Consider the following 111,482-nt stretch of genomic DNA (forward strand, 5'->3'; position numbering starts at 1 on the left):
GAGGTGGTGGGGGGTGACCTCGGCGGTGACGTCGATGCCGCGGGACTTGGCCCAGCGGACGATCTCCACGGAGCCTGCGGTCGAGAGGTGGCAGATGTGGACGCGGGAGCCGACGTGCTCGGCGAGCAGCACGTCCCTGGCGATGATCGACTCCTCGGCGACGGCGGGCCAGCCGCCGAGGCCCAGCTCGGCGGAGACGACGCCCTCGTTCATCTGGGCGCCCTCGGTGAGCCGCGGCTCCTGGGCGTGCTGGGCGACGACGCCGCCGAAGGCCTTCACGTACTCCAGGGCGCGGCGCATCATCACGGCGTCGTCGACGCACTTGCCGTCGTCGGAGAAGACGGTGACCCCGGCGGCGGACTCGTGCATGGCGCCCAGCTCGGCGAGCTTCTTGCCCTCCAGGCCGACGGTGACGGCACCGATGGGCTGTACGTCGCAGTAGCCGGACTCCTTGCCGAGGCGGTAGACCTGCTCGACGACGCCGGCGGTGTCGGCGACGGGGAAGGTGTTGGCCATGGCGAACACGGCGGTGTAGCCGCCGGAGGCGGCGGCGCGGGTGCCGGTGAGGACGGTCTCGGAGTCCTCACGGCCGGGCTCGCGCAGGTGGGTGTGGAGGTCGACGAGGCCCGGCAGGAGGACCTTGCCCCCGGCCTCGACGACGGTCGCGCCCTCGGCGGGGAGCCCCGTGCCGACGGCCTCGATGGTCTCGCCGTCGATGAGGACGTCCCGCGCCTCGCCGCCGAGCACCTTCGCACCACGGATCAGGATCTTGCTCATGGTCTTACTTCTCCTCGGAACCGGTGGGGCGGGTGTGGGTGACGGCGGGCTCGTTGCCGCCCAGGAGCAGGTAGAGGACGGCCATGCGGATGGAGACTCCGTTGGCGACCTGTTCGACGACCGTGCAGCGGTCGGAGTCGGCGACCTCGGCGGTGATCTCCATGCCGCGGACCATCGGGCCGGGGTGCATCACGATGGCGTGCTCGGGCATCTTCGCCATGCGCTCGCCGTCCAGGCCGTAGCGCCGCGAGTACTCGCGCTCGGTGGGGAAGAACGCGGCGTTCATGCGTTCGCGCTGCACCCTCAGCATCATCACGGCGTCGGACTTCGACAGCACGCCGTCCAGGTCGTACGAGACCTCGCAGGGCCAGCGCTCGACGCCGACCGGCACCAGGGTGGGCGGCGCGACCAGGGTGACCTCGGCGCCGAGGGTGTGCAGCAGGTCCACGTTCGAGCGGGCCACACGGCTGTGCAGGACGTCGCCGACGATGGTGATGCGCTTGCCCGCCAGGTCCTGGCCGAGGCCCGCGTCGCGCCCGACCAGGCGGCGGCGCATGGTGAAGGCGTCGAGCAGCGCCTGGGTGGGGTGCTGGTGGGTGCCGTCGCCGGCGTTGATGACGGCGGCGTCGATCCAGCCGGAGGTGGCGAGGCGGTAGGGCGCGCCGGAGGCTCCGTGCCGGATGACGACGGCGTCGACGCCCATCGCCTCCAGCGTCTGGGCGGTGTCCTTGAGGGACTCGCCCTTGGAGACCGAGGAGCCCTTGGCGGCGAAGTTGATGACGTCGGCGGAGAGGCGCTTCTCGGCGGCCTCGAAGGAGATCCGGGTCCGGGTCGAGTCCTCGAAGAAGAGGTTGACCACGGTGCGGCCGCGCAGGGCGGGCAGCTTCTTGATCGGCCGGTCGGCCACCCGCGCCATCTCCTCGGCCGTGTCGAGGATGAGGACGGCGTCGTCGCGGGAGAGGTCGGCGGCCGAGATGAGGTGTCGCATCATCGGGGGTACTCCGGTGTGTGGAGGTCTGCGGGCACGCGGACGCGCAGGGGCGTGCCCTGGAGCCCGTGAGGGGGAAGCCGGTCCTACGCGGAAGCGGGCTTGGCGCCGAGCAGCACGGCGTCGCGGCCGTCCTCCTCGGTGAGCTGGACCTTGACCGTCTCCCGCAGCGACGTGGGGAGGTTCTTGCCGACGTAGTCGGCGCGGATGGGCAGTTCGCGGTGGCCTCGGTCGACGAGCACGGCGAGCTGCACCGCGCGCGGGCGCCCGATGTCGTTCAGCGCGTCGAGGGCGGCCCGGATGGTGCGGCCGGAGAAGAGCACGTCGTCGACGAGGACGACCAGGCGGCCGTCGATGCCGTCACCGGGGATCTCGGTGCGGGCCAGCGCACGCGGTGGGTGCATGCGCAGGTCGTCGCGGTACATGGTGATGTCGAGGGAGCCGACCGGGATCTTGCGGCCGGTGATCTCCTGGAGCTTCTCGGCGAGCCGGCGGGCGAGGAAGACGCCGCGGGTGGGAATGCCGAGGAGAACCACGTCGTCGGCGCCCTTGGCGCGCTCGACGATCTCGTGGGCGATGCGGGTCAGCACCCGCGCGATGTCGGGCCCTTCGAGTACGGGGCGCGCCGCGGCGGGGTCTTTGGTGTCCTGCGTGTCCATATGAAACGGACCTCCTTCTCCGCCTCACGGGACGGACATTAAAGGACGTCGAAATTGCGCCAGCCAGACTATCAGTACTGATGACCGAACACGTCATCGGCCTCCACCGAAGGGGCGGTACGGACCATTCGGCTTGACGCAGGCAAGTAACGCTGCGTAACCTCACAGTGAGTTACCAGCCACGCGGCGGAGCCGCATGATTGTCGCAGCGTCCGGGGAGCTATATGTCCAGCGAATACGCCAAGCAGCTCGGGGCCAAGCTCCGCGCGATCCGCACCCAGCAGGGCCTTTCCCTCCACGGCGTCGAGGAGAAGTCCCAGGGACGCTGGAAGGCGGTCGTGGTGGGGTCGTACGAGCGCGGTGACCGTGCCGTGACCGTGCAGCGCCTCGCCGAGCTGGCGGACTTCTACGGCGTCCCCGTGCAGGAGCTTCTTCCTGGTACGGCTCCTGGTGGCGCCGCCGAGCCGCCGCCGAAGCTCGTCCTGGACCTGGAGCGCCTTGCCCACGTGCCGGCCGAGAAGGCGGGCCCCCTCCAGCGGTATGCCGCCACGATCCAGTCGCAGCGCGGTGACTACAACGGCAAGGTGCTCTCGATCCGCCAGGACGACCTGCGCACCCTCGCCGTCATCTATGACCAGTCCCCCTCGGTCCTGACCGAGCAGCTCATCAGCTGGGGCGTTCTGGACGCGGACGCGCGCCGCGCCGTCGCCCACGAAGAGGTCTGATCCCGCCGGACACTTCAGCAGAAACGTGCCGCCGCCGGTGGCCGCAGCCGAAAGGCCGCGGCCACCGGCGGCGGTTTTTCACATTCCCCTCGCAATTACCCCGTGCAAAAACCGGAGCAGCGAAAAGCCGGGAAACCGACAGGGCCCGCAGCAATCCGCTGCGGGCCCTGTCGGTGTGACGTGGAAGACGCCCTTACTCCTCGTCCCGCCGCAGGGACGGCTTCAGGTCCTTGAAGCGTCCGAGCAGGCCGTTGACGAAGGACGGCGACTCGTCCGTGGAGAACTCCTTGGCGAGCTGGACCGCCTCGTCGAGGACGACCGCGTCGGGCGTCCCGTCGACCCAGACCAGTTCGTAGGCGCCGAGCCGCAGGATGTTCCGGTCGACGACCGGCATGCGGTCCAGGGTCCATCCGACGGCGTACTGCGAGATGAGTTCGTCGATGCGGCGCACATGCTCCGCGTACCCCTCGACGAGCTCCATCGTGTACTCGCTCACCGGCGGCTGCCGGGTGTCGGACCGCGAGTGGCGCACCCAGTCGGCGAGGACCGTCAGGACGTCCGTTCCGCGCTGGTCCGCCTCGAAGAGGATCTGGAAGGCGCGCTTGCGGGCCGTGTTACGAGCAGCCACGGTTAGCTGTTCACCCGGCCGAGGTAGTCGCTGGTGCGGGTGTCGACCTTGATCTTCTCGCCGGTGGTGATGAAGAGCGGCACCTGGATCTGGTGGCCGGTCTCCAGCGTGGCGGGCTTGGTGCCACCGGTGGAGCGGTCGCCCTGGACGCCCGGCTCGGTCTCCTGGATGACCAGCTCGACGGCGGCGGGCAGCTCGACGAAGAGCACCGCGCCCTCGTGCTGCGCGACGGTGGCGGTGAAGCCCTCGATCAGGAAGTTGGCGGCGTCGCCGACGGCCTTCTTGTCGACGTGCAGCTGGTCGTAGGTCTCCATGTCCATGAAGACGAAGTAATCGCCGTCCATGTAGGAGAACTGCATGTCGCGCTTGTCAATCGTGGCCGTCTCGACCTTGACACCGGCGTTGAACGTCTTGTCGACGACCTTGCCGGAGAGCACGTTCTTGAGCTTGGTGCGCACGAAGGCCGGGCCCTTGCCGGGCTTGACGTGCTGGAACTCGACGACGGACCAGAGCTGGCCGCCTTCGAGCTTGAGCACCAGGCCGTTCTTGAGGTCGTTCGTGGAAGCCACGGTTGCGGAATCTCCTGCACTGACTGACTGGTGGACGACCCCGGGCGGGCACGCGCGCTAGAGCGCGAGCAGTTCCTTGGTCGTGATGGTGAGTAGCTCGGGTCCGCCGTCCGCCTCGGGGCGCACGACGAGCGTGTCATCGATCCGGACACCACCCCGGCCAGGGAGGTGAACCCCCGGTTCGACGGTGACCGGCACGCAAGCGTCCAGTTTACCCATGGCCGAGGGCGCCAGCTGCGGGTCCTCGTCGATTTCGAGCCCCACACCGTGTCCGGTCAGCGGAGGGAAGTCATCCGCATGGCCCGCGGAGTCCAGTACGTGGCGTGCCGCGCGGTCCACGTCACGGCAGGCCGCACCGGGTACGAGGGCCTCCCTGCCGGCCCGCTGAGCGGCGAAGACGAGGTCGTACAGCTCGATCTGCCAGTCCGCGGGGGACGTCCCGATGACGAACGTACGCCCGATCTCGCAGCGGTATCCGCGGTAACTCGCCCCGAGGCACACGGAGAGGAAGTCGCCCTCCTCCACCCGGCGGTCCGAAGGCCGGTGGGCGCCCTTGCCGGAGTGGGGGCCGGTGCCGACCGAGGTGGGGAAGGCGGGCCCGTCCGCGCCGTGGTCCACGAGCCGCCGCTCCAGCTCCAGGGCGAGATGCCGTTCGGTGCGCCCGACGAGGATGGACTCGAGCAGTTCGCCCAGTGCCTGGTCGGTGATCTCCGCGGCGATCCGCAGACAGGAGATCTCCTCCTCGTCCTTGACGTACCGCAGCTGCTCCACCGCCCCGCCGAGGTCCACAAGGCGCAGCCCCGGGGCGACCGAGCCGAGCGCCCGGTGCCGGGCGACCGTCAGATGGTGCTCCTCCACGGCCAGCGTCCCGGCTCCCCCGGCGGCGGCGAGCTCGGCTCCCGCGACGGCCGGATCGGCCCCGGGCGCGGGCAGCAGCCGCGTACGCAGCGCCTCGTCGGGCCGCCCCTCGCCGGGCTGCTCCCCGGGCGGGCGCCCGCACAGCAGGACGTCCTCGTCCTCACCCACCAGAAGCACGGCACCCTCGGGCGCCACTCCGGCGAGATAGCGGACATTGGCGGGCCGGGAGATCAACGCCGCCGCACCGCCCCCGGCGGCACACCGCTCCCTCACCCGCTCCCTGCGGACCGCGTACACCTCTGACATGGGGCGAGCCTACGAGCGCCCCGCCGTCCCAGCCCGGCCAGCGCGTCCGACCGGGCGTCAGCGCCCTCCCGCGAGCCCCCTCAGCTGTCGCAGCCGACCCCGTCGCCGTCCCGGTCGAGGTGCCGCCCATAGCCGGGCTGCCCGCGCCGCACAGGAGCGGCACCGGCCGCGTGGGCCTCGGCGCAGTTCTCGAACGACACGGAACCACCACCGCCACCGGAGCCCGCCGCCGGTCCCCCTGAACCCTCGTCGGCGGCACCGCCCTCGGCCGGTGGACGGGTGACCGTGACCGTCGCCTTGACGGTCTTCGTCACCCGCTTCGTGACGGTCGGGGCCGGTCCGGGGCGTGCGGTCCGCGTCACGGTGGCCGTCGTGGTGACGGTGGGGGCGGGACCCGCTTTCGCCTCGTCCTTCGCGTCACCCCCGGAGGCGCCTATGCCGATGCCCATGAACAGGGCGAAGGCCACGGCGGGGAGCACATACCGCTTCCGGGCCCACCTCGGGGCGGGGCCGCGGGCGTTGGACGGAGTGCCGTACGGATTGCTCATGTCATGCCCCTCGCTCATTCCGGTGGCATGACGGTAGTACTGGCCTCAGGCGGCCCGAGTGGCATATGGAGGCACAGTGGCCCAACCGTGACCGGGCCCCGCCCCTACCACTGCGGCGGGCTCGCGATGGCTCGGGAGAGGACGTCGTCCAGGACGCGGGCCGTGGCGGGGACGTCCAGTTGGGAGTTGTCGATGATGGGCAGGCCCGAGCCGTACCAGCCGGCCATGCGGCCGTGGATGCGGGCGACTTCCTCGTCGGTCAGGCGGCGGTTGCCGCTGCGCAGGGCGTTGCGCTCCAGGACGATCTCCAGGCCGGGCAGGAGCACCACGGGGAGCAGGCCCGGGCCCACGTGCCGCTTCCAGCCGCCGAGGCCCACCACCGGGCGGTCGGGGAAGACCGCGTCGTCGAGGATGCACGATATGCCGTTCGCCAGGAAGTTCCGCGCGGCGAAGCCGCAGGTGCGGCGGGCCAGGCGGTACTGCGCCTCGGAGTGGTCGTTCCACCCCGACTGGGGGTCGGCGAACCCCGAGCGCACCCATTCGCGTACGTCGTCGAGGCTGATGTGGGCCGTCGGCACACGGCGGTGCTCGGCCCAGAACTTGGCGACGCTGGTCTTGCCCGCGCCCGCGGGGCCGATGAGCAGCACGGCGAGCGTCGTCGCGCCGGTGTCGGCCTGGGCCGTGCCCTGCGGGGGGCTCGGCATCGCGACGGGGCCGCCGGGCGGAAGCTGGATGTGCCCTGTGGTGTCCGGGTTCGGAGGCACCGGGCCGTGCCCGAGCTGAAGGGTCGCGGGGCCCTGGCTCTGCGGGTGCGAGGGCTGTCCCGGGGCCTGGGGCACCGGTCCGGGGGCGGACGGCACCTGCCCCGGCGCGTGCGGCGCGGGGCCGCCCGCGAAGCCCGGCGCGGGCGGCTGCGGGCCTCCTTGCGGGAGAGCGCCCGGCGGGAGAGCGCCCGTCGGGACAGCGCTCGGGTGATGTGCGGCCGGGGACCAGCCGGTGGCCGGTCCGTGCCCCGGCTGAGGGGGCGGCGGCAGCGGAGACCCCACTGCGTGCTGCATCCGGTGCCACTCCGTCTCGTGCGACTGACGCTGGTCGGGCGGCGGCCGGGCCGCCCGTTACCGAACGGTACCGTCCCCGGCCGCCGTTGTGTGAACGGCCGGGGAGGCCGTGAGGTGCCCGTGGCCCGGCAGAAGGCCACGGAAGCGCGCTACTGGCCGACTTCGCCGTACGCGGCGAGCAGCACCGCCGGGTCGGGCCCCTCCAGGACGGTCGGCTTGCCGAGGCCGTCCAGGACGATGAAGCGCAGCAGGTCACCACGGGACTTCTTGTCGACCTTCATGGTCTCCAGAAGCTTGGGCCACTGGTCGTAGCGGTACGTCAGCGGCAGCCCGACCGATTCCAGGACCGTGCGGTGCCGATCGGCGGTGGCGTCGTCCAACCGGCCCGCCAGACGGCCGAGTTCGGCCGCGAAGTGCATCCCTACGGAGACCGCGGCGCCGTGCCGCCACTGGTAGCGCTCGTTCTTCTCGATGGCGTGCGCGAGGGTGTGCCCGTAGTTCAGGATCTCCCGCAGGCCCGCCTCCTTGAGGTCTCCGGAGACGACCTCCGCCTTGACCTTGATGGAGCGCTCCAGAAGCTCGGCGGTGTGCCGCCCCGCGGGCGTCCGCGCCGCCTGCGGGTCCTCCTCGATCAGCTCCAGGATCACCGGGTCGGCGATGAACCCGGCCTTGATGATCTCCGCGAGCCCGGAGACGTAGTCGTTCACCGGCAGCGAGTCGAGCGCCGCCAGGTCGCAGAGGACCCCGGCCGGCGGGTGGAAGGCGCCCACGAGGTTCTTGCCCTCGGCGGTGTTGATGCCGGTCTTGCCGCCGACCGCCGCGTCCACCATGCCGAGCACCGTGGTCGGTACGGCGACCCACCGCACCCCGCGCAGCCACGTCGCCGCCACGAACCCGGCGAGGTCGGTGGTGGAGCCGCCGCCGACGCCGACGATGACGTCGCTGCGCGTGAAGCCGGACTGGCCAAGGGCCTTCCAGCAGTACGCCGCGACCTCCGCCGTCTTGGCCTCCTCGGCGTTCGGCACCTGGATGGCGACGGCCTCGTACCCCTGGTCGGCGAGGTCCTGGCGGAGCGCGTCGCCGGTCTCGGCGAGCGCCTCGGGGTGGATCACGGCGACCCGCTTGGCCTGGTCGCCGATGAGGCCGGGCAGCTCGCCGAGGAGCTGCCGACCGACCAGGACCTCGTACGGATCCGTACCGGCGGTGCCGCCGACGTGGATACGGGTGGGGGTCTGCTCCGTCGTCATGCTTCCTTCAACTCCAGTGCGTCGAGGACCGCCTGGGCGACCTCTTCGGGGGTGCGGCCGTCGGTGGCGACGACCGCGCGGGCGACTTCGGCGTACAAATGGCGGCGGGCGTCCATCAGCTCGCGCCACTGCTTGCGCGGGTTGACGGCGAGCAGCGGGCGCGCCTGGTTGAGGCCGGTGCGCTTGACGGCCTCCTCGACGTCCATCGAGAGGTAGACGACGGGGTGCGCGCCGAGCAGGGCGCGCGTCGACTCGTCGAGGATCGCTCCCCCGCCGAGCGCGAGGACGCCGTCGTGCTCCTCTGCGGCGGCGCGCACGGCCTGCCGCTCCAGCTCACGGAAGTACGGCTCGCCCTCGTCGACGAAGATGTCCGCGATCTCACGGCCCTGCGCGGCGACGATGTCGGCGTCGGTGTCCCGGAAGGCGACGCCGAGCCGGTCGGCGAGCATTTCGCCGACCGTCGTCTTGCCCACGCCCATGGGGCCGATCAGGACGATCCGCGGACCGCCCCGGTGGGACCCGCTCACCGGATCTGGAGGTTGTCGAGGTACGAGCGGACGTTGCGCCGGGTCTCGGGCACGCTGTCGCCGCCGAACTTCTCGGCGACGGCGTCGGCGAGGACGAGCGCGACCATGGCCTCGGCGACGATGCCCGCGGCCGGGACGGCACAGACGTCGGAGCGCTGGTGGTGGGCCTTGGCGGCCTCACCGGTGGCCACGTCGATGGTGGCGAGCGCGCGCGGGACGGTCGCGATGGGCTTCATCGCGGCGCGTACGCGCAGCAGTTCACCGGTGGTCAGACCGCCCTCGGTGCCGCCGGAGCGGCCGGAGGTGCGCCTGATGCCGTCCTCGGTGGTGACGATCTCGTCGTGCGCCTTGGAGCCGGGCACGCGCGCGAGGTCGAAGCCGTCGCCGACCTCGACGCCCTTGATGGCCTGGATGCCCATGAGCGCGGCGGCGAGCCGCGCGTCCAGGCGCCGGTCCCAGTGCACGTGCGAGCCGAGGCCGACCGGGACGCCGTAGGCGAGCACCTCGACGACGCCGCCGAGGGTGTCGCCGTCCTTGTGGGCCTGGTCGATCTCGGCGACCATCGCCTTCGACGCGTCGGCGTCCAGGCAGCGCACCGGGTCGGCGTCGAGCCTCTCGACGTCCGCGGGGGTCGGGTAGACGCCGTAGGGGGCCTTGGCGCCCGCCAGCTCCGTCACATGGCTGACGATCTCGATCCCGGCCGTCTCCTTGAGGTACGAGCGGGCGACCGCGCCGAGCGCGACGCGGGCCGCGGTCTCACGGGCGGAGGCGCGCTCCAGGATCGGCCGGGCCTCGTCGAAGCCGTACTTCTGCATGCCCGCGAGGTCGGCGTGGCCGGGACGGGGGCGGGTCAGCGGGGCGTTGCGGGCCAGCTCGGCGAGTTCGGCCGGGTCGACCGGGTCGGCCGACATGACCTGCTCCCACTTGGGCCACTCGGTGTTGCCCACCATGATCGCCACCGGCGAGCCCATGGTCAGGCCGTGCCGGACGCCGCCGAGGAAGGTGATCTCGTCGCGCTCGAACTTCATGCGGGCGCCGCGTCCATAGCCGAGCCGCCGCCGGGCCAGGTGGTCCGCCACCATCTCCGTGGTGATCGGCACGCCGGCGGGAAGTCCCTCCAGCGTGGCGACGAGTGCGGGTCCGTGGGACTCCCCAGCGGTCAGCCAGCGCAACCTGCTCAACGGTGCTCCTCATGCTCGCGCCTGGAACTGCGGTATGCGACGGCGCGGCCGGGTGCGCGGCCCTGGCCCGCCATCCCCCGATCCTCCCACGACCCCGGGGCGCGCCCGGCCGCAGGTCCATCAGGCGGACGCCGCGCCCACGTCCCGGACGCGGCGCCGACACGCCGACAAGGCGCCGGCGGGTCTGAGGCCCCGCGGGCTAACGCTCGGCGAGCGCGTGCTCCCCCGCCGTGCGCATCGCGTCCAGCGGCGCGGGCCCGCGGCCCGTCATCTGCTCGACCTGGAGCACCGCCTGGTGCACGAGCAGATCGAGCCCGCTGACCACCGCCCCGCCATACGCCGACCAGCGGGCCGCCAGCGCGGTGGGCCACGGGTCGTACAGCACGTCGAAGAGGGTGGCCGGGCGCTCGGGCACGAGGGCGGAGAGCATGTCCGTGGTGCCCGCCGGGGTCGTGGCGATCACCAGGGGCGCGCTCAGCGCCTCGCGGGCGTCCTCCCAGTCCTCGGTCCTGACCTCCACGTCGAGCCGCTCGCCCCACTGCCGCATCTCGGCGGCGCGCGTCTCGCTGCGTACGTACGCGACGACCTCGCCCGTGCAGATCCGCGCCAGGGCGGCGAGCGCCGACGACGCGGTGGCGCCCGCGCCGAGGATCGCGGCGGAGTCGACCTGCTCGATGCCGCGTTCGCGCAGGGCGGCCACCATGCCGGGGACATCGGTGTTGTCCCCGACCTTCCGGCCGTCCTCGGTGAACACGACCGTGTTCACGGCCTCGACGGCGGCGGCGGTCCCGCTGATCTCGTCGAGCAGCGGAATGACCGCCCGCTTCAACGGCATCGTCAGCGAAAGCCCCGCCCATTCCGGGCCGAGTTCCGCGACGAATTCCGGCAGCGCCGCCTCGTCGATCTCGAAACGGTCATACGTCCAGTCACTCAGCCCCAGCTCCTCGTACGCGGCGCGGTGCAGCACCGGGGAGAGGGAGTGGGCGATCGGGGAGCCGAGGACGGCGGCTCGACGCTTCTGCGCGCTCATTGCCCCTTCAGGTATTTCTCGCGGTTGCGGTTCTGCTCCTCGTTGGTCTCGGCGAAGAGCGTCCTGTCCTCGCTGACCGAGACGAAGTAGTACCAATTCCCCTTGGCCGGGTGCAGCGCCGAATTCAGCGCCACCTCGCCGGGGTTTCCGATCGGTCCGGGCGGCAGGCCCTTGATCTTGTACGTGTTGTACGGGTCCTTGACCTTGCGCAGATCGTCGACCGAGCCGATGGCGAGCTTGGACTCGCCCTTGAGGTAGTTGACCGTGGAGTCAAAGTCCAACAGGCCGTACGTCTCGGTGTTGTTGGGCTTCAGGCGGTTGTAGACGACCGTCGCGACCTTCTCGAAGTCGTGCTTGTACTTGCCCTCCGCCTGGACCAGGCTCGCCACCGTGAGGACCTCCAGCGGGTCCTTCAGGTTCAGCTCGGCGGCCTTCGACTTGAGGTCGAGGTCCTCGTACTTCTCGTTGGCGTGGGCGATCATCTTCCGCAGGACGTCCGCGGGCTTCTGGCCCTTGGCGACGGGGTAGCTGGAGGGGAAGAGGAATCCTTCCAGCGGGTCCTTGATGTCCTTGTGGGTATTGGCCCAGTCAGGAAGCCCGAGGGTCTTCCATTCCTTCTTGGCGACGTTTTCCGTGGTGCCCTTCGCCAATTTCAGACGGTCGTCGATCCTCTCGTAGACCCATGCGTTCCGCTTGCCCTCGGGAATGATGAGGTTGCTGCGGCTCTTGGGGTTGAGCATCAATTCGACGGCGCTCGCCGCGGACATGCGCTTCTTGAGCACATAGACGCCCGCCTGAATGGACTGCCCCTCCGGGTGCTTGCCCTGGGCGGAGACGAACGCGTCGACGCTCTTGACGACACCGGCTTCCTTGAGCTTCTGCCCGATCGCGTAACCGCCGGAGTCCTTGGGGATGTCGACCGTGGCCTCCCCGGAACCGTCGCCCGCGTAATCCGGTGCCGTGCCGAAACGATCCTGGTAGAACTGGTAGCCGAAGTAGCCGACCCCGCCGAGGCCGCCCGCGAAGACCAGGGTGACGACCAGACAGGCGCAGCCGCTGCGGCGCTTCTTCGACTTCTTGCCGCCGCGGCCCCCGCGGCGGTCACCGCGGCCGGCCCTGCGGGCGTGCTCGTCATCGTCGTCCTCGTCGCCGCCCGCGAAGAACGCGTGCTCGCCACGGTCGGGCCCCGGGTCCCAGTCGGTCTCGGGCCCGGATTCCTGCTCGGGGACGGTGGGGCGGCGGTGGCCGGGCGGTTCCGGCGGCTCGTACGCGTCGGGCGTGGAGTAGTAGTCGGGGCTCTCCTGGCCGTAGCCCGCCTGCTGGCCGGCGTAGGGGTCCATCGGATCGCCGCTGTAGGGGACCTGCCCCTGCGCGCCGGTCTCCCAGCCACCACTGTTGTAGGCGTCCTGCCCGCCGTTGTAGACCTGCGCGGGGTCGCCCTCGTACTGCTGCTGTCCGCCGTACCCCGACTGGTCGTACGCGGCCTGCTGCTGCCCGGTGCCCCAGTCCCCGCCGTACGGCGACTGCGACTGATGCGGCTGCTGATGCTGGTGCGGCTGGTGGTACTGCCCCTGGCCGCCGTAGGTGGACGTGTCGCCCGCGGGCGCCTGTCCTCCCCATCCGCTGTCCCCGTACAACGGGTCCTCCGGATGCCACGGTTCGGAGCCTGGGCCCCGGCCATACTCAGTCATCGATCCCCTACATGCCGCGAGGCGGGGCCGCCTGGGATGGCCGGGCAACCGATCCGCCTCTTGATGCTGTGCGGCAGCTGTTCGAACGCCGCCGCATCGCGCGGAACGTTACCGTATCGCGATCAGATGACCACTTCGACGCCCTCGCCGGGAGCTTTACCTGACGCCCGTTCGGACTCCAGGGCCTGCTGAAGGATGATCACGGCCGCCGCCTGATCAATGACGGACCTGCCCTTTTTGGACTTCACGCCCGAGGCGCGCAGGCCCTGACTGGCCGTCACTGTGGTCATCCTCTCGTCCACGAGCCTCACCGAAATGGGGGCGACCATGCGGGCGAGGTCCTGCGTGAAGACGCGGATCTTGGCGGCCGCCGGGCCCTCGCGCCCGTTGAGGGAGCGAGGGAGGCCGACGACGATCTCGATCGGTTCGTACTCCTCGACGAGCTGCTTCAACCGGCGCTGGGCGGCCGGGACATCGCGCCCCGGCACCGTCTCCACCGGCGTGGCGAGGATCCCGTCGGGGTCGCACGAGGCGACCCCGATCCGGGCGTCACCGACGTCGATGGCGAGACGTCGGCCCCTGCGCATGCCCTGAGCAGCCTCGGTCATCAGGCCGTCTCGGTGACGAGGCGCTCGACGGCGGCGATGGCGTCGCCGATGGCGGCCGGGTTCTGGCCGCCGCCCTGGGCGACGTCCGGCTTGCCGCCGCCACCGCCGCCGAGGGTCTTGGCGGCCGTGCGGACCAGGTCACCGGCCTTGAGGCCGCGCTCGCGGGCGGCTTCGTTGGTGGCGATGACGGTGAGCGGCTTGCCGTTGGCCGTCGTGAAGAGAGCGACCACGGCCGGGCGGTCGCCCGGGATGCGGCCGCGCACGTCGAGGACCAGCTTGCGCAGGTCGTCGGCGCCCGTACCGTCGGGCACCTGGCCGGTGACGACGGCGACACCGCGTACGTCCTTGGCGCCCTGGACGAGACCGGCGGCGGCCTGCAGGACCTTCTCCGCGCGGAACTTCTCGATCTCCTTCTCGGCGTCCTTCAACTTGCCGAGCATGGCGGAGACCTTCTCAGGCAGCTCCTCGGGACGGCCCTTGACCAGCTCCTGGAGCTGGGCGACGACCGTGTGCTCCTTGGCGAGGAAGTTGTACGCGTCGACGCCGACCAGGGCCTCGATGCGGCGCACGCCGGAGCCGATGGAGGACTCGCCGAGCAGCTTCACCAGGCCGAGCTGGGCGGTGTTGTGGACGTGCGTACCGCCGCACAGCTCCTTGGAGAAGTCGCCGATGGTGACGACGCGCACGCGCTCGCCGTACTTCTCTCCGAACTCGGCGATGGCGCCCTGCTTCTTGGCCTCGTCGATCGACATGACCTCGGCCTGGACGTCCAGCTCGTGGGAGAGGACTTCGTTGATCTTCTGCTCGACGTCCGTCATCACGGCCGTGGGCACCGCGGACGGCGAACCGAAGTCGAAGCGGAAGCGGCCGGGCTGGTTCTCCGAACCGGCCTGGGCGGCCGTCGGGCCGAGCGCGTCGCGCAGCGCCTGGTGGGTGAGGTGCGTGGCGGAGTGGGCGCGGGCGATGGCGCGGCGGCGGTGCGCGTCGATCGAGGCCCACACCTGGGCGCCGACCGTGATCTCGCCGACCTGGACGACACCCTTGTGGACGTGCACGCCGGGGACCGGCTTCTGCACGTCGCGGATCTCGACGAGGGCGCCGCTGTCCAGGCGGATGCGGCCGGTGTCGCCGATCTGGCCGCCGCCCTCGGCGTAGAACGGGGTGCGGTCGAGGACGATCTCGACCTCGTCGCCCTCGGTGGCCGCGGGCGAGGAGACGCCGTTGACCAGGAGGCCGACGATCTGCGCCTCGTTCTCGGTGAGGGAGTAGCCGGTGAAGTCGGTGGCGCCCGCGGCGTCGGCGATCGCGCGGTAGGCGTGCAGATCGGCGTGGCCGGTCTTCTTGGCCTTGGCGTCGGCCTTGGCGCGCTCCCGCTGCTCCTTCATCAGACGGCGGAAGCCGTCCTCGTCGACGGCCAGGCCCTGCTCGGCGGCCATCTCCAGGGTGAGGTCGATCGGGAAGCCCCACGTGTCGTGCAGCAGGAACGCCTTGTCGCCGGAGAGGACCTTGCCGCCGGCGGCCTTGGTCTCGGTGACGGCGGTGTCGAGGATGTTCGTGCCGCCCTTGAGGGCCTTGAGGAACGCGCCCTCCTCGGCGAGCGCGACGGTCTCGATGCGCTTGCGGTCGGTGATCAGCTCGGGGTACTGCTGCCCCATCGTGTTGATCACGACGTCGATCAGCTCCTGGACCACCGGGCCGGTGGCGCCGAGCAGACGCATGTTGCGGATGGCGCGGCGCATGATGCGGCGCAGGACGTATCCACGGCCCTCGTTGCCGGGGGTGACGCCGTCGCCGATGAGCATGGCGGACGTACGGATGTGGTCGGCGACCACGCGCAGGGAGACGTCCGAGCCGTGCTCGGCGCCGTAGCGCACGCCGGTCAGCTCGGTGGCCTTGTCCATGACGACGCGCAGGGTGTCCGTCTCGTACATGTTCTGTACGCCCTGGAGGATCATCGCCAGGCGTTCGAGGCCGAGGCCCGTGTCGATGTTCTTCGACGGCAGCTCGCCGAGGATCGGGAAGTCCTCCTTGCCGTCGCCCGCGCCGCGCTCGTACTGCATGAAGACCAGGTTCCAGATCTCCACGTACCGCTCGTCGTTGACGGCCGGGCCGCCCTCGGCGCCGAACTCAGGGCCGCGGTCGTAGTTGATCTCGGAGCAGGGGCCGCACGGGCCCGGGACGCCCATGGACCAGAAGTTGTCCTTCTTGCCCAGGCGCTGGATGCGCTCGGCCGGGACGCCGACCTTCTCGCGCCAGATCTGCTCGGCCTCGTCGTCGTCGAGGTAGACCGTGATCCACAGCCGCTCGGGGTCGAGGCCGAAGCCGCCCCTCTCGACGGGGCTCGTCAGCAGCTCCCAGGAGAGCGTGATGGCGCCCTCCTTGAAGTAGTCCCCGAAGGAGAAGTTGCCGCACATCTGGAAGAACGTGCCGTGCCGGGTGGTCTTGCCGACCTCTTCGATGTCGGGCGTACGCACGCACTTCTGCACGCTGGTGACGCGCGGGGCGGGCGGCTTGACCTCACCGAGGAAGTAGGGCTTGAAGGGCACCATGCCCGCGGGGACCAGGAGCAGAGTCGGGTCGTCGGCGATGAGCGACGCCGAAGGGACGACGGTGTGCCCGCGCTCCTCGAAGAAGCTCAGCCAGCGGCGGCGGATTTCAGCCGACTCCATCAGTGGTCCTCATTCCGGTTGTACGAGTACCGCGTGTTGTCGAGGTACTTCGTCTTCTTGTCTGTGCTGTCGTTCGTGTCGAGCTTGTCGGGGCTGCGGTTCTCGATGACCGCGAAGCGGCGCCCGGGGGGCAGCTCGGTGTCGGGGTGGGCGTTGAGGCCGAGCGCCTCGCCCAGCTGGGCCTCGCGCTCGAGCATGCCGTCGCGGACGTCGAGTGCGAAGTCCTTCAGCTTGTGGCCCGCCTCGATCGCCTTGTTCGCCGCCTGCGCGGCCAGGCTCTCGGGCGTGAGCTTCTTGAGCTTGCGGTTGACCTTGGTGGTGGCCCATACGCCGGCGGCTGCGCCCGCGGTGAACCAGAACGTACGGCGGAACATCGCTGCGTCAGTCCCTCTTATTCCGGTTGGCCCGCTTCCTCTGCCGTGCGGACGGGACGGTGCGGCCCACGATCACCGTACGCCGGGACGGCTTGGCGGGCATGTCGTTCGCCTCGGGGGCGGCCTTGCGGCTGATGGCCCGGCGCACGCCGTATCCGAACGCGGCCACCTTCACGAGCGGGCCGCCGAAGGTGGAGGCGACCGTCGAGGAGAGCGCCGAGGCGTTCGACGTGACCTCCTGGACATCGGAGGCGATCGCGTCGACACGGTCGATCTGCGTCTGCGCCGAACGCACCGCGCTCGACGCGTCCGCGAGGAGGGGCACCGCTTGCTCGGTCACGTCCGCGACGAGCTTGGTGGTCGCCCTGAGCGTCTGGGCCAGCCTCGCCAGTGCCACCGCGAGGAAGGAGACCAGGATCGCCCAGAAGACGGCCACCAGGACCCCGGCAACCTCTCCACCGGACACTTGGCACCGCTCCCTGAGACATCGTCCCTGAACATCGAAAAGTCGTCCTCCGACCCTATCGCGCCGGGGCCGTCGGTCCGTACCGCATTCGCACTCGCTGTCGCAGGACTTGCCTCAAGCAATTGTACGGACCGCACGCGGATGAGTACGCTCCGTACCTCATGCGAGCCTCTCAGCCGGGCAACCTCCCTCTGGAACTCAACGCCTTCGTCGGGCGCACCGCCGAACTGACCGAACTGGCAGCGGCGTTGGAGTCCGGACGGCTGGTCACCGTGACCGGGATCGGCGGGGTCGGCAAATCCCGCCTGGCGCTGCGGGCCGCCGCGCTGGACCGGCCGCGCGACGGCGCCTGGCTGGCGGATCTCGCGCCGCTGCGGGACGCGGACCTGATCGAGTACGCCGTCGCCGAGGCCCTGGGGCTCACCGACCACACGACCAGGCCGCCGCGCCAGGTGCTGCGCGAGCACCTCGCCGAGCGGGAACTCCTCCTCGTCGTCGACGGATTCGAGCACCTCGTGGACGCCTGCGCCCCGCTGCTGCGCGATCTGCTCGTGCACTCCCCCGGGCTGCGGGTGCTCGCGGTGGGCCGCAGGCCGCTGGAGACCGGGGGCGAGCGGCTGCTGCCGCTGGCGCCGCTGCCCGAGGCGGACGCGGCCGAGCTGTTCACCGACCGGGCCGCGGCCGCCCTGCCCCGCTTCGCCCTCGACGACACCAACCGCGAGGACGTCCTCGAACTCTGTCGCCGCCTGGACGGCATCCCCCTCGCCGTCGAGCTGGCGGCGGGCCGGCTGCGGACCCTCTCCCCCGCGCAGCTGCTCTCGCGGCTCGACGACCGGTTCCGGCTGCTGACCGGCGCCCGCCGTGACGTGCCGACCCGGCACCAGGCGCTGCGGACGGCCATCGGCTGGAGCCACGAGCTGTGCACTCCGACGGAGCGGCTGCTCTGGTCGCGGCTCTCGGTCTTCGCCGGGCAGTTCGACCTGGAGGCGGTCGAGTACGTCTGCGCCGGGGACGGGCTGCACGCCGACGACGCCCTCGACATCCTCGGCGAGCTGCTCGCGCAGTCCGTGGTGAGCCGCGAGGAGGGGCCCTCGGGGGTGCGGTACCGCATGCTGGAGACGGTCAGGGCCTACGGCGCCGACTGGCTGGAGGCGGCGGGCGAGGCCACGCGACTGCGGCGCAGGCACCGCGACTGGTACATGGGGCTCGCCACCTGGTGCGAGCTGGACTGGTTCTCGCCGCGCCAGCCGGAGGTCGCCGCCCTCGTCGAGACCGAACTGCCCAATCTGCGGGCCGCCTTGGAGTTCTGTCTGACCGAGCCGGGCGAGGCGCACCTGGGGCAGTACCTGGCCGGCTCGCTGTGGTTCTACTGGGTCGGCTGCGGGCGCCTCCCGGAGGGCAGGCACTGGCTCGACCGGGCGCTCGAACTGGACGGCGGCCATGAGGACGCGCGGCTCAAGGCGCTGTGGGTGCTCGGTTACGTGGCGGTGCTCCAGGGCGACACGGTCGCCGCCCTGGCCGCGCTGCACGAGTGCCGCGACGGGGCGGAGCAGGCGGGCAGCGCGATCGCGGCGGCCTACGCCGAACACCGCATCGGTTGCCTGGCCCTGGTCACGGACGACATCCCGCGCGCGGAGGAGCTGCTGCGCTCGGCGCTCGATCGGTACCAGGAGATCGGCGAGCTGAACAGCAACGTCCTGATGGGCCAGGTCGAGCTGGCGATGGCGCTGGCGTTCCGCGGCGAACTCGCCGCCGCCGTGGAGCTGTGCGAGGACGTGCGCCGGGTCTGCGAGGACCACGGCGAGCGCTGGACCCTCGCGTACGCCCTCTATGTGCTCGGATACGCGGCCTGGACCCACGGCGAGACGGAACGGGCGCGCGAACTGCTCACCGAGTCGCTCGCCCTCGACCACCGCTTCCACGATCTGCTGGGCACGGTCCTCTCCCTCGAACTGCTCGCGCTGTTCACCGCGGCGGAGGGCGATCCGGCGGAGGCCGCCGTGCTCCAGGGCGCCGCCTCCCGCATCTGGCCGTCGGTGGGGCTGCCGCTGTTCGGCTCGGGCAATTTCGGCGGGCCGCACGTCGTGTGCGAGGAGCGGGCCCGCGAGGCGCTGGGCGACGAGCGGTACGAGGAGTGCCTGCGCGCGGGGGCGGGGCTCGGTCTGGACGCGGCGGTCGCCCGGGCACTGCGCACCGGCCCCGGAAACGAGCCGGCCCGCCGCCTGCCCCGCCGGGAAGGGCGGGGAGGCGACGGGCTGAAGCAGGGTGAGCTACGTCCGGGTCAGCGGGCGTAGTACTCGACGACGAGCTGCTCGTCGCAGATCACGGGGATCTCCTTGCGGTTCGGGTCGCGGTCCAGGCGGAAGGCCAGGGCCTTCAGGTTCACCTGGAGGTAGCGCGGGATCTCGCCGTCGGGGGCGAAGCCACCCTCACGCGCGACCTGGAACAGCGGCTTCTCGCGGCTGCGCTCGCGGACCATCACGACGTCGTCGGGACGGACGCGGTACGACGGCTTGTCGACCTTGCCGCCGTTGACCTCGATGTGGCCGTGCACGACCATCTGGCGGGCCTGGTAGATCGTGCGGGCGATGCCCGACCGCAGAACCAGGGCGTCGAGACGACGCTCCAGCTCGATGACCAGGGCCTCACCGGTCTTGAGCTGCGTCTTGGACGCGCGCTCGTAGGCACGGACGAGCTGGCGCTCGGAGAGGTCGTACTGCGCACGCAGCCGCTGCTTCTCGAGCAGACGGACCTTGTAGTCCGAGTTCTGCTTGCGCCCACGGCCGTGCTCGCCCGGCGGGTAGGGGCGGGCCTCGAAGTACTTGACGGCCTTCGGGGTCAGCGCGATGCCAAGAGCACGCGACTTCTTGACCTTGGGGCGGGACTGGTTCGGCATGAACCAACCTCTCTGTTCTCAGTGAAATCGGCTTCACCAGTGGTTAGGGGAGGTCGCAATCCGCAGCCTGGGAAACCCGGCTCGTCCTGACGGACGGGCCCGGCAGCCGCTCCCTGGTCTGGGCACTATGTGCAGCACGCGAGTGGCCCACCGACCGATTCCCGGGGCTCCGGGTGGTGGTGGGCTGCCCGCGACACCTTCGACGGTGCGCGACGCTCCTGGATCCCCTCCGCCTCGCGGCGCGGGGGTTCCGGCTGGATGTCCCGTTCTGGTGGTGCCGGTACGAGACCGGACACGGGACGCAGCACTCCGGACAACTATACCGGGTGCGGCGAGATGCCTCAGCCCTCGGGCTGCTCGCCCTTGAGCCGGGCGCGGACCCGCTCGACCACGTCGGCGTACCGCGCCTCCGCCCCGTACCTCGTGGGCTGGTAGTAGCGCTTGCCCTCGATGGCGTCCGGGGCGTACTGCTGGGCCGCGATGCCGCCGGGGACGTCGTGGGGGTACACATACCCCTGGGCGTGGCCGAGCTTGGCCGCGCCCTTGTAGTGGCCGTCGCGCAGGTGGGGCGGGACGGGTCCGGCGAGGCCGCCGCGGATGTCGGCCTGGGCCTGCTGGATCGCGATCGTCGCCGCGTTCGACTTCGGGGCCAGGGCGAGGGCGATCGTGGCGTGGCTGAGGGTGAGCGCGGCCTCCGGGAAGCCGATCATGGCGACTGCCTGGGCGGCGGCGACCGCGGTGGGCAGGGCGGTCGGGTCGGCGAGGCCGATGTCCTCGCTCGCGGAGATCATCAGGCGCCGGGCGATGAAGCGGGGGTCCTCGCCCGCCTCGATCATGCGGGCCAGATAGTGCAGGGCCGCGTCCACGTCCGAGCCGCGGATGGACTTGATGAGGGCGCTCGCCACGTCGTAGTGCTGGTCGCCGTCGCGGTCGTACTTCACCGCCGCCCGGTCGACCGACTCCTCCAGCGTCTGGAGGGTGATCTCCTTCTCGCCCTTGGCGAGGGCCGAGCCCGCGCCCGCCTCCAGGGCGGTCAGCGCGCGCCTGGCGTCACCGCCGGCGATGCGCAGCAGGTGCTCCTCGGCCTCCTCGGGCAGCTCGACGGCGCCGCCGAGGCCCCGCTCGTCGGTGAGCGCCCGGCGCAGCAGAGCGCGCAGGTCGCCGTCGGTGAGCGGTTCGAGGGTCAGGAGCAGGGAGCGGGACAGGAGCGGGGAGATGATCGAGAAGTACGGATTCTCGGTGGTCGCCGCGATGAGCGTCACCCAGCGGTTCTCGACGGCGGGCAGGAGGGAGTCCTGCTGGGCCTTGCTGAAGCGGTGGATCTCGTCGAGGAAGAGGACGGTCTCCTTGCCGTGGCCGCCCATGGCCCGGCGGGCGCCCTCGATGACCGCGCGCACTTCCTTCACGCCCGCGGTGATCGCGGAAAGCTCGACGAAGCGCTTGTTCGTGGCCTTGGAGACCACGTACGCGAGAGTCGTCTTGCCGATGCCGGGCGGGCCCCACAGGAAGACCGACGAGGGGCCCGCGGGGCCTCCGCCGCCCTCGCCGACGAGGCGGCGCAGGGGTGAGCCCGGCTTCAGCAGATGCTGCTGGCCGACGACTTCGTCGAGGGTGCGCGGGCGCATCCGGACGGCCAGGGGAGAGCTGGACGGGTCCTTCTCCTGGCGGTCTTCGGCTGCGGCGGTGAACAGGTCGGGCTCCACGTCCAGAACCCTATGTCACCCCACTGACAATCCGTCCTGGACCGGTCAGGCCCAGAGGTCGGCGCCCCAGCGCGTGAGGATCAGCATGGCGACGACGCCGAGGTGCATCACCGGCAGCGCCCAGGTGAAGTCGTCCAGGAAGCCCTTGGCCCAGCGGGGTGCGGGCAGGAAGCCCTTGCGGACGTTGAGGGACGTGACGTACCAGAACATGATGATCGTGGCGGCCCAGGCCAGGCAGCACCACAGGCAGAGCGCGTTGATGTGGTACAGCGACTGGATCATCAGCCAGGTGCAGAATCCGACGCCGAAGAGCGTGCCCGCGTTGAAGGTCAGCCAGTACCAGCGCGGGAAGCGGGCCCCGGCGAGCACGCTCATGCCGACACAGATGACGATGCCGTAGGTGACCAGGCCGAGCATCGGGTTGGGGAAGCCGAAGACCGTCGCCTGCTCGCTCTTCATGATGCTGCCGCAGGACACGATGGGGTTGATGCTGCACCCCGGCTGGAAATTCGGGTTCTTCAGGAGTTCCAGCTTGTCGAGGGTGATCACCCAGGAGGCGAGCAGCCCGGCCGCGCCCGTGATCACCAGGAGCAGGGCGAGCCCACGGCTTCCGCCGACAGCACCTGGGGCCTCCGCCCGCTCCCCGTGGTCCGAGTCGTGAGCCTGCGCCGAGATCGTTTTGGTCATCACGCCGTTCCGTCGCTTGAGGGGGCCTGTGGGCACGCACATTGTGCCGCATGTACCTGTGTGTCCACCGGCCGTTGGACACACAGGTCACACAGGTATGAGGACGAGGCTTTACGCGAGCCTGTCCTTCAGGACGGCGACGATCTCGTCCACCGCGATGGCCTCCTGCTCGCCGGACTCCATGTCCTTGAGCTGTACGACGCCCTCGGCGAGGTCCCGCTCACCGGCGACGACGGTGAACCGCGCGCCGCTGCGGTTGGCGTTCTTCATCGCGCCCTTGAGGCCCTTGCCGCCGTAGCTGAAGTCGGCCGCGACCCCGGCCTTGCGCAACTCCGTCACCTTGGCGAAGAGCACGCGGCGCGCCTCGTCGCCGAGCGGCACCGCGAAGACGCTGGTGAGCGAGGGCAGTTCGAGCTGGACGCCCTCCGCCTCCAGGGCGAGCACCGTGCGGTCCACGCCGAGCGCCCAGCCGACCGAGGGCAGCGAGGGGCCGCCGATCATCTCGGAGAGGCCGTCGTAGCGGCCGCCGCCGCCGACCGCGGACTGCGAGCCCAGGCCGTCGTGGACGAACTCGAAGGTCGTGCGGGTGTAGTAGTCCAGGCCGCGGACCAGCTTCTCGTCGTCCTCGAAGGCGACGCCCGCCGCCGTGATCAGCTCGCGGACCTGCTCGTGGTAGGCCTTGCACGCGTCGCACAGGTACTCGCGCAGCGACGGGGCGCCCACCAGCTGCTTCTGGACCTCGGCGCGCTTGTCGTCGAGGACCCGGAGCGGGTTGATGTCGATACGTCGACGAGTCTCCTCGTCCAGGTCGAGAGCGCGCAGGAACTCCTGGAGCGCGGCCCGGTAGACGGGACGGCACTCCTTGTCGCCCAGCGAGTTCAGCAGGATGCGGAAGTTCCGCAGGCCAAGGGCGCGGTACGCCTGGTCGGCGAGGATGATCAGCTCGGCGTCGAGCGCCGGGTCCTCGGCGCCGATCGCCTCGGCGCCCACCTGGGAGAAGTGCCTGTAGCGGCCCTTCTGGGGGCGCTCGTAGCGGTAGTACGAGCCGGAGTACCAGAGCTTGACGGGGAGGTTGCCCGCCTTGTGGAGGCTGCCCTCCAGCGCGGCGCGCAGCACGGAGGCGGTGCCTTCGGGGCGCAGCGCGAGCCTGTCGCCGCCCTTGGTCTCGAAGGCGTACATCTCCTTGGTGACGATGTCGGTGGACTCACCGACACCGCGCGCGAACAGCTCGACGCTTTCAAAACCGGGCGTCTCGATGTAGCCGTAGCCGGAGTTGCGCAGCGGCGCGGCGATCGCCTCGCGCACCGCGAGGTACTTCGCGGAGTCGGGCGGAAGCAGGTCGTAGGTGCCCTTGGGGGCCTTGAAGGTGCTCACGGGTGTTCTCGTCACATTCCTCGTCGCGGGGCGGACGTGGGGTCCGCGCCCAGGCCGGAGGCCACCTGCCGCAGATACGGGTTGGTGGCGCGCTCCTGGCCGATGGATGTCTGGGGGCCGTGGCCGGACAGCACCACGGTCGAGTCGTCGAGCGGCAGGCACACGCGGGCCAACGACTCGAGGATCTCCGGGTGGCTGCCGCCGGGCAGGTCGGTGCGTCCGATGGAGCCGGCGAAGAGCAGATCGCCCGAGAAGAAGACCGAGGGGATCTCGGCCGTCTCGGGCATCTGGAAGGTCACCGACCCCTTCGTATGGCCCGGCGCGTGCGCGACGGAGAAGTCGAGGCCGGCCAGCTTCAGCTCGGCGCCGTCGGTCAGCTCCCGCATGTCATCGGGCTCACCCACCGTCAGCTCGCCCATGAGAGGCATCCCGATGGAGCGGCCGAGGGCCTTCTCCGGGTCGCTCATCATGTACCGGTCCGAGGGGTGGATCCACGCGGGCACGTCGTGCGCTCCGCAGACCGGGACGACCGAGGCGACGTGGTCGATGTGGCCATGGGTGAGGATGACCGCGACGGGCTTGAGCCGATGCTTCTTGAGTGCGTCCTCGACTCCCTGGGCGGCCTGGTGGCCCGGGTCGATGATCACGCACTCCTCGCCTGCGGCGGGGGCGACCAGATAGCAGTTGGTGCCCCAGGCCCCGGCGGGGAACCCGGCAATGAGCACGATCGTCCTTCGTTCGTCGTCCGGCGGGAGGGGCCGCACTCCCCGGCGGGGGATCGCGGCAGTTCAGAGCCTACCGGCGCTGCCGATTCCACAGGTAACCCATATACGGTACGGGGCACATTCAGGCGGCCCCGGAAGCGGGCCAGGAGAAAAGGGGAGAGAACCCGGTGGTCAGCAACGATCAGCGGCGGCGGCAGCTCGCCCGGGAGAAGTTCCAGCGTCAGCAGCAGCGGCGGGAGGCCGCGCGGCGCAGGGCCCGCATGCGCAACGGCGTGATCGCGGGGGCGCTCGCGGTGGTGGTGGCGGGCGGCGCGGTGTCGTACGCGGCGGGTGCCTTCGACGGCGGCGGCTCGACGAACGACGACGCGAGCGCGCAGCCCACCAGCACGCCGAAGGACCCCTGCGAGAAGGCGGCGCCCGGCAAGGTGAAGCCGCTGAGCTTCAAGAAGGAGCCGGCGCTCGACATCGACAAGTCGGCCGACTACACGATGCGTCTGAAGACGACCTGCGGCGACATCGACCTCGACCTGGACGCGGCGAAGGCCCCGCACACCGTCAACTCCTTCAACTTCCTGGTGAACAAGGGTTACCTGGACCACACCAAGTGCCACCGCCTCACCACCGGCGGCATCTACGTCCTGCAGTGCGGCGACCCGAAGGGCACCGGCACGGGCGGCCCCGGCTACTCGATCCCGGACGAGAACCTGAAGGACAAGCGCCTGAAGGGGAACGTGTATCCGGCGGGCACGGTCGCCATGGCCAATCAGTACAACGCCCAGAAGAAGCAGGGCCGCGACACCGGCGGCAGCCAGTTCTTCCTCGTCTACCAGGACAGTCAGCTCCCGCCCCACTACACACCGTTCGGGACCATTTCCGATTCCGGGATGAAGGTGCTCAAGAAGATCGCCGCGGCCGGGGAGAGCACCGGGCAGGGCGACGGCGCCCCGAACGCGACCGTCGTCATCGACAAGGCGACCGTGACCAAATCCTGAGCCCCGCCAGGCAAACTTCGGTCGTGCGGGATGCGGACAGCCGCCCCGCCGGTCGCCTATGTTGGCGGTGACGAAACTGTGGACGATGCCGGGGGCCCCGAGGCCCTGCGCAGGCATCATGTGGAGGAGGCGCTGTGAGCAGCGACCCGTGGGGCCGCGTCGACGAGACGGGGACCGTGTACGTGCGTACGACCGACGGCGGCGAGCGAGTGGTCGGTTCGTGGCAGGCAGGCTCTCCTGACGAGGCCCTTGCCTACTTCGAGCGCAAGTACGACGGTCTGGTCGTCGAGATCGGACTTCTCGAGCGCCGGGTGAAGACGACCGATCTGTCGGCCAAAGACGCGATGACCGCCATCGACCATCTGCGCCAGCAGGTCGACGAGGCGCACGCGGTCGGCGATCTGGACGCCCTGAGCAAGCGGCTCGACAAGCTGGTGGAGACCGTCGAGGCCCGCCGCGAGGAGCGCAAGGCCCAGAAGGCCAAACAGTCCGACGAGGCGCGACAGGCCAAGGAGGCCCTGGTCGTCGAGGCCGAGGAGCTGGCCCAGAGCGAGCAGTGGCGGGCGGCCGGTGAGCGGCTGCGGGCCCTGGTGGACATCTGGAAGGGTCTGCCACGCCTGGACCGCAAGTCGGACGACGAGCTGTGGCACCGCTTCTCGCACGCCCGCTCGGCGTTCTCCAAGCGCCGCAAGGCGCACTTCGCCTCGCTGGACGCGCAGCGCGAGGAGGCCCGCAAGGCCAAGGAGAAGCTGGTCGGCGAGGCGGAGGCGCTCTCCGGCTCGACGGACTGGGGCCCGACGGCCGCGCGGTACCGCGAGCTGATGACGGAGTGGAAGGCGGCGGGCCGCGCCCAGCGCGAGCACGAGGACGACCTGTGGAACCGCTTCCGCGGTGCCCAGGACGTCTTCTTCGCGGCGCGCAGCGCGGTCTTCGCCGAGCGCGACGCCGAGCAGGGCGAGAACCTCAAGCTCAAGGAGGAGCTGGCCGACGAGGCCGAGAAGCTCGTCCCGGTGACGGATCTGAAGGCGGCCCGTGCCGCGTTCCGCTCCATCAACGAACGCTGGGAGGCCATCGGCCACGTCCCGCGTGACGCGCGCCCCAAGGTCGAGGGCCGTATGCAGGCCGTGGAGCGGGCGCTCCAGGAGTCCGAGGAAGCCGAGTGGCGCCGCACGAACCCGGAGGCACGGGCGCGGGCCGAGGGCCTGACGGGGCAGCTGCAGGCGGCGGTGGACAAGCTGACCGAGCAGATCGAGAAGGCTCGCGCTGCCGGCAACAACGCCAGGGCCGACAAGCTCCAGAAGGAGCTCGAGGGCCGCCAGGCGCTGCTCGACCAGGCTCTCAAGGGTCTGCACGAGTTCGGCGGCTGACAGCCTTCACGACACATGGGCCCGCCCCCGGCGCTTCTGCGCCGGGGGCGGGCCCATGTGTCACAGGGGTCAGGGTCTGCGCGCCGACGTCACCCGGTACACGTCGTAGACGCCCTCGACTCCCCTGACGGCCTTGAGCACGTGCCCCAGGTGCTTGGGGTCGCCCATCTCGAAGGTGAAGCGGGAGGTGGCGACGCGGTCGCGTGAGGTCTGCACGGCGGCCGACAGGATGTTCACGTGCTGGTCCGAGAGGATGCGCGTGACGTCGGAGAGCAGGCGCGACCGGTCCAGGGCCTCGACCTGGATGGCGACCAGGAAGACCGACGACTGGGTGGGTGCCCACTCGACTTCCAGGATCCGCTCGGGCTCGCGCGAGAGGGAGTCCACGTTCACACAGTCGCTGCGATGGACCGAGACTCCGCTGCCGCGCGTGACGAAGCCGATGATGGGGTCGCCGGGGACGGGCGTGCAGCAGCGGGCCAGCTTGACCCACACGTCCTCGACGCCCTTGACGACGACGCCCGGATCGGCGTTCGAGCGGCGCTTGCTGCGGCCGCGCGAGGGCGGCGCGCTCTCGGCGATGTCCTCGTTGGCTGCCTCCTCGCCGCCGAGGGCCTGGACGAGCTTCTGCACGACGGACTGCGCGGTGACGTGTCCCTCGCCGATCGCCGCGTACAGCGACGAGATGTCGGGGTAGCGCATCTCGTGCGCGAGCGTGACCAGGGAGTCGCCGGTCAGGATCCGCTGGATCGGCAGGTTCTGCTTGCGCATGGCGCGCGCGATGGCGTCCTTGCCCTGCTCGATGGCCTCGTCGCGGCGCTCCTTGGAGAACCACGCGCGGATCTTGTTGCGCGCCCGCGGCGACTTGACGAAGCCGAGCCAGTCGCGGGACGGGCCCGCGCCCGCGGCCTTGGAGGTGAAGACCTCCACCAGGTCGCCGTTGTCCAGGGTCGATTCGAGCGGTACGAGCCTGCCGTTGACCCGCGCCCCTATGGTGCGGTGGCCGACCTCGGTGTGGACCGCGTACGAGAAGTCGACGGGGGTGGCGCCCGCCGGGAGCGCTATGACGTCGCCCTTCGGCGTGAACACGAAGACCTCGTTGCGCGACAGGTCGAAGCGCAGCGACTCCAGGAACTCGCTGGGGTCCTCGGTCTCCTTCTGCCAGTCGAGGAGCTGGCGCAGCCACGCCATGTCGTTGAGGTGGTCGTCCTTGCCGCCGGCCTTCCTCGGCACGTCGGTGCGCACCTTCGAGGCACCGGCGACGGCCTCCTGCTTGTACTTCCAGTGGGCGGCGATGCCGTACTCGGCGCGGCGGTGCATGTCGAACGTACGGATCTGCAGCTCGACGGGCTTGCCGTTGGGGCCGATGACCGTCGTGTGCAGCGACTGGTACATGTTGAACTTCGGCATCGCGATGTAGTCCTTGAACCGGCCGGGGACCGGGTTCCATCGCGCGTGGACCGTGCCGAGCGCCGCGTAGCAGTCGCGGACCGTGTCGACGAGTACACGGATTCCCACCAGGTCGTAGATCTCCGCGAAGTCACGGCCGCGGACGATCATCTTCTGGTAGACGCTGTAGTAGTGCTTCGGGCGTCCGGTGACGGTCGCCTTGATGCGGGCGGCGCGCAGGTCCGCCTGGACCTCGTCGGTCACTATGGCGAGGTACTCGTCGCGCTTGGGGGCGCGCTCGGCCACCAGACGCACGATCTCGTCGTACATCTTGGGGTAGAGGATCGCGAAGGCGAGGTCCTCCAGCTCCCACTTGATGGTGTTCATGCCCAGGCGGTGGGCGAGCGGCGCGTAGATCTCCAGGGTCTCGCGCGCCTTCTTCTCCTGCTTCTCGCGCTTGAGATAGCGCATCGTGCGCATGTTGTGCAGGCGGTCGGCGAGCTTGATGACCAGGACACGGGGGTCCTTGGCCATGGCGACGACCATCTTGCGCACGGTCTCGGCCTGCGCGGCCTCGCCGAACTTGACCTTGTCGAGCTTGGTGACGCCGTCGACGAGCAGGGCGACCTGGTCGCCGAAGTCGCGCCTGAGGGTGTCCAGGCCGTACTCGGTGTCCTCGACGGTGTCGTGCAGGAGACCGGCCATCAGGGTGGCCGGATCCATGCCCAGCTCGGCGAGGATGGTCGTCACGGCGAGCGGGTGCGTGATGTACGGGTCGCCGCTCTTGCGCTTCTGGCCGCGGTGCCAGCGCTCGGCGACCTGGTAGGCCCGCTCGATCTGGCGGAGCGTGGACGTCTCGATCTTCGGGTCGTTGCTGCGCACTATCCGCAGCAGGGGCTCGAGGACCGGGTTGTACGGGTTCGAACGCTGCACGCCGAGCCTGGCGAGCCGGGCCCGCACGCGGTTCGAGGAGCCGGAACGCGCGGGCGCGCCCGTGGCGGGGCGGATCGCGGGAGCCGTCGGGTGGTGGTCCGCGGCCGGCTTCGGGCGGGGCTGCTCGGCCGGTTTGTCGCCCCGGGAGACCTCGCCCTGTGCGCGCTGCGCGGACGTGCCGCCCTGGGGGCCCGCCGCCTTCTTCGCGGGCGCGGCGGAGCCCGCCGAGGCCTCCTTGCCCGCCTGGGCGGCCTTGGCGGCGGTGAGTGGCTGGGACTCGTCTGGCAAGAGCGCTCCCTGTGCGCGATCGGGGTCCCCCGGTCAGGCCCCGAAGAACCCATGGTATCGATCCTGGGCCGTCGGCTCGCCTTCGGCCGGTGAGACAGCTCTGTACTGGAGAAACGCGAGGGGCGGCGCGTCGATTCCCCCGCCTGTCCTCCGGGTGCCCCCCGCATGTCCTGGAGACGGCGACGGGCGCCCCGGCCTGTGCCGGAGCGCCCGTCGCCCTGTCCTGCGAGCCCTCTCAGACGGTGATCAGCGCCTCGAGCGGCGCCCCGTCCAGAGCGCGCTCCAGCTTCTGCCGGCCGCCGAGGAAGCCCAGCTCCATGAGGACCGCGACACCGGCCACCTGGGCGCCCGAGCGCCGGATCAGCTCCACCGAGGCCGCGGCGGTGCCGCCGGTGGCGAGGACGTCGTCGATGACCATGACGCGGTCGCCCGCCGCCAGGTCCTCGGCGTGCACCTCGATCTCGGCGCTGCCGTACTCCAGGTCGTAGCTCTGGCGCAGCGTCGCTCCGGGGAGCTTGCCCGCCTTGCGTACGGGGATGAAGCCGAGCCCGGCGCGGATCGCGACCGGGGCGCCGAGGATGAAGCCGCGGGCCTCCAGGCCGACGATCTTCGTGGCGCCGTGCCGCGTGCTGAGGGCGGCCAGCGTGTCCGTGAGCGCCGCGAACGCGGCCGGGTCGGCCAGCAGCGGCGTGATGTCCTTGAACATCACCCCCGGCTTCGGATGGTCCGGGACGTCACGGATGCGGCTGAGCAGCAGCTCGGAGACGTCTGCGACCTCGGTCATCGGCGCTTCCCCGAAGGCCTGCCCTTGCCGCGGCTGCGCGAGGCGGGCTGGGCCCGCGGTCCGACGACAGCTGGTGTGGCGTCGTCGTCGGGAACGCTGCCCCGCGGCTCGTCCTCCCCACGGAAGTCACCGTCCTCCACCGAGTCCCCCCTGGCCGCGGCCGACGCGCGCTTGGCGAGCACCCGCTTCTTCAGGGCCTTCAGCTGCGGCTCGCGCTCCTTGAAGTCGGCGACGAGCGGCGTGGCGATGAAGATCGAGGAGTACGCACCGGCCGCGAGGCCGACGAACAGCGACAGCGAGATGTCGTTGAGCATGCCGGCGCCCAGGACACCGCCACCGATGAACAGCAGGCCCGCCACCGGGAGCAGCGCGACGACCGTGGTGTTGATGGAGCGCACCAGGGTGCCGTTGATGCTGCGGTTGGCGACCTCGCTGTAGGTGAAGCGGGTCTGCTTGGTGAGGTCCTTCGACTGCTCCTTCAAGCTGTCGAAGACCACGACCGTGTCGTAGAGCGAGTAACCGAGGATGGTCAGCAGACCGATCACCGTGCCGGGCGTGACCTCGAAGCCGACCAGCGCGTAGACACCCACGGTGATGGTGATGTCGTGGATGAGCGCGATCAGTGCCGCCAGCGCCATGCGCCATTCGAAGGCGATGGCCAGGTAGATGACCACGAGGACCATGAAGATCGCCAGGCCCTGCCAGGCCTTGTTGGCGACCTGTTCGCCCCAACTGGGGCCCACCAGGTCGGCGTTGATGTCCGCGGCCTTGACGTCGAGGTCCTTGGCCAGCGCCGCCTTGATCTGGTCGGACTTGTCGATGTCCACACCCGCGATCTGGATGCGCATCGCGTCGTCGCCCAGCTTCTGGACGATCGCGTCATGGCCGGAGGCCTTCTCCGCGGCCTCCTCGGCCTGCGTGACCGAGACGCTCGTCTTCGGGGTGTTGAAGACGGCGCCCCCCTCGAACTCGATGCCCATGTTCAGGCCGCGCACCGCGAGGCCCACGATGGCGGTGATGGTGATCAGTATCGAGACGGCGTACCAGATCTTGCGCTTGCCGACGAAGTCGTAGCCGACCTCGCCGTGGTAGAGCCTGGCGCCGAGATCGCCGAGCTTCGACATCTCACGCCTCCTTCGGGTCGACAGGGCCAACGGAGGAGCCGGTAGTGCGGCGTGACCGGCGGATCGGGGGCTTGATGCCGAGCCGCTTCGGGTCGAAGCCCGACCACTTGTGGCCGTTCGCGAAGAACTTCTTGCGCGCCATGAGCGTCATCAGCGGCTTGGTGAAGAAGAAGACCACGACGACGTCGAGCAGGGTGGTCAGACCGAGCGTGAACGCGAAGCCCTGCACCTTGCCGACCGTGACGACGAAAAGCACCGCGGCGGCGAGGAACGACACGAAGTCGGAGACCAGGATCGTGCGCCGGGCGCGCGGCCAGGCCCGCTCGACGGCGGGACGCAGCGTACGTCCCTCGCGGACCTCGTCACGGACGCGTTCGAAGAAGACGATGAACGAGTCCGCCGTGATACCGATCGCGACGATCGCACCGCACACCGCGGGGAGGTTCAGCGCGAAGTTGATGGTCGGGCCGAGCAGCGTCATGATCGCGTACGTCAGCGCCGCGGAGACCAGGAGGCTCGCGATGGCGATGAGCGACAGGCCGCGGTAGTAGACCACCAGGTAGATGACGACGAGCGCGAGACCGATGGCGCCCGCGATCAGACCCGCTTTCAGCTGCTCGCCGCCGAGGGCCGGGCTGACCGTGGTGACGCTCTGCTCGTGGAAGGTGAGCGGCAGGGCGCCGTACGACAGGATGTTCGCCAGGTCCTTGGCGGAGTCCTGGTTGAAGCTGCCGGAGATCTCGGCGTTCGTGGTCAGCGTCGTGTTGACGCTGGGGGCCGAGACGACCTCGCCGTCCAGGACGATCGCGAACTGGTTCTGCGGGGACTGCTGCTGCGAGAGCTTGCCCGTCGTCTTCGCGAACTTCTTGCCGCCGGACTTGGTGAATTCCATGTTGACGACCCAGGCACCGGTCTGCTGGTTGATGGTCGCCTGCGCCTCGTCGACGTCCTTGCCGTTCACCTCGGCCGGGGCAAGGATGAACTTGTCCCACGTCTTGCCGTCGGGGCTCTTGCCGCACGCGACCGTCGGGTCGGACGGCTTGACGCCCTTGCCTGCCGCCGCGCGGGCCTTCTTGTCCGTGCAGTCCAGCTTGGTGAACTGCTCCTGGAGCTTGGCCGTGGCCGGGTCGGTGGACGGCGTGGGCGAGGGCTTCTCGTCCTTCTTCCCGTCGTCCTTGGCCTTGTCCGTCGCGGACGGGGTCGGGTCGGCCTTCAGGGCCTCGCTGACGGCACGGCCCTGGGGCGACGCGGAGGAGGACGGGGAGTTCGCCGCGTCCTTGTCGGTCGCCTTGTCCGTGGCCTTGTCGGTGGCCTTGTCCTTGTCCTTTTCCTTGTCCGTCCCGGACGAGGAGCTGGCGGACGGATCGGGAGCCGGCGCGCCGGCGGCCTGAGTGATCACCGGACGGAAGTAGAGCTGCGCGGTCGTGCCGACCTGGTCGCGCGCCTGCTTCTCGTTCGTCCCCTTGGGGATGTTGACGATGATGTTGCGATCGCCCTGGGTCTGGACCTCGGCCTCGGAGACACCCAGGCCGTTGACACGGTTGTTGATGATGTCGACGGCCGTGTTCATGTTGGTCGGGTTGATCGCGTTCTTCTGGCCCGGCTCGTTCCTCGCCTCGAGCGTGATGCTCGTACCACCCGCGAGGTCGATGCCCAGGCGCGGTGTGGTGTGTCCGGAAAGGAACATTCCCCCGGTCAGCGCCACGAGGGCGATCAGGATGAAGGCCAGTGCGCGGCCCGGCTTGCCCGGTGCGCTCTGCCTTCGGCCCTTCTTCGGTGCTGCCACCTTCTCGTTCTCCCTGTCCAACCGCCCGGCTTCCGGTCCGGCCCCGAACGGTGCGGGGAGGTTCCGGGCGGGCGGCCATGAAGTGGTGTCGAGATTCGGCGCGAAATGCACGTGGTCCGGGGCCCGTGGTGCGCGAGCGGCGCGCCCCACGGGCCCCGGTCGTGACTACTTCGCGTCGGACTCGCCGTCGGTCTTCTTCGGCTGCGCGTCGTCGGCCTCGGCGGCCGCGTCCTTCTTGCCGAGGTCGATGCGCGAGTCGTCGGAAGCGTCGGCGGGCTCGTCGGTCTCGGTCAGGGAGGAGGCGTCGTCCGGAACGACGGGGGCGTCCTCGTTCAGGTCGGCCTCGGTGCCGTGCACGATGCGGTTGTACTCGTCGTCGGCGAGAACGGCGCCGATCGCGTTCTTCGCGTAAACCGCGTGGACACCGGGGGCCACCTCAAGGAGGACGGCGTCGTCGTGGACCTCCTTGACGGTGGCGTACATGCCACCGATCGTGCGGATGCCGGTGCCGGGCTGCATCTCGTTACGCATCTGCGCGGCGGCCTGCTGCTTCTTCTTCGCAGACCGGGTCATCAGGAACATGGCCCCGATGAGCACGATGAACGGGAGGAGGGTCACGATATTCACGGGACGGAGTTTCCTTCGCACGACCGCGGGGGTAAGCGGCCTGATGGATGGGGGTGGGCACGCCGCCCGCAAAGGCGGCGTCGGCGGAGTCTAAGCGAGTCCGCACCTAACGAACAACGCTCAGCATGGCACCGCAGTTCCTGGGCAAGCGACTATCCGCGCCGTTCTCCCCCGCTCGCGGGGCACTCTCGCGCCCCTGTCACGCCCCGAACAGATCCTGCTGTCCCTTTCCGCTTCCACCCGGCCGGGGCGGCGGCACGAGGCCCAGGTGCGCCCAGGCGGCGGGCGTCGCGACGCGGCCGCGCGGGGTGCGGGCGAGCAGCCCCTCGCGTACGAGGAAGGGCTCGGCGACCTCCTCCACGGTCTCGCGCTCCTCCCCCACCGCGACCGCGAGGGTCGAAAGGCCGACGGGTCCGCCGCCGAACAGCTTGAGCAGGGCCTCCAGGACGGCGCGGTCGAGGCGGTCGAGGCCGCGGTCGTCGACCTCGTAGACCGCGAGGGCCGCGCCCGCGATGGCGCGGTCGATCACACCGTCGGCCTTGACCTGGGCGTAGTCCCGCACGCGGCGCAGGAGGCGGTTGGCGATACGGGGCGTACCGCGCGAGCGGCCCGCGATCTCGGCGGCGCCGGCCGGGTCGATCTCCACGTCGAGCAGCTGGGCGGAGCGGTGGACGACCCGCTCCAGCTCCGCGGGTTCGTAGAACTCCATGTGCGCGGTGAAGCCGAAGCGGTCGCGCAGCGGCGGGGGCAGCAGGCCCGCGCGCGTGGTGGCGCCGACCAGGGTGAAGGGCGGCAGTTCGAGGGGGATGGCGGTGGCGCCGGGGCCCTTGCCGACGATGACGTCGACGCGGAAGTCCTCCATCGCCATGTAGAGCATCTCCTCGGCGGGCCGCGACATGCGGTGGATCTCGTCGAGGAAGAGGACCTCGCCCTCCTGGAGGGAGGAGAGGATCGCGGCGAGATCGCCCGCGTGCTGGATGGCGGGCCCGCTGGTGATGCGGATCGGGGCGCCCATCTCGGCGGCAATGATCATCGAGAGGGTCGTCTTGCCGAGGCCGGGGGCCCCGGAGAGCAGGACGTGGTCGGCGGTGGCGCCGCGCGCGCGGGCCGCGCGCAGGACGAGGTCGAGCTGCTCGCGGACCTTCTCCTGGCCGATGAACTCGCCGAGGTCCTTGGGGCGCAGGGCGGCCTCGACGGCCTGGTCCTCGCCGTCGGCGACGGAGCCCACCAGCCGCTCGGCCGCAGCGGCAGCTTCGTCGGTGGTGTCGTCCCAGTTCATGCGGTGTGCCTCGCGATGTGGTTCGGGGGTCGGGGGCCGGGGGGGGAGCGCGGGAGCGCTCAGCGGGTGCGGTTCAGGGTCTGGAGCGCCGCCTTGAGGAGCTGGCCGACCTGCGGGGTGCCGCCGGCCGCCTCGGCCTGCGGGGTGACGGCGGCGACGGCCTCGTCGGCCTCGCGCGTGGCGTACCCGAGGCCGATCAGGGCGGCGTGCAGCTGGTCGCGCCAGCCGGAGGTGACGGCGCTGCCGAGGGCGGGGCCGCCGGTACCCAGCGGTTCGCCGAGGCGGTCCTTGTACTCCAGGAGGAGCTTCTGGGCGCCCTTCTTGCCGATGCCGGGGACGGCGGTCAGCGCCTTCTCGTCGCCGGTGGAGACGGCGCGGCGCAGGGCGTCGGGGCTGTGCACGGCGAGCATGGCCTGGGCCAGGCGCGGACCGACGCCGCTCGCGGTCTGCAGCAGCTCGAAGGTCTGCCGCTCGTCGTCGTCCGCGAAGCCGTACAGGGTCAGGGAGTCCTCGCGCACGACGAGGGAGGTGGCGAGCTTGGCCTGCTGGCCCACCCGGAGCGTGGAGAGGGTGTTCGGTGTGCACTGGACGGCCATGCCGATGCCGCCGACCTCGACCACCGCGGCATCGGGGGCGAGGGCGGCGACGGGGCCGCTGACGAAGGCGATCATGCGGTACGGCCTTTCTGTGCTGCTTGCTGAGCTGTGAGGGTCCTGGCGGCGTGCTGGGCCGCGGCCTGCTGGAATCTGTTCTGGACGACGGCCTGCTGGAGGCGGTTCTGCGCGGGGGCGCGCCAGATGTGGCAGATGGCGAGGGCGAGGGCGTCCGCGGCGTCGGCGGGCTTCGGCGGCGCGTCGAGCCGCAGGAGCCGGGTCACCATGGCGCCCACCTGGGCCTTGTCGGCGCGGCCGCTGCCGGTGACGGCGGCCTTGACCTCGCTCGGGGTGTGCAGGGCGACGGGGATGCCGCGGCGCGAGGCGCAGAGCATGGCGACGGCGCTGGCCTGGGCGGTGCCCATGACCGTACGGACGTTGTGCTGGCTGAACACCCGCTCCACGGCGAGGATTTCGGGGTCGTGCTCGTCGAGCCACTGCTCGATGCCCTGCTCGATGGCGACAAGGCGCAGCCCCAGCTCGGCGTCGGCCGGGGTCCGTACGACACCGACGCCGCGCATGGTCAGTGGGCGTCCGGCGACTCCGTCGACGACCCCCACACCGCACCGGGTCAGCCCCGGGTCGACCCCCAGCACCCGCACGACAGCCCCCACTTCTTCGCTCACCTGTTTGTGCAGGCTATCGGCTCGCACTGACAACGCGACGGGCCGACAGGGGCGTGTCCCCGTCGGCCCGTCGTCGTATACGCGTCACATCCGCGTGTGTCAGGCGTCCACCTTGGCCATGACCTCGTCGGAGACGTCGAAGTTGGCGAAGACGTTCTGCACGTCGTCGCTGTCCTCCAGCGCGTCGATGAGCTTGAAGATCTTCCGGGCGCCCTCTTCGTCCAGCTCGACCTGCATGGTCGGGACGAAGTTGGCGTCAGCCGAGTCGTAGTCGATGCCGGCGTCCTGGAGGGCGGTGCGGACCGCGACCAGGTCGGTGGCCTCGCTGAGCACCTCGAAGGTCTCACCGAGGTCGTTGACCTCCTCGGCGCCCGCGTCCAGGACCGCGCCGAGCACGTCGTCCTCGGTCAGCTCGCCCTTGGGGACGATGACGACGCCCTTGCGGTGGAAGAGGTAGGAGACGGAGCCCGGGTCGGCCATCGAGCCGCCGTTGCGCGTCATGGCGACGCGGACGTCGGACGCGGCGCGGTTGCGGTTGTCGGTGAGGCACTCGATGAGCACCGCGACGCCGTTCGGGCCGTAACCCTCGTACATGATCGTCTCGTAGTCGGCGCCACCGGCTTCGAGACCGGCGCCGCGCTTGACCGCGGAGTCGATGTTCTTGTTCGGGACCGAGCTCTTCTTGGCCTTCTGGATGGCGTCGAAGAGAGTCGGGTTACCGGACACGTCGGCGCCGCCCGTGCGGGCCGCGACCTCAATGTTCTTGATCATCTTCGCGAAGAGCTTGCCGCGCTTGGCGTCGATCACGGCCTTCTTGTGCTTCGTCGTAGCCCATTTAGAGTGGCCGGACATCTGCCTGTCTCCTTCGCGTTACCCAACAACCGGTACGAACTCTCCCGGACCGCAAGGCTCCGGGGATCCCCGGAGATCCTACAAGGATCCCGCGCGCGTGTTACCCCGCGCCATCTCCACGAACAGAGCGTGGACGCGGTGGTCGCCGGTCAGCTCGGGGTGGAAGGACGTGGCGAGCGCGTTGCCCTGGCGCACGGCGACGATGTGGCCCTCGTGCTCGGCCACCACCTCCACCTGCGCGCCGACCGACTCGACCCACGGCGCCCGGATGAAGACGCCCTCGACCGGGGCGCCCTCGACGCCCTTGACGTCGACGGCCGCCTCGAAGGACTCGTTCTGGCGACCGAAGGCGTTGCGCCGCACGATCATGTCGATGCCGCCCACCGTCTCCTGGCCCGAGCGCGGGTCGAGGATCTTGTCGGCGAGCATGATCATGCCCGCGCAGGTGCCGTAGACCGGCATGCCGTCACGCACGCGCGCGCGAAGAGGCTCCATGACGCCGAAGAGGTTCGCCAGCTTGGAGATGGTGGTGGACTCACCGCCGGGGATGACCAGGCCGTCGACCTCGGCCAGCTCTTCGGGGCGCCTCACCGGCCTGGCCAGGGCGTCAGCCGAGGCCAGGGCGATCAGGTGCTCCCGTACGTCCCCCTGTAGGGCGAGGACGCCCACTACGGGAGTGGTCATTACCAGCCTCGGTTCGCGTAGCGCTCGGTCTCGGGCAGGGTGTCGCAGTTGATGCCGACCATGGCCTCGCCGAGGTTGCGGGAGGCGTCCGCGATGATCTTCGGGTCGTCGTAGAAGGTGGTGGCCTTCACGATGGCGGCGGCGCGCTTGGCCGGGTCGCCGGACTTGAAGATGCCGGAGCCGACGAAGACGCCCTCGGCGCCGAGCTGGCGCATCAGCGCGGCGTCGGCCGGGGTGGCGACGCCACCGGCGGAGAAGAGCACGACGGGCAGCTTGCCCAGCTCGGCGGTCTCCTTGACCAGCTCGTAGGGGGCGCGCAGGTCCTTGGCGGCGGCGTACAGCTCGTTGTTGTCGTAGCCGCGCAGCTTGGCGATCTCGTTCTTGATCTGGCGCAGGTGGCGGACGGCCTCGACGACGTTGCCGGTGCCGGCCTCGCCCTTGGAGCGGATCATGGCCGCGCCCTCGGCGATGCGGCGCAGGGCCTCGCCCAGGTTGGTGGCGCCGCACACGAACGGGGTCGTGAAGGCGAACTTGTCGCTGTGGTTGACCTCGTCGGCCGGGGTGAGGACCTCGGACTCGTCGATGTAGTCGACGCCGAGGGACTGCAGCACCTGGGCCTCGACGAAGTGGCCGATGCGGGACTTGGCCATGACCGGGATGGAGACGGCCTCGATGATCTCTTCGATCATGTTCGGGTCGGACATCCGCGCCACGCCGCCGTCCTTGCGGATGTCGGCGGGCACCCGCTCCAGCGCCATGACGGCGACGGCGCCGGCGTCCTCGGCGATCTTCGCCTGCTCGGCGTTGACGACGTCCATGATCACGCCGCCCTTGAGCTGCTCGGCCATGCCGCGCTTCACACGCGCGGTGCCGGTCTCGGGCGTCTGGTTGCTGCTGGAGGGGGTGCTGGACACGGGGTTGACCTCACTCGCTGAAGAGAAGTTTCTGCAGCTCCGAGGTAACTCTCGAACACCAGGCCACAGCAAGGGCCAATGGTTGACCGGTGGCTCATTTTTCCGGGGCGCGGCGGGAGGGTGCCGCGCTGACCTGGCGTTTCGCCGTGCTGCTAGGAGGCCGCGCGGTCGGCCAGCGCCACCGGCGGCTCGTCGTCCATCTCGAACGCCATCGGGAAGGGGGCGTGCCCCGCGAGGCGGAACCAGCGGACCTTGCGGTGCCTGCGCAGGGCGCGGGCGGCGCGTACGGAGTCGTTGTGGAAGCGGCGGGCCATCGGCACCCGGCGCACGGCCGCGGCCAGTTCGGTGGCCGCCTCGTCGCCGCCCGGGGCCTCGCGCACCGCCTCGACCTGCTGGATCTCACCGAAGATCGCCCGCAGCGCCTGGCTCAGCTCGCTCTCGGCGACCTCGCGCTGCTCCTCCTCCGCCTGCCGGGCCGCGTGCGCCGCCTCGTAGAGCACGATCGAGGCGGCGGGATCGAGCACCCCCGAGGTGGCCAGCTCCTGGGCGACCGAGGCGCGGCGGAGCAGTTGCGCGTCGAGGGCGGCGCGGGCGGCGTCGATCCGCGCGTGCAGCCGGTCGAGCCGTCCGGCGGTCCAGCTCAGGTAGAGGCCGATCGCGAAGAGGGCTACCGCGATCCAGATCAGGGTGGAGGTCACGGATTTCAGGCTAGTCGCCCCGCGGCCGCCGGTTCACCACCGGGCACCCCAAGGCGCCCCGGTACGCCCCGAGGCGCCCGTTCGCGGCGGACCGTCAGGTACGAGTGAGCCCGAACCGCGCCCGGAGCCCCGACCGTTCGTCCTCCGCGACCGAGGCCGCGCCGTCCGTCACCGTCTCGTACACCGCGAGGATGTCCGCGCCGACGGTCGACCAGTCGAAGCGCCGCACGTGCGCGCTGCCGCGCTCGCGCAGGCCCTCGCGGCGCTCGGGGTCGGCGAGGAGGCGCACCGCCGCCTTGGCGAGGGAGTCGGCGTCCTCGTTGCCGAACAGGTCGCCCGCCGCGCCCTGGTCGAGGACCTGGGCGAAGGCGTCGAGGTCGCTGGCGAGCACGGGCGCGCCGGCGGACATCGCCTCGACGAGGATGATCCCGAAACTCTCGCCGCCGGTGTTCGGAGCGACGTACAGGTCGACGCTGCGCAGCAGCCGCGCCTTGTCCTCGTCGCTGACCATGCCGAGGAACTCCACCCGGGAGCGGAGTTCGGCCGGGAGCGTGGCCACCGCCTCGTCCTCGTCGCCGCGTCCGGCGACCAGCAGGCGCGCGTTCGGCCGCTCGGCGAAGATCTGCGGCAACGCCTTCATCAGGACCGGCAGCCCCTTGCGGGGCTCGTCGATGCGGCCGATGAAGCCGATCGTCTCGCCCTGCCACTCGGGCTTAGGCTCGGCCTTCGCGAAGAAGTCGACGTCGACGCCGTTGGGGATGACGACCGCGTCGCCGCCCAGGTGCTCCACGAACGTGCGGCGCGCGTACTCGCTCACGGCGATGCGGGCGCTGATCTTCTCCAGGGCGGGCTGGAGGATCGGGTAGGCGGCGACCATGGCCCGGGAGCGGGGGTTGGAGGTGTGGAACGTCGCGACGATCGGCCCCTGCGCCGCCCAGCACGCGAGCAGCCCGAGCGACGGCGAGGTCGGCTCGTGGATGTGGATGACGTCGAAAGTGCCGTCGTGCAGCCAGCGGCGGACCCGGGCGGCCGACAGGAAGCCGAAGTTGAGGCGCGCGACCGAGCCGTTGTAGGGCACGGGGACGGCCCGGCCCGCCGAGACGACGTACGGCGGGAGCGGGGTCTCGTCGTCGGCCGGGGCCAGGACGGAGACCTCGTGTCCGAGGCGGATGAGGTGCTCCGCCAGATCGCGGATGTGGAACTGGACGCCGCCCGGCACGTCCCAGGAGTACGGGCAGACGATGCCGATCTTCACGAGGGCTCCCCCGCCGCGGGGCCGCCGGGGCGGGGCTCCAGGTCGGCGAGCCACAGTCGCTGGAGCATGTGCCAGTCCTCCGGGTGGTCGGCGATGCCGGTGGCGAAGGCGTCTGCCAGCGCCTGCGTCATGACAGACGTCTTCTCGGCGCGGGTACCTGTCTCGGGGACGTCGACGGGCGGGTGGATCCGGCCCTTCATGACGGGCGTGCCGTCGTACCAGAGCGTCACGGGCAGCAACGCCGCGCCGGTGTGCTGGGCCAGCATGGCGGGTCCCGCGGGCATCCGGGCGGTGTCCCCGAAGAACTTCACCTCGACTCCGGAGGCCGACAGGTCGCGGTCGGCGACCAGGCAGATCAGGCCGCCCGCGCGCAGCCGCCGGGCGAGCGTGCCGAAGGCGGCGCCGCCGGTGTGCGGCAGGACCTCCATGCCGAGGCTCTCGCGGTAGGCGACGAAGCGGTCGTAGAGCGTCTCGGGCTTGAGGCGCTCGGCGACGGTGGTGAAGGGGATCTCCAGCTTGGTGGTGACCCAGGCGCCCGCGAGGTCCCAGTTGCCGAGGTGCGGCAGGGCGACGATGACGCCCTTGCCGGCGGCGAGTCCGTCGGTGAGGTGGTGCTGCCCCTCGACGTCGACGCCGTCCCTGATGCGCTCCCGGCTCCAGGAGGGCAGCCGGAAGGACTCCATCCAGTAGCGCAGGTAGGACCGCATGCCCGCCCTGGAGAGCTGGGCGAGCCGCTCCGGGGTGGCGTCGGGCACCACGCGCGCGAGGTTGGACTCCAGGCGCAGCACGCCCTTGCCGCGGCGCTTCCAGACCGCGTCGGCGATGGTCGTGCCGAGCCGCTGGGCGACCGGCTCGGGGAGCTTCTTGACGGTGCTCCAGCCGAGGCCGTACAGCGCGTCGGTGAGTCGGTCCCTCACTGCGCCGTCTCGCTCTCCTGGCCCGGGGCGGCGTCGGCCTCGGCGGCCTCGCGGCGCACGGTCACGACGCGCTGCACGAGGGTGACCAGGCTGCCGACCGCGACGATCCACAGGGCGATGGGCAGCAGGACGTCGATGCCCGGGACGCCGAACTTGTGCAGCCCGGCGAGGCCCGCGGCGACCAGCGAGATCACCAGCCGCTCGGCGCGCTCCACCAGGCCGTTGACGGCCACGGGCAGGCCGATCGCCTCGCCGCGCGCCTTCGTGTAGGAGACGACCTGGCCGCTCGCCAGACAGAAGATGGAGACGGCGCAGAGGATGTTGTCGGCACCGGATCCGGCGTACCACAGGGCGAGGCCGCCGAAGATCGCGCTGTCGGCCACCCGGTCGAGCGTGGAGTCCAGGAAGGCGCCCCAGCGGCTGGAGCGGCCGAGCTGGCGGGCCATGTTGCCGTCGATCAGGTCCGAGAAGACGAACAGGGTGATGACGATCGTGCCCCAGAAGAACTCGCCACGGGGGAAGAAGACCAGCGCTCCCGCCACCACACCGGCCGTGCCGATGAAGGTGACCGCGTCGGGGCTGACCCCGCGGCGGATGAGAAACGCGGCGAACGGTGTGAGGACACGCGTGAAGAATGCACGCGCGTACTTGTTCAGCATGGCCTTCCCGAGGGGTCGGTGCGCCGCGTGGCCCCGTTGGCCACCGGCCGACCCATCGTAGTCACGCCCTTGACGCACCGGCTCGCCCCCTCACGATCGCGTACGACGTATGGACGCACCGTGACCCGAGTGGAAAGCTCGAAAGCACCACGGGCGCCGTCGGAGCCGCCCCGCACCGGGCCCCAGCGCGTCCGCAGCAGCCAGCATCCCCGAGGGGGCTGAGCCTCCTCACCGTGCACGTGACCGGGAGGCAAGGCATGGGCGACAAGGCGAACGCACACCCCGGAGCCGCCGGCAGGGCAGTGACGGCCGACCACCCCGCGTCCGTACGGAATGTGGTGCTGGTCGGCCACAGCGGATCGGGCAAGACGACTCTGGTGGAGGCCCTCGCGCTGACCGCGGGGGCGGTGAATCGCGCGGGCCGCGTCGAGGACGGCACGGCCGTCTCCGACTACGACGAGATCGAGCACCGGCAGCAGCGCTCGGTGCAGCTGTCCCTGGTGCCCCTCGAATGGGGCGGCATCAAGATCAATCTTCTGGACACCCCCGGATACGCCGACTTCGTCGGGGAGCTGAGGGCCGGTCTGCGCGCCGCGGACGCGGCCCTCTTCGTCGTGTCGGCGGCGGAGGGCGCCGAGGGCGTCACCGGCGCGACGCGCATGGTGTGGGAGGAGTGCGCGGCGGTCGGCATGCCGCGGGCCATCGTGGTCACGCATCTGGAGTCGGCCCGCGCGGACTTCACCGTGATGACGCGCAACTGCGCCGAGGCGTTCGGCGCCGACGACCCGGACGCCGTACTGCCGCTGTACCTGCCGCTCCACGGCGAGCAGGGCCCGGACGGGCACGCGCCGGTGACCGGCCTGATCGGGCTGCTCTCCCGGCGGGTCTACGACTACGCGTCGGGCGAGCGCAAGGAGTCCGAGCCGGGCGAGGACCAGCTGCCGCTGATCGAGGAGGCCCGCGACAAACTGATCGAGGGGATCATCGCCGAGAGCGAGGACGAGTCCCTCATGGACCGCTATCTCAGCGGTGAGGACATCGACTTCAAGACACTCGTGGACGACCTGGAGCGGGCCGTCGCGCGCGGCATCTTCCACCCCGTCCTCGCCGCCGCCCCGGCCGCGGAGGGCGCCCGCCAGGGCATCGGCACCGTCGAACTCCTGGAGCTGATCACGGGCGGCTTCCCCACCCCCCTCGAACACCCCGCGCCGGCCGTGACGACGCCGGGCGGCAAGGCCAGGCCCGCGCTCTCCTGCGACCCGGACGGCCCCCTGGCGGCCGAGGTCGTCAAGACCGCCTCCGACCCCTATGTCGGCCGGATCTCGCTCGTACGCGTCTTCTCCGGCACCCTGCGCCCCGACGAGACGGTGCACGTCTCCGGGCACGGCCTGGCGGACCGCGGCCACGAGGACCACGACGTCGACGAGCGCGTCGGCGCCCTGTCCTCCCCCTTCGGCAAGCAGCAGCGCACCCTCGGCCGGTGCGTGGCGGGCGACATCGCGTGCGTGGCCAAGCTGCACCGCGCGGAGACCGGCGACACCCTGTCGGCCAAGGACGACCCGCTCCTGATGGAGCCCTGGGACATGCCGGACCCGCTCCTTCCGCTCGCCATCCGGGCGCACAGCAAGGCGGACGAGGACAAGCTCTCGCAAGGCCTCTCGCGCCTGGTCGCCGAGGACCCGACGATGCGCCTGGAGCAGAACCAGGACACCCACCAGGTGGTCCTGTGGTGCCTGGGCGAGGCACACGCCGACGTGGCCCTGGAGCGGCTGCGCGGCCGGTACGGCGTCCAGGTCGACGTCGTGCCGCACCGGGTGTCCCTGCGGGAGACGTTCGCGGGCAGGTCGGTGGGGCGCGGACGCCATGTGAAGCAGTCCGGCGGCCACGGCCAGTACGCGATCTGCGAGATCGAGGTGGAACCGCTGCCCGGCGGCAGCGGCATCGAGTTCGTCGACAAGGTGGTCGGTGGCGCGATCCCCCGCCAGTTCATCCCCTCCGTCGAGAAGGGCGTACGGGCGCAGGCGGCGAAGGGCGTCGCCGCCGGGTACGCGCTCATCGACGTACGCGTCACCCTCCTCGACGGCAAGGCGCACTCGGTGGACTCCTCCGACGCCGCGTTCCAGACGGCGGGCGCGCTCGCGCTGCGCGAGGCGGCGGCCGGGGCCAGGATCCACCTGCTCGAACCGGTCGCGGAGGTGCGGGTGCTGGTCGGCGACGACCATGTCGGCGCGGTGATGAGCGATCTGTCGGGCCGCCGCGGCCGGGTGGTCGGCACCGAGCAGGCGCCCGGCGGACGCACGCTCGTACGGGCCGAGGTCCCCGAGATCGAGATCGGCCGGTACGCGGTGGACCTGCGGTCCCTCTCCCAGGGCACCGGACGCTTCAGCCGGGCGTACGCCCGTCATGAGCCGATGCCCCCGCAGCTGTCGGAGCGCGTACGCGAACAGGCGCGGGCCGCCTCCTAGTTGAACCGGCGTACGAGCGCCGCCCGCCCCGGCACCCGAGGGCGGGCGGCGCACCGGGCGCCCCCTGCCGGATGTCGGTGCTCCCCGATACGCTGATGACCTGATCAACGGATGTGCCGGACGGCAACAGGTGTGCCGGACAAGGAAGTCGGGAAGAGCCGCGGCAGCGAAGGCGTCGCGGCGAGGGGGCGGCAGTGGCGGACGATGGATTCGACTTCAGGCCCGGGGCCCAGGTCCCGCTCTCGGGCGCCGCGGGGCAGACCGCGGCGACGCACGCCCTGGCGTCGGCCGCGTATCGCGACGGGGACGTCGAGGAGATCCTGAAGGCCAACACCGAGTGGCACAAGTCCGTGGTGGTGCCCGGCATGTGGTCACTGTTCAAGCCGAGCCTGGGCGAGGCGTTCGCGCGGACCGTGCAGGTGCGGATGCTCGGTGGCGGCCGCAAGCCGCTCATCCAGTCCTTCGGGACCGAGCCGCAGTCCGTCGTCGAGCACTGCCTGGCGGCGAGCCGCATCCGCAAGGAGCGCGACAGCTGGCTCACGGCCGTGATGGTCCTGTGCGGCCTGCTCTTCCTGCCCGGCCTGATCGTCTGGCTGCTCGTCTTCACCATCAGACGGCAAGTCGCCAAGAACGAGAACAAGCGCGCGGGCGCCCTCGCCACGGCCGTCCTGGTCGCCATGGGCATGCTGGCCGCCCTCGCCCTGCTCAAGCTGCCCTTCGACGGCTTCTGGGCGTGGTATCTGCGGGCGGCGATCGTGCTGCCCGTGGTGGGCTGGTTCTGGGCCAAGCAGATCGCCGAGCGCACGGCCAGGGACATGCGCGAGCGCTGGGCGAGCCTGCTGTCGGGCGGCGGCATCGGGGCCAAGATCCCCGAGGCCGTGCCGGGCAGCCCCGGCGAGACGGCCGCCGAGCGGCTGCGCCAAGGGCTCGCCAGACTCTCCGCCGAGCAGCAGAGCAACTCCGTCTTCTACGCCGGGCCCAAGGGCATATTGGGCATGGGCACGCGCTGGGGCAGCTGGCAGCTGGCCGAGGAGCTGGTGCCCGCCGAGGACGGCAAGGACATCCACCCCTTCCGCAGCTGGGACGTCATACGGGCGGTGCACGACCAGCTCCGCATGCTGGAGCGCGGCCCGCTGCACACCGGCGGCTTCCCCACCCCGTCGATAAACCACTGGATCGTCTCCCCGATCGGGGAGAACGCCAAGGCGGTGGCCCGCCCCACCGGCACGGACGTCGACGCCTTCCAGATCCGCGGCCATGAGATACAGCGGATCTGCAACGAACAGCAGTTCGGCAGCGGCGACCGGCACTACCTGGGCGTGCAGTTCACGCTCTGGGACGGCCAGTTGGTCATCACGATGCTCATCACGGTGACCGTGCTGCACGAGACGTTGCGCATCGAGGTCACCGGCCACGCTCTGGGCCCCGTGCACCCCCTGTTCACCAGCAAGCCCGCGCCGAAGACGAAGACGGTCGCCAAGCCCATCAAGTTCTGGGAGACGGTCGACCGCAATCTGCCGCTGGTCGACGCCGACGAGGTGGTGCGCCTCGCCGTCCGCGCCCCCTTCACCTGGTATCCGCCGCTCCTGGACCACCTCGGCGGCAAGCTGGTCCTGCCCGAGCCCTTCGGCCTGCGGCACGCCTGGGCCGACAAGCCGTGGCGGCACCGCTTCATGGCCGACGACGCGCTGCGCGCCGCCACGCCCGTGCTGCGCGTGGTGCACCAGGCGGCGATCAAGGTCCTCGCGGAGAACGGCGTCAACACCGAGAAGTTCGGCGCGCGTTCGGGCTTCCTCAGCGGGGCGGTCCAGGACCCGATGCCGAGGAAGGCGGACGTGTACGACGCGTAAGGACTCCGTCCGGGGCCGTGGTGACATCCGCGGGTCGTCCGTGGCCGGTCGCGCAGTTCCCCGCGCCCCTTCCGGGGCGCGGGAGCGCCGGAGCCAGAAGCTAGCTCGCGGGCCAGACGTCCGCGAGCATCTTGCGGGTGTCGGCGAGCAGCTGCGGCAGCACCTTCGTGTGGCCGACGACCGGCATGAAGTTGGTGTCGCCGCCCCAGCGCGGCACGACGTGCTGGTGCAGATGCGCGGCGATGCCGGCGCCCGCGACCGCTCCCTGGTTCATGCCGATGTTGAAGCCGTGCGCGCCGGACGCGCTGCGCAGGGCCGTCATCGCCTGCTTGGTCAGCTCGCCCAGCTCGGCGGTCTCGGGGCCGGTCAGGTCGGTGTAGTCGGCGACGTGGCGGTAGGGGACGACCATCAGGTGGCCGCCGTTGTACGGGTAGAGGTTCAGCACCGCGTACACCTGCTCGCCGCGCGCGATCACCAGGCCGTCCTCGTCGGACTTGGCCGGGATGGAGCAGAAGGGGCAGCCGTCGTCGGCCCCCGGTCCCGTGGGCTTGTTCTCGCCCTGGATGTACGCCATCCGGTGGGGCGTCCACAGGCGCTGGAACGCGTCCTGCGTACCCACTCCGATCTGCTGCTCCGGCTCACTCGTCATGGTGGTCAGCATATTCCCCGGGGAGTACGCGACGAGGGGCGGCCCCGAACGGGACCGCCCCTCGCCTCCCCGCGCCCGCGGGGACCACGTCACACCTGCGCGCGGCGCTCCACCACGTCGACGAGCTTCGCGATCGCCTCGTCACGGGCGATCCCGTTCTCCTGCGACCCGTCCCGGTAGCGGAACGACACCGAGCCCGCGTTCATGTCGTCGTCGCCGACGATCACCATGAACGGCACCTTGCTCCGCTGCGCGTTGCGGATCTTCTTCTGCATGCGGTCCGACGAGGCGTCGACCTCGACCCGCAGCCCGTGCTTCCGCGCCTCCTCGGCGAACTCCTGGAGGTAGGGCACGTGCGCGTCGCCGACCGGGATCCCGATCGCCTGCACCGGGGCGAGCCACGCCGGGAACGCGCCCGCGTAGTGCTCCAGGAGCACGCCGAAGAACCGCTCGATCGAACCGAACAGCGCGCGGTGCAGCATGACGGGCTGCTGCTTGGAGCCGTCCGCCGAGGTGTACTCCAGGCCGAACCGCTTGGGCTGGTTGAAGTCGACCTGGAGGGTCGACATCTGCCAGGACCGCCCGATCGCGTCCTTCGCCTGCACCGAGATCTTCGGGCCGTAGTACGCGGCGCCGCCCGGGTCCGGCACCAGCGGGAGGCCCTGCTTCTCGGCCGCCTGGCGCAGCGCCTCGGTGGCCTCCGCCCAGTCCTCGTCGGAGCCGATGAACTTGTCGGAGTCGTCGCGGGTGGACAGCTCCAGCTCGAACTCGTTCAGGCCGTAGTCGCGCAGCAGGTCGAGCACGAAGGTGAGGAGCTGGTCCAGCTCCTCGGGCATCTGCTCCTTGGTGCAGTAGATGTGCGAGTCGTCCTGCGTGAAGCCGCGCGAGCGGGTCAGGCCGTGCACGACGCCCGACTTCTCGTAGCGGTAGACCGTGCCGAACTCGAAGAGCCGCAGGGGCAGTTCGCGGTAGGAGCGGCCGCGCGACTTGAAGATGAGGTTGTGCATGGGGCAGTTCATCGCCTTCAGGCGGTAGTTCTGCCCGTCGAACTCGATCGGCGGGAACATGCCCTCGGCGTAGTGCGGAAGGTGCCCGGAGATCTCGAAGAGCTGCTCCTTCGAGATGTGCGGGGTGTTCACGAACTCGTAGCCCGAGTCCTCGTGCCGCTTGCGGGAGTAGTCCTCCATCACCTTGCGGATCACGCCGCCCTTGGGGTGGAAGACCGCGAGACCCGGGCCGATCTCCTCCGGGAAGGAGAAGAGGTCCAGCTCGGAGCCGAGCTTGCGGTGGTCGCGCTTCTCGGCCTCGGCGAGGAACTCCAGGTGCGCCTTCAGCTCGTCCTTCGACGGCCACGCGGTGCCGTAGATGCGCTGGAGCTGGGGGTTCTTCTCGCTGCCGCGCCAGTAGGCGGCGGCGGAGCGCATCAGCTTGAACGCGGGGATGTTCCGGGTGGTGGGCAGGTGCGGGCCTCGGCAGAGGTCCTTCCAGCACAGCTCGCCGGTCTTGGCGTCGATGTTGTCGTAGATGGTCAGCTCGCCGGCGCCGACCTCGGCGTCCGCGCCGTCGGCGGCGTTCGCCGCGTTGCCCTTGAGGCCGATCAGCTCCAGCTTGTACGGCTCGTCGGCCAGCTCGACGCGGGCGTCGTCGTCGTTGGTGACGCGGCGCGAGAAGCGCTGGCCCCGCTTCTGGATCTCCTGCATCTTCTTCTCGATGCGCTTGAGGTCCTCGGGGGTGAAGGGCTCCTTGACGTCGAAGTCGTAGTAGAAGCCGTCCCGGATGGGCGGGCCGATGCCCAGCTTGGCGTCGGGGTACAGCTCCTGCACGGCCTGCGCCATGACGTGCGCGGTCGAGTGGCGCAGGATGTTCAGGCCGTCCTCGGAGGAGATCTCGACGGGCTCGATCTCGTCGCCGTCGGCCACGGCGTACGCCAGGTCCTTCAGCTCGCCGGCCACGCGGGCGGCGACGATGGTGCGCTCACCGGCGAAGAGCTCGGCCGCCGTAGTGCCCGTCGTCACCACGCGCTCTTCCCGCTCGGAATCGCGTTGGATGATCACACGGACGTCTGACACCGGTCTCTCCTTGCAGAAGGGGGTGCGGCGCTTTCTGATGCGCGCGCACTAGGGATCGTACCGAGCCGGGGGTGTCCGCCGCGAAACGGTTATCCCCGGCCACCCGGAAGCGGCACCCGAAGCGCCACCCGGAAGCGGCCCCTTCGCCCCGCCCCCGCTCAGTCGGTCCCGCTCGCCTCCTCGAAGAAGCCGAGGTTCTCCTGGAGCGACTTCAGCAGCCGGTCCCGGTCCGCCTCGTCCACCCGCACCGGCGCCACCCCGGTCACCCCGGTGAGCCTGCGGAACCCGCCGCGGCTCTCCAGCCTGCCGTGCACCCGGATCGGCAGCCCGACCAGGTGCGCGTGGCCCGCCACGCGGTACGACTCCTCGTCCAGGACCATCCGGACCTGCGGGATCTCCGCCCCGGCGATCACCCTCAGCCGCACCGCGCCCTCCCCCCGCGGTGCGCAGCGCCGCATCCGCACCACGGTGCCGGTGATCCGCACTGGCACCGACGGCTCGTGCCGCAGATAGCGGGCGCCCGCCTCGCGCAGCACGGTGAGGTCGCCGGGCGAGAACTCGACGGGCTCGGCGTGCGCCGCGCACCCCTCGGGCACCCCCGCGCCGGGCGCCCACTCCACGGCGACGCGCGCCCCTTCCGTGCCGCGCACCAGGGCCACGATCGCCTCGGTCAGCTCGTGGCTGACGCCCGCCTCGACCGCCCCGTCGAAGGCGTCCATGCCACCGGTGGCGCGCTGGTAGTCGACGGCCTCCCGGGCGGCGCACAGCGCCTGGTGCAGCTGGACCGTGAGCGGCCGCCCGGTCAGCACGGGCACGAAGGCGGTGAGGCGGCGCCCGCCGGCCGCGGGCCCGACCAGGACGTCCGCCAGGGCCGCGGTGGCGGGCCCGCGGTGCCGCGCACCGTAGTACCCGGCGCGGCCGCGCGCGGCGAGCGCGGCGAGCGCGGCGGCGAGCAGCATCTGGCGGGCCGCGGAGCGCAGTCGCTCCTCCACGGGCCAGGTCGCCGCCCCGGCCGGTCCGGCCGGCACATCGCGCCACCAGCGGACCTCGTCGCTGGGCACGGCGAGCCCGACGAGCACGTCACGGGCGGCCGGGGAGGCGCTGCGGGAGAGCGCGTCGAGGGCCTCGCCGATCAGGTCGTCGCAGTCGGGGAAGGCCCGGCTCTCGGGTACGAGGAGGCTGGTGCCGTGGCCACCGGGGCCGGGCGGCGTCCACCGGGCGTAGCGGCCGGGGGCTCCTCCGCGCCGCTGCCAGCCGTGCCGGGCGAGCAGCGCGCCGAGCACGGCGGGGTCGACGGTGCCGGGCTCGTCGTGGGGGCGGTGCATCAGGGTCTTCCTCCTGTCCCGACCCGCGTCATGATCTCGCAGAGCGCGCGGTCGTCGAAGATCCGTGAGGTCGGGACGCGGACGGTGGTCCTGCGCCGGCCGGTGACGGGGTGTCCGGCGAGATTGGTCCAGTAGCAGCAGTGCCGCAGGTCGAGCCGGTCGTGTCCGGCGCGCAGCCAATCGTCCTGGGAGCGGGGCACGAGCATCACGACCAGGATCTTGTGGACCGAGACCGGTGTGCGGGCGAGCTTCTCCAGGTGTGCGTTGTCGAGCGTGAAGGAGAAGGCGGCCCCCGGCGGGCTGGGCGGTATCTGGTACGTGCACTTCAGCTGGACCTTGATGGTGACCTCGTCGTCGACCGTGTGCCCGGGGGCGCTGTGGCTGACGTGCCAGTCGATGCCGTTGTCCGGAAAGGGCTGGGAGAGCGAGCACCCCGCGGCCGCCGCGACGGCGTGCAGATAGCCCACCTGAAGGGTCTCCATACAGGCGGTGGTGGCGAGTGTGCCGCGCGGCGGTGCGATCCGCTCGGGCAGCAGCCCACCCTGTTCGGGCCGCGCGAGCGCCATGTCCAACAAGCCTTCCGAAACCGGTACTTCCCCACTCGGGCCGTCAATGTCAAGGCCCTGTACCTCTGTTGTCTCCGAGCCGCGTACAGCGCAAACGGCCCGGGTATCACCAGCGTGGGCAGGGGACCGACGTCATCTGCCGGGACTGATCGAGGAGTTGCGTCACCATGACGTGCTGGTACGAGGGGCCCTTGGCCGCATTCGACACGGAGACCACGGGCGTCGACGTCGAGACCGACCGGATCGTGTCGGCCGCCGTCGTCGTCCAGCAGGGCGCGGGGACCCGTCCGCGCATCACCCGCTGGCTGGTGAACCCGGGCGTTCCGGTGCCCGAGGAAGCCGTCGCGGTACACGGACTGACGGAGGATCACCTTCAGCGCAACGGCCGCTGGCCCGCGCCGGTGATGGAGGAGATAGCGCGCGATCTGGCGGAACAGGGCGCGGCGGGACGGCCGATCGTGGTGATGAACGCGCCGTTCGACCTGACCATCCTGGACCGGGAGCTGCGCAGGCACCGCGCCTCGTCGCTCAGCCGCTACATGGAGGGCTCGTCCCTCTGTGTGATCGATCCGCGGGTGCTCGACAAGCACCTCGACCGCTACCGCAAGGGCCGCCGCACGCTCGCCGACCTGTGCGCGCACTACGAGGTGGAGCTGGCCGAGGCCCATGACGCGGCGGCGGACGCGCAGGCCGCGCTCGATGTCGTACGTGCGGTGGGGCGCCGTTTCGCGGCCCGGCTGGAGCGGGTTTCACCGGCCGAGCTGCATACGTTGCAGGCCGTGTGGCACGCGTCGCAGGCGCGGGGTCTCCAGGCGTGGTTCGCGAAGAGCGGGGCGCCGGAGGCGGTGGACCCGGCGTGGCCGCTGCGTCCCGAACTCCCGGCGGCCGCCTGAGCGTCGACCCCGCGCGAGCACCGGCCCGGTGGCGTGCGGGCAAGAAAAAACCGGTCCGTCTGCTGACGGACCGGCATTCTCCGGGTGGGCGATACTGGGTTCGAACCAGTGACCTCTTCGGTGTGAACGAAGCGCTCTCCCACTGAGCTAATCGCCCGGGAACGGACTGAACAATACAGGTCCGGGCGCCCTTCCTTCAAACCGCTGCCAGATGTGCCGCGAGGCCCCTGCGCCCCGCCCGCATCATCAGGGCGTGGTTGAGCAGGAAGACGGGCCTGCCGGGGACGGCGAGGCGCCGCATCAGCGGCCGTCGCACCTCGACCTCCTGGTCGTAGCGGGCCCGCGTCCCGCGCGGCCCGGGCGTGACGGTCCAGCGCGCCCAGCCCTCCAGGTCGCCGGTCATGTCGATCTCCAGGACCCCGGCGCCGGGGTCGCGGCGCCGCTCGCGCGCGGTGACGAGAAGGTCGTACGGGAGGAAGGAGCGGAAGCGGGCGACGCCGCTGCGGCCGTCGGGCGATGTCACCTCCCGCACCTGCGGCCACCACAGCGGATAGTCCTCGACCCGCTCCAGGACGGCGTAGACGTCGGCGGGCGCTCCGGGCAGGTCCCAGAGGCTGCGGAAGCGGTAGTGGCACCAGTTCATGGGGGGAGTCTGCCCTGCCGGGGCGGGATCTGAGTACGTCCTGAGTATCCGCACCGATGTCTCGGGACGTGGCGCGGACCACACTCCTCACCCATGACGAACATTCCGCAACCGGCCGAGGAGCTGCGCCTCCTCGACTGGGAGCTGCGCCAACTGGATGCGCGCAGGACGCAGTTGTTGCGGCGCCGCGCCTGGCTGCTCGGTGTCCTGCGTGCGGCGGGCCCGACCGGGGCGCCCCCTCGCCCGGCCGGGCCGCCGGCCCCCGGGGCCGCGCCGCCGAGCGCACAGAACGTCCTGCTGACGCTGGGCGGCATCCTGCTCACCATCGCGGCGATCGCCTTCACGGTGGTCAGCTGGGGGCACTTGGGCATCGGCGGGCGCGGGGCGGTCCTCGGCGTGGTGACCCTCGCGGCGCTGGCGGCCCCGGCGCTCCTGCTGCGGCGCTCGCTGCGCTCGACGGCGGAGGCGGTGGCGGGCCTGGGCCTCGCGCTGACCGTCCTCGATTCGTACGCGCTGCGCCATCTGTCCCTGCCGGACGTGGACGCCCTGGGCTACGCGGCCGGTACCTCGGCGGTCCTCGCCACCTTGTGGGCGGGGTACGGCCGGCTCCTCGGCGAGCTGCGGCTGCCGCTGCCGACGGCGGTGGTCACGGCCCAACTCCCCCTGATCCTCTGGGCGGGAGCCGCGCAGGCGGGCGATCACGCCATGACGGCGGCGCTCCTGGTGACAGCTGCCTTCGACATCGCGCTCGCGCTGTGGACGTCGGTCAGGTCCGTGCGGGTCGCGGCGGTGATCGGCGGTTGCACGCTCGGGCTGTGGGGCGCGGCGGGCGCCGGCTGGCTGTCCGTGCGGGCGGCGGATCCGACCGCGGCGGCGCGCGCGGGCGTGCTGCTGCTGTTCGCCGCGTTGATCGCCTCGGTGGCGGCGTGGCGGGCGAAGGGCCCGCAGATCGCGGCCGGCGCCGCGGGCGCGGGTGGTCTGCTCGTGGTGGCGGCGGTCGGCGGGGTGCTGCGGTCCGTGCTGCCCGCGGCGTGGACCGTGCCGGGTTATCTGGTGTGCGGGATCGCCCTCTTGGCGGCCGTGCGCGTCGCGCTGCCGCGGCCGGTACGACAAGGACTCGCCGGAGCATCGGCCGCGGTACAGGGCCTCGCGGCGCTGTGGGCGCTGCCCGTCACCGCCGTGGCGCTGCTCGCCCCGCTCGGCTGGGCCACCCGCCCCTGGTCGGCCACCCCCTCGGACACCCGCACCGCCCTGCTCACCGAACTGCCGCTCCCCCACCCGCTTCTGGCTCCCCCGGTACTCGCACTGATCGCGGCGACACTGCTCGCGGCACCGCGCGCGCTCGGGATCCCGGGCGGCGTACGCGACACAGGGGTCGACGGCACCACATCGGGCCCGCCGGAGACGGGGGCAGTCCCGCCTCATGCGGGGGCGGGTTCGTCGGCGTCAAGCCCCCTCACCAGCGCGGTCCGGTACCTCGTCCGTTACGGCGCCCCCGTCCTCGGCTGGTCCGCCGTCGTCGCCCTGCCCGCCGCGCTTCGGCTTCCGTACGCCGCCGGGGTGGCGGTCCACGTCCTGGTGGTCGCCGCTCTGCTGGCCGTCGCCGCCCGTCTCGCGTCCGCCGGGCCCGTCCTGGTCGGGCCCGCCCTGATGGCCTCGGGCCTGGCCCTCGCCTCCTCGGTGAGCGTCGCCTTCCTCGCCCTGGCCACCGAGGCCGCCACACTCGGCACCCTCGGTGCGCTCACCGTCCTGTTCCTGGCCGCCTGCGCCCAGCTGATCCGCCGGCCCAGCCAGGCACCCGCGGGCGCCGCCGCCCTCGCGGCCTGCGCGGCCCTCACGTACGCCACCGCCTTCGCCTGCGCCGCCGGGGCCGCCGGAGGTCTGCGCCCGGAGCACATCGGACTGGCCACCCTCGCCGTCCCGGCCCTCGCCGCACTCGCCGCGGCCCATTTGGGACGGCGACCCCGGACCCTGGCCCTGGCTCTGCCCGTGGAGGTCATGGCGGCCGCCTCGGCCGTCCTCGCCGTCACCCTCACCGCGGGCCACGCCCCCACCCTCGCGCTCGCCCTGACCCTCGCCGGGCTCATCGCGGCGGGCACCGCGCTCCGGCCGGACCGCCACGGCGTGGGGTACGCGGCCGGGGTGCTGTTCATCCTGGCGAGCTGGGTCCGCCTCGCCGCGTGGGAGGTGTCGACCCCGGAGGCGTACACCCTGCCGGTCACCGTCCCCGCGCTCCTCCTCGGCCTGCTGCGGCGCCGCCGCGACCCCGAGGCCTCCTCCTGGACGGCGTACGGCCCCGGCCTCGCCACGACGCTGCTGCCGAGCCTCGCCGCCGCCTGGGGCGACCCGCACTGGCAGCGCCCGCTGCTGCTCGGCGTCGCGGCCCTCGCGCTGACCCTGGCGGGTGCCCGGCACGGCCTGCGCGCCCCGCTGGTCCTCGGCGGCACGGTGCTCGCCCTGGACGCGCTGCACGAACTGGCCCCGTACATCGTGCAGGTCGCGGGCGCTCTGCCCCGCTGGCTGCCGCCGGCGCTCGCGGGTCTGCTGCTCCTCGCCGTCGGAGCGACGTACGAGCAACGGCTGCGCGACGCACGCCGGTTCCGGAATGCGCTCGACCGAATGCACTGATTACCGGCCGCCGCACAGATATGTGGACCCGTCAATTCCCTTGAAAGGCAAGGGAATACGAGAACGGCCCGGAGGCTGAAAAGCCTCCGGGCCGCAATCCGGGGTGGGCGATACTGGGTTCGAACCAGTGACCTCTTCGGTGTGAACGAAGCGCTCTCCCACTGAGCTAATCGCCCGGGCGCACAGAGAACATTACCGCATGTCAGCGGGTGCTTCCGACCGCCTCGGAGTCACCTCCCGGTCACTCCTTGATCTTCCACGGCATCGCGATGCCGAACTTCCAGACGTAGACGGCGACCAGCACCGCGACGATGACCAGGCCGATGGTCGTCAGGATGATGTTCCTGCGGCGCACCTTGGGGTCGAGCGCGCGCTGCGCCGCCTCGGTGACCTTGCGCTTCGTCCAGCGCAGCACCAGCTGGGCCCAGACGAACTCGGTCGCCCAGATCGCCATTCCACCGAAGATCACCAGCCAGCCGGGGCCGGGCAGGGGCAGCATGATGATGCCCGCGACGACGACCGCGAGCCCCACGATGAAGACGCCGACCTGCCAGCTCAGGTGCAGCGCCCGACGGGCCTGGATGTACTGCGGCGCCCGCGATCCGAGCGGCTGCTCGGCCGATTCGGACGACTGCTCGGCCTGTGCCGCGACGGTCGGTTCCGCGACCCCCGCGGGCTCGTTACTCCCCGTATTCATACGGCCAAACCCTACCGGACGGAAACCCGTCACCGGAATGGGTGCATGACGGGAAGGGACAAGCCGCCATACGAGCTACCTAAAGACACGCAAAACCCTCAGAGGGGTTTACAACGGCACCGTAGGTGGCATGTCGATTTCGCCGACGTGCGAATCCCCGAGCGCACACTGAGCGAAAGGCCCTGGCGCTTATGAACACCACGGTCAGCTGCGAGCTGCACCTGCGCCTCGTTGTGTCGAGCGAGTCCTCACTGCCTGTACCCGCAGGACTGCGGTATGACACGGCCGATCCCTATGCCGTGCACGCCACCTTCCACACCGGAGCCGAGGAGACGGTCGAGTGGGTGTTCGCCCGCGATCTCCTCGCCGAGGGCCTGCACCGGCCCACCGGAACCGGCGACGTCCGAGTCTGGCCGTCCCGGAGCCACGGTCAGGGCGTTGTCTGCATCGCCCTGAGTTCCCCGGAGGGCGAGGCTCTGCTCGAGGCCCCGGCGCGGGCCCTGGAGTCCTTCCTGAAGCGAACAGACGCGGCCGTGCCCCCCGGCACGGAGCACCGCCACTTCGATCTCGACACGGAGCTGTCACACATCCTGGCCGAAAGTTAACGGCGCGGGAGCGTCGGGATCCCCTCACGCCGTCCGACTCGGGGCGACGGCGCAGGCAGTCACGACACGACACGACGACACAAGGCGGACAGGAAGCAGTCACCGGCGCCGTCGCCGCGGGAAGTCCGCGGCGACGGCGCCGGTGCGTCCTGCGGGGAAGCCGCTAGCATCGGCCAGCATCGGCGGGCACGTTCCCCCAGCTCTCCATGGGCAGGGGGGACCCCACTACCCCCAGGCCAGGGAGCGCATCGTGCTGATCACCCACGACACCCGGTGTTCTCTCGACGCCGTGGTCGATCTGGTGAACACCGCACCGGAGGAGGACTGCGCCGACGAGCTGACCGACCTGGCGTCGCTCGGTGATTTCGTACGTACGCACGGAGTGAGCGGGGTCGAAAGGCTCGCGGAGCGTGACCTCGTGGAGGTGCGCCGGGTCCGGGGCCGCTTCGCGGAGGTCTTCGCCAACCCCGAGCCGCGGGCCGCGTCCACGATCATCAACGAGCTGATCGCGGCTGCGGGCACCACGCCCCGGCTCACCGACCACGACGGCTACGACTGGCACATCCACTACTTCGCGCCCGGCGCCTCCGTCGCCGACCACCTGGCGGCCGACTGCGGGATGGCGCTGGCCTTCTTCGTGGTCGCCGGGGAGCAGGAGCGGCTGCGGCGCTGTGAGGCACCGGACTGCCGGCGCGCCTTCGTCGACCTCTCCCGCAACCGCTCGCGCCGCTACTGCGACAGCCGCACCTGCGGGAACCGCCTGCACGTCGCCGCGTACCGCGCCCGCCGCAAGGAAGCGGCGGGTTAGGACCTGTCCGCCGGGTCAGGCCCTAGAGCAGCAGCAGGTCGTGCAGCGACGCCAGCAGGATCAGCATGCCGACCACCGTCAGGAAGATCATCAGGGGTGGCTGGGAGAGGGCGAAGAGGCAGCCTCGCGGTTCTTCGTCGGTGGCGAGCCGCGCTTCGTCGGCAGGTCGTCGCTCCGGGGCCGGTACCGCTTGCCGTCCATCGTCCGGCGGGGCGGCATCGCCCGGTGTGGTGGTGTCAAGCATCTCGCGGTGATGATGACGCAGCCGGCCGGCCCCCGATGACCAACACGCCAAAATGAAGCGGGAGTTCGCCGGAACCCGTGAACAGGGAAAAGGCCAGCGTCCGGCGCGTTCCGCCCGGGACCGGCGGCCGTACACCCCGGGGGCATGCGACGGCGCCGCCCGCACTCGAACGAGGGAGCCGCCATGGCCCTGGAGCGCGGCCGGACGGCCGTCGCCGTCAGATGCCGTGCTTCTTCAGGATCGCCTCGATGTCGCTGAAGTCCTCCGCGGGCGCGGCGGGCTTCTGCTTGGCCGCGGGCCTCGCGGCGGCGGGTCCGGCGCCCTGGCCGAGCGAGGGCGCCGAGGCCGCGGGGGCCACCGCGTCGCGCTGGGCGGCCTTAGCGGCCCTGCGCTCCTTGCGGGTGCCGCCCCTGCGGCGCTCCACCGCGCGCGTGCCGAGGAACATCAGCCAGGCCGCGCCGAGCACGCCGAAGCCGACCCACGCCTTGAGGCTGAACGCGGTGTCGGCGGCCCATCCGACGACGCCCGTCAGCACGAGTCCCACCGGCACCAGGGAGTACGCGAGGAGGCGGGCCGCGGTCAGGAAACGCTTGCGGTAGGCCGTGACCGCGGCGATGCCGAGCCCGGCCGCGGATACGGCGGAACAGACGGTCTCGGCAATCATCCGGCCCTCCAGGCAGTCAGGCGTGCGTCGTGCATGACGCGCTCGTCCCTTCCATCCTGCACCGGGTGGGCGCCGCGCAACCACGGCCGGGGCGGACCTCAGGGACATATCCGGGTCATCTCGGGGTCGCAGCTCCTCCCCAGGTGCCGGTTGGGTGGGCGCCCCGCGGGCTGGAAGACTGTTCCCATGAGCGACTCCCGTCCTGACCACCCCGCCCGTCCCGTCGTCATCGACGTCTGGTGCGAGCTGCAGTGCCCCGACTGCCGTACCGCCCTCGACGACGTGCGCGCCCTGCGTGCCCGCTACGGCGACCGCGTCGAGCTGCGCCTGCGCCACTTCCCCCTCGAGAAGCACAAGCACTCCTTCGCCGCCGCCCAGGCCGCCGAGGAGGCCTTCGAGCAGGGCGCGGGCTGGCCGTACGTCGAGGCGGTGCTCGCCGGGGTCGAGGAGCTGGACCGCCGGGGCGAGCCCTTCCTGATCGAGACCGCGCGCGAACTGGATCTGGACGCCGAGGAGTTCGACACCGCCCTGATCGACGGACGGCACATCCTGATCGTCGACGCCGACCAGGCCGAGGGCAAGGCCATCGGGGTCACCGGCACGCCGACGTACGTCGTCGACGGCGAGCGGCTGGACGGCGGCAAGAGCCAGGCGGGGCTGCGGGAGCGCGTCGAGGAGATCACCGACCGGCTCCTGGCGGGCGAGGGCTCCTAGGGCCTGTCCGGCGGATCATGTCGCCGGACGCGGGGTGTGGCACGCCGATCTGCGGCACCAAGAGGTGGCCGCCACCCGAACGCGACCTGATCCGCCGGACAGGCCCTAGTCCCCGGAGCAGCGGCTCCCTACAGCAGCGGCTTGTAGAGGGAGTACGAGACCGGTTCGTAGCCGAGCGACTCGTACAGGCACAGGGCCGTGGCGTTGCCCGCGAAGACGCTGAGGCAGATCCGGTCGCGGCCCCCCGCGCGGGCCTGCGCCTCGGCCAGCAGCATCAGGGAGCGGCCGTGGCCGCGCCCCCGGCAGTCCTCGTCGACCTCGACGCGGAAGACGAACGCGTCGTCGTCGCGGAGCGTGAGCCACAGGGCGCCGACCTTCGCGCCCTCCTGGGTGAGCACGCTCAGCAGGGTGTCGGGGGTGGCCAGGCCCTGCGGCAGCAGCTCGGCGTGGTCGGCCTCGGACTTGGCGCGCGCCTGCGCCTCGGGCACGCCCCGGTCGATCCAGCTCCGCGTATAGCTCCCCTGAGCCCGCGCCAGCCATGGCCCGTACTCGTCCTCGGTCATCGGCCGCCCCTCGACGCCCGGCGGCAGCGCGGCGGGCTCGGCCGGCACCGGCTTCGCCATCCGGCGGTTGCGCTCCACGTAGCCGAGCGCCGTCGCCAGTGGCAGGGCCCCCGGGGCCTGGGCGGGGACGGTCACCTCGATGCGCCTGCAGCCCCAGCCGCGCGCCACCTCCTCGGCGGCCAGCGCCGCGACCGTGCCGCGGCCACGCCTGCGGTCCGGCTCCGCTATCCGCAGGTCCCGCAACCGGCAGACCTGCGGCCCGAAGACGTCATGGGTGGCGAGGTCGACGGACCCCACCGGCCGGCTGTTCACACACACGTCGTACGTGCGCGCCCTGGCGCCGTCGGCGCCCCGCTGGAGCGGCCCGGTCGGCCGCAGGGTCGTGGTCATCACAGGTGTTCTACCCACCCCGGCCCCGCGGCGTCACCGGATTTTCGGCGGACCGGGGCACTCACGGATCGAGGTCGTCCGCGGCCCGCTCGTCGAAGGTCCGCATCGCCTTGGTGGTCATCGGTCCCGGGGCTTCGGGCAGTTGGCGGCCGTCGACGCGGTGCACGCCCTGGACGTCACGGAGCGTGGACGTCAGGAAGATCTCGTCGGCGCGCTCCAGGACGTCCATCGGCAGGTCGCTCTCGCGGGCGCCCGTCCACTCGACGGCCAGCTCGCGCGTGATGCCCGCGAGGCATCCGGAGGTGACCGGCGGGGTGAGGATCTCGCCGTCGACCACGACGAAGACGTTGGAGCCGGTGCCCTCGCAGAGCTGCCCGACCGTGTTCGCGAACAGCGCCTCCGAGGCGCCCTGCTCGTGGGCGCGGGCGAGGGCGACGACGTTCTCGGCGTACGAAGTGGTCTTCAGGCCGGTCAGCGCGCCCCGTTCGTTGCGGGTCCACGGCACGGTGATCACGGCGGTGGAGTCGGGGCGCCGGGAGGCCTCACCGAGGGCCACGATGAGCGTGGTGCCCTGGTCGCCGCGGTCCGAACCGAGCGGCGAGAGGCCTCCGGTGTAGGTGATCCGCAGCCGTCCCAGCGGGAGCGGGTTGGCCTCCAGGACGGCGGCGCAGGCGCGGCGCACCTCGTCGAGGTCGGGCTCGGGCAGCCCCAGGCCGCGCGCCGAGCGGGCGAGCCTCGCCAGGTGGCGGGTGAGGGCGAAGGTCCTGCCCTCGACGGACTTCACCGTCTCGAAGATGCCGTCGCCCACCGTAAGGCCGTGGTCGAGCACGGAGACGCGCGCGGAGTCGACGTCCCGCAGTCCGCCGTTGAGCCATATCTTCACGTTGAGATTCCTCCACTCGCTTCGTACGCCCCCGACGCTACCGCCAGCAGCCGTGCGGCCTTCAGCTCGGTCTCCCGCCACTCCCCCTCGGGGTCCGAGCCCCAGGTGATGCCCGCCCCGGTGCCGAAGCGCAGCATCCCCTCGGCCCGGTCGATCCAGAAGGTGCGGATGCCGACGGCCAGCTCTCCGGTACCCCGGTCGGCGTCCACCCAGCCGATGCCGCCGCAGTACGGACCCCTCGGCGCTGTCTCCAGCTCGTCGATGATCCGCAGGGCGCTGGACTTGGGGGCGCCGGTGACGGAGCCGGGCGGGAATGTCGCCTCGAACAGTTCGGGCCAGCCCTCGCCGGGGCGCAGCTCCCCGTGGACGGTGGAGACGAGGTGGACGAGGCCGGGGTGCTTCTCGACCACACAGAGGTCGGGGACGGTCACGGAGCCGGTCGCGCAGACGCGTCCCAGGTCGTTGCGGACGAGGTCCACGATCATGACGTTCTCGGCGTAGTCCTTCTCCAGGAGGTCCGCCTCGGTCCGGCCGGTGCCCTTGATGGGCCCCGACTCCACGACCCGGCCCTCGCGGCGCAGGAACAGCTCGGGGGAGGCGGTGGCCATCTCCACGCCGTGGCCGGGCAGGCGAATCGTTCCGGCATAGGGAGCGGGGTTCCCGCGCGCGAGGAGGGCCGTCAGGGCGTCCACGTCGGCGTCGGCCGGGACGGGCGCGGAGAGGACCCGGCAGAGGTTCGCCTGGTAGACCTCGCCGGCCGCGATGTAGGCGCGTATCCGACGTACGCCCTCCGTGTACGCGGCGCGGTCCAGTGACGACGTCCAGTCACCGGCGCCCGGGCCCCGCCACCTTCCGGGCACGGGCGCGGGGACGGCCTCGCGGCGTACGTCGTCGAAGCGGGCGCAGACCAGACCTCCCTCGAAGTCCGCGGACACCGCCCAGAAGCCGGAGGAGTCCAGAGCCGCGGGGTCGCTGGTCACGTCGCGCAGACCGGTGGCCACGAGAGCGCCGAAGCGGGCCATGGGAGGAAGCGCCGGTGAGGACGTCAGAGGGGGGTTGTGCACGTCTGCGAGTCTATGACCGGTGTCCCGGCCGCGCCCCGGACCGGTCACACCGCAGCACGCTGCGCAAACGCGTTTTTGTACTGGCCCAGGAATCCGCTAGAGTTCAACACGTCGCCGGGACGCGCAAGCGGACCGGGAAAGACAAGCGGACGTAGCTCAGTTGGTAGAGCGCAACCTTGCCAAGGTTGAGGTCGCCAGTTCGAACCTGGTCGTCCGCTCGCAGGAAGTGGGGGATCTTCCCGAACCCCCGCACTCCTGGTGGAGTGGCCGAGAGGCGAGGCAACGGCCTGCAAAGCCGTCTACACGGGTTCAAATCCCGTCTCCACCTCCAAGGACGATTAGCTCAGCGGGAGAGCGCTTCCCTGACACGGAAGAGGTCACTGGTTCAATCCCAGTATCGTCCACTGATCTTCACGAAGACCGTCTCGGCGGGTTGCTTCATGAGGGTCGTTCCCGCGCGATTAGCTCAGCGGGAGAGCGCTTCCCTGACACGGAAGAGGTCACTGGTTCAATCCCAGTATCGCGCACGCAGTACGCAGCACACGCAGGTTGACCTGCGCGATTAGCTCAGCGGGAGAGCGCTTCCCTGACACGGAAGAGGTCACTGGTTCAATCCCAGTATCGCGCACCACCACACGAAGCCCCGGCCGTCTCCACGGCCGGGGCTTCGTCGTTCTCGTGACGTGTCAGGAGGTTCTCGTGACGTGTCAGGAGCGGCTCGTCAGGAAGAGAAGAGCATGTGCCCGAAGCTCTTGTGGCGCTTGCCGTGGCCGTGGTGACCGCCGTGACCACCGTGGCCGCCGTGCGGGGCGCCCCAGGCGGGGGCCGGTGCGGCGGGGTAGCCCTGGGGAGCCGGGGGCGCGGGCGGCGGGGGGACCTGCTGGCCGCCCCACTGGGCCTCCAGGCGGGTGAGGGACTCCAGCTCGCCGTAGTCGAGGAATATCCCGCGGCAGCCGTTGCACTGCTCGATCTGGACGCCATTGCGGTTGTACGTGTGCATCGGTGCGTGGCACTTGGGGCACTGCATGGACGGCTCAACTCCTCGCCGGTGGTGAATGCTTCGCCGGATCTCTGCCCGGCTTCGGTGCGTTGCACCCTACTTCGTCGTATCCCGGGTCAACTTGTGCGGCCCCAGGCCGACTCGCTGTGGGGGCTCCGGGGCGCGGGCGGCGCGGCTCAGACCCGGCCCATCCGGTCGCAGGCGTCGATCAGGGCCTGTTCGACCTCGTCCAGGGGCCGGTCCGCCGCGACGGCCTTGGCGATCGCCAGGGCGGCGGTCTGGACGGTGAGGGCGCGGGCCGGGATGTCGAGACAGGGCCAGGGGTCGGCCCCGCCGGGCGGCACGGCCGGGCCCTGGGCCGCGCGGTAGGTGTCGAGGAAGCGGGTCCACTCCTGCGGGGAGAGCAGGCCGCACGCGTACCAGGCGGCGGGGCGGGCCAGGTCCCATGCGGGGTCGCCGACGCCGAGGTCGTCCACGTCGATCAGCAGCCAGGTGCCGTCCGGGGTGCGGACGAGCTGGCCCAGGTGGAGGTCGCCGTGGCACAGCCGCGGAGGGCCGGGTGCGGGGCCCTCCGCACGGGCCCAGGGCGGGAGGCCGTGCCAGGCCCGCAGGACCGGGGGCGCGGCGGGGTGCGGGCCGGCCGCGCGCAGGCGTGCGAGGGCGCGGGCCGCCTTGGCCGGGCCTCGCATGGCGGGCAGCGGGTGCGGGAGGAGCGCGGGGTCGGTGCGGTGCAGCCGGGCCAGGAGGTCGGCCGCGGCTTCCCAGGGGGCCGCGTCGGGGTCGTCCCGGTCCACGGGGGTGCCGTGGGGCCAGAAGGTGACGAGGCGGTCGTGGAGTGGGGCGGGGGTGGCGCGCAGGGGCGGGAGGAGGATGCCGGGCAGGCGCTCCGCCACGGCGAGGCGTGCGGCCAGCTCTTCGGGGGGCGTGTGCTGGGCGTGGGCCTTCGCGACGATGGCGCCGTGGCGGATGACGGTGGCGTCCGCCCGGTCGGCGAGGACGACCCCGGCCCCCTCACCACAGACGCAGGCCTCGCCGGTCGTTCCATGGGCTGCGGTGCGGGCCTTACCGGTGAGGGCGGCCAGGAGGGCGGTCACGGGTGGGGGTCTCTCCGGGGGGCGGGGGTGGCGCGGCGGCCGGACCCCTGAAGCGTACGTAACCGCTGCGCGGGGCTTGGGCGGTGCGGGGTCGGCCCCGAGGCCCGGGCCCCGAAGGGGCGCGGGGAACTGCGCGCGCAACCCCAGAGAACCCGCAGGCGAGGGACGAGGTCCGAGCCCCGAAGGGGCGCGAGGAACAGCGCGCGCAACCCAAGAAAATGCGCAGCCAAAGAACGAGAGCCCAGGCCCCAAAGGGGCGCGAGGAACTGCGCGCCCAGCCCAAGAAAACCCGCAGCCAACGGACGAGAAGCGGAAGCCCCTCCCCCGCGCCGGCAGGCCCGGAGCCCCAGCGGACCAGGCCCACGTGCGCAGGGGATCCGGTCACCGGCCGACGGCCCACGTCATGGCGATGCCCGCGCAGCTCCCCAGCTGCGCGGGCATCGTGCCGTCCGCCGCACCCCCGTCCCCACGGGGTTTCCTGGCCGGATGTCCCCGCCCGGACCGCTCTTCCGGGCCTGGGGCGCCGCTCAGCGCCCCAGCATCACGCCTACGGACGACGCTTGTGTGACCACCGCTTCCCAGCCGCCGAAGACGACCACGAGCAGGGCTGCCAGGGGGAGGACCATGGCCGTCGCCACCAAGGGGTGGCGCGTGCCGGACGGGCGGGTGCCGAACGCGGAGATTCTGCGTCCCTGCGTGCGGACCATGGTCCGCGGTGCCGTGTCCGCCATGGTTCCTCTCCTGACCGATCTGGATGTGGTTCTGGCAGCGGCGGGTGTCTGACCTCGGGGGACGAGTGCTGCACCCGCCGCTTGACCTCAAATCTAGGCGCGCGGAAGGTCCTGGTCGTCATGCCCTCGTACCGATTGGCTGGCCTCCCGGAGGATGACCACCCCGCGCCCGCCTACTCCCGTAGGTGGAGACGGGGACCTAGGACTCAGGGTCTTCCCGGAGGGGACGGCCCGCCGTCTCCGAGGCGTCCTCCCTGGGGACCGGCTGTTCGACCAGGGCCAGGACACGGGTCGCCATGAAGCGCGCCGTCCGCACCACCGTGCCGGTACGGGTGACTTCGCTCACTTCCACCACTCCCCTGCGCACCGCCGTCTCCACCCGGCGCCCGGCCCGGCTCGCCACCACCTCGTACGTCCTCGTCGTGTCCCCCGCGTCCACGACTATCTCCACGCGGTCACCCTTCACGGGATCAATCCCCCTTCAGTGATGGATGGTTGGAGATCGGGGCGGCCTCAACGGCCCCTTGTCCCCCGTCTCCTGACCACTCTTCGATTTTCCCACCCGGCACTGACAATCGATCGCCCCGCGAGGGCGCGGCCTCTGCGCGTGCCCGCCCGTGGAAACGTAAGCTGGGGCTCGTCAAACGGACCGGGTAGCGGGGATGGACATGGCGATGATGCGGCTCCGGCGCGAGGACCCGCGTGTCGTCGGCTCGTTCAGGCTGCACAGGCGCCTGGGCGCCGGCGGGATGGGTGTCGTCTATCTGGGATCGGACCGGAGGGGGCAGCGCGTCGCCCTGAAGGTGATCCGGCCCGATCTGGCGGAGGATCAGGAGTTCCGGTCGCGCTTCGCGCGGGAGGTCTCGGCCGCCCGGCGCATCCGCGGCGGCTGTACGGCGCGCCTCGTCGCCGCCGACCTCGACGCGGACCGGCCGTGGTTCGCCACCCAGTATGTTCCCGGGCCCTCGCTGCACGACAAGGTCGCCGCCGAGGGGCCGCTCTCCGCGGCCGACGTGGCCGTGGTCGGCTCGGCGCTCGCCGAGGGGCTCGTGGCCGTGCACGAGGCCGGTGTCGTACACCGCGATCTCAAGCCGTCGAACATCCTGCTCTCCCCCAAGGGGCCGCGGATCATCGACTTCGGCATCGCGTGGGCGACCGGGGCCTCGACGCTGACGCATGTGGGGACGGCCGTCGGCTCGCCCGGCTTCCTCGCGCCCGAACAGGTGCGTGGCGCCGCCGTCACCCCCGCCACCGATGTCTTCGCGCTCGGCGCCACGCTGGCGTACGCGGGGATGGCGGACTCGCCCTTCGGCCAGGGCAGTTCCGAGGTCATGCTCTACCGGGTGGTGCACGAGGAGGCGCAGCTGCACGGCGTGCCGGACTCCTTGGCGCCGCTGATCCGGGCCTGCCTGGCCAAGGATCCGGAGGAGCGGCCGAGCACGCTCCAACTGTCGCTCAGGCTCAAGGAGATCGCCGCGCGTGAGGCCCAGGGCCTCGGCGAGGTGCGGCCGCCCGCGCCGCGGCAGGACCACGACCGGCCCACGGGGCGGCTCGCCGAGAGCTACGCGGACCAGCGGACCCAGCGGCGGCCCGCCCCCGGTGCCACTCCCCCGCCCCGGCCGAGTTCGTCCCGGCCCGGGGCGCCCAAGAGCGGCTCCGCCAGGACCGGCTCGTCCAGGACCGGCTCGTCCCGGGCCGGGGCGGCTCGGTCCGGAGCGCGGCCTTCCGTACCTCGTAGTACGACGCGTTCCGGCGGCAGGCCCGCCCCTCGCAGCGGCACGGGGCGGCAGGGGCCGCGCACGACGGGGACGGGGCGGCGGATGCCGGCCAATCCGCGGCTGCTTCGGCAGCGGCTCACCGTGTTCGTGGTCGTCACGCTGCTGGTCGCGCTGGGGATTGCGGCGGCGCAGGGCTGCCAGGGTCCCTCCCGGGGCATGGGGGGCGGTACCTCGGGGGCGCCGGGGCGGGTGGCCTCCCAGTCCGTGCAGGAGCGGGTCTTGCCCCAGGGATTCGAAGCGGTGTCCGAGCGGGGCAGGTAGCGGCATTCTGCGGGTTCGTCGTGGCTGGTCGCGCAGTTCCCCGTGCCCCTTCGGGCGCCAGTTCCCCGCGCTCCTGTGCGCGCGCCCCTTCGGGGCGCTCGTCAGTTCTGGGGGCGGCCCGTTGCCACCGCGTAGAACGCTACCGCCGCCGCCGCGCCCACGTTCAGTGAGTCCACGCCGTGGGCCATCGGGATGCGGACCCATTCGTCGGCCGCGACCAGTGCCTGGGTGGAGAGGCCGTCGCCCTCCGCGCCGAGCATCAGCGCGACGCGGTCCATGCGGTGCGGGGCCACCTCGTCCAGGGACTTCGCCTTCTCGTCGGGGGTGAGGGCGAGGAGGTCGAAACCGGCCTCGCGCACTCCCTCAAGCCCCTTCGGCCAGGACTCCAGACGGGCGTACGGGACCGAGAAGACCGCGCCCATCGAGACCTTCACCGAGCGGCGGTACAGCGGGTCCGCGCAGTCCGGGGAGAGCAGGACCGCGTCCATGCCGAGGGCCGCCGCCGAGCGGAAGATCGCACCGATGTTCGTGTGGTCGTTCACCGCCTCCATCACGACCACCCTGCGGTGGGTCGCGAGGAGTTCGTCGGCCGTGGGCAGTGGCTTGCGCTGCATCGAGGCGAGGGCGCCGCGGTGCACGTGGTAGCCGGTGACCCGTTCGGCGAGGTCCGGGCTCACCGCGTACACGGGAGCGGGAAGTTCGTCGATGACGTCCCGCATGACATCGACCCACTTGGCCGAGAGCAGCATCGACCGCATCTCGTAACCGGCGTCCTTGGCCCGTCTGATGACCTTCTCGCCCTCGGCGATGAACAGTCCCTCGGCCGGTTCGCGCCTGCGGCGCAGCTCGACGTCGGTCAGGCCCGTGTAGTCGCGCAGGCGGGGGTCGTCGGGGTCGTCGACGGTGATGAGATCAGCCACAGGGTGATACTGCCTTGTCCTGGGTGTGGTGCCAACGGCCGGGGGCGTGTTCCGTTACCGCTGGTTACTGGGGTGGTGTGCGGGGCGCGTTACGCGCGGGCCTCGGGGCCCACGGTGACGACGTCGCCGATGACGATGACCGCCGGAGGCTTCACCTCGTGGGTGCGGACCGCCTCGGCGACCGTGCCGAGCGTCGCGTCGACGCGGCGCTGGGCGGCCGTCGTGCCCTCCTGGATCAGGGCGAGCGGGGTGCCGGCGGCCTTTCCGTGGGTGATCAGGGCCTCCGCGATCTTGCCGATCTTGTCGACGCCCATAAGGATCACCAGCGTGCCGCGCAGCTTGGCCAGGGACTCCCAGTCGACGAGGGAGCGCTCGTCGTCCGGCGCCACATGGCCGCTGACCACCGTGAACTCGTGGGCGACGCCGCGGTGGGTGACGGGGATGCCCGCGGCCGACGGGACCGAGATCGAGCTGGAGATGCCCGGCACGACCGTGCAGGCGATGCCCGCCTCGGCGAGTGCCTGGGCCTCCTCCATGCCGCGGCCGAAGACATAGGGGTCGCCGCCCTTGAGGCGTACGACGGCCTTGCCCTGCTTGGCGTGTTCGATCAGGGCGTTGTTGATCGCCTCCTGGGCCATGAACCGGCCGTAGGGGATCTTCGCGGCGTCGATCACCTCGACGTGCGGCGGCAGCTCGTCGAGGAGGTCGCGGGGGCCGAGGCGGTCGGCGATGACGACGTCCGCCGCGGCGAGGAGCCGGCGGCCGCGGACGGTGATCAGGTCCGGGTCGCCGGGGCCGCCGCCGACCAGGGCGACGCCGGGGGTGCGGGTGCGCAGGTGCGGGGCGACGAGGCTGCCGTCGCGCAGGCCCTCGACGACCGCGTCGCGGATGGCGGCGGTGCGGCGCGGGTCGCGGTCCTGTACGTCACTCGACAGGACGGCGACGGTGACGCCTTCGGAGCGGCCGGTGGCCGGGGTCCAGGCGGTGGCCGCCTCGGCGTCGTCGGAACGTACGCACCAGACACGGTGGGCCTCCGCCTCCGCCGAGGCGCGGGTGTTGGCCTCGGCGTCGCTGGTGGCGATCAGGGCGTACCAGGCGTCCTGGAGGTCGCCGTCCTCGTAGCGGCGCCGGGTCCAGGTGATCTCGCCCGCGTCGGCCATCGCCTCCACCGAGGGGGTCGCCGAGGGGGATACGAGGAGAACGTCGGCGCCCGCCTTGATCAGCGCGGGGAGGCGGCGCTGGGCCACCTGGCCGCCGCCGAGGACGACGACGCGGCGGCCGTTGAGGCGGAGGCCTACGGGGTAGGCGGGGTGTTCGGCCATGGCTGTGCGGCTCCTCGTGCGGGCGGAGTCTGGGGGTGCTGCGGGCCGCTGCGGCGCTGGAGCGGCTGCGTTGACGTGCGGGTTCAGTATGGCGGGGGCGGGGCCGGGTTCTCTTCCCCGACCCCGCCCCACACCCCGGAGCCGGGGCTTCGCGGCCTACTTCTCGGTGACGCCCGCCGAATCGAACGTGGCCACCTCGTGCATCGCGCGGGCCGCGCTCTGGACGATCGGCAGGGCCAGGAGCGCGCCCGTGCCCTCGCCGAGGCGCAGGTCCAGGTCGACGAGCGGGCGCAGGCCCAGCTTGTTCAGGGCCGCGACGTGGCCGGGCTCGGCGCTGCGGTGGCCCGCGATGCAGGCCGCCAGGACCTCGGGGGCGATGGCGCGGGCGACCAGGGCGGCCGCACCGGCGCTCACGCCGTCCAGGATCACCGGCGTACGCAGGGACGCGCCGCCGAGGAGGAGGCCCACCATCGCCGCGTGCTCCAGGCCGCCGACCGCCGCGAGGACGCCGATCGGGTCCGCCGGGTCGGGCCGGTGGAGTTCCAGGGCGCGGCGGACCACCTCGACCTTGCGGGCGTGCATCTCGTCGTTGATGCCGGTGCCGCGGCCGGTGACCTCGGCGGGGTCCGCGTCCGTGTAGACGGAGATCAGGGCCGCGGACGCGGTGGTGTTCGCGATGCCCATCTCGCCGGTCAGCAGGGCCTTGTTGCCCGCCGCCACCAGGTCGCGGGCCGTCTCGACGCCGACCTCGATGGCCGCCTTGACCTCTTCGCGGGTCAGGGCGGGGCCCGTCGTCATGTCGGCCGTGCCCGCGCGCACCTTGCGGGGCAGCAGGCCCGGCGTGGCGGGCAGCTCGCTCGCCACGCCCACGTCGATGACGCAGACCTCGGCGCCGACCTGGTTGGCGAAGGCGTTGCAGACCGCGCCGCCGCCGAGGAAGTTGGCGACCATCTGCGCGGTCACCTCCTGGGGCCAGGCGGTGACGCCCTGGGCGTGCACGCCGTGGTCGCCCGCGAAGATCGCGACGGCCGCGGGCTCCGGGATCGGCGGCGGACACATCCGGGAGAGGCCGGAGAGCTGGGCGGAGATGATCTCCAGCATGCCGAGGGCGCCCGGCGGCTTGGTCATGCGCTTCTGGCGTTCCCACGCCTCGCCGAGCGCCTTGGCGTCCAGCGGGCGGATGTTGGTCACGGTCTCGGCGAGCAGGTCGTGCGGGTCCTCGCCGGGCAGGGCGCGCCTGCCGTACGTCTCCTCGTGAACGACCCAGGACAGCGGGCGGCGCTTGGACCAGCCCGCCTGGATCAGCTCGGGCTCGTCCGGGAACTCGTCGACGTATCCCACGCAGAGGTACGCGACGACTTCGAGGTGCTCGGGCAGGCCGAGGGTGCGGACCATCTCGCGCTCGTCGAAGAAGCTGACCCAGCCGACGCCGAGGCCTTCGGCGCGGGCTGCGAGCCAGAGGTTCTCGACGGCGAGTGCCGAGGAGTACGGGGCCATCTGCGGCTGGGTGTGCCGGCCGAGGGTGTGGCGGCCGCCGCGGGTGGGGTCGGCGGTGACGACGATGTTCACCGGGGTGTCGAGGATGGCCTCGATCTTCAGTTCCTTGAACTGCTTCGCGCGGCCCTTGGGGAGGGACTTGGCGTACGCGTCGCGCTGGCGCATGGCCAGTTCGTGCATGGTGCGCCGGGTCTCGGCGGACTTGATGACGACGAAGTCCCAGGGCTGGGAGTGGCCCACGGAGGGCGCGGTGTGGGCCGCCTCCAGGACGCGGAGCAGCACCTCGTGCGGGATGGGGTCGGAGCGGAAGCCGTTGCGGATGTCGCGGCGCTCGCGCATGACGCGCAGGACGGCCTCGCGCTCGGCGTCGGCGTAGCCGGGGGCGGCGGTGCCGGGGGAGGTCGCGGGCCCGGCGGGCTCCTCGTCCTCCTCGATGATGAGGAGTCCCGGCGCTTCGGCCGGAATCTGCCCCTCCGCCGCCTCCGGGGCGTCCTGCGGCATCAGGGTCTCGGGGCCCTGTGCGGTGTCGGGTGCGTCAGGCGCTTCGGCCATCTCGGGTGCTTCGGCCACTTCGGTCACTTCGTTCGCGTTGATCGGTTCGAACGAGATGACGTCGTCGGCCTCGTCCAACTCTGCGGCCGGGTCGGCCGTCTCGGGGGCGGCCGGGAACTCGGCCGGGGCCACCACCGGGGGTACAGGGGTATCAGCGGGCGCGGCCGGGGCCGGCGCGCCCTGAAGCGGCTCCGCGGCTTCGCCGTCCTGGGCATCTCCGGCGCCTTCGCCCGCCCCGACCTGCGGCAGCGCGGCGTCCGCCGCCAGGGGCTCGGCGCCGTCGCGGGGGGCGGGCACGGTGACGGCGGGCTGCGCGACGGCCTCGGCGGCCTGGGCGGCCGTCGGGTCCTCGTCGGGGGCGGCCTCGGGTGCCGCCGCTTCCGTCGGGTCGACCGGCGGTACGAGGACGGGGGCGGCGGCCTCTGCCGGGTCGGCCGGGGCTGCCGGTTCGGCGGCGGGGGCCTGCTGGACCGCGTGCTGCTCGGCGTCCGGGACGGCTTCGGCGGCGGGCTCGGGCTCGGCGGCCGGGGCGTCCTGCGGGACGGCCAGGGGGGGCGTCGGCGCCAGATGGGGCGTGGTCGGCACCGAGCCCTCCACCGGCACGAACTGGCCGATGGGCGCGGAGACTTGGGCACCGCCGGGCTCGCCGGGGAGCGGCGCGTACTCGGGCGCGTCGGTCTCCTGCGGGGCGTGCTCGGGGTGGTGCGGGCCAGGGGCCGCGTGCCGCGCCTCGGCGGGGTGGCCTGCGTACGCCGCGTGGCCGGGCTGGGCGCCGACGGCCATGGCGTACGCGTCCTGGGCGGTGCCGGGGACGAAGCCGTCCTGGGCTGCCTCGTGGGCGAAGCCGTTCTGGGCTGCCTCGTGGGCGAAGCCGTTCTGCGCTGCCTCGTCGGGCTGCGGGGCCTGCGCGCTCGCCCAGGGCTGTGCGGAGGCCATGACGAACGGGGGCTGCGCGACGGCGGCGGGCATGGCCTCGGCGAACGCGGGCTGCTCCGGCGCCGGGACGTGCCCGGGCTCGGCACCGGGGTGCGCGAGGGGGGCGGCACCGGCTTCGGCGTCAGGGGCGGCTTCCGCCACGGGGGCGGGGGCAGGCGCGGGGGCGGCTTCAGGGGCGACCGTGGCTTCGGCGGCGGCACCGGCGTCCGGGACCTCAGCCGCGAGTTCGGCGTCCGTGACCTCGGCACCCGCGCCCGCGACCTCGCCGACCTCGGCGTCCGGGAACGCGGCGGCCTGCGGGGCGCCGGGGGACGGAACACCCTGAGCCGGAACAGCCCCGTCCGGGACCTCCTCCGCCTGCGTCTCCTCCCCCTGCACCGCGTCCGCGACGGGCGCGGCCGGGGCGGCGGCATGTCTCGCCTGTTCCTGCGCCTCCGCGGGCAGCTCGGCGGGGACGGCTTCCGGAGCCGGTGCGGCCTGAAGCGGCTCAACGGGCGGAAGGGGCTCGGCGACCGGAAGGGGCTCGGCGGCCTCCGCGCCCTGCGGCTGCTCAGGGGCCTCGGCCTGCTCAAGTGCCTGGGCGTGCTCAGGGGCCTGCGGCTCCTCCGCCACGGCCTCCAGGGGCTGCGGTACGGATGTGACAGCAGCGGCCTCTGTGACTGCCGCGCCCTCTGGGACGACCGTTTCTGCTGAGGCGGGAGAAGCCTCGTGCTGCGCCGCCTGCTGAGGCTGCGGCTGGGGCTGCGCCTGCTGGGGAGCCCACGGCTCACCCCCCTGCGGCGGGATCTCACCGAGCTGCGGACCGGGCAGCCCGGCGTCGTCGCGCGGGCTGTCGAGGTATTCGGGCCCGGACGTCGGCGGCCCCGCGTGCCGCGCCGGGGCGGGGTGCTGCGGAGGCGTCACCCCGGCGGGACCGCGGTCGGCCAGCGAACGTACGGGGCTGGTCGAGCTGTCGGGCACCGAGGGGCCCGTGGGGCCGTGGTGCAGCGGGCGGCGCGAGGAGCCCGGGTGGGACGCGGCGGGCGCGGCGCCGGGCATGCGGACGCCGGTCAGGTCGACCGAGCCGCTGTCACGGCCCGAGGTCTCGTGCGGCCCCGGCTGATGAGCGGCCTGCGCAGCGTGAGCCGCCTGAGCCGCCTGAGCCGCCTGAGCCGCCTGAGCCGCCTGAGCCGCGTGAGCCTGGACCTGACCCGGCGTCTGGCCCTGGGCCTGACCCGCCGCCTGCGCCTCGCTCCACGCCCCCTGGGCACCCGGCATCAGCAGCAGATCGTCGTCATCGGCGGGGTTCTCGGAGGGGTCGACGGGGTTCTCTGCGGGGTCGGCGGGGGCGGCGGGGTCCGCGAAGGCGTACGCACCCGGAGCGGGAGCGCTCGACTGCTGTGCCCCCATGCCCTGCACGGGCCCGGAAGGCACACCGTTGCCTGCGCCCTCCGGCAGCCCCTCGCCCGGGACCTGGCCGGTGTCGGTCATGCGTAACCCCTCGCCCATCGGTTAGTGCTTCTTCGACCGCCCCTCAGCCTTCGGCCGGGGAGGCCCCATTGACCGGAGCGGCGCACCAACCGCCCGTCTTCCTCAACGAGCGTGCGCGCCGCGCGGCACGAACCGCTTACCGGACAACAGGCATTGTCCCCGTCGGTCCGCCGCCGCGGCAGCTTGATCGGCCACGGCCCGCTGTGGACTGCGCCACGTTGCGCGTCCTCCGGTCCTGCCGTACCACACGGCTCCCCCGAAACGGGTGGACTTTCCGGACCTTGACCAACGAATCGCCGGGCACCCGGGTGCGGTACAACGATCGGCCAGCCTACCCCGGGCCTTGGAGCGAGGGGGTCACGGGGAACGGTCCGGCAGCCGCCCGGAGAGCAGGAATACCACCGTCCGCTTCTCTTCCCGCCAGGCGCGGGTGTCGAGCTCCACGGACTGGAGGAGGGCGCATTCGACGAGGTATCCGTGCTCGGACAGATCCCTGCCGATGAGTTCGGCCTCGTCGCGTGTCGCGGCGTGCGTCACGATGCGCTGCGGACGGCGGTCGGCGACGGCGGAGACCACCGCGGCTCCCCCGCCCCCGACGCGTACGACGTCCGGTTCGGGGAGGTCTTCGAGGACGTGCGGCGCGACGCCGTGCACGGTGTGGGCCTGGACGCCGAAGCGGCGGACCGCGGCGGTGGTGCGGCCCAGGGCGTCGGCGTCGCGGTCGACGGCGATCACGGCGGCGCCGAAGCGGGCCGTCTCCGCGGTGAAGGCGCCGCTGCCGCAGCCGATGTCCCAGACGAGGTCCCCCACGCGCGGTCCGATGCGGGCGAGTTGGGCGGCCCGCAGCCGGTCGCTCTCCCCCTCGCCGAGCCAGATGTCGCCGCCGTACTCCGCGGCGGGCAGCGCCCAGCCGCGCGGCGAAGCGGACGGTTCGCGTCCGGCGATCCAGCCGGTGTCGGTGGAGGGCACGGTTCCGGATCCGCCGACGACGATGACGACGTTCGGGTCGCGCCAGGTGTGGTCGGCGGCCTTGTCGGAGGTGACCACGGTGACCCGCTCGCGGTCGGTGCCCAGCTCCTCGCAGATGACGAAGGTGCGGTGGACCCCCTGGAGCAGCAGGCTCAGCTCGGCGGGGCCCGCGCCCGGGGAGGTGAGCACGGCGACCTTGGTGTGGGCCCGGCAGACGTTCACGGCGCGGCGCAGGCTGCGGCGGTGGGCGACCACGACCTCGGCGTCGTCCCACGGCATGCCCGCGCGGGCGAAGGCCTGGGCGACGGAGGAGACGGCGGGCACCACTTCGACCTCGAGGCCGAATTCGGGGTCGCGCAGGGTGCGTACGACACCGAAGAAGCCGGGGTCGCCGTCGGCGAGGACGACCGCGGTGCCGCGGTGGGCGGCGATGCGGCGGGCGGCGAGGCCCACGCTGCCGAGGCGGATCCGTTCGGCCTGGGCGGGCACCTCGTCGAGCGCCAGGTGGTGGGCGGCGCCCGCCACGAGCGTGGCGGCGCGGAGCGCGGAGCGTGCCGCCGCGGTCAGCGGCGTACCGTCCCAGCCGATCACCGTGACCCGGTCGGCCATCGTCGTCTGTCTCCTGGGTTCTCGCGGGTCGTCAGTGCGGTGCGGTGGCTGCGGGGAGCGACCGCGCACGCGGCCAGGGGCGAGCGTACCCGGTGTTACTCGGGGGTGCCTGGAGGGCGGCGGGCCGTGGCGGTGGGTCGGGCGGGGCCGGATCGGGCCGGACCGTACGGGCCGGGCTCAGTTCCAGTCGGAGAACGCCGAGAAGCCGCTCTCGGCGAGGCTGTCGGAGACGCCTTCGAGGTCTTCGGGGAGCAGGCTCCACACGATGAGGTCGGTGCGGACCTCGATCCAGCCGCCGAACGGGTCGCCGCCGTTTCTCGTACGCGCTATCCAGGCGCCGCGCAGGACGCCCTCGCTGATGCAGCCGATCTTCTGGGCGACCTGCTGGGCGGCGGTGTTGTCGGCGGCGGTGCGCAGCTCGATGCGCTCGAACGCCTGGTCGTTGAAGAGCCACTGGGCGGTGGCGAGGGCAGCCTCCGAGGCGTAGCCCTCGCCGCGGGCCCAGGGGGCGACGACGTAACTGAGTTCGCCGGCGCGGAGCCGCCAGTCGGTGTTGCGCAGCCGGACGACGCCGACCAGGCGCTGGGTGAGGAACTCCGTGACGGCGAGGGCGATCCCGCGGCCCTCGGTGCGCTCGGCGGGGGCGAGCCGGGTGATCCAGTCGCGGGCGTCGGCCTCGGTGTAGGGCTGGGGCACGGAGGTCCAGGCGGTGACCATCTCGTCGTTCATCATCTCCGCGTACGCGGAGACGTCGGCGTCCTCGAAGGGGCGCAGCACCAACCGCTCCGTGCTGATGGAGATGTCGGGGAAGGTGGTCGTCATGCGCCGCTCCGTAACCTGGAACCTCGGGCCTGCTGAAGTGCCCAGCATGCAGCATGTCCGCGCGCGGACGCACCACGGGGTCCGCTCCTCCCTCAAGAGCGGACCCCGTGGTGGCGGCGGGAACGGACTGTGCGTCAGTTCCCTTCGACGGGCAGGACGGAGCCCTCGTACTTGTCCTCGATGAACCGCTTCACCTCGGGCGAGGTGAGCAGTTCGGCCAGCTTCTTCACCCGCGGGTCGTCCTCGTCGCCCTTCTTGACGGCGAGCACGTTGTTGTACGGGTTGTCCTTCGGGGACTCGAGGAGGATGGCGTCCTTCTTGGGGCTGAGCCCGGCGTCGAGCGCGTAGTTGTTGTTGATGACGGCCGCGTCGAGGTCGTCGAGGGAGCGCGGCAGCTGCGCCGGGTCGAGCGGCTTGATGGTGAGCTTCTTCGGGTTGGACGTGATGTCCTCGGGCGTGGCGGTGCCGCCCACGCCCTTCTTGAGCCCGATGACGCCCTGGGAGGCGAGGAGTTGGAGCGCCCGGCCCTCGTTGGTCGTGTCGTTGGGGACGGCGACGGTCGCGCCCGTCCGCAGCTTCCGGACGTCCTTCGGCTTCTTGGCGTCCTTCACATAGACGCCCATCGGCGGCAGGTACACCTCGGTGACCGGCACCAGGTCCGTGCCCTTGGACGAGTTGAAGTCCTTGAGGTACGGGGTGTGCTGGTACAGGTTGGCGTCGAGGGAGCCCTCCTGGAGCGCGGTGTTCGGCGTGACGTAGTCCGTGAACTCCGTGATCCGGAGGTCGAGCCCGTTCTTCTTCGCGAGGTTCTCCTGGATGTACGTGAGTACTTCGCCGGCCGGTGTCGGGGTGGCCCCGACGACGAGCTTGTCGCCGCCGGAGCCGTCGGCGCCACCGCCGGAGTCCCCGCCGCACGCGGTGAGCCCCAGGGTGAGGGCGAGGCTCCCGGCCGCGGCGGCGATGACCGACGTACGCATGATCAGAACGCCGCGACGACGGCGCCGTCGTACTTGTCGTCGATGAACTTCTTGACCTCGGGCGAGGTGAGGAGCTTGGCGAGCTTCTTCACGCGCGGGTCCTTCTCGTCGCCCTTCTTGACGGCGAGGAAGTTGCCGTAGGGGTTGCCCTTGGCCTTCTCGGCGACGAGGGCGTCCTTGGCGGGGCTGAGCTTGGCTTCCAGGGCGTAGTTGCCGTTGATCACCGCGGCGTCGAGGTCACCGAGGGAGCGGGGCAGCTGGGCGGCCTCCAGCTCCTTGAACTTGAGGTTCTTCGGGTTCTTGGCGACGTCCTTGGGGGTGGCGTCGTAGCCGACGCCCTTCTTCAGCTCGATGACGCCGTTGTCCGCGAGGAGCTTGAGCGCGCGCGCCTCGTTCGTGGTGTCGTTCGGGACGGCGACGGTGGCGCCGTCCTTCAGGTCGCCGAGCTTCTTGACGCTCTTGGAGTACACGCCGAGGGGCTCCAGGTGCACCGTGGCGCCCGGGACGGGCACGATGTCCGTGCCGTTCTTCTTGTTGAAGTCGTCCAGGTACGGCTTGTGCTGGAAGTAGTTCGCGAAGACCTCGCCCTGCTGGACGGCGGTGTTCGGCGTGACGTAGTCGGTGAACTCGCGGACTTCCAGGTCCAGGCCGGCCTTCTTGGCGAGGTTCTTCTGGACGTAGTCCAGGATCTCGCCCTGCGGCGTCGGGGTGGCGGCGACGACGAGCGGGCCGTCCTTGTCGCCCGCGGAGCCCTTGTCGGAGCCGCAGGCGGTGAGCCCGAGGGTGAGGGCTCCAGCGGCGAGGACAGCGGTGGTGATCTTGGCGGTGTTACGCACGAAAAGTGCCTTTCTCCATGGGTGGTGCGGCCCCGCACAGGTGGGCGGGGCGGACTGCGGGCCTGCGCCCGGTCAGCCGGTCTTGGTGGTCGACTCGGCGGCGGCGGTGCCGGGCAGCACCCCGCGCAGCGGCCGGAACAGCAGCAGCGGGCCCGAGCCGCCGCCGCGCTTGTGCAGCCTGCGGGCCGCGTAGTCGCCCGCGAACTGGATGATCGAGATGACCACGGCGAGGATCGCCACGGTGATCCACATCAGCTCGGTCTCGAAGCGCTGGTAGCCGTAGCGCAGCGCGAGGTCACCGAGACCGCCGCCGCCGACCGTGCCCGCCATCGCGGAGTAGCCGATGAGCGCGACGATCGTGGTGGTGGCGCCGGAGATCAGTGAGGGCAGCGACTCCGGGACGAGGACCTTGCGTACGACGGTCCAGGTGGAGCCGCCCATCGACTGCACGGCCTCGACGAGCCCGCCGTCGACCTCACGGATCGAGGTCTCCACAAGGCGGGCGAAGAACGGGATGGCGCCGACGGCGAGCGGCACGAGGGCGGCCTCGCGGCCGATGGTGGTGCCGGTGACCCAGCGGGTGAAGGTCATCAGGGCGACCATCAGGATGATGAAGGGCATCGAGCGGGCGATGTTCACGACCTGCCCGAGCACCTTGTTCAGGACGGCGTTCTGCAGGAGCGCGCCGCGCTCGGTGAGGACGAGCAGGATGCCGAGGGGCAGTCCGGCGACGACGGCTATCAGCGTCGACCAGCCCACCATGTAGAGGGTGTCCCAACAGGCCTGCTCCAGCAGGGGCTGCATCTCCGACCAGGTCACTTGGCACCTTCCTTGACCAGCTTGGCGTCCCGCGGGGCGGGCACGGCGGTGTCGGTGTCGTCGGACCCCGCGACCTCGACCTGGAGGCCCCGCTCGCGCAGGAAGCCGATCGGGACGACGTTCTCCTCGAAGCGGCCGGGCAGCTCGATGCGCATGCGGCCGACCTGCTTGCCCGCGACGGTGTCCATCGCGGCGCCGAGGATCGAGATGTCGATGTTGTACGTGCGCGACAGCTGGGAGATGACCGGCTGGGTCGCGGCCTCGCCGTGGAAGGTCACGTCGACGACGGTGCGGTCCTCGCCGGTCGCCTCGCCGCTGACGGGGAAGAGCGCGGCGGCCAGCTCGGAGCCGGGCGTCGCGAGGAGTTCGCTGACGGTGCCGGACTCGACGATCTGCCCGCGCTCCATGAGGGCGGCGGAGTCGCAGACGCTCTTGACGACGTCCATCTCGTGCGTGATGAGCAGGACGGTCAGGCCGAGCTGCCGGTTGAGGTCGCGCAGGAGCTGGAGGATGGAGCGGGTGGTCTCCGGGTCCAGCGCGCTGGTCGCCTCGTCGGAGAGCAGCACCTTCGGGTCGCCGGCGAGGGCGCGGGCGATGCCGACGCGCTGCTTCTGGCCGCCGGAGAGCTGCGCCGGGTAGGCCTTCGCCTTCTCGGCGAGGCCCACGAGGTCGAGCAGTTCGAGGGCCTTGCGGGAGCGCTCCTGGCCGGAGAGGCCGAGGATCTCCAGCGGCAGCTCCACGTTGTCCTGCACGGTGCGCGAGGACAGCAGGTTGAAGTGCTGGAAGACCATGCCGATGCGGCTGCGTGCCCGGCGCAGTTCCCGGCCCGCGCGCGGGCCGCGTCCGGCCAGGGCGGTGAGGTCCTGGCCGGCGACGGTCACGGTGCCGGAGGTGGGGCGCTCCAGGAGGTTGACGCAGCGGATCAGGGAGGACTTGCCGGCGCCGGACTGGCCGATGACGCCGTACACCTCGCCCTCGCGGACGTGCAGGTCGACTCCGTCGAGGGCGGTTACTTCACGACCGCGTGAGCGGTAGACCTTGGTGAGGCCGGAAGTGGTGATCACAGGGGTTTCCGTCACTGTCGAGTGCGCGGCGCGGGTGTGGCCGGGCACGGGGCATTCGTTCGGAACGCGGCACGGTTCTCGCGGTGGCGATTCAGGAACCGGAGGGGTGTGCGCGGGGCGGGCTCGCTTCCTGCGTCGGTACGGCGTTCGTCGCGTACGTCGTGCAGGGGCGGGGCACAGTGGCTTCGCTTCGGGGCGCGAGGCTCTTCAGTGGTGCGGGGGCCCTCAGAAGGCGCACATTCGACACATACAACGAGCACCGGGCGTCATCGTCGCCTCGGTCGCAAGGGTGCGGCTGCTCGTCGTGGTCATGGTCCCAAGTAAAACACGCGTGAGGTCGCCGTCCGCCACCGCTGTCCGTATAGCGGACAGCGGTGGGACGGGGTCGGCCGGCCCGTTCGCGGCGCTCAGCCGGTGACGGTGATCTCCACGGCACCCGCCATGGCCTGCGCGGACACGGCGGAGAGGTCCTTGACCAGGAAGTCCGCCGAAAGCTCGGCGCGGTCGTGGGTTGTGGCCAACGCCACGGTGATCATGCCCGCGGCCCGTCCGGCCTGGAGCCCCGCCGGGGCGTCCTCGAAGACCACGCAGCGCGCCGGGGCCGCGCCGAGCTTGCCGGCCGCGAGCAGGAAGGGCTCCGGGTCGGGCTTGCCGCGGGTGATGTCGTCGGCGGCGATCAGCAGGCCGGGCCGGATGCCGACCTCGGCGAGCCGGGCCTCGGCGAGGACGCGGGTCGCGGAGGTGACCACGGCCCAGCGGTCCATCGGAAGGGAGGCGAGGAGTTCGCGGGTGCCGGGCAGCAGGTCGACGCCGCCGGGCACGTCGGAGACCTCCAGCTCCTCGATGCGGGCGACGGCCTCGGCGACCTCGGCCGGGGGCAGCAGATCGGCGGCTATCTCGGCGGCGGGGCGGCCGTGCAGCTCGACCCGGGCGAACTCCTCGGCGGTGATCCCGTACTCCTCGGCCCAGCGCTTCCAGCAGCGGTACACCGACTCCAGGGAGGAGATGAGGGTGCCGTCGTTGTCGAACAGGAGCGCGTCAGCCTGGATCTTCATGGTGTCCGAGCCTACGGGGCACCCCGGGGGCAGGCGCATCGGGTCAAAGGGCCCGTAATAAAGTCTCGGCATGCTTGTTGCCCTGACGATCGCGACCGCCGTGGCCGCGCTCGCCCTCGCCGCCTGGTGCGGTTTCGCCGCCTACCGCGACCAGCCGACCAAGGACTGGCACTTCATCGGCATGGGCGTGGTGACCTTCCTCGCCCTGGTCCAGCTGATCGTCGGCATCGTCCTGCTGGCGCGCGGCGAGGACCCGGAACAGGGCACGACGATCTTCGTGGCGTATCTGCTCGGCTCCTTCGCGTGCGTCCCGGCGGCCGGCTTCATGTCGCTCGCCGAGCGGACGCGCTGGGGCTCCTTGACGGTCGCCGCGGGCGGCGTGGTCCTCGCCGTGCTCCAGGTGCGGCTCTACGACATCTGGGGTGGCTGAGGTGACGGGCACCGAAGAGGGCGTCAAGGGCGAGCGCCGCCAGAAACTGATCACGGGGCCCGGCATCCTGCTCCTGTGGCTGTACGGCGTGATGGTCGTCGGCGCGGTGTCGCGCTCGGCGGTGCAGATCGCGACGGACTTCCACAAGGCCCCGCTCGCGTACTCCCTGTCGGCGCTCGCGGGCCTCGTCTACGGCTTCATCACGTACTCACTGGTGCGCGGCGGGGAGACGGCCCGCAGGGCGGCGCTGGTGTGCTGCGCCGCCGAGCTGGTGGGCGTCCTTGCCGTGGGCGCCTGGACCCTGGCGGAACCGTCCGCCTTCCCCGACGCCACGGTGTGGTCGGACTTCGGAATGGGCTATCTGTTCATTCCGGTGATCTTGCCGGTGACGGCGATCTTCTGGCTGGTCAGGGCGCGGCGCGCCGCCGCCGCCTGAGCGCTTGAGCGGGCCCTAGGCGCTCGTCACGTACGACCCCGCGGCCGCCTCCTTGGCGAGCGTCACCAGCGTGAGGCGCTCACTCACCCGCTGGGTGTGCACGGGCGCGTACCCGTGCTTGCGGTAGAGCTGGAGGTTCTGTTCGCTGCGGTGGCCGGAGAAGAGCTGGAAGCACTTCGTGGTGCCGTCCGCGCCCAGCCGGCGCTCCACCGCGTCGAGGAGGCGGCCGCCCAGGCCGTGGCGCCGCATGCGGGGGTGGACGATGAGCTTGCCGATGCGGGCGGTGCCGTCGGCGTCGACCGTGCCGCGCACGGAGGCCACCACCTCGTCGCCGAGGCGGGCCACCAGCACCGTGCCCGTGGTCAGTTCGGCCTTGATGGAGTCGAGGGTCTGGGTCAGCGGCTCGATGGAGTAGTCGCCGTACAGCTGGGCCTCGCTCTGGTAGCAGAGGTACTGCAGTTTGAGTATCTGTTCGGCGTCCGCTTCAGCCGCTTCCGAGATGGTGACGCTCATGCCCATGTGTGCATGCCTCCCGCTCACCTGCTCCACCAGTTGTCTAACGCTCCCTTCCCCGCGGTTCAGGAGCTGCAACCTCCGCCGCCAGCATTCTGCGCAGGCATCCCAGGCAACGGGAACGTTCCGGCCCCAGGCTCCCCTGTGACATTCCCAACTCCCCTGCGATCTCCCGGTAGGTGAGGTCCTCGGGGGACAGGAGCGCGGCCATGATGCGGGGGCAGCGGCCGGGCAGTCTGCGTACGGCGGCGTGCAGGGTGCGGTGCCGGTCGGCGGTGAGGGCGCGCTGCTCGGGGCCGCCGTCGGAGTCGTCGGCGGGCTCGGTCGGGTACGCCACCTCGCGCTGGGTGGCGCGCCGGGAGCGGCGCGCCTCGGACTGGACGGCGCCGCGCAGCCATCCCGCCGGGTCGGCGGGTGGCCCGTCGGACTCCAGGCGCTCCAACAGGCGCAGCCAGACGGCCTGTTCCAGGTCACCGGGGTCGTCGCCGGAGCCGAGGGCCTCCGCGGACGCCTCGGCGACGAGCAGCGGGCGCAGGGCGGGGATGAGCGTGGGAATGAGCTCGTAGGTCATGCACGGCGGGACGCGGCCGCTCCGGCGCAAGGTTTCCGGAGCGGCCGTCTCTCACCCCAACCGGGGCCGGGCGGCCAGCTGTTGACGCGCCCCGCCCGTCAGTCGTCGGCGGACTCCGCTCAGTCGTCCGCGAAGTCCGCGGCGGCGAGCAGCGCGGTGTCCGGGTTGTCGGAGAAGATCCCGTCGATGCCGGTCTCGAAGTAGGCCTTGAAGGCGCCGAAGGCGTCTCCGTAGGCGGCCGGGTCGGTGCCCTTCCTGAAGTTCGCGGGCAGGAAGGTGTTCTCGTTGCGCATCGTGTAGGGGTGCAGGACAAGGCCCGCCTCGTGCGCGTCCTCGACGAGCGTGGTCGGCGTGCCGAGGCTGCCGTCGGCCTTCCTGGGGATGATCAGGTCGAGCGTGGGGCCGATGCCCTGCGCGTACTCCGCCATCCACTCCAGGCCCTCGGGCTTGATCAGGTCGGCGACCGTGCGCGGGTCGCCCGCCTCGACGAAGTCCCAGGGGCGCGAGCTCGCGCCGGACAGCAGGACGACGCGCGGCGCGGAGACCAGCTCGGCCAGGCGCTGGATGCTGCTGGGCTCGAAGGACTGGAGGAAGTTCGGCGAGTTCTTCTTGTGCCGGCCGTAGCGGCGCAGGAGCTTGGCCAGCGGCTCCTCGAGGCCGAGGCCGAGCTTGCGGAAGTAGGTGGGGTGCTTCGTCTCGATGTGCAGCCAGATCTGCCGGCCCCGCTTGCGGCCCTGCTTCTCGGCCCACTGGAAGACCTCTTCGAGGGTGGGTACGTCCCAGCGGCCGTCGTAGAGGGTGTTGTGCTGGCGCGTGCCCGGGATGCGCTCCTTGGCGCGCAGCGTCTTCAGCTCGGCGAGCGTGAAGTCCTCGGTGAACCAGCCGGTGTACTTGGTGCCGTCGACGGTCTTGGTGGTCTTGCGGGAGGCGAACTCGGGGTGCGCGGCGACGTCCGTCGTGGCGGTGATGTCGTTCTCGTGGCGGCAGACGAGGTGGCCGTCCTTGGTGGGCACGACGTCCTGCTCGATGACGTGCGCGCCCATGTCCAGGGCGAGTTGGTACGAGCCGAAGGTGTGCTCGGGCCGGTAGCCGCTGGCTCCCCGGTGCGCGATGACGGTCGGCTTCGGCAGCTCCTTGTACCCGCCGTGCCCATGGCCGTGGCCGTGGCGTTGGTCGGCTCTCGCCACGCCGGGCAGTCCCGCGACGGCCGTGCCCGCCCCGAGGAGCGCCGCCCCCAATACCGCTCGACGCCCCCGGCTTGTTCCCGGCTGCTGCTGACCCGACTCCTGCGTCGCCATTGGCGCTCCTCCCGATGTACAACCGCCTTGCACCTGACAAAGCGGGACCGATCGTAGGTGGCCGGGAGTGACGTGTGGGAGACCCTGGACGGAACGTCAGGATGACGCGGGATGGCGAGTGGGCGCACCATGGGGGTGGCGGCCCGGTCCGGCCCCTGCCGCGGGGGCCGCTACGCAGAGAGAAGTGTGTGCGTGACAAGGACCACTACTTCGGGCCACACCGTCCACACGGGGATACGGTCGTCACAGAGGTGACGGCGCAGGGCACCGGCGCACGGAGCCGTGTCAACACTGCGTATCGAGTGCGTGAACCCGATGTGCAAACGGCGGTGGCCCGCGAGTATCGTCCTCACCTGCACTTACTCGTACCTACTCGTCGTCGACCCGTTGACACCGGAGGGCCTGTTGTCCCGTCTAGCGCTCATCAAGGCAGTGCTCGGACCGATCTTGCGCCTGATGTTCCGTCCACGGGTAGAAGGCGCCGAGAACATCCCCGGGACCGGGCCCGTCATTCTGGCCGGAAACCACCTGACGTTCATCGACTCGATGATCCTGCCGCTGGTGGCCAACCGTCCGGTGTTCTTCATCGGCAAGGACGAGTACGTCACCGGCAAGGGCCTCAAGGGCCGCCTGATGGCGTGGTTCTTCACGGGCGTCGGCATGATCCCGGTGGACCGTGACGGTGGCCGGGGCGGTGTCGCCGCGCTGATGACCGGGCGGCGCGTTCTCGACGACGGCAAGGTCTTCGGCATCTACCCCGAGGGCACGCGCTCGCCCGACGGCCGTCTGTACCGGGGGCGTACGGGCATCGCCCGCCTCACGCTGATGACCGGTGCGCCGGTCGTGCCGTTCGCGATGATCGGCACGGACAAGCTCCAGCCGGGAGGCAAGGGGCTGCCGCGGCCCGGCAAGGTGACGGTCCGTTTCGGCGAGGCGATGGAGTTCTCCCGGTATGACGGCATGGACCGGGACCGGTATGTGCTGCGGGCGGTGACGGACTCCGTGATGACGGAGGTCATGCGGTTGTCGGGGCAGGAGTATGTGGATATGTACGCGACCAAGGCGAAGGCAGCGTAGCTGCCCGGGGAGCGGTTATTGCGGTGTGCGCCCGCACCGGCGTGGGGTTTTGCCCCGGCGCCGGGGCGGGCGTTTGTGGTTCTCGTTCGTCCGCAGGTTCGTCGTGGTTGCTCGCGCAGTTCCCCGCGCCCCTTACGGGGCCTTCACTGCGGGTGTGGTGTGGTTGCTCGCGCCGTTCCCCGCGCCCCTGACGGGGCGCCACCCTGTGGGGCGTTATTCAGGGTCCGGGGTGTCTTCCAGTTTTTGGCCCTTCAGGAGGAACCAGGCGACCGCCGCTGTCGCCAGGAGGACTGCCGCTCCTACGCCCGCCGCCAGGCGCAGGCCGTCCACGAAGGCCGTCTGGGCCGAGGCGAGGAGCGCGTCCGCCTGGGCGCTCGGGAGGGCGTCGATCGATTCCACCGCGCCGCCCAGGGATTCGTGCGCGGCCGACGCCACGTCCGGCGGAGTGCCCGCGGGGGCCACGAAGTCGCGGTAGACGCCGGTGACGATGGAGCCGAGCAGTGCGATGCCCAGCGCCGCGCCGAGTTCGTATGCCGTTTCGGAGACCGCGGAGGCCGCGCCGGCCTGTTCCTTGGGGACGCTGGAGAGGATGACGTCGGCGGTCACCGTGAACGAGAAGCCCGCGCCGATGCCGACCACCAGGAGCGAGGCACCGAGCAGCGGGTAGCCGGTGTGCTGGCTCAGGCCGGTGAGCGCCGCGAGCGAGAGGCCCACCGCCGCGAGGCCGCCCGCGACCACCACCCGGACCGAGAAGCGCCGCGCGACCACGCCCGCGATCAGGCCCGCCCCCACCGCGCCGACGGCGGCGGGCAGTTCGGCGAGGCCCGCCTCGAAGGGCCGCCTGCCCTGCACCAGTTGCAGGAACTGGGAGAGGAAGAAGACCAGGCCGGAGAGGCCGAGCACGGTCAGCAGGTCGGCGAGGACCGCCCCGGAGAAGCCGCGGTTGCGGAAGAGGCGCATGTCCAGGAGCGGCGCGGGGAGCGTGAGCTGGCGTCGTACGAACCAGGTGAGCGCCGCCGCGCCGACGACCGCGGCCAGCACGGCGTCCCAGCGCAGCCCGTGCGCGGCCGCCTCCTTGATGGCGTACACGACGGCGATCATGCCGATCAGCGAGAGCCCGACGCTGACCAGGTCCCAGGGGCCGGGCGCGGGGTTCTTCGACTCGGGCAGCAGCTTGATGCCGACGAGGACGAGGACGGCCATCACCGGCAGGTTGATGAGGAAGACCGAGCCCCACCAGAAGTGTTCGAGCAGGAAGCCGCCCACGACCGGCCCGACGGCCGCGCCCGCGGACGCCATGGCGCCCCAGATGCCGACCGCGAGGCTACGCTCGCGCGGGTCGTGGAAGATGTTCCGGATCAGCGCCAGCGTGGACGGCATCAGGGTCGCGCCCGCGACACCGAGCAGCGCGCGGGCCAGGATCATCAGCTCGGGGCTCGTGGCGTAGGAGTTGAGGACCGAGACCGCGCCGAAGGCGACGGCTCCGGTGAGCAGCAGTTTCTTGCGTCCGATGCGGTCGCCGAGGCTGCCCATGGAGACGAGCAGACCGGCGATGACGAAGGAGTAGACGTCGCCGATCCACAGCAGCTGAGTGCCGGACGGTTTGAGGTCCTCGCTGATGTAGGGCGTCGCCAGGCCGAGCACGGTCGCGTCGACGGCGACCAGGAGCACGGCGAGGACGAGCACGGCGAGCGCGAGCCAGCGGCCGGGGCCGCGCTCCACTTCCGCCTCGGCGGTCTGCCGGTGGGTGCTTGTCATGAGTCCACTCTCCGACGCGCGCCGCCGATCAGCAGCTCGGCGATCATGTACGAGAAGTCCTTGGCGGCCACCCGGCCGTCCTGCACCGCCCAGGCGCCGGAGCCGATGAGGCCGTACAGCGCCTCGGTGAGCCAGGCGGGTGTCAGGTCGATGCGGAACTCCCCGCTCTCCTGGCCGCGCCGGAAGAGGGCGGCGAGGCGGGCGTCGATGCGGGCCCAGCCCTCGTGCTGGGTGTCCCCCTCGAAGAGCTGGTTCTCGGTGTAGAGGAAGGCGAGGAGTCCGGCGTGCGGCTCGATCTCCTTCACGAGGCGCCGCAGGGCGTCCTGGGCGCTGCCCGCCCCCAGCTCCGACCGGTCGAGGACGGCCTCGCACTCCTGGAGCCCCAGCTCCTCCAGGGCGCGTACGAGGGCGTCGCGGCCCGCGAAGTGGCGGTGCAGGGTGGCCCGGCTGATGCCCGCGGCGCGGGCGACCTCGTCCATGGTGGAGGTGGCCTTACGGGTGAGCAGGGCCGCGGCGCTGCGCAGGACCTGGTCGCGATCGACTGACATGAGACGAGCCTAACCCTTTTGAGACGGCTTCGTCTCATTAGGCTCGCACGCCCCGAGCCACCGAGGGGAACATCCGTCCAATACGTCGGCATGCGCCGAGGGCGACAGTGTGTCCATGAGCCACCGCATCATCCAGGACGCCTTCCAGGCCTTCGCCAGCAACGACCCGGTCCGGATCTCCGCCGTCCTCACCGAGGACGCCGAATGGCTCTCGCCTCCCGGCAACCCCACCGCCGTCGCGCTAGGGACGACCCACCACATGGTGGGCAGGGAGGCCGTCGTGCGCTTCTTCGCCCAGGACTTCCCCCGTCTGTACGCGCGCGACGTGGCCGTCACCTTCCACGGCGTCCACGTCGACGGCGAACGGGCGGCCGTGGAGGCGTCCATGACGGCGACGCTCGCCGACGGCAACCCTTACAGCAACGACTACTGCTTCGTCGTCGAACTCCGGGACGGACTCGTCCACCGGGTCCGCGAGTACCTGGACACGGCCCGCGGCCTCCGTATGGTCTCCGGCGAAGCCGCACGGTAGCCGTCCCCGGATCCGGAGGGCCGGGGTCAGTGCCAGGGCAGTTCCCCGCGCCGCCCCCAGTACGCCCGCGGTTCCTCCACGAGCCCGGCGAGGCGTTCGAGGTGGCCCGCGTCGAGGTCGACCGCGGTGGCGTGCAGGTTGGAGACCAGCTGGACCGAGGTGGCCGCCCCGGACAGGACCACGCCCGTCCACGGCTCGCACAGCAGCGCGGCGAGCGCCACCGCGTCGCAGCCGAGTCCCGCCTCCTCGGCGACCTGGCGCAGCGCGGCGGGCGCGTGCGGGGCGGCGAGGCGGCCGTTGGCCATGCCCTCCTTGACGAGCACGGTCAGCCCCGCGTCACGCGCCTCGGCGAGCGCGGGCCCCGCCGAGGTCTCCAGGAGGTTGTACGTCGCCTGGACGGTACGGAAGAGGGGTTCCCCGTCGACGGTGACGGCGAGGGCGGCGCGGATCGCGGCCGCCTGCTCGGGGCCGCTCACCGAGAGCCCGACCGTGACGCCCTCCGCGGCCAGCTCCGCGAGGCGGGCGTGGAGTTCCTTGTCGGTGAGCGCGGGGCTCTCGGGCGTGACGGAGTGGATCTGGTAGAGGTCGAGCCGGTCGCCGAGCAGTTCGGCGCTCTCCGCGCGCTGCCGGTCGTAGGCAGCGACGCTGTGGTCCTTGACCTCGTGCGGGCCTTCGGCGTCGGTGCGCCAGTCGGCCGTGTACGTATAGCCCCACTTGCTGCCGACGACGACATCGCGGTTGTCGGGCCTGGCGCGCAGCCAGTCGGCGAGGAACTCCTCGGAGCGGCCGTACGAGCGCGCCACGTCGACATAGCGGACGCCCGAGGCGTACGCGGCGTCGAGGAGTTCGAACGTACGAGCGCGAAGGGCCTCGACGCTGCGGGACGGCGGCAGGTCGGCCTCGCGGCCCAGGGTGATGTAGCCGGGCCTGCCCACGGCGGCGAGACCGAGCCCCAGGTGCGCGGTCGGGGTGGTGGCTGCGGCAAGGCGGGCGAAGGGCATCGCGGGCTCCTGGTCGTAGGGGATTCCCCCGTCGTCGTAGGGGACCTCCCCCTGGTCGTAGGGGATCTCCCCGTCAACGTAACCCGCGACGCCCCTCCGTCACCCGCGCGCGGCCGCCCACTCCCGCTGCCCCGCCAGGTCCGCCTTGACCTCGGCGAGCTGGACGGCGACGGCCGAGGGGGCGGTGCCGCCACGGCCGTCGCGCGAGGCGAGGGCGCCCGGCACGTTCAGGACCGTGCGGACCTCGGGGGTGAGGTGCTCGGAGATCTTGGCGAACTGCTCGTCGGTGAGCTGCTCCAGCTCGATGCCCCGCGTCTCGCACTCCTTGACGCACTCACCGGCGACCTCGTGCGCCACCCGGAACGGCACGCCCTGCTTGACCAGCCACTCCGCGATGTCGGTGGCGAGCGAGAAGCCGGCCGGGGCAAGTTCCTCCATGCGCTCGCGGTTGACGGTGAGCGTCGCCATCATGCCGGTGAAGGCGGGCAGCAGGACCTCCAGCTGGTCGCAGGAGTCGAAGACCGGCTCCTTGTCCTCCTGGAGGTCGCGGTTGTACGCCAGCGGCAGGGCCTTGAGGGTCGCCATCAGCCCCGTCAGATTGCCGATCAGACGGCCCGACTTGCCGCGCGCCAGCTCGGCGATGTCCGGGTTCTTCTTCTGCGGCATGATCGACGAGCCGGTCGAGAAGGCGTCGTGGAGGGTGACGAAGGAGAACTCCTTCGTGTTCCAGATGATGATCTCCTCGGCGATCCGGGAGAGGTTCACGCCGATCATCGCGGTGATGAAGGCGAACTCCGCGACGAAGTCACGGGAGGCCGTGCCGTCGATGGAGTTGCCCACGCTGCCGTGCTCGAAGCCGAGGTCCTCGGCGACCGCCTCCGGGTCGAGGCCGAGCGACGAACCGGCCAGCGCGCCCGAGCCGTAGGGCGACACGGCCGTACGCGCGTCCCACTGCCGCAGCCGCTCAGCGTCCCGGGACAGGGACTGCACGTGCGCGAGGACGTGGTGGGCGAAGAGGACCGGCTGGGCGTGCTGGAGGTGCGTACGCCCCGGCATGGCGACGTCCGGGTGCGCCTCGGCGAGGCCGACGAGCGCGCCCTGGAGGTCGGCGAGCAGAGCGCCGATGATCCGCGCGTGGTCGCGCAGGTACATCCGGAAGAGCGTCGCCACCTGGTCATTGCGCGAGCGCCCTGCCCGCAGCTTGCCGCCGAGGTCGGGGCCGAGCCGCTCCAGGAGGCCCCGCTCCAGGGCGGTGTGGACGTCCTCGTCGGCGAGGGTGCCGACGAACGAGCCGTCCGCGACATCGGCTTCGAGCTGGTCGAGCCCGGCCAGCATGCGGGCCAGCTCGTCCTCGGTGAGCAGGCCCGCCGTGTGGAGCACGCGCGCGTGGGCGCGGGAACCGGCGACGTCGTACGGCGCGAGACGCCAGTCGAAGTGGACCGACGCGGACAACTTGGCCAGGGCCTCCGCGGGCCCGTCGGCGAACCGTCCGCCCCAGAGCCGGACGTCACCGCCGTTGTTGCTGCTCACTGCACGTGCTCCTCAGGGCTGTCGGTTGCCGGTTCGTCGACGCGCACCACGCGCCTTCATCGACGCGCACGAGACGCTATGCATGAGTATGCAGAACTCTGCATGTTTCGTCAATCGAGCCCCGGCGAGCCGGCCCCGCCGGATTGATCAAGTCGATATCCCAACTCCTTAGACAGCCGAAGGATATTGGCGAATAATCCTTAGGCATGGGAAAGACTCACGCACGCATCGACGGCAGACTCCGCACCTTCATCGAGGAACAGCCGATGTTCTTCACGGCGACCGCGCCCCTCTCCGGGGACGGCACGATCAATCTCTCCCCCAAGGGCCTCAAGGGCTCCTTCGTGGTCCTCGACGAACTGACCGTCGCCTACCTGGACTTCGCGGGCAGCAACGCCGAGACCATCGCGCACCTGCGCGAGAACGGCCGCATCACGCTCATGTGGTGCGCCTTCCAGGGACCGCCCAACATCGTGCGGGTGCACGGCCGCGGCGAGCCCGTCTTCCGCGACGACCCGCGCTTCAAGGACCTGCTCGGCCACTTCCCCGGCATCGACCCCACCCCGCACGGCCTGCGCGCCATCGTCGTCGTGACGGCCGACCTCGTCCGGGACACCTGCGGGTACGCGGTGCCCTTCATGACGTACGACGAGGACCGCGACCTGCACGGCAAGCGCTTCGCGCGCGAGGACGACGCCTCGCTGAGCGCCTACTTCACCAAGAAGGAGCACATCGCGCGGAGCATCGACGGCCTTCCCGGGCTGCCGCTGCCGTTGCCGCCCACTAGCGTCTGAGCCATGCGCCCACGAGCCGTCGCCCTCGCCTGTGCCGTCCTGTTCGCCGCCGCCGGCACGCTCGGGGCGGCGCCCGAGCCCGGCCCGCCGCTGCCGGAGCGGATGGCCGACACGGGCGGCGGCAGCCAGCTCATCACCGCCCAGGCCCGCCGCACCGGCTCCACCACCGGCACCCTCACCTGGTGGGACCGGCGCGGCGGACGGTGGGTGGAGGCCGGGTCCGCGCCCGCCCGGTTCGGCGCGAGGGGCCTCGCGGAGGGCGCCGCGCGCCGCCAGGGGACGGACACGACGCCCACGGGCCTGTACGGGCTGCCGCACGCCTTCGGGATCGCGCCGAGCCCCGACGGCACCACGTACCCCTACCGCCGCGTGACGGAGGAGTCCTGGTGGTGCCAGGACAACGCGTCGCGCTCCTACAACCGCTGGTCCGAGCCGCGCGCCGCGGACTGCCGGGCCGCCGAGGCCGAACACCTCATCACCTACGACCCGCAGTACACGCACGCCCTCGTCATCGACTACAACTACGCCCGCCCCGTGCGCGGCCGGGGCGCCGGGATCTTCCTGCACGTCCACGGACCCGGCGCGACGGCCGGGTGCGTCTCGGTACCCGAGGAGGCGATGCGCGCGGTCCTGCGGTGGGCGAAGCCGGAGCGGCGGCCGCACATCGCGATCGGCACGGCGTCGGGGGCGACGGCCCTCACCCGCTACTGAGCCCCGTTGCCCGTGGAGCGACCTACCGGCCCCGGTGTCCGTCGAGCGACCCGCTGACCCACCATCCGTGTAGCGACCACATATCGAGACGGGGTTGCACGCGCGCGTGGCCGGGGCGTTGCATCGCGGCGTGCAACCCGAACAGACGATCCTCAGCCCCGCCGACTCCGGGAGCGGCGCCGACAAGGCCGCGCGCCGCGCCGTCACCGTCTTCCCCCTCCTCGTCCTGGCGGCGGGCGCCCTCGGCCTCGTCGCGCCGGGTGCCTTCGAGGGGTGGGGCACCAACGTCCCCTACCTGCTGGGCGTGGTGATGTTCTGCATGGGGCTGACGATGACCCCGCTCGACTTCCAGGGCGTGGTCAAGCGGCCGTGGGCCGTCGCGCTCGGGCTCGTCGCGCATTACGTCATCATGCCGGGGCTCGGCTGGGTGATCGCCCACGCGCTCGGTCTCTCACCGCAGTTGGCGGCCGGTGTGATCCTGGTGGGCTGCGCGCCGAGCGGCACGGCGTCCAATGTCGTGACCTATCTGGCCCGCGGTGACGTGGCGCTCTCCGTCTCCGTCGCCACCGTCTCGACCGTCCTCGCCCCGCTGGTCACCCCGCCGCTGACACTGCTCCTCGCGGGCGAGTACCTGCCGGTGGACGCGGGCTCGATGGTCACGGACATCCTCAAGACCGTGCTGCTCCCGGTCATCGCCGGGCTGGTCGTACGGCTCCTCCTCGGGCGGTACGTCGACCGGGTGCTCGGCGCCCTGCCGTGGCTGTCCGCGCTGACCATCGCCGCGATCGTGGCGATCGTCGTCGCGGGCAGCGCCGCGGCCATCAAGTCGGCCGCGGCGCTGGTGTTCCTCGCGGTTTTCCTCCACAACGGCCTGGGCCTCGCGCTCGGTTACGGCGCGGGCAAGCTGGCCCGCCTCGGGCCGCCGGCCTCGCGCGCGATGGCCTTCGAGGTCGGCATGCAGAACTCCGGCCGCGCGGCGTCCCTGGCCACGGCGCACTTCAGCCCGCTCGCGGCGCTGCCCTCAGCGGTCTTCTCCGTCTGGCACAACGTGTCGGGGGCGCTGGTGGCGGCCTTCATGGCGCGCTCCCGGAAGTCGCCGGTCGGACGGAGGTCAAGCCCGTCCGGCGATTGAGGACGAACTCGGCGAAGCCGGTGACCGGCGGCGCCCCGGCGCGGAACAACGATTCAGTGCTCGTTCGACGCCAGCCGCAGCAGGTGGTCCGCCAGCGCCTGACCCCCCGCCGGCTCCCTGCTGATAAGCATCAACGTGTCGTCGCCCGCGATCGTCCCGAGGACGTCGTGCAGTTCGGCCTGGTCGATGGCCGAGGCGAGGAACTGGGCCGCGCCCGGCGGCGTACGGAGCACGACGAGGTTGGCCGAGGCCTCCGCGGAGATCAGCAGCTCCGCGGAGAGACGCCGCATCCGCTCCTCCTTGGCCGACTCCCCCAGCGGCGCGCGCGGCGTGCGGAAACCGCCCTCGCTCGGCACCGCGTAGATGAGGTCGCCCTCGGCGTTGCGGATCTTGACCGCGTTCAGCTCGTCCAGGTCGCGGGAGAGCGTCGCCTGGGTGACGGTCAGGCCGTCGTCGGCGAGCAGCTTCGCCAGCTGGCTCTGGGAGCGCACCGGCTGCCGGTTGAGGATGTCCACGATCCGGCGGTGGCGTGCGGTGCGGGTCTGCGGCACGGCGGGACCCGCGTGGTCGCCGTGCTCGTTGCCTTGCGCCTGGCTCATCGTCGTCTCATTCTCCGGATCGTCCGTCCCCGTCGGCCTCGGCGGCCTCGGCGGCCTTGTCAGCCTCGTCCAGGATGCCGGAAAGCGCCCGGAGGAACGCGTCCACCTCGTCGTCGCGCACGTTCAGCGGTGGCATCAGCCGTACGACATCGGGGGCGGGCACGTTCACCAGGAAGCCGGCGTCCTGAGCCGCCTGCTGCGCCCGCGGCGCGAGCGGCTCGGTGAGCACGATACCCAGCAGCAGGCCCGAGCCCCTGACATGGTCCACGAGCGGGTGTCCGAGTGACTCGATTCCGTCGCGCAGCTTCTCGCCCGCCCGCTTGGTGTTCTCCAGCAGGCCCTCGGCGGCGATGGTCTCGACGACGGCGAGCCCGGCGGCGCACGCCACGGGGTTCCCGCCGAACGTCGTGCCGTGGTGACCTGGCTTGAACAGCTCCGCCGCCGCGCCGAACGCGACGGTCGCGCCGAGCGGCAGACCGCCGCCGAGACCCTTCGCGAGTGTGACGATGTCCGGATCGACGCCCTCGTGCGCGAGGTGCTCGAACCAGTGCCCGGTGCGGCCGATTCCGGTCTGCACCTCGTCGAGGACGAGGAGGGTTCCGGTGGCGCGGGTGATCTCCCTGGCCGCCCTGAGGTAGCCCGCGGGCGGCACGACGACGCCGTTCTCGCCCTGGATCGGCTCGATGATCACGAAGGCGGTGTCGGTGGTGACGGCCGCGCGCAGGGCCTCCACATCGCCGTAAGGGACGTGTGTGACCTCGCCGGGCAGCGGCAGGAACGGCTTCTGCTTGCCGGGCTGGCCGGTGAGGGCGAGCGCCCCCATGGTCCGGCCGTGGAAGCCGCCGTCGGTGGCGACCATGTGCGGGCGGCCGGTCAGCCGGCCGATCTTGAAGGCGCCTTCGTTGGCCTCCGCGCCGGAGTTGCAGAAGTACACGCGGCCTTCGCGGCCGAAGAGCTGGAGCAGCCGCTCGGCGAGGGCGACGGGCGGCTCGGCGACGAAGAGGTTCGAGACGTGGCCGAGCGAGGCGATCTGGGCGCTCACCGCCTCCACGATCGCCGGATGGGCGTGGCCGAGCGCGTTGACCGCGATGCCGCCGACGAAGTCGACGTACTCCTTGCCGTCGGCGTCCCACAGCTTGGTGCCCTCGCCGCGCACCAGGGGCAGCCGGGGCGTGCCGTAGTTGTCCATGAGCGCGCCCTGCCAGCGCGTGGTCAGCTCCTGGTTGCTCATGACTCCCCCTCGGTGCCGGTGCTGGTGCTAGTGGCGGTGCCGGTGGCGTCGGGCACGACCATCGTGCCGATGCCCTCGTCGGTGAAGATCTCCAGCAGGATCGAGTGCTGGACGCGGCCGTCGATGACGCGGGCGGTCTCCACTCCGTTGCGTACGGCGTGCAGACAGCCCTCCATCTTGGGGACCATGCCGCTGGCCAGCTCGGGCAGGAGCTTCTCCAGCTCCTTCGCGGTGAGCCTGCTGATGACCTCGTCGGAGTTCGGCCAGTCCTCGTACAGGCCCTCGACGTCGGTCAGGACCATCAGAGTCTCGGCACCAAGCGCCGCAGCGAGTGCCGCAGCCGCCGTATCAGCATTGACGTTGTAGACATGGTGGTCGTCCTGGGAACGGGCGATCGAGGAGACGACCGGGATACGGCCGTCGGCGAGCAGCGCCGTGATGGCGCCCGTGTCGATCGCGGTGATCTCGCCGACCCGGCCGATGTCGACCAGTTCGCCCTCGATGCGGGGCTGGTGCTTGGTGGCGGTGATGGTGTGCGCGTCCTCGCCGGTGAGGCCGACGGCGAGCGGACCGTGCCGGTTGAGCAGCCCGACCAGTTCGCGCTGCACCTGTCCGGCGAGCACCATGCGTACGACGTCCATGGCGTCCTCGGTGGTGACGCGCAGGCCCGCCTTGAACTCGCTGACGATGCCGTGCCGGTCGAGGGCCCTGCTGATCTGCGGGCCGCCGCCGTGCACGACGACGGGCTTGAGGCCCGCGTGGTGCAGGAAGACGACGTCCTGGGCGAAGGCGGCCTTCAGCTCGTCGTCGACCATGGCGTTGCCGCCGAACTTGATGACGACGGTCTTGCCGCGGTGCCGGGTCAGCCAGGGCAGCGCCTCGATGAGGATCTGGGCCTTGGGCAGCGCGGTGTGTTTGCGCGCGGTGGGCTGGCTCATGAGCTGTACGCGCTGTTCTCGTGGACGTAGTCGGCGGTGAGGTCGTTGGTCCAGATGGTCGCGGTCTCGTCGCCCTCGGCGAGGTCGGCGGTGATGACGATCTCCCGGTAGCGCATGTCGATGAGGTCGCGGTCCTCGCCGACCGAGCCGTTCTTGCAGACCCAGACGCCGTTGATGGCGACGTTGAGCCGGTCCGGGTCGAAGGCGGCGGACGTGGTGCCGATCGCGGAGAGCACCCGGCCCCAGTTGGGGTCCTCGCCGTGCAGGGCACACTTGAGGAGGTTGTTGCGGGCGATGGACCGGCCGACCTCGACGGCGTCGGCCTCGCTCGCCGCGTTCACGACCTCGACCTTGATGTCCTTGCTCGCGCCCTCGGCGTCGCCGATGAGCTGGCGCCCGAGGTCGTCGCAGACCTCGCGGACGGCCTCGGCGAACTCCGCGTACTCCGGGGTGACTTCGGCCGCGCCGGAGGCGAGCAGCAGCACGGTGTCGTTGGTGGACATGCAGCCGTCGGAGTCGACCCGGTCGAAGGTGAGCCGGGTCGCGTCCCGCAGCGCCTTGTCCAGGACATCGGCCCCCAGATCGGCGTCGGTGGTGAGCACGACGAGCATCGTGGCGAGGCCGGGGGCGAGCATGCCCGCGCCCTTGGCCATGCCGCCGACGGTCCAGCCGCCCTTGGTGACGACGGACGTCTTGTGGACGCTGTCGGTGGTCTTGATGGCGATGGCGGCCTTCTCGCCGCCGTGCGCGGAGAGTTCACCGGCGGCCTTCTCGACGCCGGGCAGCAGCTTGTCCATCGGCAGGGTGATGCCGATCAGCCCCGTCGAGGCGACGGCGACCTCGCCCGCGTTGAGGGAGAGCACCTCGGCGACCTTCTCGGCGGTGGCGTGCGTGTCCTGGAAGCCCTGGGGGCCCGTACAGGCGTTGGCGCCACCGGAGTTGAGGACGACCGCGGAGACGAGTCCGCCCTTGAGCACCTGCTCCGACCAGAGGACGGGGGCGGCCTTGACGCGGTTGGAGGTGAACACGCCCGCGGCGGCGAGGCGGGGTCCGGTGTTGACCACGAGGGCCAGGTCCGGGTTGCCGTTCTCCTTGATCCCGGCGGCGATGCCCGCGGCCGTGAATCCCTTGGCTGCCGTCACACTCACGGCGCGACTCCGATCGTTGAGAGCCCGGTGGCCTCGTCGAGGCCGAGGGCGATGTTCATGCTCTGCAGGGCGCCGCCCGCGGTGCCCTTGGTGAGGTTGTCGATGGCGCTGATCACGATCACGCGGCCCGCCGCCTCGTCGTACGCGACCTGGATCCGCACGGCGTTCGAGCCGTACACGGCGGCGGTCGCGGGCCACTGCCCCTCGGGGAGCAGGTGGACGAACGGCTCGTCGGCGAAGGCCTTCTCGTAGACGGCCCGCACCGACTCGGCGGTGACGCCCGGCTTCGCCTTCGCGCTGCACGTGGCGAGGATGCCGCGGGGCATCGGGGCCAGGGTCGGCGTGAAGGAGACGGAGACGGGCGTGCCGGCGGCGGCGCTGAGGTTCTGGATCATCTCGGGGGTGTGGCGGTGGAGGCCCCCCACTCCGTACGGGGACATGCTTCCCATGACCTCGGAACCGAGGAGGTGCGGCTTGGCGGCCTTGCCCGCGCCGGAGGTGCCGGACGCGGCGACGATCACGGCCTCGGGCTCGACGAGGTCGGCCCCGTACGCGGGGAAGAGCGCGAGCGAGACGGCGGTCGGATAGCAGCCGGGTACGGCGACGCGCTTGGCGCCCGCCAACGCGGCGCGGGCACCCGGCAGTTCGGGCAGGCCGTAGGGCCAGGTCCCTGCGTGCGGGCTGCCGTAGAACTTCTCCCAGTCCCCCGCGTCCTCCAGCCGGAAGTCGGCACCCATGTCCACGACGAGGACATCAGGGCCGAGCTGCTCGGCGACGGCGGCGGACTGCCCGTGGGGCAGCGCGAGGAAGACGACGTCGTGGCCCGCGAGGACCTCGGCGGTGGTGGGCTCCAGGACGCGCCCGGCGAGCGGAAGCAGATGCGGCTGGAGCGCGCCCAGGCGCTGCCCCGCGTTCGCGTTCCCGGTCAGGGCGCCGATCTCCACCTCGGGGTGGGCGAGCAGCAGACGCAGCAACTCGCCGCCCGCATACCCACTCGCCCCTGCCACTGCTGCGCGTACCGCCATGGAACCCTCCTCTTGGATGGCATGACTATACGCAGAGCTGCACTTTTATGCAACGAGCTTGGTGCGCTGCCTCCGATAATCGCGTGCCCTGAAGATCCGAACGCGTTACCTTCGGGTCCATGAACGTCACCGGCCGAAGCCACCCCGCGACCGCGCGAGCGACCAGCTCGCCGGTTGCCGCCGTCTGACGTACGTTCTCGTCCTCCACCGGCGACCGGAAACGGCCCGTCGGTGGTTCCGTGGTCCTTCCGTCCCGGTTCCGGTATTTCGCGGGCCGTCGCCCGGCGCCTTTCCCGCTGCGACGCCAAGGAGCCACTGCCATGGACACCGAACAGATCGTCCGTACGTTCGTCGAGTACTACGAGGACCGCGGGCACCGCCGGATCACCGGCTCGACGCTGCTGCCGCCGCCCGGTGACCCGGTGCTCTTCACCACCTCGGGCATGCATCCGCTCATCCCCTACCTGGAAGGGCGCCCACACCCTCTGGGCCGACGGCTGGTCAACGTGCAGCGCTGTCTGCGCACGACGGATCTGGAGGAGGTCGGTGACCCCACCCATCTGACCGTCTTCGAGATGCTCGGCACCTGGTCGCTCGGCGACTACGAGGGGACGCTCAGCCTCGACTGGGGGTACGGGCTGCTCACCGAGGGGTTCGGCGTCGATCCGGGGCTGCTGCACGCCACGGTCTTCGGCGGCGACGAGCTGACCGGGCCCGATACCGCCTCCCTGGAGCTGTGGCAGGAACGCGGGGTCCCGGTGGAGCTGACCGTCGAGGACAACTGGTGGCCCAGTGGGTCGCCCGGGCCGTGCGGACCCGACTCGGAGATCTTCCTATGGACCGGCGACGGGCCTCCGGAGTCGACGCCCACGCGTGACGAGCGCTGGGTGGAGGTGTGGAACCACGTGATGATGCGCCACCGTCGGCTCCCCGACGGTTCACTCGTGCCGCTGGCCCAGCGCAATGTCGACACCGGTCTTGGCCTTGAGCGGCTCGCCTCGCTGCTCCAGGGCCGGACCTCGGTCTTCGAGTGCGATGTCTTCGAGCCCTGGCGCCGGCTCGTGCCGAAGCTGTGGCCGGTGGACGAGCCGTCGCTGCGGCTGGTCTGCGACCATCTGCGCTCGGCCGTGGTGGTGATCGGCGACGGGGTGCGGCCGGCCGTGGGCGGGCGCGGCTATGTGCTGCGGCGGCTTGTGCGGCGGGTGCTCACCGTGCTCTGGCGGGACGATCCCTCACGCGGGCTCGGGCCCTCACGCGGGCTCGGGGATCTCCCCGACGAGCTGATCCGGCACACCCTGGACCGCTTCCGGCAGGAGACCGATCCGGGCGAGGTGCGCCGGGTGCTGCTCGACGAGGAGCGCCGGTTCGGGCGGCTCCTCGAGCGCGGCCGGCGGGTGCTGGCCCGGCCGCGGTTCCAAGGCACGCTGGACGAGGAGGACTTCCGCCATCTGCACGACACCCACGGCCTGCCGCGCGACCTGGTGCTGAGCCTGCGGTCGGGCGGGTGAGGGCCGGGACGGGGCGGCTACGGGGCCGTCAGGAGCGGGCGTCCTCGTCGGCGCGGGCCGCGCGCTTCTGGGCGTCCTCCGCCTGCTTCTCCTTGATCCGCACCGCTTCCTTGCGGACCTCGGCCTGGGTGGCGCGCTCCTGACGCAGCCAGGAGGGCATCTCGTCCTTCAGCGCGTCGATCTGCTCGGTGGTGAGCGGCTCCGTGACCCCGCCGCGGGCGAGGCCCGCGATGGAGACGCCGAGCTTGGCGGCGACGACCGGGCGGGGGTGCGGGCCCTTGCGGCGCAGCTCCTGGAGCCACTCGGGGGGATCGGCTTGGAGCGCGTTCAGCTCACTGCGCGTGACGACACCCTCCTGGAACTCTGCGGGGGTGGCCTGGAGGTACACACCCAGCTTCTTCGCCGCGGTCGCGGGCTTCATGGTCTGGGTGGTCTGGTGCGACGTCATGGGGTCAAGGGTATCGAGCATGTGCGCTACTTCCGACCACGACCGGTAGCCTGGCGAGGTGACAGGCTCGGAAGTAACCCCTTCGTTCCGGCTCGCCTACGTCCCGGGGGTGACGCCCACCAAGTGGGTGCGTATCTGGAACGAGCGGCTGCCCGACGTCCCCTTGACCCTCCTCCAGGTCTCCCCCGCCGAAGCACCCGGCGTGCTGCGGGCGGGCGGCGCCGACGCCGGATTCGTACGTCTGCCGATCGACCGCACGGACCTCAGCGCGATCCCCCTCTACGCCGAGACGACCGTCGTCGTGATCCCCAAGGACCACGTCGTGGCGGCGGTCGACGAGGTGTCGCCCGAGGACCTCGCGGACGAGATCGTGTTCCACCCGCTCGACGAGACGCTGGAGTGGGAGCGGCGGCCCGGGGTGCCGGCCGCCGAGCGCCCCGAGACGACGGCCGACGCCATCGAGCTGGTCGCCGCGGGCGTGGGCGTGCTCGTCGTCCCGCAGTCCCTGGCCCGTCTGCACCACCGCAAGGACCTCACCTACCGCACCGTCACCGGCGCCCCCGAGTCGCGGGTGGCCCTCGCGTGGCCGGAGGCCGCGACGACGGACCTGGTGGAGGACTTCATCGGGATCGTCCGCGGCCGTACGGTCAACAGCTCACGGGGCCGTACGCAGACCCCGGCGAAGGACAAGGCCCCGGCCAAGGCCAAGCCCGCCGGCAAGTCAGGGGCCAAGGCGGGCGACAAGGGCCGGCGCGGGGCACCCGCCCGGCAGGCGAAGGGCGCCAAGCCGGCCGCCAAGCGCGGGAAGCCGCGCCGCCGGCCGTAACCAGAGGCGACGTACGCGAGAGGGGCCTCCCGCCGCAGTGGCGGGAGGCCCCTCCTTCATGGGCGCCGGAGCGTCAGCTCAGGATCGCGAGCGCCTGGTTGAGCGTCGCGGACGGGCGCATGACCGCGGAGGCCTTGGCCGCGTCCGGCTGGTAGTAACCGCCGATGTCGACCGGGGAGCCCTGGACGGCGATCAGCTCGTCCACGATGGTCCGCTCCTGCTCGGAGAGCGTCTTGGCCAGGGCCGCGAACGCCTCCGCCAGCTGCGTGTCCTCGGTCTGCTTGGCCAGCTCCTGGGCCCAGTACAGGGCGAGGTAGAAGTGGCTGCCGCGGTTGTCGATGCCACCGAGGCGGCGGCTCGGCGACTTGTCGTTCTCCAGGAAGGAGGCCGTCGCGCGGTCCAGGGTGTCGGCGAGGATCTGGGCGCGCGCGTTGCCCGTCGTGGTGGCGAGGTGCTCGAAGCTGACCGCGAGGGCCAGGAACTCGCCCAGGCTGTCCCAGCGCAGGTAGTTCTCCTTGACCAGCTGCTGGACGTGCTTCGGGGCGGAGCCGCCGGCGCCCGTCTCGAAGAGGCCGCCGCCGTTCATCAGCGGGACGACCGACAGCATCTTGGCGCTGGTGCCCAGCTCCAGGATCGGGAAGAGGTCGGTGAGGTAGTCGCGCAGGACGTTGCCGGTGACGGAGATGGTGTCCTCGCCGCGGCGGATGCGCTCCAGGGAGAACGCGGTGGCCTCGGCCGGCGCCATGATCCGGATGTCCAGGCCCTCGGTGTCGTGGTCGGCGAGGTACCGCTCGACCTTGCCGATGAGGACGGCGTCGTGGGCGCGGGTGTCGTCCAGCCAGAACACGGCCGGGCTGCCGGTCGCGCGGGCGCGGGTGACGGCGAGCTTGACCCAGTCCTGGATCGGCGCGTCCTTGGTCTGGCACATGCGGAAGATGTCACCGGCGGCGACGGTCTGCTCAAGGACGACGTTTCCGGCGGCGTCGACGACGCGGACGGTGCCCGTGGTGGGGACCTCGAACGTCTTGTCGTGGCTGCCGTACTCCTCGGCCTTCTGCGCCATCAGGCCGACGTTCGGGACGGAGCCCATGGTCGACGGGTCGAAGGCGCCGTTGGCGCGGCAGTCGTCGATGACGACCTGGTAGATGCCCGCGTAGCTGCTGTCCGGGAGGACGGCCAGGGTGTCGTGCTCCTCGCCGTCCGGGCCCCACATGTGGCCGGAGGTGCGGATCATGGCCGGCATGGAGGCGTCGACGATGACATCGCTCGGCACGTGCAGGTTCGAGATGCCCTTGTCGGAGTCGACCATGGCCAGCTCCGGGCCCTCGGCCAGCTCGGCCTCGAAGGACGCCTTGATCTTCTCGCCCTCGGGGAGCGAGTCCAGGCCCTTGAAGATGCCGCCCAGACCGTCGTTCGGGGTCAGGCCGGCGGCGGCCAGCGTCTCGCCGTGCGCGGCGAAGGTCTTCGGGAAGAAGGCGCGGACCACGTGGCCGAAGACGATCGGGTCGGAGACCTTCATCATCGTGGCCTTTAGGTGCACGGAGAAGAGGACGCCCTCGGCCTTGGCGCGGGCGACCTGCTCCTTGAGGAACTCGCGGAGCGCGGCGACGCGCATGACGGAGGCGTCGACGACCTCGCCCTCGAGGACCGGTACGGACTCGCGCAGGACGGTGGTGGAGCCGTCGTCACCGACGAGCTCGATGCGCAGCGAACCGGCCTCGGTGATCACCGCGGACTTCTCGGTGGAGCGGAAGTCGTTCTCGCCCATGGTGGCGACGTTCGTCTTCGAGTCGGCCGTCCAGGCGCCCATGCGGTGCGGGTGGGCCTTGGCATAGTTCTTGACCGACGCGGGGGCGCGGCGGTCGGAGTTGCCCTCGCGCAGGACCGGGTTGACGGCGCTGCCCTTGACCTTGTCGTAGCGGGCGCGGATGTCGCGCTCCTCGTCGGTCTTCGGGTCGTCCGGGTAGTCGGGGAGCGCGTAGCCCTGGCCCTGCAGCTCGGCGATCGCGGCCTTCAGCTGCGGGATCGAGGCCGAGATGTTGGGCAGCTTGATGATGTTCGCCCCGGGCGTCTTGGCGAGCTCGCCGAGCTCGGCGAGGGCGTCGTTGATGCGCTGGCCCTCCTCGAGACGCTCGGGGAAGCTCGCGATGATCCGGCCCGCGAGCGAGATGTCACGGGTCTCCACGCTGACCCCCGCGGTCGAGGCGTAGGCCTGGACGACCGGCAAGAAGGAATGGGTCGCCAGGGCCGGGGCCTCGTCAGTGTGGGTGTAGATGATGGTCGAGTCAGTCACCGGGTGCTCCGCTCCGCGTCTGCAACATTTCTCGACATCAAGATACCTCGTACCTCCCCCCTGAAGGACAGGGCCCTGGGCACCTCGATCTACGTAGACACTGTCTACGAGGTGTAGTAGACAGTGTCTATGAGCGAGCGGGTGCCTTCGGGCGAGCAGGAGGCGGGGCTGCGGGCCCGGCTGGTGGACGTCGGCGTCGAGCTACTGGCGGCCGAGGGGGTGCAGGCGCTGACCCTGCGGGAGATCGCCCGCAGGGCGGGGGTCTCGCATGGGGCGCCCCGGCGCTACTTCCCCACGCATGTCGCCCTGCTGTCGGCGATCGCGCGGCGGGGCTTCGCGGAGCTTGCGGCGGAGGTGGAGAAGGCGGCCGCGGACGGTGACGCCCGTACGCGGCTGAAGGCGCTGAGCCGCGCCTACCTCGGCTTCGCGGCGGCTCACCGCGGCATGTTCGAGCTGATGTTCCGCCACGACCTCCTGGAGAGCGGCGCGCTCGGCCTGCGGCAGACGAGTCTGCCGCTCTTCGAGGTGCTGGTGGGCCTGGTCGCGGAGGCCCGCCGGGAGGCCGGAGCGGAGGCGGAGGCGCGGGTCGCCGCAGGGGCGCTGTGGGCGAATCTCCAGGGGATCGCGCAGCTGTGGGGGTGGGGCAGCCTGCGGCTCGCGACCGGGGCCGAGGACGTGGAGCCGCTGCTCGACGCGGCGCTGGTGGCGCATCTGGGGGCGGAGGCCTCATGAGGGCCGGGCCCGGCATGCGGCGGAGTCTCACCCTCGCGTGCAGCGTCCTCGGTGCCATGGTCGTCGCCCTGGACGGCACCGTACTCACCATCGTGCAGCCCGCTCTCCAGCGTGATCTGGACGCCTCCTTCACGCAGGTGCAGTGGACCAGCACCGGATATCTGATCGCCGTGGCGAGCCTGCTGGTCTTCTCGGGGCGGCTCGGCGACCGGTACGGGCACCGGCGGCTCTTCGCGGTCGGAACGCTCGGCTTCGCGCTCGCCTCGGCGGGCCTCGGGCTCGCGTCCGGCGTCGGCTGGGTGATCGGGCTGCGCGTCGCCCAGGGCGTCTTCGGCGCGCTGTTGCAGCCCGCCACGCTCGGGATGCTGCGGGCCGCGTTCCCGCCGGACAGGCTCGGGATGCCGATCGCCCTGCGGACCAGCGCGATAGGGCTCGCGGCGGCGGCCGGGCCGGTGCTGGGCGGGGCGCTCGCGACGCATCTCGGCTGGCGCTCGGTGTTCTTCCTGAGCGTCGTGCCCGCGCTGGTGATCGGCGTACTGGCGCTGGTGGTCCGCGTTCCCGAGCCGCCCCGGGAGGGGCCCGCGCCCGGGCTCGATCTGCCCGGTGCCGGGGTGCTCGCGGTGGCGCTGGCCTGCCTCGTGCACGCGCTGGTCGGCGTGGCGGGGTCCGGCTGGTCGGGGGTCACCGCGGTGGGATTCTGCGCGGCGGCGGCCTCGGCGGCCGTGTTCGTGCGGCATGAGCGGCGTGCCGCGAGCCCGCTGGTGCCGCTCCGTCTGGTCGCGTCGCCCGCGGTGGGTCCCGCGCTCGGCATCCTGGTGGCGGCGTCCGCGGCGATGTTCGGGGCGCTCTTCGTGGGGACGTACTTCCTGCAAGAGGTACTGGCGCTCGATCCGCTGCGGAGCGCGCTGAGGGCGCTGCCGCTCGCGCTGATGATGGTGGTGTGCGCGCCGTACGCGGCGGTACTGCTGCGAAGGCACGGGCCCCGGCGGACGATCACGGCCGCGATGGCGGTGCTCACCCTCGGCGTCCTCGCCCTGTCCCGTCTGGACCAGGCGTCGGGGCCGGTGGCGGTCGGCGGCGGTTTCCTGCTGGTCGGCGCCGGTTTCGGCACGGTGATGGTGGCGGCGACGGCGGTGGTCGTACGGCATGCCCCGGTGGCGGACGCCGGTGTGGCGGGCGGTCTCCAGCAGACCGCGATGAACGTGGGCCCGACGCTGGGCATCGCGCTGGCGACCACGCTGATGACGACGTTCGCCGCGCGCCCGCCCGGTGAGGGAGAGCAGTGGACCGACGGCGCGTTCCTCACGGCGATGGGCCCGACCCTGACGGCGCTGGCGGCGGTGGCGGCACTGGGCGCGGCGACGGCCACGAGGCTGCCGCGAAGGCCCCGGGATCCGGACAGCCAGAACCCCGCGCCCGCCCAGCCGCCCGGCCCCCGCCCGACGGCGGACTCCCCCTCCCACCACGGGCTGCCGGACCGGCGGTGAGAGCGGCGCCCTGACCGCCCCGGCAACCGGTGGCCTCCTCACCACGTCTACGTCCCGCCGCACGTGAGGTCCGCCGCAGGCAGCTTCCCCTCGCGCAGATACGTGTTGACGGCCCGGTCGGCGCACGGCACGGGGGTGAGGCCGTCGCTCCCGCGTCCGTAGACGCCGTGCGCGCGGATGTCGGCCGTCAGGAGACGCGATCCGGTGAGCCTGCGATGCAGGGCGAGGGCGCCTTCGTAGGGGACGTTGTTGTCGTGGCGGGCCTGGAGCAGCAGGGCGGGCACGTCGTTGCCGATCTCCGTGCCGGGCTCGCGGGGCTCGCCGCCCCAGAACGCGCACGGCGCGATCATGCCGTTGACATAGGGGCCGAAGACCGGCTGGGTGGCGCGGCTGCGCTGCATGTTCTTCCAGTACGTCTGCGGGTCTTTCGGCCAGCCGCCCGCGGGCCACCCGCCGTCGCCGCACATGAAGATCGCACCACCGACCATGCCGCTCTCCAGCTCGGGCGAGGAGAGCAGTTCGAGGAGTCCGGCGAGCGCGGGCCCCGGCTCGATCTCCTCACCCGTCGCGGCCTTCTTCAAGTCGGCGACCACACTCGCCAGTTGGGGGTCGTACTCCTCGTGCTGGACGAGCTGCTTGAAGATCATCCGCAGGAGCGGGGCGTTGAGCCGCTCTCCCTCGACGGGGAGGGGGTGGCGTTCGGCCCTCCGCAGCAACTCGCGTATGTCTGACCGTACCGCACCGTCGAGCGCCGCCTCCGCGGGCGCGCCCGACCGCTGGAACAGTTCGTACTGCGTGGCCGCCGGGTCGGTCGAGGAGTCCAGGACGATGCGATCGGCGCGGCGCGGGAACAGCTGGGTGTAGACGGCGCCCAGGTCCGCGCCGTACGAGACGCCGTAGTACGAGAGTCTCCGCTCGCCGAGCGCGGCGCGGATGGCGTCCATGTCGCGGGCGACGTTGCGCGTCGAGGCGTGCGGCAGCAACTCGGCGTTGTCGCCGTGCTCCCGGCACCGGCGCGCGGTGTCGCGGGCGGCGCGCACCGAGGCCTCGAAGTCGGCGCGCGGGGTGGTCGTCGGCCCGGCCGGGGCCGGGCGCGGGGCGGCGCCGCAGGTGATCGGGGTGCTCTCGCCGAGGAAGCGGGGGTCGAAGCCGATGAGGTCGTAGTGGTCGGCGACGTCCTTCAACGCCGGGCGCAGAGCGAGGGTGTGGGCGAGTCCGGTGCCGCCCGGGCCGCCCGGGTTGGAGAGCAGGATGCCCCGCCGCTCGGGCGACTTCGCCTTGACGCGGGAGATCGTGAGCCGGATCGTACGGCCGCCGGGGTCGGCATAGTCGAGCGGTACGGTCACCTTCGCGCACCGCGCACCCGCCTCGTTCAGCTCCTTCTGGTCGGCGGGACAACGGCCCCAACGGAGCGCCGACGAGAAGGACTTGGGCGGCTTGGCGGGTCCGGTCGCGGCCACTGTGCCGCTGGCGAGGAGTGTGGCGAGGCCCAGGCCCGCGGCGACTGCTGACGCGACGCGCATCGTGCGTGCTCCTTGGATTCGGCGGTGGTCGCACCGGCCGGGCGGCCCGGGCGATCGATCACCACGCTAGGGACCCGCGCGCGGGCCGGCCATCGGGCCAGTGGGCCCAAGGCCCCTGGGGAGAACCCCCGTACAGGCCCCGCCGCTCCGCCGCCTTGACCTGGAGTCCGCTCCAACTCCTAAGGTCAGGAACGACCACGGAGCACCAGCCAGGAGGTACCACCATGACCAGCCTTCCCACCCGCCGGCTCGGCGCGCTGACGGTCTCCGCGCAGGGGCTCGGATGCATGGGGATGAGCCACGCCTACGGCGCGTCGGACGACACCCAGTCGATCGCGACGATCCACCGCGCCCTCGACCTCGGCGTCACCCTGCTCGACACCTCCGACTTCTACGGCAACGGCCACAACGAGGAGCTGATAGGCCGCGCCCTCGCGGGCCCGCGCCGCGAACAGGCCGTCATCGCCACGAAGTTCGGCTTCGCCAACGCCCTCGGCGAGCCGCTGCACATCCGGGGCGACGCCGCCTACGTACACCAGGCATGCGACGCCTCCCTGCGGCGGCTCGGGGTCGACCACATCGACCTGTACTACGTGCACCGGGTCGACAAGACCGTACCGATCGAGGAGACCGTCGGCGCGATGGCCGAGCTGGTCGCGGCGGGCAAGGTGCGCCACCTCGGGCTCTCCGAGGCCGGCGCGCGCACGATCCGCCGGGCGCACGCCGTGCATCCGATCGCCGCGCTGCAGAGCGAGTGGTCGCTGTGGACCAGGGACCTGGAGCCGGAGATCGCGCCGGTCTGCCGGGAGCTCGGCATCGGCCTCGTGCCGTTCTCGCCGCTCGGGCGCGGCTTCCTCACCGGCCGCTACACCTCGCTCGACGGGCTCTCCGAGAACGATCTGCGGCGCACCCAGCCCCGCTTCGCCGACGGCAACCTGGAGCGGAACCTGTCCATCGTGGACGCCCTGAACGCGCTCGCCGCCGAGAAGGGCGTCACCGCAGGGCAGCTCGCGCTCGCCTGGGTGCAGCACCGCGGCGACGACGTCGTACCGATCCCCGGCACGCGCCGCGAGAAGTACCTGGAGGAGAACGTCGCCGCCGCCACGATCGAGCTGTCCGCCGACGACCTCGCGGCGATCGGCGCGGCGGCGCCCGCGGACGGGGTGGCGGGCACGCGGTACGACGAGGGCAGCATGTCGGTGGTCGACAAGTAGGGGCCGGCCGCCCGGGACAGGTAAGCCGGGGAACGGCACGCCGCCGGCCCACGTAGCCTGCTGGTATGCCCTTCCCGCACCCCGTACCGGAGGTCCTGGCCCATCTCGCGGGCGAGTGGCGCGTGACCCGCACGGTCCGCGACCTCGCCGACGGGTCCGAGGGCAGCTTCTCCGGTACGACGCTCTTCTCGCCGCTGCCCGCCCCGGACGAGGGCGGGCTCCTCCACCAGGAGTCCGGCGTCTTCACCTGGCGCGGCACCGCGCGCCCCGCCGAGCGCACCCTGCGGTTCCTGCCCGGTGCCATACCGGGCACGGCCCGCGTGGAGTTCGCCGACGGCCGCTTCTTCCACGACCTCGACCTGCGCTCCGGCCGCCACAGCGCGGACCACCCCTGCTCGGCGGATCTCTACCGCGGCGAGTTCGAGGTGTACGACGCGGACCGCTGGCGCGCCCGGTGGCGGGTGGGCGGCCCCGCCAAGGACCTGCTGCTCGTCACGGACTATGTACGGGTACGCGTCACTGCTCGCCCAGCGCCATCCACTTGTCCGCAGTCTCCAGAACCTTGAAGCCCACCTTCTCGTAGACCCCGTGCGCGTCGGCCGTGGCGAGGAGCACGCGGCGCAGGCCGAACGGCTCCAGGTGCGCGCGGACCGCGTCGACGAGCGCGGTGCCAAGGCCCGTGCCGCGCGCGGCCGGGGTGACGTACACATCGCAGAGCCAGGCGAAGGTCGCCCGGTCGGTCACCACGCGGGCATACGCGACCTGCTCCCCCGAACCCCCTTCGTACGCACCGAAGTTCAGCGACCCCGCGATCGCCGCGTCCTGCTTGGCGCGGGATCGGCCGAGGGCCCAGTAGGCGTCCGTGGACAGCCACTCGTGGACGCGGGCCGCGTCGATGCGGGCGGGGTCGGCCGAGATCTCGTACTCACCGTGGAGCGTGACACTGTCGTTCATTCCCCGACCCTGCCAAAAGCGCCCGCGCGGAGTCGAGCGTGTTTCGCCTGGTGGGACGGGGGCGTCCGGCTACCCCCACACCTCGTCGCAGGCCTCGCGCAGCCGGCGCACCCCCTCGCCGATCTCCCCCACCCCGGCGACCGCCGCGAAGCTCAGCCGGACGTACGCCGCCGGGGGCTCCGCGGCGAAGTACGGGCGGCCGGGGGCCACGGCGACGCCCGCGCGCAGGGCCGCCGAGGCCAGCGCCGTCTCGTCCGTGCCGTCGGGCAGCCGCACCCACAGGTTGTAGCCGCCCGCGGGGATGTGCGGCATCGCGACCTCCGGCAGGCGCAGCCGCAGCGCCGCGGCCATCGCGTCCCTGCGCACCTTCAACTCCCCCGACACCGCCCGCAGATGGCGCGGCCAGGCCGGGGAGCCGACCAGTTCGAGCGCCGCCTCCTGCAACGGCCTCGGCACGAAGAAGTGGTCGACGACCTGGATGGCGCGGAGCCGCTCCAGGACCGGTCCGCGGGCTGCGAGGGCGCTCACCCGGAAGCTCGGCGAGGTCGCCTTGGTGAGTGAGCAGACGTGCACGACGACGCCGTCCTGGTCGTCGGCGGCGAGCGGCCGCGGCAGCGGTCCGGCGTCCTCGTGGACGAGGCGGCGCACGAAGTCGTCCTCGATGACGAACGCCCCCGCCTCCCGGGCGATCCGCAGCACCTCGGGGCGGCGCTCGGCGGAGAGCACCGCCCCCGTGGGGTTCTGGAAGAGCGGCTGGCAGACGAAGACCCGGGCGCCCGTCGCGCGGAACGCGGCCTTCAGGAGCTGCGGGCGCACCCCGTCCGTGTCGACCGGCACCGGCACCGGGCGCATCCCCGCCGCGCGGGCGATGGCCAGCATGCCGGGGTAGGTGGGCGACTCGACGAGCACCGGCGCCCCGGGCGGGGCGAGCGCCCGCAGCGCCGTCGTCAGCGCGCTCTGCCCGCCCGCCGTGATCAGCACCTCGGCGGCGGTGATCGCCCCGCCCACCCCTCGCGCGAACCACTCCCGCAGCTCCGGAAGGCCGTCGACCGGCGGCCGCCCCCACGCGCCAGGACGCCGGCCCGCCCGCGCGAGCGCCGCGGCCATGGCGCGCTCGGGCTGGAGCGCGGGGTCGAGGTAGCCGCCGTTGAACTCGATGACGCCCGGCGGTGGCGCGGCGAGGGTGGCGAGCACGCCGGACGCGTCGACCGCGCGCGGCACCAGCTCCGCCGCCGCGTCGGCGCTCAGCGACACCTCCTGCCACGAGGTGTCCCCGGCGGGCGCGGCGGGCGCCGACGGCTCGGCGCGGAAGACCCCGGCACCGGGCCGGGTGACGACGAGGCCCTCGGCGGCCAGCTGCCCCAGGGCCCGCGACACGGTCACCGGACTTACCCTGAACCGCTCGACGAGCGACCGGCTCGACGGCAGCTTTCCGCCCAGAGAGTAGCGGTCAAGCTCGCCCCGCAGCTGTTTCGCCAGTTCGCCCACGCTGCTACTGTCATGCATGACAGCACAGGATAGCGCTACTCGCCCGAAGCGGATAGCGGTCAGCGAAGCCCCCGCCCCGGCCACGCCCACCCCTGCCGCGCCCCCAGCGCCCGCCGCGTCCGCGCCCGCCGCGTCCGCCCCGCACGGCTCCCGCCGCACCGGCACCCTGCTGGCCGCCCTCGGCGTCACCGCCTTCTCGCTCACCTTCCCCGCCACCGCCTGGGGCCTGGACGGCATCGGCCCCTGGAGCCTGGTGACCCTGCGCGGCGCGCTCAGCGCCCTCATCGCGGGCGGCTGCCTGCTCGCCCTGCGCGTCCCGGTCCCGCACCGCCGCCACTGGGCGGGGCTCGCGGTGGTCGGCGCCGGTGTCGTCGTCGGCTTCCCGCTGCTCACCACGCTGGCCCTGCAGACCTCCACCACCGCGCACGCCGCCGTGGTCGTCGGCCTGCTCCCGCTGACGACCGCCGTCCTGTCGGCGCTGCGCACGGGCGCGCGGCCCTCGCGCATGTTCTGGGCGGCGGCGCTCACCGGGGCCACCGCGGTCATCGCGTTCACCGTGCAGCAGAGCGGGGGCGCCCTGTCGGCCGCCGACCTCTACCTCTTCGGCGCGCTCCTGATCTGCGCGGCCGGGTACACCGAGGGCGGCCGGCTGGCCCGCGAGATGCCCGGCTGGCAGGTCATCGGCTGGGGTCTGATGCTCTGCCTGCCGCTCAACGCCGTCGGCGCGGTCATCGCCCTCCAGCACGAGTCCTTCCAGCTCACCGGCCACAGCACGGCGGGCCTGCTCTACTCCGCGATCGGCTCGCAATTCCTCGGCCTGGTCGTCTGGTACCGCGGCATGGCGGCCATCGGCGTCCCCAAGGCCAGCCAGCTCCAGCTCGCCCAGCCGCTCCTGACGCTGGTCTGGTCGGTCTTCCTGCTCGGCGAGCACCTGCCCGTCGCGGCGCCCCTCACGGCGGCCGCCGTGCTCGTCTGCATCGCGGTCACCCAGCGGGCCCGTGGCTGACCGAGCCGGTGCCCGTCCGGCCAGGGGCCAACAGCCACCACCCGTCGTAGACTGACGGCCACGGAACGCGACCGCAGAGCGGGACGAGGGAGCCTCCACATGCGCGCAACCGCGGGTGACAAGCTGGTGCTGCACGGCAGGGTCGTCGGGCAGCACGACCGGATCGCCGAGGTCGTCG

Annotated in this window: 106 protein-coding genes and 7 tRNA genes (2 of these 113 cut by a window edge); 32 read left to right on the forward strand and 81 right to left on the reverse strand. The window is 71.8% G+C overall.

All coding sequences use genetic code 11. From position 1 onward, the window contains the following. The 3 genes from DMA15_RS05660 to pyrR all read right to left on the reverse strand — a co-directional run. Positions 1–777, reverse strand: the 5' portion of a protein-coding gene (locus DMA15_RS05660; protein WP_125511553.1) for a dihydroorotase. Its footprint begins 510 nt before the window's first position; 777 of the gene's 1,287 nt are visible here — the first part of the coding sequence; it begins with the start codon at positions 775–777; its stop codon lies off the left edge, out of view. Between the two features lie 4 nt (positions 778–781). Then, entirely contained in the window at positions 782–1,768 is a 987-nt protein-coding gene (locus DMA15_RS05665) for an aspartate carbamoyltransferase catalytic subunit (protein WP_125511554.1), read from the reverse strand. Between the two features lie 83 nt (positions 1,769–1,851). Beyond that, entirely contained in the window at positions 1,852–2,424 is a 573-nt protein-coding gene (pyrR, locus tag DMA15_RS05670; RefSeq protein ID WP_125511555.1) for a bifunctional pyr operon transcriptional regulator/uracil phosphoribosyltransferase PyrR, read from the reverse strand. A gap of 224 nt (positions 2,425–2,648) precedes the next feature. On the opposite strand from pyrR, the gene bldD reads away from it, so the two are divergent. Beyond that, the gene (gene bldD, locus DMA15_RS05675; RefSeq protein ID WP_055698930.1) at positions 2,649–3,149 is read left to right on the forward strand and encodes a transcriptional regulator BldD; all 501 of its coding nucleotides are present in this window, start codon (positions 2,649–2,651) and stop codon (positions 3,147–3,149) included. 193 nt (positions 3,150–3,342) lie between these two features. Here bldD and nusB read toward each other — a convergent pair whose 3' ends face one another. The 14 genes from nusB to DMA15_RS05745 form a co-directional block, all read right to left on the reverse strand. Then, positions 3,343–3,777, reverse strand: coding sequence for a transcription antitermination factor NusB (gene nusB / locus DMA15_RS05680; protein WP_125511556.1), 435 nt, complete (start codon positions 3,775–3,777; stop codon positions 3,343–3,345). 2 nt (positions 3,778–3,779) lie between these two features. Then, positions 3,780–4,346, reverse strand: a complete 567-nt coding sequence (gene efp, locus DMA15_RS05685; protein ID WP_125511557.1) for an elongation factor P — start codon at positions 4,344–4,346, stop codon at positions 3,780–3,782. Positions 4,347–4,403: 57 nt separating this feature from the next. Continuing rightward, on the reverse strand, positions 4,404–5,510 hold the full coding sequence (locus tag DMA15_RS05690) for an aminopeptidase P family protein (RefSeq protein WP_125511558.1): 1,107 nt from the start codon (positions 5,508–5,510) through the stop codon (positions 4,404–4,406). Between the two features lie 80 nt (positions 5,511–5,590). After that, positions 5,591–6,058, reverse strand: a complete 468-nt coding sequence (locus DMA15_RS05695; protein WP_125511559.1) for an excalibur calcium-binding domain-containing protein — start codon at positions 6,056–6,058, stop codon at positions 5,591–5,593. Between the two features lie 104 nt (positions 6,059–6,162). Further along, complete coding sequence (locus DMA15_RS05700; protein ID WP_125511560.1) at positions 6,163–7,116, reverse strand: Pro-rich N-terminal domain-containing protein; 954 nt, start codon at positions 7,114–7,116, stop codon at positions 6,163–6,165. 149 nt (positions 7,117–7,265) lie between these two features. Then, positions 7,266–8,363 carry a 3-dehydroquinate synthase gene (gene aroB, locus DMA15_RS05705; RefSeq protein WP_125511561.1) on the reverse strand — a complete coding sequence of 366 codons (1,098 nt, stop codon included), beginning with the start codon at positions 8,361–8,363 and terminating at the stop codon, positions 7,266–7,268. After that, entirely contained in the window at positions 8,360–8,842 is a 483-nt protein-coding gene (locus DMA15_RS05710; RefSeq protein WP_240660162.1) for a shikimate kinase, read from the reverse strand. The genes aroB and DMA15_RS05710 overlap by 4 nt, the downstream gene beginning before the upstream one ends. Before the next feature lie 44 nt (positions 8,843–8,886). Continuing rightward, the gene (gene aroC / locus DMA15_RS05715; protein ID WP_125511563.1) at positions 8,887–10,071 is read right to left on the reverse strand and encodes a chorismate synthase; all 1,185 of its coding nucleotides are present in this window, start codon (positions 10,069–10,071) and stop codon (positions 8,887–8,889) included. A gap of 199 nt (positions 10,072–10,270) precedes the next feature. Further along, positions 10,271–11,101: a shikimate dehydrogenase gene (locus tag DMA15_RS05720; protein WP_125511564.1), complete on the reverse strand. Its 831-nt coding sequence runs from the start codon at positions 11,099–11,101 to the stop codon at positions 10,271–10,273. Beyond that, positions 11,098–12,792 (reverse strand): endolytic transglycosylase MltG, encoded by a 1,695-nt coding sequence (gene mltG, locus DMA15_RS05725; RefSeq protein ID WP_125511565.1) that lies wholly within the window; start codon positions 12,790–12,792, stop codon positions 11,098–11,100. Before mltG ends, DMA15_RS05720 begins: the two co-directional genes overlap by 4 nt. A gap of 122 nt (positions 12,793–12,914) precedes the next feature. Then, complete coding sequence (gene ruvX / locus DMA15_RS05730; protein ID WP_206302915.1) at positions 12,915–13,379, reverse strand: Holliday junction resolvase RuvX; 465 nt, start codon at positions 13,377–13,379, stop codon at positions 12,915–12,917. A gap of 20 nt (positions 13,380–13,399) precedes the next feature. Continuing rightward, complete coding sequence (gene alaS, locus DMA15_RS05735) at positions 13,400–16,069, reverse strand: alanine--tRNA ligase (protein WP_125511567.1); 2,670 nt, start codon at positions 16,067–16,069, stop codon at positions 13,400–13,402. Continuing rightward, on the reverse strand, positions 16,069–16,443 hold the full coding sequence (locus DMA15_RS05740; protein ID WP_125511568.1) for a DUF6167 family protein: 375 nt from the start codon (positions 16,441–16,443) through the stop codon (positions 16,069–16,071). Before DMA15_RS05740 ends, alaS begins: the two co-directional genes overlap by 1 nt. Before the next feature lie 7 nt (positions 16,444–16,450). Beyond that, positions 16,451–16,909, reverse strand: a complete 459-nt coding sequence (locus DMA15_RS05745) for a DUF948 domain-containing protein (RefSeq protein ID WP_125511569.1) — start codon at positions 16,907–16,909, stop codon at positions 16,451–16,453. A gap of 161 nt (positions 16,910–17,070) precedes the next feature. Between DMA15_RS05745 and DMA15_RS05750 the strand changes: the two genes are divergently transcribed. Further along, positions 17,071–19,203, forward strand: a complete 2,133-nt coding sequence (locus DMA15_RS05750; RefSeq protein ID WP_240659686.1) for an AAA family ATPase — start codon at positions 17,071–17,073, stop codon at positions 19,201–19,203. On the opposite strand, the gene rpsD is transcribed toward DMA15_RS05750, so the two are convergent. From rpsD to DMA15_RS05775, 5 genes are all read right to left on the reverse strand, one after another. After that, positions 19,191–19,805: a 30S ribosomal protein S4 gene (gene rpsD / locus DMA15_RS05755; protein WP_125511570.1), complete on the reverse strand. Its 615-nt coding sequence runs from the start codon at positions 19,803–19,805 to the stop codon at positions 19,191–19,193. The genes DMA15_RS05750 and rpsD overlap by 13 nt on opposite strands. A 341-nt stretch (positions 19,806–20,146) precedes the next feature. Beyond that, positions 20,147–21,508: a replication-associated recombination protein A gene (locus DMA15_RS05760; protein ID WP_125511571.1), complete on the reverse strand. Its 1,362-nt coding sequence runs from the start codon at positions 21,506–21,508 to the stop codon at positions 20,147–20,149. A 45-nt stretch (positions 21,509–21,553) separates the two neighbouring features. Then, complete coding sequence (locus tag DMA15_RS05765; RefSeq protein WP_125511572.1) at positions 21,554–22,195, reverse strand: vitamin K epoxide reductase family protein; 642 nt, start codon at positions 22,193–22,195, stop codon at positions 21,554–21,556. Positions 22,196–22,306: 111 nt separating this feature from the next. After that, positions 22,307–23,569 (reverse strand): histidine--tRNA ligase, encoded by a 1,263-nt coding sequence (gene hisS, locus DMA15_RS05770; RefSeq protein WP_125511573.1) that lies wholly within the window; start codon positions 23,567–23,569, stop codon positions 22,307–22,309. An 11-nt stretch (positions 23,570–23,580) separates the two neighbouring features. Then, positions 23,581–24,294 (reverse strand): MBL fold metallo-hydrolase, encoded by a 714-nt coding sequence (locus tag DMA15_RS05775; protein WP_125511574.1) that lies wholly within the window; start codon positions 24,292–24,294, stop codon positions 23,581–23,583. 167 nt (positions 24,295–24,461) lie between these two features. Between DMA15_RS05775 and DMA15_RS05780 the strand changes: the two genes are divergently transcribed. Then, a complete protein-coding gene (locus tag DMA15_RS05780) occupies positions 24,462–25,286 on the forward strand; it encodes a peptidylprolyl isomerase (RefSeq protein ID WP_125511575.1) in 825 nt (274 codons plus the stop codon). A gap of 134 nt (positions 25,287–25,420) precedes the next feature. Continuing rightward, a complete protein-coding gene (locus DMA15_RS05785; protein WP_125511576.1) occupies positions 25,421–26,653 on the forward strand; it encodes a DUF349 domain-containing protein in 1,233 nt (410 codons plus the stop codon). Between the two features lie 69 nt (positions 26,654–26,722). On the opposite strand, the gene DMA15_RS05790 is transcribed toward DMA15_RS05785, so the two are convergent. The 15 genes from DMA15_RS05790 to pgsA form a co-directional block, all read right to left on the reverse strand. Next, positions 26,723–29,263 (reverse strand): RelA/SpoT family protein, encoded by a 2,541-nt coding sequence (locus DMA15_RS05790; protein ID WP_125511577.1) that lies wholly within the window; start codon positions 29,261–29,263, stop codon positions 26,723–26,725. Positions 29,264–29,498: 235 nt separating this feature from the next. Further along, complete coding sequence (locus DMA15_RS05795) at positions 29,499–30,047, reverse strand: adenine phosphoribosyltransferase (RefSeq protein ID WP_125511578.1); 549 nt, start codon at positions 30,045–30,047, stop codon at positions 29,499–29,501. Continuing rightward, positions 30,044–31,171 carry a protein translocase subunit SecF gene (gene secF, locus DMA15_RS05800; protein ID WP_125511579.1) on the reverse strand — a complete coding sequence of 376 codons (1,128 nt, stop codon included), beginning with the start codon at positions 31,169–31,171 and terminating at the stop codon, positions 30,044–30,046. Before secF ends, DMA15_RS05795 begins: the two co-directional genes overlap by 4 nt. Position 31,172: 1 nt before the next feature. Continuing rightward, positions 31,173–32,957 (reverse strand): protein translocase subunit SecD, encoded by a 1,785-nt coding sequence (gene secD, locus DMA15_RS05805; protein ID WP_125511580.1) that lies wholly within the window; start codon positions 32,955–32,957, stop codon positions 31,173–31,175. Between the two features lie 165 nt (positions 32,958–33,122). After that, complete coding sequence (gene yajC / locus DMA15_RS05810) at positions 33,123–33,584, reverse strand: preprotein translocase subunit YajC (RefSeq protein WP_125511581.1); 462 nt, start codon at positions 33,582–33,584, stop codon at positions 33,123–33,125. A 199-nt stretch (positions 33,585–33,783) separates the two neighbouring features. Further along, on the reverse strand, positions 33,784–34,863 hold the full coding sequence (ruvB, locus tag DMA15_RS05815) for a Holliday junction branch migration DNA helicase RuvB (RefSeq protein WP_125511582.1): 1,080 nt from the start codon (positions 34,861–34,863) through the stop codon (positions 33,784–33,786). A gap of 59 nt (positions 34,864–34,922) precedes the next feature. Beyond that, complete coding sequence (ruvA, locus tag DMA15_RS05820; protein ID WP_125511583.1) at positions 34,923–35,534, reverse strand: Holliday junction branch migration protein RuvA; 612 nt, start codon at positions 35,532–35,534, stop codon at positions 34,923–34,925. After that, a complete protein-coding gene (ruvC, locus tag DMA15_RS05825) occupies positions 35,531–36,118 on the reverse strand; it encodes a crossover junction endodeoxyribonuclease RuvC (protein WP_125517337.1) in 588 nt (195 codons plus the stop codon). The genes ruvA and ruvC overlap by 4 nt, the downstream gene beginning before the upstream one ends. Before the next feature lie 123 nt (positions 36,119–36,241). Continuing rightward, positions 36,242–36,994: a YebC/PmpR family DNA-binding transcriptional regulator gene (locus tag DMA15_RS05830; RefSeq protein ID WP_125511584.1), complete on the reverse strand. Its 753-nt coding sequence runs from the start codon at positions 36,992–36,994 to the stop codon at positions 36,242–36,244. A gap of 78 nt (positions 36,995–37,072) precedes the next feature. Further along, on the reverse strand, positions 37,073–37,678 hold the full coding sequence (gene pdxT, locus DMA15_RS05835) for a pyridoxal 5'-phosphate synthase glutaminase subunit PdxT (RefSeq protein ID WP_125511585.1): 606 nt from the start codon (positions 37,676–37,678) through the stop codon (positions 37,073–37,075). After that, complete coding sequence (gene pdxS, locus DMA15_RS05840; RefSeq protein ID WP_125511586.1) at positions 37,678–38,592, reverse strand: pyridoxal 5'-phosphate synthase lyase subunit PdxS; 915 nt, start codon at positions 38,590–38,592, stop codon at positions 37,678–37,680. Before pdxS ends, pdxT begins: the two co-directional genes overlap by 1 nt. A gap of 152 nt (positions 38,593–38,744) precedes the next feature. After that, positions 38,745–39,290 carry a hypothetical protein gene (locus tag DMA15_RS05845; RefSeq protein ID WP_125511587.1) on the reverse strand — a complete coding sequence of 182 codons (546 nt, stop codon included), beginning with the start codon at positions 39,288–39,290 and terminating at the stop codon, positions 38,745–38,747. Positions 39,291–39,384: 94 nt separating this feature from the next. After that, positions 39,385–40,545, reverse strand: a complete 1,161-nt coding sequence (locus DMA15_RS05850; protein ID WP_125511588.1) for a glycosyltransferase family 4 protein — start codon at positions 40,543–40,545, stop codon at positions 39,385–39,387. Further along, positions 40,542–41,462 carry a phosphatidylinositol mannoside acyltransferase gene (locus tag DMA15_RS05855; RefSeq protein ID WP_125511589.1) on the reverse strand — a complete coding sequence of 307 codons (921 nt, stop codon included), beginning with the start codon at positions 41,460–41,462 and terminating at the stop codon, positions 40,542–40,544. Before DMA15_RS05855 ends, DMA15_RS05850 begins: the two co-directional genes overlap by 4 nt. Beyond that, complete coding sequence (gene pgsA, locus DMA15_RS05860) at positions 41,459–42,121, reverse strand: phosphatidylinositol phosphate synthase (RefSeq protein WP_125511590.1); 663 nt, start codon at positions 42,119–42,121, stop codon at positions 41,459–41,461. The genes DMA15_RS05855 and pgsA overlap by 4 nt, the downstream gene beginning before the upstream one ends. Positions 42,122–42,378: 257 nt before the next feature. Between pgsA and DMA15_RS05865 the strand changes: the two genes are divergently transcribed. Together DMA15_RS05865 and DMA15_RS05870 are read left to right on the forward strand one after the other, a co-directional pair. After that, positions 42,379–44,586, forward strand: a complete 2,208-nt coding sequence (locus tag DMA15_RS05865; protein WP_125511591.1) for an elongation factor G-like protein EF-G2 — start codon at positions 42,379–42,381, stop codon at positions 44,584–44,586. 194 nt (positions 44,587–44,780) lie between these two features. Then, a complete protein-coding gene (locus tag DMA15_RS05870; RefSeq protein WP_125511592.1) occupies positions 44,781–46,436 on the forward strand; it encodes a hypothetical protein in 1,656 nt (551 codons plus the stop codon). A gap of 100 nt (positions 46,437–46,536) precedes the next feature. Here the strand turns inward: DMA15_RS05870 and DMA15_RS05875 are convergent, their stop codons facing one another. From DMA15_RS05875 to DMA15_RS05890, 4 genes are all read right to left on the reverse strand, one after another. Next, a complete protein-coding gene (locus DMA15_RS05875; protein WP_125511593.1) occupies positions 46,537–47,097 on the reverse strand; it encodes an HIT domain-containing protein in 561 nt (186 codons plus the stop codon). Positions 47,098–47,174: 77 nt separating this feature from the next. Beyond that, positions 47,175–49,154: a threonine--tRNA ligase gene (gene thrS, locus DMA15_RS05880; RefSeq protein ID WP_125511594.1), complete on the reverse strand. Its 1,980-nt coding sequence runs from the start codon at positions 49,152–49,154 to the stop codon at positions 47,175–47,177. A gap of 158 nt (positions 49,155–49,312) precedes the next feature. Further along, positions 49,313–50,479: a hypothetical protein gene (locus tag DMA15_RS05885; protein ID WP_240659687.1), complete on the reverse strand. Its 1,167-nt coding sequence runs from the start codon at positions 50,477–50,479 to the stop codon at positions 49,313–49,315. Continuing rightward, on the reverse strand, positions 50,479–51,045 hold the full coding sequence (locus tag DMA15_RS05890; RefSeq protein ID WP_125511595.1) for a DUF4365 domain-containing protein: 567 nt from the start codon (positions 51,043–51,045) through the stop codon (positions 50,479–50,481). The genes DMA15_RS05885 and DMA15_RS05890 overlap by 1 nt, the downstream gene beginning before the upstream one ends. Before the next feature lie 167 nt (positions 51,046–51,212). On the opposite strand from DMA15_RS05890, the gene DMA15_RS05895 reads away from it, so the two are divergent. Then, a complete protein-coding gene (locus DMA15_RS05895) occupies positions 51,213–51,938 on the forward strand; it encodes a 3'-5' exonuclease (RefSeq protein WP_125511596.1) in 726 nt (241 codons plus the stop codon). 85 nt (positions 51,939–52,023) lie between these two features. Here the strand turns inward: DMA15_RS05895 and DMA15_RS05900 are convergent. Together DMA15_RS05900 and DMA15_RS05905 are read right to left on the reverse strand one after the other, a co-directional pair. Further along, positions 52,024–52,095, reverse strand: a tRNA-Val gene (locus DMA15_RS05900). A gap of 39 nt (positions 52,096–52,134) precedes the next feature. Further along, the gene (locus DMA15_RS05905) at positions 52,135–52,581 is read right to left on the reverse strand and encodes an SRPBCC family protein (protein WP_125511597.1); all 447 of its coding nucleotides are present in this window, start codon (positions 52,579–52,581) and stop codon (positions 52,135–52,137) included. A 93-nt stretch (positions 52,582–52,674) separates the two neighbouring features. Here DMA15_RS05905 and DMA15_RS05910 point away from each other — a divergent pair, with 93 nt between their 5' ends. After that, complete coding sequence (locus tag DMA15_RS05910; RefSeq protein WP_125511598.1) at positions 52,675–55,209, forward strand: hypothetical protein; 2,535 nt, start codon at positions 52,675–52,677, stop codon at positions 55,207–55,209. Between the two features lie 104 nt (positions 55,210–55,313). On the opposite strand, the gene DMA15_RS05915 is transcribed toward DMA15_RS05910, so the two are convergent. Then, positions 55,314–55,385, reverse strand: a tRNA-Val gene (locus tag DMA15_RS05915). Positions 55,386–55,450: 65 nt separating this feature from the next. After that, complete coding sequence (locus tag DMA15_RS05920) at positions 55,451–55,906, reverse strand: TIGR02611 family protein (RefSeq protein WP_125511599.1); 456 nt, start codon at positions 55,904–55,906, stop codon at positions 55,451–55,453. 191 nt (positions 55,907–56,097) lie between these two features. Between DMA15_RS05920 and DMA15_RS05925 the strand changes: the two genes are divergently transcribed. Together DMA15_RS05925 and DMA15_RS05930 are read left to right on the forward strand one after the other, a co-directional pair. Beyond that, positions 56,098–56,511 carry an SsgA family sporulation/cell division regulator gene (locus tag DMA15_RS05925; protein ID WP_003959770.1) on the forward strand — a complete coding sequence of 138 codons (414 nt, stop codon included), beginning with the start codon at positions 56,098–56,100 and terminating at the stop codon, positions 56,509–56,511. A 250-nt stretch (positions 56,512–56,761) separates the two neighbouring features. Further along, positions 56,762–57,319 (forward strand): CGNR zinc finger domain-containing protein, encoded by a 558-nt coding sequence (locus DMA15_RS05930; protein WP_125511600.1) that lies wholly within the window; start codon positions 56,762–56,764, stop codon positions 57,317–57,319. Between the two features lie 22 nt (positions 57,320–57,341). Here the strand turns inward: DMA15_RS05930 and DMA15_RS05935 are convergent, their stop codons facing one another. Both DMA15_RS05935 and DMA15_RS05940 read right to left on the reverse strand, forming a co-directional pair. Further along, positions 57,342–57,563, reverse strand: a complete 222-nt coding sequence (locus tag DMA15_RS05935; RefSeq protein WP_240659688.1) for a hypothetical protein — start codon at positions 57,561–57,563, stop codon at positions 57,342–57,344. Positions 57,564–57,780: 217 nt separating this feature from the next. Beyond that, positions 57,781–58,227 carry a hypothetical protein gene (locus DMA15_RS05940; protein ID WP_125511601.1) on the reverse strand — a complete coding sequence of 149 codons (447 nt, stop codon included), beginning with the start codon at positions 58,225–58,227 and terminating at the stop codon, positions 57,781–57,783. A 186-nt stretch (positions 58,228–58,413) separates the two neighbouring features. Here DMA15_RS05940 and DMA15_RS05945 point away from each other — a divergent pair, with 186 nt between their 5' ends. Beyond that, positions 58,414–58,941 carry a DsbA family protein gene (locus DMA15_RS05945; protein ID WP_206302665.1) on the forward strand — a complete coding sequence of 176 codons (528 nt, stop codon included), beginning with the start codon at positions 58,414–58,416 and terminating at the stop codon, positions 58,939–58,941. A gap of 128 nt (positions 58,942–59,069) precedes the next feature. Here DMA15_RS05945 and DMA15_RS05950 read toward each other — a convergent pair whose 3' ends face one another. From DMA15_RS05950 to DMA15_RS05960, 3 genes are all read right to left on the reverse strand, one after another. Next, a complete protein-coding gene (locus DMA15_RS05950) occupies positions 59,070–59,894 on the reverse strand; it encodes a GNAT family N-acetyltransferase (RefSeq protein WP_125511602.1) in 825 nt (274 codons plus the stop codon). Between the two features lie 61 nt (positions 59,895–59,955). Then, positions 59,956–60,777, reverse strand: coding sequence for an aminodeoxychorismate lyase (locus DMA15_RS05955; protein WP_125511603.1), 822 nt, complete (start codon positions 60,775–60,777; stop codon positions 59,956–59,958). Further along, positions 60,774–61,799: a chorismate-binding protein gene (locus DMA15_RS05960; protein WP_125517345.1), complete on the reverse strand. Its 1,026-nt coding sequence runs from the start codon at positions 61,797–61,799 to the stop codon at positions 60,774–60,776. Before DMA15_RS05960 ends, DMA15_RS05955 begins: the two co-directional genes overlap by 4 nt. Before the next feature lie 187 nt (positions 61,800–61,986). Here DMA15_RS05960 and DMA15_RS05965 point away from each other — a divergent pair. The 5 genes from DMA15_RS05965 (at position 61,987) to DMA15_RS05985 (ending at position 62,472) form a co-directional block, all read left to right on the forward strand. Further along, positions 61,987–62,059, forward strand: a tRNA-Gly gene (locus DMA15_RS05965). A gap of 39 nt (positions 62,060–62,098) precedes the next feature. After that, positions 62,099–62,172: transfer RNA gene (locus tag DMA15_RS05970), tRNA-Cys, on the forward strand. Position 62,173: 1 nt separating this feature from the next. Beyond that, positions 62,174–62,245, forward strand: a tRNA-Val gene (locus DMA15_RS05975). A gap of 51 nt (positions 62,246–62,296) precedes the next feature. After that, positions 62,297–62,368: transfer RNA gene (locus tag DMA15_RS05980), tRNA-Val, on the forward strand. Positions 62,369–62,397: 29 nt separating this feature from the next. Beyond that, positions 62,398–62,472, forward strand: a tRNA-Val gene (locus DMA15_RS05985). Positions 62,473–62,562: 90 nt separating this feature from the next. On the opposite strand, the gene DMA15_RS05990 is transcribed toward DMA15_RS05985, so the two are convergent. The 4 genes from DMA15_RS05990 to DMA15_RS06005 all read right to left on the reverse strand — a co-directional run bounded on the left by DMA15_RS05990 (position 62,563) and on the right by DMA15_RS06005 (position 65,132). Continuing rightward, positions 62,563–62,868 carry a zf-TFIIB domain-containing protein gene (locus DMA15_RS05990; protein ID WP_125511604.1) on the reverse strand — a complete coding sequence of 102 codons (306 nt, stop codon included), beginning with the start codon at positions 62,866–62,868 and terminating at the stop codon, positions 62,563–62,565. A gap of 149 nt (positions 62,869–63,017) precedes the next feature. Further along, positions 63,018–63,935 carry an aminoglycoside phosphotransferase family protein gene (locus DMA15_RS05995; protein ID WP_125511605.1) on the reverse strand — a complete coding sequence of 306 codons (918 nt, stop codon included), beginning with the start codon at positions 63,933–63,935 and terminating at the stop codon, positions 63,018–63,020. A gap of 527 nt (positions 63,936–64,462) precedes the next feature. Then, on the reverse strand, positions 64,463–64,666 hold the full coding sequence (locus tag DMA15_RS06000; RefSeq protein ID WP_125511606.1) for a hypothetical protein: 204 nt from the start codon (positions 64,664–64,666) through the stop codon (positions 64,463–64,465). Between the two features lie 199 nt (positions 64,667–64,865). After that, the gene (locus DMA15_RS06005; RefSeq protein WP_125511607.1) at positions 64,866–65,132 is read right to left on the reverse strand and encodes a hypothetical protein; all 267 of its coding nucleotides are present in this window, start codon (positions 65,130–65,132) and stop codon (positions 64,866–64,868) included. A 196-nt stretch (positions 65,133–65,328) separates the two neighbouring features. Here DMA15_RS06005 and DMA15_RS06010 point away from each other — a divergent pair, with 196 nt between their 5' ends. Continuing rightward, positions 65,329–66,705 (forward strand): serine/threonine-protein kinase, encoded by a 1,377-nt coding sequence (locus tag DMA15_RS06010; protein WP_240659689.1) that lies wholly within the window; start codon positions 65,329–65,331, stop codon positions 66,703–66,705. 101 nt (positions 66,706–66,806) lie between these two features. Here DMA15_RS06010 and DMA15_RS06015 read toward each other — a convergent pair whose 3' ends face one another. The 10 genes from DMA15_RS06015 to DMA15_RS06060 all read right to left on the reverse strand — a co-directional run bounded on the left by DMA15_RS06015 (position 66,807) and on the right by DMA15_RS06060 (position 80,553). Then, positions 66,807–67,625, reverse strand: coding sequence for an RNA methyltransferase (locus tag DMA15_RS06015; protein ID WP_125511608.1), 819 nt, complete (start codon positions 67,623–67,625; stop codon positions 66,807–66,809). Positions 67,626–67,714: 89 nt separating this feature from the next. Continuing rightward, entirely contained in the window at positions 67,715–68,947 is a 1,233-nt protein-coding gene (gene cobA, locus DMA15_RS06020; protein WP_125511609.1) for a uroporphyrinogen-III C-methyltransferase, read from the reverse strand. 156 nt (positions 68,948–69,103) lie between these two features. Next, positions 69,104–73,402, reverse strand: coding sequence for a nicotinate-nucleotide--dimethylbenzimidazole phosphoribosyltransferase (cobT, locus tag DMA15_RS06025; protein ID WP_125511610.1), 4,299 nt, complete (start codon positions 73,400–73,402; stop codon positions 69,104–69,106). 357 nt (positions 73,403–73,759) lie between these two features. Beyond that, entirely contained in the window at positions 73,760–74,980 is a 1,221-nt protein-coding gene (cbiE, locus tag DMA15_RS06030) for a precorrin-6y C5,15-methyltransferase (decarboxylating) subunit CbiE (protein ID WP_125511611.1), read from the reverse strand. 177 nt (positions 74,981–75,157) lie between these two features. Next, positions 75,158–75,802 carry a GNAT family N-acetyltransferase gene (locus DMA15_RS06035; protein ID WP_125511612.1) on the reverse strand — a complete coding sequence of 215 codons (645 nt, stop codon included), beginning with the start codon at positions 75,800–75,802 and terminating at the stop codon, positions 75,158–75,160. A 134-nt stretch (positions 75,803–75,936) separates the two neighbouring features. Further along, positions 75,937–76,779, reverse strand: coding sequence for a MetQ/NlpA family ABC transporter substrate-binding protein (locus DMA15_RS06040; protein WP_125511613.1), 843 nt, complete (start codon positions 76,777–76,779; stop codon positions 75,937–75,939). A gap of 2 nt (positions 76,780–76,781) precedes the next feature. Beyond that, positions 76,782–77,615, reverse strand: a complete 834-nt coding sequence (locus DMA15_RS06045) for a MetQ/NlpA family ABC transporter substrate-binding protein (protein ID WP_125511614.1) — start codon at positions 77,613–77,615, stop codon at positions 76,782–76,784. Between the two features lie 72 nt (positions 77,616–77,687). Beyond that, positions 77,688–78,434: a methionine ABC transporter permease gene (locus tag DMA15_RS06050; RefSeq protein WP_125511615.1), complete on the reverse strand. Its 747-nt coding sequence runs from the start codon at positions 78,432–78,434 to the stop codon at positions 77,688–77,690. Then, on the reverse strand, positions 78,431–79,498 hold the full coding sequence (locus tag DMA15_RS06055) for an ATP-binding cassette domain-containing protein (RefSeq protein ID WP_125511616.1): 1,068 nt from the start codon (positions 79,496–79,498) through the stop codon (positions 78,431–78,433). Before DMA15_RS06055 ends, DMA15_RS06050 begins: the two co-directional genes overlap by 4 nt. Before the next feature lie 407 nt (positions 79,499–79,905). Then, positions 79,906–80,553: an HAD family hydrolase gene (locus tag DMA15_RS06060; RefSeq protein ID WP_125511617.1), complete on the reverse strand. Its 648-nt coding sequence runs from the start codon at positions 80,551–80,553 to the stop codon at positions 79,906–79,908. A 70-nt stretch (positions 80,554–80,623) separates the two neighbouring features. Between DMA15_RS06060 and DMA15_RS06065 the strand changes: the two genes are divergently transcribed. Both DMA15_RS06065 and DMA15_RS06070 read left to right on the forward strand, forming a co-directional pair. Next, on the forward strand, positions 80,624–80,983 hold the full coding sequence (locus DMA15_RS06065) for a hypothetical protein (protein WP_125511618.1): 360 nt from the start codon (positions 80,624–80,626) through the stop codon (positions 80,981–80,983). Position 80,984: 1 nt separating this feature from the next. Next, positions 80,985–81,419, forward strand: coding sequence for a hypothetical protein (locus DMA15_RS06070; protein ID WP_125517348.1), 435 nt, complete (start codon positions 80,985–80,987; stop codon positions 81,417–81,419). 15 nt (positions 81,420–81,434) lie between these two features. Here the strand turns inward: DMA15_RS06070 and DMA15_RS06075 are convergent, their stop codons facing one another. The 3 genes from DMA15_RS06075 to DMA15_RS06085 all read right to left on the reverse strand — a co-directional run bounded on the left by DMA15_RS06075 (position 81,435) and on the right by DMA15_RS06085 (position 83,801). Then, positions 81,435–81,938: a GNAT family N-acetyltransferase gene (locus tag DMA15_RS06075; RefSeq protein ID WP_125511619.1), complete on the reverse strand. Its 504-nt coding sequence runs from the start codon at positions 81,936–81,938 to the stop codon at positions 81,435–81,437. A gap of 37 nt (positions 81,939–81,975) precedes the next feature. Continuing rightward, the gene (locus tag DMA15_RS06080) at positions 81,976–82,503 is read right to left on the reverse strand and encodes a sigma-70 family RNA polymerase sigma factor (RefSeq protein ID WP_125511620.1); all 528 of its coding nucleotides are present in this window, start codon (positions 82,501–82,503) and stop codon (positions 81,976–81,978) included. Positions 82,504–82,622: 119 nt separating this feature from the next. Further along, complete coding sequence (locus DMA15_RS06085; protein ID WP_125511621.1) at positions 82,623–83,801, reverse strand: glycerophosphodiester phosphodiesterase; 1,179 nt, start codon at positions 83,799–83,801, stop codon at positions 82,623–82,625. 315 nt (positions 83,802–84,116) lie between these two features. On the opposite strand from DMA15_RS06085, the gene DMA15_RS06090 reads away from it, so the two are divergent. Next, complete coding sequence (locus DMA15_RS06090; RefSeq protein ID WP_125517350.1) at positions 84,117–84,878, forward strand: lysophospholipid acyltransferase family protein; 762 nt, start codon at positions 84,117–84,119, stop codon at positions 84,876–84,878. 213 nt (positions 84,879–85,091) lie between these two features. On the opposite strand, the gene DMA15_RS06095 is transcribed toward DMA15_RS06090, so the two are convergent. Further along, on the reverse strand, positions 85,092–86,636 hold the full coding sequence (locus tag DMA15_RS06095; RefSeq protein ID WP_125511622.1) for an MFS transporter: 1,545 nt from the start codon (positions 86,634–86,636) through the stop codon (positions 85,092–85,094). Further along, entirely contained in the window at positions 86,633–87,184 is a 552-nt protein-coding gene (locus DMA15_RS06100; protein WP_125511623.1) for a TetR/AcrR family transcriptional regulator, read from the reverse strand. Before DMA15_RS06100 ends, DMA15_RS06095 begins: the two co-directional genes overlap by 4 nt. A 115-nt stretch (positions 87,185–87,299) precedes the next feature. On the opposite strand from DMA15_RS06100, the gene DMA15_RS06105 reads away from it, so the two are divergent. Further along, entirely contained in the window at positions 87,300–87,716 is a 417-nt protein-coding gene (locus DMA15_RS06105; protein ID WP_125511624.1) for a nuclear transport factor 2 family protein, read from the forward strand. A 26-nt stretch (positions 87,717–87,742) separates the two neighbouring features. Here DMA15_RS06105 and DMA15_RS06110 read toward each other — a convergent pair whose 3' ends face one another. Both DMA15_RS06110 and argH read right to left on the reverse strand, forming a co-directional pair. Next, the gene (locus DMA15_RS06110) at positions 87,743–88,717 is read right to left on the reverse strand and encodes an aldo/keto reductase (RefSeq protein WP_125511625.1); all 975 of its coding nucleotides are present in this window, start codon (positions 88,715–88,717) and stop codon (positions 87,743–87,745) included. Between the two features lie 99 nt (positions 88,718–88,816). Next, on the reverse strand, positions 88,817–90,247 hold the full coding sequence (argH, locus tag DMA15_RS06115) for an argininosuccinate lyase (protein WP_125511626.1): 1,431 nt from the start codon (positions 90,245–90,247) through the stop codon (positions 88,817–88,819). A gap of 206 nt (positions 90,248–90,453) precedes the next feature. Between argH and DMA15_RS06120 the strand changes: the two genes are divergently transcribed. From DMA15_RS06120 to DMA15_RS06130, 3 genes are all read left to right on the forward strand, one after another. Beyond that, positions 90,454–91,041 carry a pyridoxamine 5'-phosphate oxidase family protein gene (locus DMA15_RS06120; RefSeq protein ID WP_125511627.1) on the forward strand — a complete coding sequence of 196 codons (588 nt, stop codon included), beginning with the start codon at positions 90,454–90,456 and terminating at the stop codon, positions 91,039–91,041. 3 nt (positions 91,042–91,044) lie between these two features. Beyond that, entirely contained in the window at positions 91,045–91,752 is a 708-nt protein-coding gene (locus DMA15_RS06125) for a L,D-transpeptidase family protein (protein WP_125511628.1), read from the forward strand. 130 nt (positions 91,753–91,882) lie between these two features. After that, complete coding sequence (locus tag DMA15_RS06130; protein ID WP_240659690.1) at positions 91,883–92,884, forward strand: bile acid:sodium symporter family protein; 1,002 nt, start codon at positions 91,883–91,885, stop codon at positions 92,882–92,884. Positions 92,885–92,937: 53 nt separating this feature from the next. Here the strand turns inward: DMA15_RS06130 and DMA15_RS06135 are convergent, their stop codons facing one another. From DMA15_RS06135 to argC, 5 genes are read right to left on the reverse strand one after another with little or no spacing between them, the layout of a single operon-like run. Continuing rightward, positions 92,938–93,483 carry an arginine repressor gene (locus DMA15_RS06135; protein ID WP_125511629.1) on the reverse strand — a complete coding sequence of 182 codons (546 nt, stop codon included), beginning with the start codon at positions 93,481–93,483 and terminating at the stop codon, positions 92,938–92,940. Between the two features lie 7 nt (positions 93,484–93,490). Next, on the reverse strand, positions 93,491–94,714 hold the full coding sequence (locus tag DMA15_RS06140; RefSeq protein ID WP_125511630.1) for an acetylornithine transaminase: 1,224 nt from the start codon (positions 94,712–94,714) through the stop codon (positions 93,491–93,493). After that, positions 94,711–95,652: an acetylglutamate kinase gene (gene argB / locus DMA15_RS06145; protein ID WP_125511631.1), complete on the reverse strand. Its 942-nt coding sequence runs from the start codon at positions 95,650–95,652 to the stop codon at positions 94,711–94,713. The genes DMA15_RS06140 and argB overlap by 4 nt, the downstream gene beginning before the upstream one ends. Continuing rightward, complete coding sequence (gene argJ, locus DMA15_RS06150; protein WP_125511632.1) at positions 95,649–96,800, reverse strand: bifunctional glutamate N-acetyltransferase/amino-acid acetyltransferase ArgJ; 1,152 nt, start codon at positions 96,798–96,800, stop codon at positions 95,649–95,651. The genes argB and argJ overlap by 4 nt, the downstream gene beginning before the upstream one ends. Continuing rightward, positions 96,797–97,825, reverse strand: coding sequence for an N-acetyl-gamma-glutamyl-phosphate reductase (gene argC, locus DMA15_RS06155; RefSeq protein ID WP_125511633.1), 1,029 nt, complete (start codon positions 97,823–97,825; stop codon positions 96,797–96,799). The genes argJ and argC overlap by 4 nt, the downstream gene beginning before the upstream one ends. Positions 97,826–98,145: 320 nt before the next feature. On the opposite strand from argC, the gene DMA15_RS06165 reads away from it, so the two are divergent. Then, positions 98,146–99,333, forward strand: coding sequence for an alanine--tRNA ligase-related protein (locus tag DMA15_RS06165; RefSeq protein ID WP_125511635.1), 1,188 nt, complete (start codon positions 98,146–98,148; stop codon positions 99,331–99,333). 28 nt (positions 99,334–99,361) lie between these two features. On the opposite strand, the gene DMA15_RS06170 is transcribed toward DMA15_RS06165, so the two are convergent. Beyond that, on the reverse strand, positions 99,362–99,781 hold the full coding sequence (locus DMA15_RS06170; RefSeq protein ID WP_206302666.1) for a DUF5997 family protein: 420 nt from the start codon (positions 99,779–99,781) through the stop codon (positions 99,362–99,364). 58 nt (positions 99,782–99,839) lie between these two features. Here DMA15_RS06170 and DMA15_RS06175 point away from each other — a divergent pair, with 58 nt between their 5' ends. Further along, positions 99,840–100,607: a LysR substrate-binding domain-containing protein gene (locus tag DMA15_RS06175; protein WP_125511637.1), complete on the forward strand. Its 768-nt coding sequence runs from the start codon at positions 99,840–99,842 to the stop codon at positions 100,605–100,607. A gap of 73 nt (positions 100,608–100,680) precedes the next feature. Here DMA15_RS06175 and DMA15_RS06180 read toward each other — a convergent pair whose 3' ends face one another. Continuing rightward, positions 100,681–102,900, reverse strand: coding sequence for an NADP-dependent isocitrate dehydrogenase (locus tag DMA15_RS06180; protein WP_125511638.1), 2,220 nt, complete (start codon positions 102,898–102,900; stop codon positions 100,681–100,683). Positions 102,901–103,029: 129 nt separating this feature from the next. On the opposite strand from DMA15_RS06180, the gene DMA15_RS06185 reads away from it, so the two are divergent. Together DMA15_RS06185 and DMA15_RS06190 are read left to right on the forward strand one after the other, a co-directional pair. Continuing rightward, positions 103,030–103,632 (forward strand): TetR/AcrR family transcriptional regulator, encoded by a 603-nt coding sequence (locus tag DMA15_RS06185; protein ID WP_125511639.1) that lies wholly within the window; start codon positions 103,030–103,032, stop codon positions 103,630–103,632. Next, positions 103,629–105,119 carry an MFS transporter gene (locus DMA15_RS06190; RefSeq protein WP_240659691.1) on the forward strand — a complete coding sequence of 497 codons (1,491 nt, stop codon included), beginning with the start codon at positions 103,629–103,631 and terminating at the stop codon, positions 105,117–105,119. Before DMA15_RS06185 ends, DMA15_RS06190 begins: the two co-directional genes overlap by 4 nt. 47 nt (positions 105,120–105,166) lie before the next feature. Here DMA15_RS06190 and DMA15_RS06195 read toward each other — a convergent pair whose 3' ends face one another. Then, the gene (locus DMA15_RS06195; protein ID WP_125511640.1) at positions 105,167–106,642 is read right to left on the reverse strand and encodes an alpha/beta hydrolase; all 1,476 of its coding nucleotides are present in this window, start codon (positions 106,640–106,642) and stop codon (positions 105,167–105,169) included. A 224-nt stretch (positions 106,643–106,866) separates the two neighbouring features. Between DMA15_RS06195 and DMA15_RS06200 the strand changes: the two genes are divergently transcribed. Both DMA15_RS06200 and DMA15_RS06205 read left to right on the forward strand, forming a co-directional pair. After that, complete coding sequence (locus tag DMA15_RS06200) at positions 106,867–107,856, forward strand: aldo/keto reductase (protein WP_125511641.1); 990 nt, start codon at positions 106,867–106,869, stop codon at positions 107,854–107,856. A gap of 65 nt (positions 107,857–107,921) precedes the next feature. Continuing rightward, the gene (locus tag DMA15_RS06205; protein WP_125511642.1) at positions 107,922–108,422 is read left to right on the forward strand and encodes a DUF6314 family protein; all 501 of its coding nucleotides are present in this window, start codon (positions 107,922–107,924) and stop codon (positions 108,420–108,422) included. On the opposite strand, the gene DMA15_RS06210 is transcribed toward DMA15_RS06205, so the two are convergent. Continuing rightward, on the reverse strand, positions 108,373–108,810 hold the full coding sequence (locus DMA15_RS06210) for a GNAT family N-acetyltransferase (protein WP_125511643.1): 438 nt from the start codon (positions 108,808–108,810) through the stop codon (positions 108,373–108,375). The genes DMA15_RS06205 and DMA15_RS06210 overlap by 50 nt on opposite strands. Before the next feature lie 69 nt (positions 108,811–108,879). Continuing rightward, positions 108,880–110,316 carry a PLP-dependent aminotransferase family protein gene (locus DMA15_RS06215; RefSeq protein WP_125511644.1) on the reverse strand — a complete coding sequence of 479 codons (1,437 nt, stop codon included), beginning with the start codon at positions 110,314–110,316 and terminating at the stop codon, positions 108,880–108,882. Between DMA15_RS06215 and DMA15_RS06220 the strand changes: the two genes are divergently transcribed. Next, positions 110,315–111,304, forward strand: coding sequence for a DMT family transporter (locus DMA15_RS06220; protein WP_125511645.1), 990 nt, complete (start codon positions 110,315–110,317; stop codon positions 111,302–111,304). The genes DMA15_RS06215 and DMA15_RS06220 overlap by 2 nt on opposite strands. A gap of 99 nt (positions 111,305–111,403) precedes the next feature. Next, positions 111,404–111,482, forward strand: partial view of a DUF1918 domain-containing protein gene (locus DMA15_RS06225; RefSeq protein ID WP_125511646.1) — the 5' end (the start) only. It continues 116 nt past the right edge of the window; only the first 79 of its 195 coding nucleotides appear in the window; it begins with the start codon at positions 111,404–111,406; its stop codon lies off the right edge, out of view.

Source organism: Streptomyces sp. WAC 01529 (assembly GCF_003945545.1).
Classification (GTDB): Bacteria; Actinomycetota; Actinomycetes; order Streptomycetales; family Streptomycetaceae; genus Streptomyces; species Streptomyces anatolicus.

Bases quoted from the DNA above. Each gene is read 5' to 3' on its own strand.
- DMA15_RS05665 (WP_125511554.1), bottom strand. From the start codon at position 1,768: ATGATGCGACACCTCATCTCGGCCGCCGACCTCTCCCGCGACGACGCC.
- pyrR (WP_125511555.1), bottom strand. From the start codon at position 2,424: ATGGACACGCAGGACACCAAAGACCCCGCCGCGGCGCGCCCCGTACTC.
- bldD (WP_055698930.1), top strand. From the start codon at position 2,649: ATGTCCAGCGAATACGCCAAGCAGCTCGGGGCCAAGCTCCGCGCGATC.
- DMA15_RS05690 (WP_125511558.1), bottom strand. From the start codon at position 5,510: ATGTCAGAGGTGTACGCGGTCCGCAGGGAGCGGGTGAGGGAGCGGTGT.
- DMA15_RS05695 (WP_125511559.1), bottom strand. From the start codon at position 6,058: ATGAGCAATCCGTACGGCACTCCGTCCAACGCCCGCGGCCCCGCCCCG.
- DMA15_RS05700 (WP_125511560.1), bottom strand. From the start codon at position 7,116: ATGCAGCACGCAGTGGGGTCTCCGCTGCCGCCGCCCCCTCAGCCGGGG.
- aroB (WP_125511561.1), bottom strand. From the start codon at position 8,363: ATGACGACGGAGCAGACCCCCACCCGTATCCACGTCGGCGGCACCGCC.
- DMA15_RS05710 (WP_240660162.1), bottom strand. From the start codon at position 8,842: ATGGGCGTGGGCAAGACGACGGTCGGCGAAATGCTCGCCGACCGGCTC.
- DMA15_RS05720 (WP_125511564.1), bottom strand. From the start codon at position 11,101: ATGAGCGCGCAGAAGCGTCGAGCCGCCGTCCTCGGCTCCCCGATCGCC.
- mltG (WP_125511565.1), bottom strand. From the start codon at position 12,792: ATGACTGAGTATGGCCGGGGCCCAGGCTCCGAACCGTGGCATCCGGAG.
- ruvX (WP_206302915.1), bottom strand. From the start codon at position 13,379: ATGCGCAGGGGCCGACGTCTCGCCATCGACGTCGGTGACGCCCGGATC.
- alaS (WP_125511567.1), bottom strand. From the start codon at position 16,069: ATGGAGTCGGCTGAAATCCGCCGCCGCTGGCTGAGCTTCTTCGAGGAG.
- DMA15_RS05740 (WP_125511568.1), bottom strand. From the start codon at position 16,443: ATGTTCCGCCGTACGTTCTGGTTCACCGCGGGCGCAGCCGCCGGCGTA.
- DMA15_RS05750 (WP_240659686.1), top strand. From the start codon at position 17,071: ATGCGAGCCTCTCAGCCGGGCAACCTCCCTCTGGAACTCAACGCCTTC.
- rpsD (WP_125511570.1), bottom strand. From the start codon at position 19,805: ATGCCGAACCAGTCCCGCCCCAAGGTCAAGAAGTCGCGTGCTCTTGGC.
- DMA15_RS05765 (WP_125511572.1), bottom strand. From the start codon at position 22,195: ATGACCAAAACGATCTCGGCGCAGGCTCACGACTCGGACCACGGGGAG.
- DMA15_RS05795 (WP_125511578.1), bottom strand. From the start codon at position 30,047: ATGACCGAGGTCGCAGACGTCTCCGAGCTGCTGCTCAGCCGCATCCGT.
- secF (WP_125511579.1), bottom strand. From the start codon at position 31,171: ATGTCGAAGCTCGGCGATCTCGGCGCCAGGCTCTACCACGGCGAGGTC.
- ruvB (WP_125511582.1), bottom strand. From the start codon at position 34,863: ATGAACTGGGACGACACCACCGACGAAGCTGCCGCTGCGGCCGAGCGG.
- ruvA (WP_125511583.1), bottom strand. From the start codon at position 35,534: ATGATCGCCTTCGTCAGCGGCCCCGTCGCCGCCCTCGCCCCCGATGCC.
- DMA15_RS05830 (WP_125511584.1), bottom strand. From the start codon at position 36,994: ATGTCCGGCCACTCTAAATGGGCTACGACGAAGCACAAGAAGGCCGTG.
- pdxT (WP_125511585.1), bottom strand. From the start codon at position 37,678: ATGACCACTCCCGTAGTGGGCGTCCTCGCCCTACAGGGGGACGTACGG.
- pgsA (WP_125511590.1), bottom strand. From the start codon at position 42,121: ATGCTGAACAAGTACGCGCGTGCATTCTTCACGCGTGTCCTCACACCG.
- DMA15_RS05865 (WP_125511591.1), top strand. From the start codon at position 42,379: ATGGGCGACAAGGCGAACGCACACCCCGGAGCCGCCGGCAGGGCAGTG.
- DMA15_RS05875 (WP_125511593.1), bottom strand. From the start codon at position 47,097: ATGCTGACCACCATGACGAGTGAGCCGGAGCAGCAGATCGGAGTGGGT.
- DMA15_RS05885 (WP_240659687.1), bottom strand. From the start codon at position 50,479: ATGCACCGCCCCCACGACGAGCCCGGCACCGTCGACCCCGCCGTGCTC.
- DMA15_RS05890 (WP_125511595.1), bottom strand. From the start codon at position 51,045: ATGGCGCTCGCGCGGCCCGAACAGGGTGGGCTGCTGCCCGAGCGGATC.
- DMA15_RS05895 (WP_125511596.1), top strand. From the start codon at position 51,213: ATGACGTGCTGGTACGAGGGGCCCTTGGCCGCATTCGACACGGAGACC.
- DMA15_RS05905 (WP_125511597.1), bottom strand. From the start codon at position 52,581: ATGAACTGGTGCCACTACCGCTTCCGCAGCCTCTGGGACCTGCCCGGA.
- DMA15_RS05910 (WP_125511598.1), top strand. From the start codon at position 52,675: ATGACGAACATTCCGCAACCGGCCGAGGAGCTGCGCCTCCTCGACTGG.
- DMA15_RS05920 (WP_125511599.1), bottom strand. From the start codon at position 55,906: ATGAATACGGGGAGTAACGAGCCCGCGGGGGTCGCGGAACCGACCGTC.
- DMA15_RS05925 (WP_003959770.1), top strand. From the start codon at position 56,098: ATGAACACCACGGTCAGCTGCGAGCTGCACCTGCGCCTCGTTGTGTCG.
- DMA15_RS05935 (WP_240659688.1), bottom strand. From the start codon at position 57,563: ATGCTTGACACCACCACACCGGGCGATGCCGCCCCGCCGGACGATGGA.
- DMA15_RS05940 (WP_125511601.1), bottom strand. From the start codon at position 58,227: ATGATTGCCGAGACCGTCTGTTCCGCCGTATCCGCGGCCGGGCTCGGC.
- DMA15_RS05945 (WP_206302665.1), top strand. From the start codon at position 58,414: ATGAGCGACTCCCGTCCTGACCACCCCGCCCGTCCCGTCGTCATCGAC.
- DMA15_RS05950 (WP_125511602.1), bottom strand. From the start codon at position 59,894: ATGACCACGACCCTGCGGCCGACCGGGCCGCTCCAGCGGGGCGCCGAC.
- DMA15_RS05960 (WP_125517345.1), bottom strand. From the start codon at position 61,799: ATGGCCCGCTTCGGCGCTCTCGTGGCCACCGGTCTGCGCGACGTGACC.
- DMA15_RS05990 (WP_125511604.1), bottom strand. From the start codon at position 62,868: ATGCAGTGCCCCAAGTGCCACGCACCGATGCACACGTACAACCGCAAT.
- DMA15_RS06000 (WP_125511606.1), bottom strand. From the start codon at position 64,666: ATGGCGGACACGGCACCGCGGACCATGGTCCGCACGCAGGGACGCAGA.
- DMA15_RS06010 (WP_240659689.1), top strand. From the start codon at position 65,329: ATGGACATGGCGATGATGCGGCTCCGGCGCGAGGACCCGCGTGTCGTC.
- cobA (WP_125511609.1), bottom strand. From the start codon at position 68,947: ATGGCCGAACACCCCGCCTACCCCGTAGGCCTCCGCCTCAACGGCCGC.
- cobT (WP_125511610.1), bottom strand. From the start codon at position 73,402: ATGACCGACACCGGCCAGGTCCCGGGCGAGGGGCTGCCGGAGGGCGCA.
- cbiE (WP_125511611.1), bottom strand. From the start codon at position 74,980: ATGGCCGACCGGGTCACGGTGATCGGCTGGGACGGTACGCCGCTGACC.
- DMA15_RS06035 (WP_125511612.1), bottom strand. From the start codon at position 75,802: ATGACGACCACCTTCCCCGACATCTCCATCAGCACGGAGCGGTTGGTG.
- DMA15_RS06040 (WP_125511613.1), bottom strand. From the start codon at position 76,779: ATGCGTACGTCGGTCATCGCCGCCGCGGCCGGGAGCCTCGCCCTCACC.
- DMA15_RS06060 (WP_125511617.1), bottom strand. From the start codon at position 80,553: ATGAAGATCCAGGCTGACGCGCTCCTGTTCGACAACGACGGCACCCTC.
- DMA15_RS06065 (WP_125511618.1), top strand. From the start codon at position 80,624: ATGCTTGTTGCCCTGACGATCGCGACCGCCGTGGCCGCGCTCGCCCTC.
- DMA15_RS06075 (WP_125511619.1), bottom strand. From the start codon at position 81,938: ATGGGCATGAGCGTCACCATCTCGGAAGCGGCTGAAGCGGACGCCGAA.
- DMA15_RS06080 (WP_125511620.1), bottom strand. From the start codon at position 82,503: ATGACCTACGAGCTCATTCCCACGCTCATCCCCGCCCTGCGCCCGCTG.
- DMA15_RS06085 (WP_125511621.1), bottom strand. From the start codon at position 83,801: ATGGCGACGCAGGAGTCGGGTCAGCAGCAGCCGGGAACAAGCCGGGGG.
- DMA15_RS06090 (WP_125517350.1), top strand. From the start codon at position 84,117: ATGTGCAAACGGCGGTGGCCCGCGAGTATCGTCCTCACCTGCACTTAC.
- DMA15_RS06095 (WP_125511622.1), bottom strand. From the start codon at position 86,636: ATGACAAGCACCCACCGGCAGACCGCCGAGGCGGAAGTGGAGCGCGGC.
- DMA15_RS06100 (WP_125511623.1), bottom strand. From the start codon at position 87,184: ATGTCAGTCGATCGCGACCAGGTCCTGCGCAGCGCCGCGGCCCTGCTC.
- DMA15_RS06105 (WP_125511624.1), top strand. From the start codon at position 87,300: ATGAGCCACCGCATCATCCAGGACGCCTTCCAGGCCTTCGCCAGCAAC.
- DMA15_RS06110 (WP_125511625.1), bottom strand. From the start codon at position 88,717: ATGCCCTTCGCCCGCCTTGCCGCAGCCACCACCCCGACCGCGCACCTG.
- DMA15_RS06120 (WP_125511627.1), top strand. From the start codon at position 90,454: ATGGGAAAGACTCACGCACGCATCGACGGCAGACTCCGCACCTTCATC.
- DMA15_RS06125 (WP_125511628.1), top strand. From the start codon at position 91,045: ATGCGCCCACGAGCCGTCGCCCTCGCCTGTGCCGTCCTGTTCGCCGCC.
- DMA15_RS06135 (WP_125511629.1), bottom strand. From the start codon at position 93,483: ATGAGCCAGGCGCAAGGCAACGAGCACGGCGACCACGCGGGTCCCGCC.
- DMA15_RS06140 (WP_125511630.1), bottom strand. From the start codon at position 94,714: ATGAGCAACCAGGAGCTGACCACGCGCTGGCAGGGCGCGCTCATGGAC.
- argB (WP_125511631.1), bottom strand. From the start codon at position 95,652: ATGAGCCAGCCCACCGCGCGCAAACACACCGCGCTGCCCAAGGCCCAG.
- argC (WP_125511633.1), bottom strand. From the start codon at position 97,825: ATGGCGGTACGCGCAGCAGTGGCAGGGGCGAGTGGGTATGCGGGCGGC.
- DMA15_RS06165 (WP_125511635.1), top strand. From the start codon at position 98,146: ATGGACACCGAACAGATCGTCCGTACGTTCGTCGAGTACTACGAGGAC.
- DMA15_RS06170 (WP_206302666.1), bottom strand. From the start codon at position 99,781: ATGACGTCGCACCAGACCACCCAGACCATGAAGCCCGCGACCGCGGCG.
- DMA15_RS06185 (WP_125511639.1), top strand. From the start codon at position 103,030: ATGAGCGAGCGGGTGCCTTCGGGCGAGCAGGAGGCGGGGCTGCGGGCC.
- DMA15_RS06190 (WP_240659691.1), top strand. From the start codon at position 103,629: ATGAGGGCCGGGCCCGGCATGCGGCGGAGTCTCACCCTCGCGTGCAGC.
- DMA15_RS06195 (WP_125511640.1), bottom strand. From the start codon at position 106,642: ATGCGCGTCGCGTCAGCAGTCGCCGCGGGCCTGGGCCTCGCCACACTC.
- DMA15_RS06200 (WP_125511641.1), top strand. From the start codon at position 106,867: ATGACCAGCCTTCCCACCCGCCGGCTCGGCGCGCTGACGGTCTCCGCG.
- DMA15_RS06205 (WP_125511642.1), top strand. From the start codon at position 107,922: ATGCCCTTCCCGCACCCCGTACCGGAGGTCCTGGCCCATCTCGCGGGC.
- DMA15_RS06210 (WP_125511643.1), bottom strand. From the start codon at position 108,810: ATGAACGACAGTGTCACGCTCCACGGTGAGTACGAGATCTCGGCCGAC.
- DMA15_RS06220 (WP_125511645.1), top strand. From the start codon at position 110,315: ATGACAGCACAGGATAGCGCTACTCGCCCGAAGCGGATAGCGGTCAGC.
- DMA15_RS06215 (WP_125511644.1), bottom strand. From the start codon at position 110,316: ATGCATGACAGTAGCAGCGTGGGCGAACTGGCGAAACAGCTGCGGGGC.